The following is a 115,343-nucleotide window of genomic DNA, read 5'->3' as shown; positions in this document are numbered from 1 at the left end:
CGTCTTTGATCACGTCACGTTCCGTTACCCGGGAGCTGAGACACCCGTCTTATCCGATATTAGCTTTACGGCACGACCAGGTGAAGTTACGGCTGTGATCGGCGGGACCGGTTCCGGTAAATCAACTCTCGTCAATTTGATTCCCCGTTTTTATGACGTGACAAAAGGGAGTATCCGGGTCAACGGTGTCGATAGCCAGGATGTCCCGCAAGAGGAACTGCGGTCGAAAATCGGCTTCGTTCCCCAAAAGGCGTTACTGTTCACGGGTACGATCGCCGAAAACATCCGCTTCGGAAAAGAGGATGCGACAGACGAAGAGGTTGCGCATGCTGCACACATCGCACAAGCGACCGATTTCATCGAACGGATGCCGGACGGCTACGACGCACGGATCGAACAAGGTGGATCGAACGTCTCTGGTGGGCAAAAACAACGGTTGTCGATTGCTCGGGCACTCGTTCGTCGACCGGATTTATATGTCTTTGATGACAGTTTTTCAGCGCTCGACTTTAAAACTGACGCGGCCCTTCGAAAAGCCTTACGGGAAGAAACACGTGAAGCAACGGTCTTGATCGTCGCTCAGCGTGTCAGCACGGTCATCGATGCCGATCAAATCATTGTCCTCGATGAAGGGAAAGTCGCTGGAATCGGAACGCATGATGAATTGTTTGCTGACAATGCCGTTTATCAGGAAATCGTGAAGTCACAACTATCAGAGGAGGAAATCGCATGAGTGAGAAAAAACGACCTGCCGGCGGTCCTCCGCCTGGTGGTCCCGGTGGCGGAAATATGATGATGCTCGGAGAAAAACCAAAAGATTTCAAAGCAACGTTCCGGCGTCTGCTTCGGTATCTGCGTCCGCGTCGGACGGCGCTTATCGGTGTATTCCTCGCAGCCATCCTCAGTACGGTCTTCATGATTGCTGGTCCGAAAATCATGGGAACGGCAATCACGGAATTGTTTGAAGGGGCATATGCGAAGTTTCAGGGGGTACCGGGAGCGGAAATCGATTTCACGAAAATCGGTCAGATCCTCTTATGGCTCGCTGGACTGTATATCATCAGTAGTCTGTTTAGTTACTTGCAACAGTATTTGATGTCGGGTATCGCTCAAAAAACGGTCTACGATTTACGCGAGGACGTCAATCATAAGCTCGAACGTCTACCGTTGAAATACTATGATGGTCGTCCGAACGGGGAGACGCTTAGTCGCGTGACGAACGATATTGATACGATCGGCAGTACGTTGCAACAAAGTGTGACATCCTTCATCACCTCGATCGTGACAATCGTCGGGATTTTGATCATGATGTTGACGATCAGTCCGCTGTTAACACTGATTTCGCTCGTCTCCTTGCCTGTTTCGATCTTTGCGATCCGACCGATTTTGAAACGTTCTCAAAAATATTTTGCTGACCAACAACGGACACTTGGTCAATTGAACGGACACGTCGAAGAGATGTACACCGGACACTCAGTCGTCAAGGCATTCGGACATGAACGCAAAGCGGTCGAGCAGTTTGATGCCGTTAATGAAGAGTTGTATGAAGCAGGACGTAAAGCACAATTCATCTCCGGGATCATCATGCCGATGATGATGTTCATCGGGAATATCAGTTATGTCCTGATCAGTATCGTCGGCGGGATTCTCGTTACGCAACGGGCGATCTCGATCGGGGACATTCAAGCGTTCATCACCTATACACGCCAGTTCACGCAACCAATCACACAGACAGCGAATATCGCAAACATCGTCCAATCGACGGTCGCAGCGGCGGAACGGGTCTTTGAATTACTCGACGAAGAAGAAGAGATGAAAGAAGTGACAACCCATCGTCTGGAGAAAGCAGATGGAGCTGTTGCGTTCGAACACGTTGATTTCGGTTATGGCAATGATCTCTTGATCGAGGACATGAACATCGATGTTGCACCGGGACAAACCGTTGCAATCGTTGGACCGACGGGTGCTGGTAAGACAACGATGATCAATCTATTGATGCGTTTTTATGAATTAAACGGTGGTACGATCCGGATTGACGGTATCGATACCCGCGAAATGTCACGCGAAGACTTACGGACGACGTTTGGCATGGTCTTGCAAGATACGTGGCTCTTCAACGGTACGATCCGGGACAATCTGGCTTACGGTAAGAGTGGGGCGACCGAGGAGGAAATCATTGCGGCAGCGAAGACCGCACATGCTGATCACTTCATCCGGACGTTGCCGGACGGGTACGATACCGTCTTGAATGAGGAAGCCTCGAACATCTCGCAAGGTCAGAAACAATTGCTGACGATTGCCCGGGCCGTTCTTGCTGATCCTCCAATCATGATTCTCGATGAAGCGACCTCCAGTGTCGATACACGGACGGAAGTCTTCATCCAGCAAGCGATGCGTCGCTTGATGGAGGGACGGACAAGTTTTGTTATTGCCCATCGTTTGTCGACGATCAAGGATGCCGATTTGATTCTCGTCATGAATCAAGGGCGTGTCATCGAGCAGGGCACACATGAAGCATTACTCGAGGCAGATGGTTTTTATGCGGATCTGTACAACAGTCAATTCTCTGAAAAGGAAGTCGTTTAAGTTAGGGCAGTGTCGTCTTTTAGACGATGCTGCTTTTTTTGTGTGCATTTCTCTTGAACTTATATACGGTAGGGGGTATATTGGATTCAACAACTTAACAGCCGAGAGGCATCTACTAGGAGGAATCTTGATGAAACAGATGACGACAGAACAATTACAGCAGACGTTAACCGAAAGTGCGATCCAATTGATTGATGTTCGCGAATCGCATGAGTACGAAAGTGGACATATCGCTGAAGCCAAAAATGTCCCGTTATCCGAGTTGACGGAGCGAACGCAGGAACTCGACGCGTCACGTCCGGTCCACATCATTTGCCTGTCTGGTGGTCGCAGCATGAATGCGGCGATGTACTTGGAGCAAGCAGGATTCGACGTGACGAATGTCAGCGGCGGCATGATGAGCTACGAAGGAACAATCGTTTAATATACAAGAGGGGGTATAAAGGATGTTTTTAAGATACTTTTACGATGAGAAATTAGCGCAGGCGTCGTACATGGTCGGGTGTCAGATGACAGGAGAAGCGATCGTCATCGATCCTGCCCGGAATATCACACCGTATCTAGAAGTCGCAGAAAAAGAAGGTCTCCGGATTACCGCTACGGCGGAAACGCACATTCACGCTGACTTCGTCTCCGGTACACAGGAGTTTGCCAAACGCTACGATACGACAGCGTACCTATCAGACGAAGGAGACGAGAACTGGAAATACCAATTCGTCTCGGATATTCATCATGTCCTTGTCAAAGATGGTGACCGGTTCAAAGTCGGAAATGTGACGCTTGAAGTCATGCACACACCAGGGCATACACCAGAACACATCTCGTTCTTATTATTTGACCGGAATCAACAAGTGCCGATGGGCATCTTCACAGGTGATTTTGTCTTCGTCGGAGATATCGGTCGTCCCGATTTACTCGAAGAAGCAGCCGGTATTAAAGGAACGACAGCAGTCGGAGCGAAGCAGATGTTTGCTTCCTTAAAACGTTTTAAAGCGTTACCTGACTTCGTCCAAGTTTGGCCGGGACATGGTGCTGGTAGTGCTTGTGGGAAAGCGCTCGGTGCCGTTCCGACATCAACGGTCGGCTATGAAAAAGCAACGAACTGGGCATTACAGATGGAAGACGAAGACGCGTTCATCCGAGAACTGACAACGGATCAACCAGAACCACCAAACTACTTCGCGATGATGAAACGCGTCAATAAAGAGGGAATCGCATTGACGACGGAGGCAGCTGCTATCGCGGTTAATGAGGATATCTCAAGCGTATCGTCAACGATTCAGGTTATTGATACGCGAGACGGTCAGTCGTTCCGGGATGGCCATCTCCCTGGAACAATCAATATTCCGTACGATGGAAAGTTTGTCACCTGGGCAGGATGGTTACTCGATTTTGATCGGGACATCGCGATTCTTTCGACTCCAGAACAGCGGGAAAACATTCAACGGGATCTTCAATCGATTGGTCTCGACCGCTTCACGCATTGGGTGGATTACCGAGAATTACCGGAGACGTCGTTGTCCGAACGCTATGTAGACTGGACGGCAGAAGAGGCGCTTGCTGCGGCAGAGCGAGAAAAAGTCTACGTCCTCGATGTCCGGAATAAAATCGAATGGGACAGTCAACATTATGATCAGGCGCAACGGATTCTGTTAGGAAAACTGGCAGACCGGAAGGAAGAATTACCGACGGATCGTCCGCTTGCCGTACATTGTGCATCCGGTGTCCGATCCCGGATGGCAGTCAGCCTGTTGCAGACGCTTGGCTTCAAGGACGTCATTAATATCGATGGCGGCTATGCGGCAATGCGTACGGTCTTAAATCAACAAACATCATGAAGATCTGGAACTGGATGGCACCGCGTGCTATCCAGTTTTTTGTATAGAAAACAGGAAACGCCACATTCTGGTACGAGCACGGGTTTAACAAATCCTTTAGCTGGGGAAATTAAAGAAGTGTCAGAAATATATAATTTTATTTTAGGTGAAGGAGTGTGACAGGATGAATAACTTTTGGAATGGAACATCGTTGAACATGAACGGTATTCTAGGATCACTCGGCAATTTGCTTGGAGCGATCATCGTCTTCTTGATTGGTTGGCTCATTGCGAAGCTAATCGCAAACGGGATTCAAAAAGCGTTAGAGAAGTCCGGGGTCGTCAATAAGTTGGCACCTCAAAAAGAAGGGGAGCCACAAAAAAAGAAAAAGTGGACGCCTGAAAAAATCATCGGGACCGTCATCTTTTGGGTTCTCATGGTCTTCGTTCTTATCTTGGTCTTCAACATCCTTGATTTGAACATCATCGCTGGACCGCTTGCGGATACGATGAGCACGTTGCTCGCAGCGATTCCGAACATCTTGAAGGCAGCACTCATCCTTCTCTTGGCATACGTCATCGCGGTCGTTCTCCGCATGATCATCGTCAAAGCGGGTACGAAGCTGATGTCAAATGAGAAAGTGCGTTCGAACAAGATGTTGCAAGGTCAGACGGATCTATCCTCTTATCCAAAAATCGCAGGAGAAATCGTCTTTTATCTTGTTTTACTCCTGTTCTTACCGGGTGTCCTCGATGCCTTGAACATTGAAAGTGTTTCTCAGCCGTTCAGTCAACTGTTATCGTCATTCCTTGGTTTCATCCCGCGTCTTATCGCAGCTGCTGCCATCTTCTTCGTCGGGTACCTCGTTGCGAAGATCGTTCGCGATATCGTAACGAATTTCCTACATGCTGTTGGAACAGATAAATTTGCAGCTCGCTTTAACCTTGGATCAACGGATCAAAAAGATTCTAAATCACTGTCGTCGATTCTTGGAACAGTCGTCTTCATCCTGATTCTGATTCCAATCACGATTTCAGCACTCGATCAATTGAACATTAAAGGCATCACAGGACCAGCAATCAACATGTTAAACGATGTCCTCGGTATGATTCCGAACATCATCGTTGGTATCGTTCTGATCCTCGTCGGTCTATATGTCGGACGTTTCGTCAAGAAGTTCGTCACGGATCTCTTATCGCGTCTTGGGTTCAACAATCTGACGCGTCATTTGAAAATCGGAACATGGGACGCCAATCAGGCATCCACTTCACCATCATCTATCGTTGGTGTTCTCGTTGAAATCGTCATCGTCGTTCTCTTCGTCGTCGAAGCGTTCAACTTGATTGGTCTCAACTTCATGGTCGACCTCGGTCGTGCTGTCCTCGCCTTCTTGCCAAGCGTCTTGACAGCAATCGTCATCCTAGCAATCGGGATCATCGTCAGCAATCTCGTCAAACGTACGATGGACAGCCTGTTCGGGAACTCTGAACTGAAAGTCCTCTCAAGCGTTGCGAAATATGCGATTCTTGCACTTGCCGTCTTCATGGCACTTGATCAACTCGGTGTTGCCGATACGATCGTCAACTCGGCCTTCATCCTGATTCTTGGAGCCCTTGCTCTTGCTTTCGGTCTCGCCTTTGGTCTCGGTGGACGTGACAATGCATCACGTTATCTCGATCGTCTGCAGAAGAAAGCAGAGAACACGGAAGTCGACACATCGAATCTTCCAAGTAAGTCTACAACATCTTCGTCATCACCGAGCTTGAAAGATGCTGCAAAAGGTGCAGCTTCACAAGCAGCAGATGACGTGACACCGGACCGGGCACCACGTTCTGCACGTTCGTCTTCATCTGACGCTTCATCTGATGAAACGACGCATGGTACGCCAAAAGGTGCCTTGCCGGAAAACGATCTGGCCCAACAGGATGACTATCCGATTGATCCAGATGAACACAAAGGTCCGAACCTCGATCATCCAAACGATCGTCCGTGACGACAGGATGTCCTTTTCTCCTAAACGGAGGAAAGGACGTTTTTGCGTTGATGCATCAACGCATTGTCGTCTTTTCACAAAATTGGTTTGACCACTTTGTGAAAAAATACAGAAAAAAAGACTTATCGAACCTGACATCGTTTGTTATGATTAGAAAGTCAATTACCTCAATGATTTGAATATTCAGAAAAAAGAGAAAAGTTCGGAGGATGAAACATGAGTTTGCTTCGCAAGAAAGATGTCAGCGTTATGATGGATATGAAACAACATTCCAAGCTGGCACGTCATTTATCAGGGTTTGATTTAATTTTGCTCGGAATCGGTGCCATCATTGGAACCGGCATCTTTGTCCTGACAGGAACAGGGGCTCTTTATGCAGGACCCGCTTTACCGGTCTCATTCATTATTTCCGCTGTCGTTTGTGCCCTTGCAGCCCTATGTTATGCAGAGTTTTCATCGATGATTCCCGTTTCCGGCAGTGTATATACGTATACTTATGCGACAATCGGTGAACTGGTAGCCTGGATCATCGGCTGGTGTCTCATTTTGGAATATGGACTCGCGTCAAGTGCAGTCGCTACCGGCTGGTCAGGATACTTCCAGTCGCTCTTAGCCGGTTTTGGTGTTCATTTACCAACGGCTCTGACTGCGGCTCCGGGAGCGGTGCCGGGTAGTGAGACGTTCTTTAACTTACCGGCGTTCTTAATTCTGATGGTCATTACGCTGTTACTCTCACTCGGTATCAAAGAAACAAAACGCGTCAACAACGTCATGGTACTCGTTAAAGTCGCCGTGGTCGTCCTGTTCATCGTCGTTGGTATTTGGTATGTCGAGCCGGGGAACTACAAACCGTTCGCGCCGTTCGGAATGAGCGGAATCTTGCAGGCGTCAGCGATTGCCTTCTTCGCGTACCTCGGATTTGATGCCGTTACGTCTGCCGCGGAAGAAGTCAAAAATCCGGGACGTAACTTACCGGTCGGGATTTTAGGGTCGCTTGCCATCGTTACAGTACTTTACGTCGTCGTTTCTGCCATCATGGTCGGGATCGTGCCGTTCAAACAGTTCGAGGGTGTCGATAGTCCGGTATCGCTTGCGTTAAAAGTAGCAGGTCAGGACTGGGTCGCCGGATTCGTCGACTTAGGTGCGATTGTTGGGATGACAACCGTTATCCTTGTCATGACATTCGGTCTGATTCGTCTTTTGTTCGCGATGAGCCGTGATGGATTGTTACCGAAAGTCTTCTCGGACGTCAATGAGAAGTCACATACACCGGTCAAAGCGACATGGATTCTCGGAACAATCGCCGGTTTGATCGCCGGATTCGTTCCACTGGGTACACTTGCTGAATTGATCAACATCGGAACACTGGCAGCATTCGCGCTCATCTCAGTCGCAGTCATCATCTTACGCCGGACGCGTCCTGATTTGAAGCGTGCCTTTAAAGTACCATTCGTACCGGTCTTACCGATTTTGTCAGTCCTCGCGTGTATCATGTTAATGGTCAACTTGCAGAAATTCACATGGATTGCGTTCTTCGTCTGGACGGCAATCGGTCTGATCGTCTACTTCGGTTATGGTCGAAGCCGGTCAAAAATTCAATAAGTAGGGACACCCTTGGCAACAGGGGTGTTTTTGTATGCAGGAAATGAGAAGGAGGATAGCGAAACTGCTCAGTGGAAAAGGAGGCGTTTCAATGATTCATATTCGGAGAGCACCTGATGTAAAGATGGCGTATCAAACGATGCAGGATGGATTTCAGGATTATCTGATTCCTCTGCATTTGTCTGAAGCAGAGTTTCAAGAACGGATTCTGGAGCGTGACGGGAACCAGCTGGAGCATTCGTTTGTCGCCTATCATGGGGACAAACCGGTCGGACTGTGGTTGAACGGCTGGAAGGAAATCGACGGACAACGTGTCATGCGATGTGGAGGGCTCGGGATTTCACCACAGTATCGGCGGATGGGAATTGCGAAAGCATTATATCAGGCTCAACTTAGCTATGCGAAAGAGATCGGAATGGATCTATTGATGCTTGAAGTCATTCAGGGAAACGATCCGGCAATTCGTCTATATGAATCGCTGGATTATAAAATCAGCGGTGAAATCGGCTATTTTCATATTACCGAAAACCGGCAGGAGCCGACGCCGCCCGTCATCGAAGAAGCGGAGTTCTTGAAACAATACGACGTTCAAGGAGAATACATCTGGCAACAGGATCCACATGTCATGCAGCGACTCCAGACGAACTATTACCAGATTGAGGAGAGTGTCGTCGCCGTAGCGGAGTCAGCATTGTTGTCCATCGTCGGTCCGGCGGAACAAAAAGCAAAGCATGCGACAGAAGTCGTCCGTCATCTACCGGGAACGACCTATCATTATCAATCAACGAATCGGGTTGTGTGGGAAGCGTTGTGTTCGGAAGGATGGACTCAGCGGGAATTGAAACAATACATCATGCGTCAGAATCTATAAAAAACGCCGCTATCACTTTAGCGGCATCTGAGACTGAAGACAAAGTGCAATTGTTCTCTAACGAAAAAGATTGCGCTTTTTGTTCGTCTCGCATCGTTTTCCTGGGACAAGCATCGCGCCGCTTCGCTTCGCTGCAGGATCGCTCTTGCTTGTTTTTCCCTAGGAAGCGATGTCGAGTGAACAAAACGCTTCTCTGATCCCTCGGTATAAAAAGAATGACGGGTCACACGCCACTCCTACAGGAAAAAGCGCAACTTTGCGCTGTCAGAGACGAACAAGACCCGTTTCTTGCTCGAATAGAGCGAGAAAACTGGCTTGTGTCTCGCCTGAGGAAAGGGCGTGAAAAGACAAGTCATTCTTTTTTGAGTCAGTCCATTTGTCTGCAATCTGAAACGCCGCTATCGCTTTAGCGGCGTTTTTTATAGTCTTCAATCATTCGAGCGTGAGAACCGACCAAGTGATCGGGTAAGTCGTCGAGTGGAACGAACTGAAGTTTGATACTCTCATCACTTTGCTTTAACGTTCCAACCGGATGTTCTCCGATATAAGCGAGGGTGACGCTTTGAAAGACATCTCCGTTCGCTAAGGTCGTCACGTATTGCGGACCGGAGTATACATCGAGTAACATCAATCGTTCCACCTCTAAGCCAGTCTCTTCTTTAAGCTCTCGACGAGCGGTCTCTTCCGGTGATTCGGCCCATTCCATCAATCCTCCCGGCAAACCAAAGCGGGCTTGTGCTTCGTTGCGTTGCTCCAGCAGAATGTGCTCATTCTGTATGACGAGTACGACGGATCCGACGAGAATGACCGGATCATGACCAATCTTTTGACGTAACTGCTCGACATAACTCATTTCAGAGCACCTTGATGAAACGGACAACCGACGACAGGTACCGTCTGTGTCGATTTTGGAAAGAAGTTTGGTCGTTTGATTTCAGGGTCATAATCTTTATGGAACATATGCGTCGTTGCACCACTCATCGGTGGCACGAGCCAGGACCAGTCACCAGTGACAGCACGACCACACGCTGCTTCGTTTTTTTCAAAACGAGCGAACTGTTTTGCGGCGGTATGATGATCGACGATCGTGACACCAGCCTGCTCAAAAGACTCAAGGACAGCGACGTTCAGTTCGACGAGTGCCCGGTCCTTCCAAAGTGAACGCTCACGCGATGTGTTAAGACCGAGTTGGGTCGCGACGAGCGGTAAGAAATCATAACGATCGGTATCGGCAAGATTACGGGCACCGATCTCTGTGCCCATGTACCATCCGTTAAACGGAGCACATGGATAGACGATTCCTCCAATTTCGAGTTGCATATCAGCGATCATCGGGACTGCGTACCAGCGGACTTCGCGACCAGCGAACAGGTCATAGTCAGGATGCGTAATCGTGACTTCAAGAACAAGTTCGTCTGGAATCGGATGCAGACTGATCTGACCATCGAGTTCAATCAAAAGGGGGAGGATATCAAACGGTGTTCCAGCACCCGTCCAACCAAGCGCTTCACATTGACGCGTCAGTTGTACCGAAGCAGGATCACCGATGATACCTGTGTTTGTCTCATAACCAGCATAACGAATCAGCTGATGATTATGGAGCCGGACCCGCGTCGGGTGGAAAATCGTGATCGTCGAGCGAATCCGTCCGTCGTTCGTCGCAAAGCGAATATGTTCAAAGAGAGCATCACGCACCGCCTCGACGGTCACTGCATTCCGTGCGTCAAACACATGAAGCTGCTCCCAAAACAAGCGTCCGACACAACGATTGCTGTTACGCCAGGCGAGCTTGGCGCCAAACGCGAGTTCGGAAGTCGTCTGCTCATAGGTGCCGGTCTCCTCGATGGAACGAACGACTTCCTGCTGACGTTCGGACATTTCGGGGTATTGCTCTATATAAGAAGTAAAGAAGCGTTCTGCTTCTGTTTGAATGAATGAGTCCACGAATCGAAATCCTTTCTGAAAAACAAGCACGATATAATCTCTGTTCTTAGTGTACCCTGTGAAGAAACGAAGCGCCAAACTTGAATGATGGCTAAGGATGTTACAAGTTCAAAAGACTTCCAAAAGTTTAAAAGAAGGACGAAATGGGGGATAGTGTAGAGAATGAATTGAAAGAGAGGAAATCGTATGTCTTTAATCAAACCTGTATTTGCCCGTTTTTTTGGGGAAGCCTTTTTTGATAAATCGGCTCAGCTTGCCTATTATTTAATGTTGTCCTTATTCCCGTTCTTATTATTCGTTGTAGGAATCGTCTCGTTCCTACCGTTTACATCAGATAACGTACTTGATTTGATTCGACCGTTTGCACCGGCTGAAACGTATGATTTGATTCAGCGGAACGTCGTCGGGATTTTTGATCAGGGTGGATTCAAGCTTGCCTCGATCAGTTTCCTCGCTGCCTTTTGGCTCGCTTCGATGTCCGTTCAGTCACTGGTTCGTTCCTTGAATGATGCGCTTGAAGTGACACGGAAGGCTCCGTTTTGGCGCGGACTGTTGCAGGATTTCGCCTTTACGATCGGGATGATGATCATCCTTCCGATTTCATTGATCGTTCCGATCGCGGAGAAGTTGACACGTCGTTTCATCAATCATTTTTCGATCGTCGCTGATTTCGTGACGAACTACTCCTGGATTTGGTTCTTGTTTCGTTGGGGTCTCGGTACGCTGTTCTTACTTGTCTTTTTCATCTTATTGTATCGTATCTTACCGAGTGTCCGATTGACGATTCGTCAGGTACTTCCCGGAGCAGTGTTCGCAACGATCGCTTGGCAGGTCGTCTCGGAATTTTTCTCTTATTACGCTGAGTTCGGCAGTTATGACCGCTTATACGGTCAGCTTGCCGGAATCATCGTCTTGATGACATGGTTCTATCTATCGGCTGTCGTCCTGATGTTAGGGGGACTGATGAATGCGGAACGGATGCGTCAAAAGAAAGAAGCGAAAATCATGAAACCGCAAAAAATCAAAGAAGAGAATGTACGTTAACGACTTCGTACGCAAAAAAGCAGCTGACGGCGTGTCAGCTGCTTTTTTTTATCAAGTCGTCTTAAGTACACGGTATCCGAATACGCTCAGCAGACTCAGTGTGAAGAGAGCGAGTAACACGAGCGACAGGTAAGGAAGACCGAACACTTTGACGACGACACTTAAAGCGACGACGCCATAAAAAATCCCTAACGTCTTTTGGACGAACGGTTCATTGAAGCGATGCAAGAGCGACGCGCCGAGTGGTGAGCCGATGAACGCACCGATGATTAAAGCAATCCCGAGTGATAACGGGGCACTGGTTCCGGAAGCAACATAACTCGTCACTCCTCCGAGAACGATTAATGTCGCAGAGGCGATGCTCGTTCCAATTGCTTGTTTGAGCGGGAAGCGAACCCAGCCGATCAAGAGAGGGGTGAGCAAGAAGCCACCGCTGACACCCATCAATGAAGAGAGGATGCCGGCAGCCAGACCGATGACAGCGAGCTTTACGATCGAAGCATCATTGACCGGAAAAGACGGAAGCTCTTTTGAACGAGGACGAAGGAACTGAATCGAAAAACCAATCAGTAAGACGATATAGAGGCTTGATAAGACGACATCAGCACCAGCATGCCGTTCAAGCCAAAAGACGACCGGTGTAATCAATGCCGAACCGATGATTCCCGACAGACCGATGATGCCGGCATCGCGAAAGCGAAATGTTTTTAGCCGGAGATGCGAGAGTGTACCGGTAATGGTTGAACCAAGCGTCAACAACAGACTGAGGACGATGGCAGTACTGGCTTCATACCCAAGAATTAATAAAAGCGGGGTCAGGATGATGCCGCCACCGATTCCAAAAAAGCCGGATAGCACACCGATGATTGCACCTAACACAACAAACGACATATAAATCATGAAGTCATCCTTCTTTCTTTTTTTAAGTGATATTTTTAGTATGAAAGAGGAATCTTGATTACAAAAATGAATTATTTATATATGAGTAATTATAAAACGTAATATAAAGGGGGAAGAGGATGAAGTTAACGGAACTCAAAACGTTCGTCACACTCGTTGAAACACGCCATTTTACGAAAGCAGCAGATCAATTGTTTCTTTCGCAACCAACCGTCAGCGTTCATCTGAAACGTCTTGAAGAAGAAGTCGGTCATCCATTGCTGATCCGGGACTCTTTTGCGACCGGAATCGAAGTATCGGATATGGGATGGATCGTCTATCGTCATGCGAAGGAAATGTTATACCAACTGGAACAGATGCAGTCTCAACTGGATGAGTCGGAAGGTGTGTTCCAAGGTACTCTACGGATTGGGGCGACACATACGATTCACGAAATGTTACTAGATGAAATGATTCGTCTGTTTTCTTCCGCCCATTCCGAAGTTTCATTAAACGTCCAACTTATGAATCATGATCAGGTCACTGCAGCATTACGTCACCGTGAGATTGATATCGGTATGATTGAAGGAGAAGTAGCACTTGATGGGATTAAACAAATTATCTTTGCAGAAGATCAATTGCATATTATCGGAGCGGCGGATCTCCCATTAGAAGAGGCGACCTGGATTGTTCGGGAGGCGGGTTCTGCTTCACGTTACGCTCTCGACCGTTGGTTGCAGGCGTCCGGCATCATACCTGCACGGACAATTACGGTAGATGCCAATTATTTAGCACGCCAACTCGTTCTGAACGGAAGTGGCATTGCGGCACTATCAGAGCGGCTTGTCGGATCGTTTCCTGCCGACTTCACTCTGCATGCAAAAGGAATTTCTAAACGAACGTTTCGCTATCTGTTACCAGAAAACATGCCGACGCGTTTAGCAGAACGATGGATTGATTATTTACGGACGAACTGGGTGGGTTGAATAGAAATGAATTTTCGGTTTCTTGAGAAAGACGTGAAATCGAAAATCTTTTTCGTTGACATATACCCCTATAGGTATTATTGTATGAAATGTACCAACGAGGTATGACGTATGTCACATTTAAAAAAGGAGATGGACTTCATATGGAAAACGGTTATGAAGATCGCATCATTCATCGGATGAATCGGATTGAAGGACAAATCCACGGAATCGTACGAATGATGAAAGAAGAGGCGTCTTGTAAGGATGTCGTCACACAACTGAGCGCTACACGTAGTGCAATCGATCGCGTCATCGGTCTCGTCGTCAGTGAAAACTTGATCGACTGTGTCCGTCAGGATGATGCGACGGAAAATCATGAACAAGCCGTTGCAGAGGCTGTTCAACTCTTAATGAAAAGCAGATGAAAAATTTTTACGAATTAATATACCCCTTAGGGTAAAAACTTGGAGGAATTACGTTCATGTCAGATACGAAAAAAACAACCATCGTTTTATTTAGTGGAGAGTACGACAAAGTCATGGCAGCTTATATCATTGCCAACGGTGCAGCCGCATACGATCACGAAGTCACGATTTTCCATACCTTTTGGGGTTTGAATGCGATGCGTAAAGATGAACCGATCCAGCCGGATAAAACATTCCTTGAGAAGATGTTCGGTAAGTTCATGCCACGTGGTGCTGATAAGATGCCACTCTCGAAAATGAATTTCGGTGGTGCAGGTCAAAAAATGATTAAAAACGTCATGAAGAAGCACAATGCGATGCCGCTTCCGGACTTAATCGAATTAGCGAAAGAGCAGGATGTCAAACTCGTCGCCTGTACGATGACGATGGATTTACTCGGTTTGAAACAGGAAGAATTACACGACGGGATTGAGTATGCAGGTGTCGCTGCATATCTTGCCGATGCCGAGAACGGAAACGTCAATCTATTCATCTAATTGAAGGAGGCATGACGCAATGGATGTACTATCGATTATTTTACTGATCGTCGTCGCCTATCTTGCATACAAGATGTTTGCACCAACAAAAGGTGTCAAGCAAGTGTCGACGACGGAACTGAAGCCGTTGTTAAACGACCGGCAACGATTTTATCTCGATGTTCGAACACCGGCAGAATTTAAAGGCAATCACATTAAAGGGTTTAAGAACATTCCGTTACAAACGCTAAACAGTCAACTGAATCAAATCCCGAAAGACAAAGAAGTGCTCGTCATCTGTCAAAGCGGGATGCGCAGCAAACAAGCCGTCAAAGTACTAAAAAAAGCCGGTTATTCAAATGTCACGGAAGTCCGTGGCGGAATGAATGCCTGGCGCTAAATCGAATCAAGAGGAGGAATTGAACATGAAACGCATGACAGCAACAGAAGTACAGGAAAAAATTGAACGTGGGGAACAATTGAACGTCATTGATGTCCGGGAAGTCGATGAAGTCAAAGAAGGGATGATTCCGGGAGCGATCCATATCCCGCTCGGTCTGATCGAATTCAAGATGAACGAACTCGACAAGAAAAAAGAGTATGTCATGGTATGCCGTTCTGGTGCGCGCAGTGGTCGCGCAACGACATATCTCGAAGGACAAGGATATGACGTGACGAACATGGATGGCGGCATGATGTCGTACGAAGGCGAAATGAAATAATACCCCACACCGTAAAGGAGCGAATTGTATGACTATGATTAAATCAGATATCGTATTGGACGCCAAAGGTCTCGCTTGTCCGATGCCGATCGTTCGGACGAAAAAAACGATCAAGACGTTAGAACCAGGACAAGTCATCGAAGTCCAGGCGACGGATAAAGGATCAACTGCAGATCTCCGTGCCTGGGCAAACAGCACCGGCAATCATTATTTAGGCACGATTGAAGAAGGCGAAGTACTCCGTCATTACGTTCGGAAATCAACAGGTGATGTCACGGAACTAGCAGCATTCGCTCAAACCGTCGATAACGCAACAGTCGAAGCAGCACGCCAAGACGACTCGATCACGGTGCTTGATGTTCGTGAACAAGCAGAATATGCCTTCGCCCATGTACCGGGAGCCATCAATATTCCGTTAGGCGAACTGGAGACACGCCATGCAGAACTGGATTCAAATCAGACGATTTATGTCATCTGCCGGACAGGTAGCCGAAGTGACTTGGCATGCCGACAGCTCAGTGACAAGGGGTATACGGTCCACAATGTCGTACCGGGTATGCAGGAATGGGCGTCTGAGACGACGACACTCGTTTCAGCGATATAATACAACAGTGTAAAGTAGAGGAGGAACGAGTAGATATGGCACAAGCAATGACAGCCGCACAAGTTACGAAAAAAATCATTGGACGTGAGTCTCTGTTCATCTTAGATGTCCGGAATGAGGATGCGTTTCAAGATTGGAAAATCGAAGGAGAGAACTTCAAGTACCTCAACATGCCGTATTTTGAATTGTTGGATGGTGTCGAGGAGATTCTCGATCAGCTTCCGACGGATCAGGATGTCCTCGTCGTTTGCGCAAAAGAAGGGTCATCGATTTTCGTCGCCGATATGCTAGAAGAAGCAGGACGAGACGTATCGTATCTGTCAGGCGGTATGAAAGCATGGAGTGAACATCTAGAACCGATTTCACTCGGAACGCTGAACGAAACAGGAACTGATCAAGGCGAAGTCATTCAGTTCGTTCGAATCGGTAAAGGGTGTCTCTCGTATATGGTCATCTCAGAAGGAGAGGCCGTACTCATCGACGCGACACGAATGACAGATGTGTATTTGGATTATGCCGCATCACGCAACGTCACGATTAAGCATGTGTTTGATACACATCTTCATGCGGATCATATTTCTGGAGGACGCGACATCGCCGAAAAAACAGGCGCGACATACTGGTTGCCGCCAAAAGATGCGACGGATGTCACATTCGATTATGCACCACTTGAAGACGGTAGTACGGTTCAAGTGGGGGATACAGCGATTGAAGTACGCGCTCTTTATTCCCCAGGACATACGATTGGATCGACTTCATTCATCGTCGATCAGCGTTATTTATTGACTGGGGATATCTTGTTCATCGACTCGATTGGTCGTCCGGATTTAGCCGGTCTCGCGGAAGACTGGGTCGGCGACTTACGCGATTCGCTCTACAATACGTATCGTGATCTTTCACCAGAATTAATCGTCTTACCGGCACATTTCATGATCATTGAAGAATTGAACAGGGATGGCAGTGTAGCGGAAAAATTAAGCATCTTGCTTGCGAACAATCATGGTCTCAACATCGACGATGAAGCAACGTTCCGGAAGATGGTTACAGAGAACCTGCCACCACAACCGAACGCGTATCAAGATATCCGTGAAACGAACATGGGGAAACAGACACCCGATCTTGAGACACAACGGGAAATGGAAGTCGGACCGAACCGCTGTGCGGTACGCTAAACCGACGCATAACGAACATCAACTCATTCAGGAGGAATACAACATGAAATCAGAACTCGTACTCGACGCAAAAGGACTCGCTTGTCCGATGCCGATCGTCAAAACAAAAAAAGCCATCGCTGGACTCGAATCAGGTCAAATCCTTGAAGTCCATGCAACGGACAAAGGGGCAAAAAACGATCTTCAGGCGTGGGCAACATCAGGTGGTCATGAACTCGTCAAACATGAAGAAGAAGCAAGCGTCCTAAAATTCTGGATTCAAAAAGGTTAATTTCGAAAAGAGAGCTGATTTACGGCTCTCTTTTTTAAGGAGTGATGAACGATGGAATTCGGTTTTATCGTGACGATTTTCTTAATCGGATTTGTCGGATCCTACATTTCAGGGATGTTAGGAATTGGCGGTTCAATCATTAAATATCCGATGTTATTGTATATCCCGCCGCTACTCGGCTTTGCAGCATTTTCTGCCCATGAGGTTGCGGGGATCAGTGCGATTCAAGTCTTTTTTGCGACGATTGGTGGCGTCTGGGCTTACCGAAAAGGCGGTTATTTGAATAAATCATTGATCGTCTACATGGGGGGATCAATCTTAATCGGTAGTTTCATCGGTGCGTATGGTTCCAATATCCTGGCTGAAGACACGATCAACATCGTCTATGGTGTTCTTGCGTTAACGGCAGCAGTCATGATGTTCGTTCCGAAAAAGGGAATCGACGACATTCCACTTGATCAGGTCCAGTTCAACAAAACCATTGCGGCGGTATCGGCATTCATCGTAGGTGTCGGAGCCGGGATCGTCGGGGCGGCAGGTGCTTTTTTACTCGTCCCGATCATGCTCGTCCTCTTGAAGATTCCGACACGGATGACGATTGCTTCGTCACTAGCGATCACGTTCATTTCGTCGATTGGCGCAACGGTCGGTAAAATTACGACAGGACAAGTCGACTGGGGTCCGGCAGCAATCATGGTCGTAGCTAGTTTAATTGCGGCACCCCTTGGCGCAATCGCCGGGAAGAAGATGAACACAAAAATTCTCCAGATCATTCTTGCTGTCCTGATTTTAGCGACAGCCGTGAAGATTTGGCTCGATATCTTATGAACACAAGAACGCTCTACCTACACGATATTTCCCAGTGGAAATGCGTACAGGTAGAGCGTTTTCTTATTGAGCGGACTGATCGATTACGTGACGTAACGTGTGCTCCACTTCTTCTGCGACTGTCTTTAGTGCTGCTTCGTCTGCTAAGTCCATCAAGGCAGTTGGTTTTGGCATACCGATTTTCGTTTGTCCGTTTTCTGTGTAGACAACGATTTTGCAGGGCAGAAAGTAACCGGCCCGTAGATCGTGGGAGACGACACGGTGCGCTTCTTTTGGTTGACATACTTCAAGGATATGATAGTTTTCGTCAAACGAAAGCTCTTTTTCTTCGAATTTTTTTGCTAAATCAAATTCCCATAAGACACCGAACGATGCTTCCGAGAGAGCCTGCTTCAGTTGAGAGATGACGTGCTCCAGATTGTGATGCGATGTAACCGTATAGTCGAACATAAATACCCCTCCTGGTGTTTTAAGTTATAGACCCTATTCCCTGATTGAACTTCTTTAATCCGAATCAGGCAATGTGCTCTGTTTGAGCAGATGCTACGACAAGACGGCATTAGCGCGGTACAGTTAAATAAAAGAACATCCAATAGACGTCATGCGACGTAAGCTAAATAAAGGAGGCGAAGGGAGATGAAGAAGCGAATGTGGACGATTTTATCGGTCATCGGTCTCGTCGTCATCATCGTCGGTGGTTACTTCGTATTCCAGCAGCAACAGGCGAAATCAAGTGGCAGTAAGGAACTGGATTATCAACCGGAAGAGACGGCGATTTTAGCCGGAGGGTGCTTCTGGTGTATGGAGCCACCGTTCGAAGAGCTAAAAGGAGTCAAATCCGTCATTTCCGGATATACCGGTGGTGATGTCGAAAAGCCGACTTACAATCAGGTTTCATCCGAGACAACTGGACATCGCGAAGCTGTATTGATTACATTCGATCCTGCAGTCATCTCATATAAACAAATCCTGGACGTTTATTGGCGCCAAATCGATCCGACGGATGCAGACGGTCAATTCGTCGACCGAGGAGAGTCATACACGACAGCCATTTTTTATACGAATGCGGAACAAAAGGCGACCGCGGAACAATCGAAAGAGGCACTTCAGCAGCAAGGGGTCTTTGATGAAAAAATCATTACACCGTTGATTGCAGCAGGTCCTTTTTATGAAGCGGAAGCGTACCATCAGGATTACTATCTAACGAATGAAAAGAAATATAAGTTTTATCGAGCAGCTTCCGGACGGGATGACTTCATTGACCAGCACTGGAACGATCAGCCGAAACTCGATATACCGACCTATCCGAAATTAACGGATACGGAAATCAAGAAAAAGCTAACGGATATTCAGTATAAGGTGACTCAAAAAGACGGAACGGAGCCGGCGTTTGACAATCCGTATCATGACTTAAAGGCAGACGGAATCTATGTTGATCTGATTTCTGGTGAACCGTTGTTTTCATCAAATGATAAATACGATTCAAAAACGGGCTGGCCGAGTTTCACGAAACCACTTGAACCCGGTAACATCATTGAAAAAAGCGACTTTTCGATTGGAATGAAACGAATGGAAGTCCGGAGCCGACATGGAAATGCGCATCTCGGGCATGTCTTTTCCGATGGACCGAAACCAACAGGGCTTCGGTATTGTATGAACTCGGCTGCCTTACGTTTCATCCCGAAAGAAGACTTGAAACAAGAAGGCTATAGCGAATACGTAGCTGATTTTAAATAATTATCTAAAGGCATTCAGTGTATTGAAACACTGGATGCCTTTTCTTTCAAAATTGTAAGATACATCCAAAAAATAAATACCCATTTTATCCATATCCTGTTTATAATCAAGATACAGTACATCCATCTTGAAGGAGGAACAGGCGTGAAGAAACTGATGATTTGGGTCATGCTGAGCTGTCTCGTATTGACACTCGGAGTAGGACCTACGACGGCAAAGGCAGAGACAGCCCTTGCTAAGGCAACACTTTTGAAAGCAGGACAAGAAACGACACTTGAAACAGGCACAGAAGAAAAAAATACATACTGGTATCGTGTCGACCATGAAGCGGGAGTTGAAAAATCGGCATCCCATTTTGAAGTATCCATTGATACGGATCAACCGCTCCAAGTAACAGCGTATCCGAGTGAAGCGATGGCTGTCGAAGATGATACATTCGATCGTTACCGGACAGAAGCGGAGCCGAACGAAAAAGCACCAACCAAGTTAGCCGTTCCATACGCATGGGACGGACCTTATTATGTCAAAGTCGAGTATTACCCGTATATCGAGGAAGGAAAGACAGTAAAAGCAGCACATGCCAAGCTGACATACAATAACGTCAAGTTACCGGTCGAATATGAGCCGATCAATGACATCAGTTGTATGGCGGAAGAAGCGCTCAAGCAAACAAAAGAAGAGAAACCGATGCTTGCCCTCATGCACTCGATTCAAAAACAGGTGCTTAGTCAATCAGAGGCAGGACGTGCTTTGACATCACTCTATTACAAAGCATCTCCTTACGTCGTCAAAACACTAGTCTTCAATAAAGAAAAACGTCAACAAGCATATGAAGATTTGAAAACGTTGAAGCCTGCAATGGAGGCGCTCGTACGTGGCACATCGTACACACTGACGAAAGCCGATCAGCAAGCTGTCGATCGTCTCTATCAATTATCACGGGATGCGTCACCTGCTGTGATTGCAGAAGAAATTGATGGATACGCGAACAAAATGGACATCACTAAGTTAAGCGGAAGCACATTAAGCGATACATTCCAGTCTATGGGAATGAATATTCAATCTAAGGAAGCGACACGTTATATCGTCAAATTAAAACCAGGTAAGATGAACCGTTCGATGAAGATTGCAGGTGTGCAAGCAACAGACGTAGAACGTTTATCCCTTGGCAATGCAGGGGACTTCGTTATCGTGACGGAAGACCCGAGCGTCAAAGGGCAATCGGCAGCAGCGTTAAAACAATCGCTCAACCGTTCGTCAGCCGTTGAGTACGTCGAAAAGGTACAGACGTACCGTGCAACGAGCGATATTAACTTTGACTATCAGTGGGCTGTCAATAAAAAGACTGCCTTTGAACAATTTGATAACGTCGGGATCGGGTTCGACGCTTTCCAACAACGTTTTGGAAATCAAAAATTAGCACCCGTCAAAATCGCAGTCATCGATACAGGGGTCGACTACCGTTTGAAAGATCTTCAAGGAAAAGTCGATATCGCGAATGAGAAGAACTATGTTTCTGTCAACGGCGATGGAGACGCGATTGACGATAACGGCCATGGAACACACGTAGCAGGTGTCATTGCGGCGACGATGAACAATGATTACGGCATTCAAGGGATTCATCAGTCGGCACAAATCCTTCCGGTCAAAGTCTTGAACGCAAATGGCGAAGGAGACACGGATGCGATTGCCCTTGGTATCAAGTACGCGGTCGACAAAGGTGCGAAAGTCATCAACATGAGCCTTGGTGGTGGTGAAAGCCGGACGATGGCTTATATGATGAAATATGCAGCTGACCACGGTGTCACAGTCGTTGCCGCTTCAGGAAACGATTACGATATGATGGTCGGATATCCTGCGAACTCAGAGTATGCGATTTCAGTCGGAGCGACGAATCCACTCGGAATGGTCGCCGATTATTCGAACTACGGGATCGGTCTTGATGTCGTGGCACCGGGAACGAAAGTCGCAAGTCTGATTCCTGACGGGAATACCGTGTATATGGATGGAACAAGCATGGCATCTCCACACGTTGCAGCAGTAGCAGGAATCTTGAAGTCACTGAATCCGAAACTGACACCTACACAAATCGAACAGATTCTTCGGAAGAGTGCAGAGCCACTCGCATTCGAGAATCCGAACGACTGGTATGAATTCGAAGATGAGGACGAAGATGGTGAAAAAATAGAGCCTGAGTTCCCAGCATACGTGAGTCCAGTTGCAGGTTACGGTAAGGTCAGTATTCCACGCGCGATTTCTCAGCTGAATTTGAACGGGAATGTTGCTAAAGTCTATGACAATCAATTATTCGTTTCAGGAACGGTCAAGACCGGGACGAAAGTCGAAGTCTGGGCAGCCATCGTGACGAAAGATAAGAGTGGTAAAGAAAAAACTACGAATACGAAATTAGCTACGACGACTGCCAATGCAGGAAAATATAGTGTGAAGATTCCGCGTCAGAAAGAACGGACCGTCTTGACGATTCGTTACGCGAACGGTCTCGACGTGACGTCGGAGCGGACAGAGGTTGTTGCTGGAAAAGCACCAAAGGCACCGAAAGTCAAACCGGTTCTTGCCGGTGCGACGAAAATGACAGGTACAGCTCTAGCGGGCGGTACGATTACAGTCAAAGATGCGAAGCAGAAGAAAATCGCTACGACGAAAGTTGACGCAAAAGGTCACTTCAGCGTGAAGTTACCTAAACAAGTCGGTGGTTCAAGTTTGATCGTTACCGTGACGGATATTGCCAAACGTACAAGTAAACCGACGATCGTAAAAGTCTTACCAGCACCAGTAGCGCCAAAAGTGAAGTCAGTCTATGCCGGTCAAACGAAAGTAACCGGTACAGCTGAAAAGAAATTGAGTGTCTATGTAAAAGATTCGAAGAAAAAAGTGATTGGCAAAGGAACGGTTTCTGCAAAAGGAAACTATTCTGTCAAAATTCCGAAGCAAAAGGCAAAAGCCAAACTATCGGTATATGTCAAGAACGCGCGAGGACAAGTCAGTCCGGTGACTGCAATGACAGTCAAGAAAGCAAAAAAATAAGGAATACGAAGATCTTTTTTCGGGTACATTTCGAAAAAAGGTCTTTTTTGTATATCCTAGCTTTTGCTTCTGGATTGTTTCTATTATGCTTAAGAAAATAAGTGGAAAAACATCATTCTCTGAATGATGAGGAGGATACATTCATGATGAACTGGATTCGGCGACGAATCGGTCGACAATTATTAACCGTCTTTTATGCGGTGCTGATCGTAGTATCGATTACTTCGTTCTTTGTCTATAACTACATGGAAGGACGAATCGAAACATCGAAACAAAACATTGAAACGATCAGTGAACAAAATCGCCGGGCCAACAATCTATGGGACAATTGGCAAACGGTCCAGTTTGGATTACGAGGGTTCGTCATTTTCGGGAACCAGGAACGGTTTGATGAGATTCAGGCACTCCGGACAGATATTAAAAGCGAGACGGACTGGTTCTCGCGAAATGCAAAAACCGATGAAGAAGAAGAGTTCGCAGCACAGATGACGAATTTATATGAACTGTATTACGATGCACTTTTCCCGCTGACGCAGTCGTACGTCAATGAAAAAAAAGCGAACCGGATCAACGAGGATTTCCTGCAGGGAGATAGTCTATTCTCTTTACCGGTTGCGAAGCGACTCGTCGAACAAGGAAGACTCAAGCCGAATGCTGACGGTTCATTAGATATTACACCAGATATCGAGAAGGCATCGTCTTCACTAAATGACTACCGGAAGAATCTCAGTCAACAACAAGAAGCAGCTGTCGGGGAACTGCGGAGCGAAGTCGCGAAGTCGCAATGGATTTGGATATCAAGTATCGTTGTACTTATCGCGTTCATCCTTTTATTCGTGCACCCATTCCTGCGCCGGATGACACGACAATTACTACGCTTAATCGACGATAATCAGAAGCTCGCTCGGAAAGAACCGATTGAGATTGATAAAGCTGCCGAGCAACGACCAGACGAAATCGGACTACTGCGCGCTGCCTTTAACCGGATGGTCGTAACAACGAATACCCATACGGATGCGATGCAGGGGAAAAACGAAGAATTACAGGCGCAAAGTGAAGAGTTGCTCGCGCAACAAGAAGAACTGCAAGCGCAGCAAGAAGAACTCGAAGAAGCCTATCAAACGACGAAGAAAAATGAGGAAAAGCTCCGCTTACGTAGCGAATTGACGGAGGCACTTGCGGTTCGAGAAACCGTCGAATCGTACCCAGCAATTGTTCAAAAGATGATCGATATCACATCCTCGGAATATGGTGCCCTATTGCTCTATGAAGAAGGGGAGTTCATTGGTGCGACGACGAATGGAATGACGATGGAGTATTTAAATGTGCTGTTAACAGACGAGATATCTGTCATCAACCGGTCTATCCGGAAACGGGAATTCCTTCAATCGGAAAAACGTGTTACGCGTAAAAAGGAACATCCCTATAGTTTCAGTACCTATGAAGTGACGATTCCAGTCGAGGATCCGCAAACGCGTGAGCTGATTGCTGCCATCTATCTTGTACGCTATAAATCAGCGTATGAAGGGCAACAATTGACGGATATTCGGGAATTCGCGCAACAGATGACGTTATCGCTCCTGCGCACGCGTTCGTATGAAGCAATGCGTCAGGAGAAAGAGAAGACAGAGCAGGTACTGGATTCCATCCGAGAAGCGATCATCTATCTCGAAGATGGAAATGATGAACTCTACGTCAACCGTCCGCTCTTTGAACTGATTCCTGAACTGCAGTCCGAGTTCACGATTGATCGGACGTTGCCGTCGAGTGATTATGTCATCGATGTGATGCGTCAAGTGGTTGATGACATCGACGCGTTCAATGCGTATCTCGAGTTGATCCGTAGCGGAAACGTTTCACCGGATAAAGTTCGGTTTGATGTTCGAAACAACACTGCTCATTTGGAAGTCTATGCTGAACGCATCGATGTCGTCGGGGGGTGGAAGGGAATCATTCTCGTCTTACGGGATATTACCCGGGAAACAGAAGCGGATCGTCTGAAGACGGAACTCGTCTCGACCGTATCGCATGAATTGCGAACGCCGCTCTCATCCATTTACGGCTTTACGGAATTGATGCTCAACCGTAAAATCGATGACTCCAAACAGCAGAAGTACCTAGCGACGATTCATAATGAGACGGAACGGCTGTCGAACTTGGTGACAGACTTTTTAGATGTTCAACGCATGCAGTCAGGTGGCCAATTGTATCAAATGGCACATCTTGATCTGTTTACGTTAACGGAGCAGGTGATGTCGCTGTACGACGCTTCGAGCGAGCGGCACGATTTGCACTTGCAACTTCTGAGTCCGGACCGTCCGTTCATCGTTGGGGACGAGGACCGGATCAAACAGTTGATGAGTAATTTGATCAACAATGCGATCAAGTATTCGCCGGATGGTGGGCGTGTGGATGTCTGGATTGATACGAAAGACGATCAGGCGATCATTGAAGTGAAGGATGAGGGAATTGGGATTCCACATCATGCACTTGCCCATTTGTTTGATAAGTTCTACCGCGTTGATAATTCGGATACTCGACGAATCGGTGGAACGGGACTTGGTTTGTCGATTTGTAAGGAAATCGTCAAGGAGCATGAAGGTGTCATCCATGTCGAATCTGAAGTCGGTAAAGGTAGTCGTTTTATCATCGTTTTACCGCTTAGTTTAACTGAATTGCTGGAGTCGGCGGAAGAGAACCGACGTTCCAGTTAAAAGGTAGCGCGAGGCAATTTTTGGACCGTGTTCGGACCGTTTAGGTGTGAGCACGGTTTTTTGTTGTGTTCAAAATAGTCAAGCTTGCAAAAATAAAATAAAAAAAGGTGAATAAACAGAAGTGATGAACCGATATACCTATAGGACAAACGAACTATGGATAAAAAAGGGAGGGGATCATCGTGTATCGAAAATGGTCAGTCATCGTCATCGGATGGCTATTACTACATATCGGCTGGGTGACGTATGTAGGTACGGATACGGCAATCGGACAAGTCGTCAACAGTCTATTCACGATTGGTGGCGTAACCATCTCCCTCTATTTGATTTGGCAAGCACAGCGACGTCAGACAAGACGCCCTTTTACGTATCGATTATTTCTCTTATTATTATTCGCTAATGCAATGCTTGGTATAGGCGAATGTGGACAGCTCCTATACTTCCTCCAAGGGCGAGCACGAATGGAACCGTTTGATTGGATCGACTTGGTCTTCAGTCTTCAAATTTTGATCTATATCATTGCTTTCGGTTATTTCCTTCGCAATCGACGACAAGAAGTCAATTTACGGGTCTTTTTGTTCGATGAGTTCATCATCTTAGTCGTTGCTGGCTCTCTTTCGTGGCACTACTTAGTGACACCCTATTTAGAAGCAAATGCCTTGCTGACGATCGAAACACTTCTATGGCTTCGATATCCGCTCGGTGATTTATTGTTGCTCGGCGGAATGATTGTCTTATTCTTTGGTTTGATGAAGCGTGGTAATGGCGGCTCGTTATTATTGATTCTACTCGCGTTTCATTTTCAGTTACTCGCCGATCTGTTGTACGTAGTACTCGAACGATTTGACTATCCGATTCCTTCAAGTTGGCTCGATCCGTTATGGTTAGCGACCGTCCTGATTGTCGGGCTTGCCGCGTACCGCTTTGATGCTGAGGAATCTCTCGTTACCCTTGATGTTACACGGAGATGGATCGATGTCCTGCGTTTAACCACTCCTTATTTATTCTTATTGATTCTATTCGTGACGATGGCGCGACAAACAATCAATTGGAACGGTTTGACGATTGGTCTGATGATTGCGATCCCGTTATTGATTTCGCGTCAAATCCGGATCGTCGTTGATAATCAACGATTGCGCGAAAACCTCGAAGCGAAGGTGGAAGAGCGAACGGAAGCACTAGCGTCTGCAATGGAAGAAATGCGGCATATGGCGTATCACGATGCCTTAACAGGACTACCGAATCGCTATTTGTTCGCCCGACTGTTCCAAGATGCCTTGTACCGGGCGGAAGCGAGTGAAGGACAAGTCGGATTATTCTTTATCGATATCGATCACTTCAAAGAGGTTAACGATACGTATGGACATCAGGTCGGAGATCAACTCATCATTGATGTCACGACACGTTTACAAAAGAAATTGCCGCCCAATACAGTCATTTCAAGACAAGGCGGAGATGAGTTCGTCGTCTTATTATTTGACGTTGAACAAGAAGCAGAAGTGGTGCAGTGTGGAGAACATCTCGTTTCCTTGTTCCGACAGCCGTTTCACCATGGCATTATTCCACTTCCGGTAACAGCAAGCATCGGTGGAGCGGTCTACCCTGCGCATGCAGCCTCTCGATCGGACTTGATCGAGCAAGCAGACCTAGCAATGTATGAGGCAAAACGTCGCGGGAAAAATCAATTTTTTTTACATGAAGCAGCAGTAAAGAAGATTTAAAAAACACGCTCGTATACCGAACCTCGTCGGATCAGTCATACGAACGTGTTTTTTTGATGGATATCATTTCTTTTGGATACGTGTTAAGAACGTTTCAATAACATCCGGATTCGTCACAGCTTGATTACAGGCATCACTGTCGATACACATATGATGACCGATCGTCTGATGCTGTTCCGTTGAACGACGTGTCGTTGCCGTGATGAGCGTGATGTCACTATACGTATGGCAAACTGCACAAATCCCTTTTTGGATGGAAGGCATATAGGTTCCCTCGACGCCAATCCATTCACCATCCAAAGGATAGACGAAGTATTTTTTTCGATTCCCGGTATCGTTCCAGCTTAAAAACGTCGTATGTGCCCATTCGAAGGAGTGAAGTGGCGGAACATGTAACTTTTTCGTTTTTTTGAACAGCTGTCGGATCCGCGATTCCGAGATTTCTGGAAACGGTAGGATGAAAGGTGTGATCTGTGTCAAATAATCGAGTAGATGTTGTTCGGTCTCTGCATTACGAATCTGTGTCAGCAATTCTTCCTGTTCGACTGTCAACATCGGTAAAAGATCGAATATTTTTTCAGCTGCGCTGTAGCGGACAGCATTACGAACATCGGGATCGTGAACAGCAGCAAACTGATGCTGTAAAAGTTCTACTTGATTACGAATGAAGTTGTACTGATAAGGAAGTAAAAAAGTATGCATTTTCGTTCCTCCTTTTCTTTTCATCCTACCGGAATCGGGTGACAGAACAAAGACTCTTTTTTTGTTTTTCCTCTTCCTTCAACGGGAATTGAAAGATAACGCATATGCGAAGCGGAGGTGAAGAGAGACGTGCAATTCTTAACGTTTTTACGGTTGCTGAATCTAGGATCCTTTTTATTTGCCTTACTCGCACGTATCGTTTGGCAACGTCCGGTGTCCATTCCTGCTCTTCCCCTCGTACCTGCCTCATTCTTTGATGCGATTGCCGGTATCGCCTTTACGACTCTTTTGATTTGGTGCATTCGACCGGTTCGAGCATTTCCCGCAGATCGGGAGCTGATTGAAGACATCGGTGGTTGGCTGTCATTATCACTTATAACGCTTGGTATTAGTAGTATCAGCGGCCCACCATGGGAATTGGTCTGGACGACGATCTCCTTCATCAGCCTTTGTCTAGTCTACATGAAAATTCAACATCACCCACGGCGTTCACCTTGGATGCGGTCTCCGTTTTCTGTATTGATCGCATGGATGAGTACGATGCTGTTGATTTTGCCATTTCGTATCTTGTCAGATTTTCAATTCACGTCTTTGTTCGGTCTTACCGAACGTCAATGGAGCACCGTCGCACTCGGTGCGGCTATTCTATGCGGACTGCTTTTTATCATCATCCACTCCGATTGGGTTTTCGGACTAGTGCTCGTCTGGTATTTGATCGGACTCTTCTTCAACGATCGACTCTTGCGATTCCCGCAGATTTTAGCTGGAGCCGGAATCATCGTTGCTCTTTCTTGTTGCTATCATGTATTCCAAAAACGACAACGTCTGTTTCGACAGTATCCGCCGAAGTCTTCTTCTTCCTAGTCATGTTTTCGCACGTTTTGGGGTATATCCCTTATAGCTGTTAAAAAGGGGGAGACAAATGTCATGGGTAAAAAACAATGGATGGGTGTTTATCAGAATGAAACGGATTTAATTCGAAAAATTGAGGACTTACACTTCGCAGGTTATCTCGAAGAAGACTTATATGTCGTGTTACAAGATAAGACGGATATGGCAATGTTACGCGGACAATCCGCAGCACAGATCGTTTCCGGGAAACGAACATTATTCGAACGCTTTACAGGAAAACCGGCTTCGGCGGAAGAAATCCAAACAGCCTTCACAGAACTCGGATTACCAGAATCGGAAATCCGTCAACACGTACTGCGTGTCCAGCAGGGAGAATATGTCCTGTTAGCGGACGAAGAGGGGGCAGCGCGTCCAGCGCCAGAACCGAAGAGTATTCTTGAGACGGAGCCAGAAGGCATCGAAGCCGAGCGGAAACTGGATCACGAAAACCGAGCGCTTGAAAACGAGAATGACCGGAAGTTTTAATCAAGTCGCGTAGAAAGGATGATTCCTGATGGAGGAGAGCCAATATCATACGATTTTAGTGGCGGTCGACGGATCTAAGACGGCGGATTTGGCGTTTGAGAAGGCAGTCAAATTCGCCAAACTCGATCATGCGAAGCTCGTCATCGCCCATGTCATCGATATTCAGACATTTGCTAACGTACGTGCCAATAAACGTTTCATTGATCAAAACGTCACGGAGTATGCACAAGAGCTGCTCGATCGTTACGAAAAACGGGCACAGGAAGCAGGCGTCGAGACTGTCGAACTCGTCATCGAAAACGGCTCTCCGAAAACACTGATTCCTAAAGTCATCGCCCCACGCGTCGGCGCGGGTCTGATTGTCTGCGGGGCTGTCGGGATGAATGCGATGGAACGGATCATGATCGGGAGTGTGTCGGAAAACATCTCACGCTATGCGAAATGTGACATCTATATCGTCCGTCCGAAAACATTGAAGTGACATGAAACAGCACACATCGCTTGATGTGTGCTGTTTCATGTCATGTCAAAACATAATAGAATATTCCTAACAAAATTAGAATGATTGGAAGAAAGATGAAATACATCCAAGACATGTTTTTTGCTGACGTCTTATAATCATAGCGCTCTTCCGAGGGTTGCTTAGCGATCCGTAACGTAAAGACGAGACCAACGAGACAGATGACTAGAGCAATCCAAAATAAAGTCAACATAAGCATGCTCCTCTCTTCCTTCATCATACAAAAAAAGGTATTCTTCTGCACCAGTAAATGTGACAGTTTAAAGTTGACATTTACCTAGTTGAGGGGCTAAACTATCACCATAAGTTTAGGGGGTAAACTAATAATGAAAGACAATCTACGTGAAGCAGTCCTCCTGTTTGAAGAAGTCATGATCCACGGGACGGAACGCGTCTTAAAATCCGTTGAATCACCGGTCTGGCAGATGTATTCGCCGGAACAGCTTCATGTGCTGAAGCTTGTCGGTAAATATGGACCGATCTCGTCAGGACGTCTCGCCGCAATCCAGGGCGTGCATAAAAGCGCGATCTCGAACCGTTTGAAAAAGCTGACTGAAAAAGGACTTGTCATCATTGAACGGAAGGAAGATGACCACCGGACGAAGTACATTTCGCTGACGGAGTCAGGGCAGTTAGTTACAACAGAAGCGGAGCAGGAAATCTATGCTTATCTTGAAAGTTTGATCGAAGGAAAGGTCGAGGAAAAAGAAGTCATTCAATTCATCGAAACCTTTAAGAAAATCAAGGAAATTCTGCAGTTGAACGACTAAAAACAGATAAAAGGAAGAGGAGATTCAGATATGCGACAAATCGTCAAATGGCGCTGGGCAATTCTTGCATTATTGCTCATCGTCACCGTAGGATTATTATTCACCGCACCAAACCTCGCCAAACAAGCTGAAGAAGCGGGGGCAATCCAGCTGGCCGATACTGCGGATTCGCAACGGGCAGCCGATATTTTAGAAAAAGCGGGAGCCAGTGAAGAGACGATTTCTCTCGTCATCCCGTTGAAGGAAAAAGTGACGGAGGAAGACCGGAAAGAAATCGGTCAAATCGTCAAAGATCTGGAAGCGCTAGATCGTCCAGTCACGGATGTGCTGGATCCGTTTGAAAATAAAGAAACAGAAGGACAACTCGTCTCAAAAGATCAAAAGACAGTTCTTGTGCCTATCACAGTCGACGGCTCTCAGGAAGAAATCGTCAAACTGGCCAAACACATCCGGACGGATCTGTTACCGGAGAACAAGACGATTTATTTGACGGGTGAGTCATTGATCAATGATGACGTCAACACGAGTTCTCAAGAAGGACTCAAGCGAACAGAGCTGATTACAGTTGGATTGATTTTCGGATTGCTCCTACTCGTATTCCGTTCCGTCGTTACACCGTTCGTTCCACTCGTTGCCGTTGGGTTCACGTACCTGATCAGCCAATCACTTGTCGCGTACTTCGTCGATTGGTTCGGCTTCCCGGTATCGAACTATACCCAAATCTTCCTCGTTGCCATCCTGTTCGGGATCGGGACGGACTACTGTATCTTACTGCTTAGTCGGTATAAGGAAGAATTGACGGCTGGGCATGATGTTGAAACAGCGATTGTTAATACGTACAAGACAGCAGGACGTACTTTGTTAATCAGTGGACTTGCTGTTCTCGTTGGATTCTCGGCCATCGGATTTGCTGATTTCCCGATCTTTAAATCATCCGTCGCTGTTGCTGTCGGGATTGCCGTTTTGTTACTCGTTCTGTTTACACTTGTTCCATTTTTCATGGCGACACTGAAAGAGAAGCTCTTCTGGCCGTCGAAAAAGGCAGCGAGTCATCAGGATAGCAAATTATGGTCACACTACGGCGGGCTATCGATTCGTCGCCCGTTACTCGCGATGATCATCGTTGCCGTCGTGACGGTTCCGACTCTCTTTACGTATGATGACGATCTTTCCTTTAACACGGTCGATGAGATCGGTGCGAAGTATGAGACCGTCAAAGGCCTCAATGCGATTTCTGACGGATTTGGTGCCGGTGAATCGTTACCGGTCAATGTCATCCTGAAGAGTGATGGTGATATCGTCTCGGAAAAAACGGTTCCATATGCCGAACAATTGAGCCGCGAACTCGTCAAGATCGACGGTGTTAAATCAGTCCGTTCGATTTCGCGTCCGACCGGTGAAGTCATTGATGATTTCTATGTCGATCGTCAACTGAAGCAAGTCGCGGACGGTATGAAAAAAGCAACCGCTGGTCTCGGTGATGTTCAATCCGGACTGACTACCGTCGAAGAGAATTTGAACGGCATCACAGGACAGCTACCGGCAGGAGACGCTGCTTCTTCGGGAGCGAGTCAGTTGCAACAGGCAGCAGACGGACTCGGTCAAATCAATCAACAGTTGACGCAAGTCGGTCAAGGTTTGCAATCGACACAAAACATTCCGCAAGCTGTCGGCACATTGAATGCCTTGTCCGGTCAGTTGAGCCAGGTACAGGCTGGAATCAATCAGGCGGCGAGCGGTATTGCCTCGCAAGGTGAGCAGGCAGGTCAACTCGGAAGTGGACTGACGCAGCTTGCGGACGGGGTCGGTCAAGCAAACGAAGGGTTGTCGAACATCGAAAGTGGTCTTGGGGATATCCAGGATCTCCTCACAGAGATGGGGCAAGCAACATCGATTCGCGGAACGGGTGTGTTCGTTCCAAAAGAAACACTGTCGGATAAAGACTTCAAACCAGCAATCGACCGTTATGCAATTGATCAGCAAACCGGATTGAAATTTGAAGTCATTCTCGAAGATGATCCGTATTCACCGAAAGCGATTGAAACCGTTGCTGCGATCAAAAAGACGACAGCGAACACGGTTAAAGGGACACCATTTGAGGATAGCACTGTCGCTTACGGTGGGATTTCAAGCGTCAACAGTGACTTAAATGATACGTCCAAATCGGACTTTAAACGGACGGTGACGGTCATGCTGATCAGCTTATTCGTGATTTTAGCGATCATGTTCCGTTCGTTGATCATGCCATTGTTCATGATTGGTTCGTTATTGCTGACGTACTATACATCGATGTCGATCGCTGAGTTGATCTTCGTTAACGGTCTTGGATATGACGGCATCAGTTGGGCGGTTCCGTTCTTCGGTTTCGTCATGTTGATTGCCCTTGGAATCGATTACTCGATCTTCCTGCTCGACCGGTTCCGGGAAGAGACGATTAAAGGACTCGATACGAAGGAAGCGATGTTCCTATCGATGAAGAAGATGGGTTCTGTCATCATCACGGCAGCAATCATTCTTGCGGGAACATTCGGAGCAATGATGCCGTCTGGTGTCTTGAGTCTCGTTCAAATCGCAACGATCGTCATCACCGGTTTACTCTTGTATGGTTTGATCGTCTTACCACTCTTGATTCCAGCGATTACGGTATCGTTCGGTAAAGGGGTCTGGTGGCCGTTTCGACCTGACTCTAAAAAATAAACTGTAACAAAGCCGGGTTCGTCTTTTGGATGAACCCGGTTTTGTCTTCACGTATACTAAAAACAGATCAAAGGAGGTAGAACATGCAACATTTTCAACAACTGACTTCACGGATTTGGTATCAGACACCGGTCAGTGAGACGGACCGCCCGATTCTCGCCGTCGTACGCGGGGAGAATCGTCAATTGATGATCGATGCGGGGAACTCGTCAGCCCATGCGGCGCTTTTTTTAGAAGAGATGCAAAAACGTGATCTCGGAACGCCTGATCTATTAGCATTAACGCATTGGCACTGGGATCATATTTTTGGAATGAGACACCTTGATCTGCCGTCGATCGCGACCAATCAAACGATCACGCATATGAAGGCGATGCAGTCATACGCTTGGACGGATGAAGCGTTACAAGAACGAATGGACCAAGGGATCGAGATTCCGTTTTGTGCGGACGCGATCAAGCTCGAGTTCGGAGCGACACGTGATATCGAAGTCGTTTTACCAACAATCGGCTTTGAAAGACGACTGGATCTTAATTTAGGAGATGTCCACTGCCAACTGATTGAAGTCGAAAACGATCATTCCCCCGGGAGCCTGCTCGTTTATATTCCGGAAGAACGTGTCGTGTTCTTAGGTGACGCGATGTACGCCGATATCTTTTCACCAAAGTGGAACTACACGGTGGAACGGGCGGAACAATTGCTTGATGTCATCGACCGTTTAGAAGTCGATCACTATGTCTGGTCGCATGGTCGGGTGATGCCAAAGGAAGAATTTGCGAACGAATGCAGGATGATGCGCCGAGCAATCCGTGTAACGAAAGCAGCGAACGGACGACTGAAAGACATGCGGGTATTATATGCCGAAGAGACGGGGAGTCCGTTGACGGAAGACGAGACGGAAATGTTGATCTACTTTGCGAATGGAATAAAATAACAGAGTTTTTCAAGGACTCTATGTATTCGTGTCGAAATGAGAACAAGGAAAGGTATTAAAAGAAAGGACGGGGTGTTATGTCTAAATCAAGGTTTGAGCGTGATGAGACCGTCGACCGGGTCTTTTTCGGAAAAGCCGGACTGTTCTCGCTGCTCGTCATTATCGGAGGAATACTGTATCTGTTGTATGATTTGTATCTGCAATGATCGGAACGAGAGCGTTCCGGTCATTTTTTTGAATTCAGGGGAGTGCATCGAAACCAGATATTGGGTAATAACTTGCGTGAGGCTGTTAGAGAAAGTGAGAGGAGATGTCGGATGAAACGAATTCAAATTGCGGATTTTGACCGGCGTATGCCATCGATTGAATTGGTCGAGAAGGACGATCATTACGAGGCAATGCTTGTCCCAAGCTACGATCATACCTATCCTTCGACGCAAATCCGGACAATCCGCTTAGCAGATTTATCCGTCAATCTGATTGTCACCCCGCAAGAGACCCGCCTCGTTTCAGCGCTGTTCCATAAACCGGTCCAGGTGGCGGATATCGTTGCCTGGATGCAGCTGTACACGATCAGTTTTGACCAGTCGGATGAGACCGGTTATTTCGTGGAGCAGGCGGATGAAATTTTAGAAGTCGTCTTGTACCAGAATCATCCGATTGTGATCGCAACGCGCGGGCAGGATCGATTGTATTATGATACGGAGGGAGCGATTGAAGTACGACGGGCAATGAATGAAACAGTCGGCGAACGTCCGTTGCTTTACTTGAACGGGGAAGCTTGGTATGGTGTGCCGCGTCTGACATTCAATCGGATGAAGGATGAGTTACACGTCAACGGAACGGTCCTGTTTGCTGATTACATGGATATCTATCAGGACAAGGTCGGCTTCTTTAGGACCGATAATCCAGCGCTTCCGATCGTCCTGTTGGTCGGAACAGCCATCATTGAGATGGAGCTGACGGAAAATCCGGACGGGTCACGCGTCCTGATTTTAGAGCAACCGTATGACGAAGCATGAAAGTGCACAAAAACCGTTCAGCAGATGAACGGTTTTTGTATGAGACCGTGAAATCCCTTACAAAATATGCGAAGATAGTAAAGAGACAGATCAAAGGGGTTGAGGGGGACATGGCGAAAGAAACACCGCGTAATTCGAAATGGATGCGTTCCTATAATCGAGCGCTCGTCTTGCGACTGATTCGGATGCATCAACCGATTTCGCGGGTCGAGTTGGCGCAACGGACGAACTTGACGAAGCCGACCGTATCGAACATCGTCAGTGAATTGATTGCAGAACAACTCGTGACGGAGCGGGAGCTTGGGGTATCAAACGGGGGACGAAAACCGATCATGCTCGAACTTGTCGCAACAGAACAATATGTCATCGGCATCGACGCAACGAGTCATCAATTCATCGGTGTCGTTGCGGATTTAAGTGGCAATACGATTCACGAGTCGGAAGCCGTGGGACGCTTTGAGACGAATGAAGAATTGATTGAAGCAATCGGTCGCTTATGCGAGACCTTGATTGCACAGACACAAGGACGAGGTACGATCCATGGTATCGGGATTTCCGTTCACGGGATGGTCAACCCGGAAACGGGTGTCATCTTGTTTGCGCCGCGTTTCCATCTGCATGATGTGGCATTAAAGGAACAGCTCGAGGCACGCTTTGACTATCCGGTTTTCATCGAAAACGACGTTCGGGCACTTGCGTCATTTGAACTGTTATTCGGAGAAGGCGTCGGGGTCGAACAGTTTTTTTATCTCTATGCCGGAGAAGGAATCGGGGGCGCTTACGTGCTCGACGGACAGCTTGTCGACGGGCAACATCACATCACGGGAGAGGTCGGACATATGCGTCTTGATCTCGACGGTCCGATTTGTTCGTGCGGGAACCGGGGGTGTCTTGAAGCACTTGCTGGTGAAAAAGCGCTACTCCGGGATCATGCGGTCGTCGATCCGCAAGTCACGACGCTTGCTGATTTGCGAAAGCGGTTGAACGAACGCGACGAACAGGCGGTCCGGGCATATGAACGCGCCGGAGAATACATCGGAATCGGTGTCCTGAACACCATCCATCTCCTGAATCCGCGCCGGATTTTACTCGGCGGACCAATGTTTGAACTCGCACCGACGATCGTCAATCAAATCAAGGAACGGGTCGAGCATACCGCGTTGACGGCCGCTTCACGTGAAACCGATGTCAAAATGGTGCCATGGGGAGAAAAACAGGGAGCGCTCAGTGCAGCAGCCCTTGCGACGAACAGTTTATTTCAGACGATTTAACGAACCGGTTTTATCTCTTGTGAACGAGCAAGAGGTAATACCGGTTTTGTTATTCAAAAATAATTTAATGAAACCGTTTACAAATCAAAAAGTGATGTGCTATAGTCGATGTAAAGTTAGATAATAAATTTAATTTACTAAGTTCAGGGTCAATTAAGTGGAGGTGGATGCAGGTTAGCAGGGGCTAATCAAGCTGAAGCAGGAAAGGGAGGCATCGCGCAATGGAACCACACGATCCATGGGTTTCGTACCGTGAAGCTTTCGGGCGTTACGGAGCAATCCGCGGTTTTTATTTTCAGCGGTCAACGCAACAGATGACAGAACAGGGTCCTGGCGATGTCCCGACAGACGAGCAGGATATCGTGCTCGTCCGACCACGACGTGACGGTGTGTTTCAATTCCGGATGTCATCGGTGCAAGGGGTCCTGACAATCCGTTCATCCGAATTACACATCCGAAAAAATGAGAGCGGATACATCGAATTACGCGCACTCATGCAACACATGCGTTCCGCCGGTTGTTTGACGCTCGGTGGAGAGCTGTATCTCTTCGTCCGACCGGACGTTGATACGCTGGCGTACCGTCTTCGATTGATCGCCCGCGTGTTGATTCAGCTACAGGGAATGCCGATTCAGACGAAGGTAATCGAAGAATGGTGCAAACAAGCACAAATCGAAGGGGAACATGCTAGACGATACGCTTGACTACTTACACATAAAAAGGGGAGCTCTTACATGAAATTCAAAAAAACGAAACTTGTTGCTGCAGCATCAGTCCTGACATTATCCGCATTCCTCGCTGCTTGTGGTGGCGAAGATGAGCAACAAACGAAAACAAAAGACGGTAAGACGATCGTTACATGGTGGGGCTGGGCACCACAACCTGAAGCAGGGAAAGCCGTCGTTGATGCGTTCAACGAATCGCAAGACAAATACGTCGTTCAATTCAAACGCTACAGTGAAGACTACGAAAAACAATTACAGGTCGCGATGTTGTCAGGGAAAGGTCCAGACATCATCGGTCTGAAAGAACCAATGATCCAGCAGTACAAGGATCGTGTCGTACCGGTCGATTCGTACATGGATAAAGCCGCCGGGAAAGGCTGGAAGGATAAGTTCGTCGAGCTCGGCATCGAACAGACGACGCTTGACGGCAAACAGTACGCGGTTCCGATCGGGTTCACAGGTCAAGCGTACTTGATGTACAACAAGACAATGCTCGATAAATACGGTGTGACACCACCGAAGAACTATAAAGAAACAGTCAGCGCAATCAAGAAGATCAAAGACTCAGGCGATAAGGTCATCCCGCTCATGCTCGGAGCAAAAGACGCGTGGATCGACATCGATGTCTACAACGTCCTCAGTCACCAGGTCGCACCAGGCTACATCCAAAAAGTCCTTTCGGGTGAAGCGAAGTGGACGGATGACGAAATGGTGAAAACAGCGCAAATCTGGCAGGATCTCTTCAAGGATAAAGTCTTCCAAGAAGGTGCACTTGGTCTCGCGACATACAATGACGGGATGAACCAGTTCTTCGATAAAAAAGCAGCGATGTGGGTCATCGGATCATGGGAAGCGCACTCGATGACGACTGCTGAGAAGAAAGACAAATGGAAAATCGACGATGAACTCGGATTCGTTCCACTCCCGAATCTAGCCGGTGGAACAGAACAACCAATCATCGCATCGATTGACATGGCACTTGGTGTCAACAAAGAGTCAAAACAACAAGAAGGTGCAGCGGAGTTCATCGCCTTCATGAGCCAAGGTAAGGGTCAAGAAGTCTACATGGGTGAGTTCGAGATGGCACCTGGAATCAAGGACGTCAAAGTCGATTCAGATGCTGCCTTCACGACTGAAGGTGAAAAAGAATCGTACAAGATGTTGAACGACACGTTAGCAAAAGCGGTTGCTAGCCGTGGAATCCGGGATACGAAATTAAACGATATCCTCGGGAAGGAACTTCAAAACATCGCAACAGGACAAGATCCGAAAGAAGCATTACAACGCGTTCAAGACGCAGCGGATCAATCAGCGAAATAAGACTCGACAGTGAAGTGGTACGCCTGCGTGCCACTTCCTGATTTTTGGACTTGAGGAAAGTGGGGAATCGATATGCAGACAGAGCGACAGGAATTGCCGATTAAACCAAAAGCAGAACCGCTCCAGCCGGTGGCGACACATACGCCTGCGCCAAAGAAGAAAAAGAACATGAAGCGGAACATGGTCGGTTGGGCCTTCGTCGCCCCGATCGTCTTGTTCGTCGTCAGCTTCATCTATTATGGGATCTTCTATAACGCCTATAACTCGTTCTTCTCGTGGGACGGAATTTCGTTTGACAAAGTGTTCGTCGGACTCGACAACTATGCTGAGATGTTCCAAGATCCGGACTTCTATCTCTCGCTGAAGAATACGTTCATCTTCACGATTTTGACGGTCACGATCCAAGCCGGTATCGGTCTCGTCTTGGCGTATTTCCTGCATACACCGGGACCATTGCGGACGGCGATGAAGTCGGTCTTCTTCTTCCCTGTCGTCTTGAGCCCTGTCGTACTCGGTGCGGCATTCTCACAAATCTATGACTTCCAGTTCGGTTACATCAATGAGTTCCTCCGTACGATCGGTCTCGGCAGCCTCGAGCAGAACTGGCTCGGTGACCCGGATATCGCGCTGTATTCTGTCATTGCGATCAACATTTTCCAGTGGACAGGTTCTTCGATGGTCATGTACTACATGGCGATGCTGACGATTGAGAAGGAAATCTTCGAAGCAGCAAAAATCGATGGAGCTGGATTCTTCCGGACACTGTGGAGCATCGTCTTCCCGAACTTGAAAGGAACGACGTTCACCCTGTCGATCCTCGGTGTCATCGGTGGTCTGAAGACGTTTGACTTAGTCTGGATCACGACAGCCGGCGGACCGGGATCGTCGACGGAGTTCATTTCGACTTATCTATTCCGGAAATCGATGTTGCAACAGGAAGTCGGTTACTCGAGTGCTGTTGCCATCATCCTGTTGACGATTGCCTTGCTCATCACGTACTTCCAATTGCGCGTACAAAAGAAAATGGATAACTAAGGAGGAACGACCCATGGATGTAGAATCTAAAAAAAGCCGCTGGATGATCAACCTTGTATTAGTGCTAGCATCAATCGTCTGGTTATTCCCGATTTTCGTCATGTTCAAAGAGAGTCTCCGAATCAACGGATTCGACAACTATATCGCAACCTTGCAAAATCCGAACTTCCCGACGTTCGTCTTCAACAGTTTCTTCGTTGCCTTCTTCATGATCATCATCTCGATCACGATTTTGGCGTTCGCAGCGTTCGCTTTCTCAAAACTTGAGTTTGCTGGAAAACGCCTGTTGTTCAACATGGTCTTAGCAGGTCTGATGTTACCTGTTGCATCGATGATCGTTCCGTTGTTCTTCACGCTCCGTTCGTTTGACGGACTGAACAACCACTGGGGGCTGATTGGTGCGGAAGTCGCCTTCTTCTTACCATTCGGTCTGATGCTCATCAAAGGATACTTTGATGAATTGCCGAACGAATTGATGGAAGCAGCGTATATCGATGGGGCGACGATTCTTGAAGTGTTCTTCAAAGTCATGCTACCACTCGCAAAACCAGCGCTCGCCACAGCTTTAATCTATGCGTTCCTCAACTCATGGAACGAATACTTGATGGTTCTGACGTTCATGACGGATCCTGCCTATCAGACCGTCACGATGGCACCAAGTTTCTTCAAGGATGCGCTTGGTGGGGATCCTGGGAAAATCTACGCTTCACTTGTTTTAATCAGTTTACCGACGATGATCTTCTATATCTTCTTCCAACGTTTCTTCCAAAAAGGAATGACGGCGGGTGCAGTAAAATAATTGTTTTTGCGTAAGGGGGAGCACAATGTATTTAGGAGTCGATTATTATCCAGAACAAACACCACGCGCACTATGGGAGGAAGACTTCCGACTGATGAAGGAACTTGGCGTCAACGTCGTTCGTCTCGCGGAATTCGCTTGGTCGATGATGGAGCCGGAGGAAGGCGTCTATGACTTCAGCTTTTGGGATGATGTCATCGAACGCTTGAGTGCGGAAGGATTCGATATCGTACTCGGGACACCAACCGCAACACCACCGGCTTGGTTATGTACGAAGTATCCAGAGATTCTACCGGTCGATGAGAACGGTGTGACGATCAGCTTTGGTGCCCGTCGTCACTATACGGTCCATAGCGAAACGTATCAGCGTCTATCCGTCAAAATCACGGAAGAGATGGCGAAACGATACGGTCAACATCCTCGTGTCATCGGGTGGCAAACGGATAATGAATATGGGCATGAAAAGTCGGACCGGTCTTACGGTGATGTTGATCGCGCTGCTTTTCAGCGTTGGCTAGCGAACCGTTACGGGACGCTCGACGCCTTGAACGAAGCATGGGGAACGGTCTTCTGGAGTCAGACGTACACGGCGTGGGAGCAAATCCCGGTACCGCGTAAAGTCTATCAGGAACACAACCCATCCCTGCTCGTCGACTTCGATCGCTTCTGTGCCGACGGCTATACGTACTACAACAAATTACAAGTTGATGTCTTACGTCGCTATATTCCAGAGGACGTCTTCATCACGCACAACCTGGTCTACAGTGACATGGCGGTCAATCAACAGCAAATGGCGCAAGACCTCGATTATGTCGCGTTCGATAACTATCCTGTCTGGGGTGGACTACCGGAGCCGAACCGGTTCGAGAAGATGGCAAGTGATCACGATCTTTGCCGCTCTTCGAAACAAGGAAAAGGGTTCTGGGTCATGGAACAGTTGAGTGGCGCACAAGGCTGGAGCAAAATCGGTTACTTGCCACGACCAGGACACATTCGCCTTTGGACGTATCAAGCGGTCGCGCGGGGAGCAGAAGCAATCGTCTACTTCCGCTTCCGGGCTGCTCATTTCGGAACAGAGGAGTTCTGTCACGGTATCATCGATCATGATGGCAAACCGAAACGGAAATTCGAAGAAGTCAAACAGATCATGACGGAACTGAATACGTATGGTGATGAGATTAACGCGAGCCGTTACGACGCGAAAGTCGGTGTCTATTTCGATCAAGAAAACGTCTGGGCGTGGACGCACCAGCCACACAGTGATGCGTTTGATTTCCGGACGGAGTTCGTCCGCTTCTATGGTGGAGCGGTTCGTCAACAAGTCGCAACCGACATCGTCTTCCCGGGTGACGATTTATCGCGTTATAAACTGATCATCGTTCCGCTCTATTTCTTGACGAATCCAACGTTCGATGACGCCTTGATTGCGTACATGGAACAAGGTGGTCACGTCATCTTCACGTACCGGACAGGTGTCAAGGATGCACGCAACCATGTCGTACCGACGACGTTACCGGGTAAATTCGCACCGTATGCTGGAATCGAGATCGACGAATACGAGTCACTCCAGTCCGTTCAGCAACACAAGGTGGCAGGAATTGGGGAAATGGCAGGACAATCGTCAACAGCTCGCCTCTGGTGTGATCTGATCACACCAACGACAGCAGAGACGCTCGCTGTCTATGAAGATACGTTCTACGCAGGTGTAGCGGCTGTGACGCGCAATGCTTATAAAGGAATGATTACCTACATCGGCTCATCGATTGATGATGCGATGATTGATACGATTTACCGTCAAGCGTTCACGGAGGCTGGCATCGAGATGATCGAGGCGCTGGATCAAGTTGAAATCGTGCGCCGTCACGGTGAAAAACGCGATTTCCTCTTCTTGATGAACCATGACACGAAAGAAGCACGTGACGTTACGTTAGACGGAACATACCAAGCGTTAACAAAGGAAGAGACATATCGTGGAACGGTAAGGCTCGCACCACTCGAGACACTGATTCTGACGACGTAAGGAGGAAGAGAACCATGGCAATCTTTGAAGTAGCAGGACGTCGTTTCGTCATCGAAGGGAAACGGGTCGCTCACGTCGTTACGATCGGTGCGAACGGCAAGCTGATCCACACCTATTTCGGTGCCAAGCTACCATATCGAGATGATTATGAAGCGTTACCGAGTCCGGTCGTCGCGCATAGTTCGTTTGAATCACCAGACGGCGTCGCGACGTATGATTTCGTACCGTTCGGTGAGATGTTGTATACGGAGCCGACATTGAAGTCGGAACGAGAGGATGGACAGCGGATTCATCAGTTCCAGTTTGAACGCGCTGAACAGACGGAAACGGAATTGACGCTCTGGCTGTTTGATCCATTACAGGACTTGCGCGTCGGTGTTCGATATGAAGTATTCGCTGATTACGACATCATCGGTCGTTCGCTCGTCGTTGAAAATACGGGACGGTTACCTGTTCGTTTGACAGCAGCCCAGTCCTTTGCGATGGGGCGCTGGCATCAACCGAATTTAAAGCTGCATCATTTCGCTGGTATGTGGACAGGTGAGTTCAAGAAACAAATCACACCGGTGACACCAGGGCGCCAGACGATCGAAAGCCGGCGTGGGGTGACGAGTCACCAAGCGAATCCCTGGTTCGCACTTGAGCAGGACGCGACAGAGGATAGCGGTGAAGTCGTCTACGGACATTTTGCTTATTCCGGCAACTGGGCGATTCACGTCGAACAAGATGCGTTCGGTTTCGTTCAGTTATCGGGCGGCATGAATCCGTTTGACTTCAGCTGGAAACTATCCCATCAACAGCAGTTGACGACGCCGACGTTCTACATTGGCTATGCGGATGGGTTTGCGGATATGAGCGCTCATGCGCATGCTTTCCAGCGTGACGTCATCATGCCGCGTGCGACCGATCGTCCTGTGCTCTATAACTCATGGGAAGCGACGTATTTCGATGTGACGGAATCCGGTCAACGTGAACTTGTCGATCTTGCGGCAGGAATCGGCTGTGAACTGTTCGTCGTCGATGACGGCTGGTTCGGCGAACGTCACTCCGATCAAGCGGGACTCGGCGACTGGCACGTCAATCGGGAAAAGTTCCCGAATGGTCTTCAGCCTTTAATCTCGTATGTAAAACAACAAGGTTTACAATTCGGACTGTGGGTCGAACCCGAGATGGTCAACCCGGATTCTGATTTATACCGGGCGCATCCGGACTGGATTTATCACGCACGCGATGCGGTCAGGACGACGTCACGCAATCAATATGTCTTAAACCTCGGGTTACCAGAAGTCGAGCAGTTCATTCTCGAGATGATGGACGATTTACTGACGCGTCACGCAATCGATTACATCAAATGGGACATGAACCGTGCTTTTTCTGAACCGGGTGTCCCAAAAGACCAGACGGATCGCCAACAAGAACTATGGAAACGTCACGTCGATGCATTGTACCGGATCTTTGACGAATTGCGTCGCTTGCACCCGACCGTCGACTTTGAAGCATGCGCCGGTGGTGGCGGACGGATTGATCTCGGGATCCTCTCACGGACGGAACAAGTCTGGACGAGTGATAACACCGATCCACTCGATCGCTTACAAATTCAGCATGACTTCTCTTACGCCTATAACGCGAAGATGATGAGCTGTTGGGTGACGGACGGACCGAACTGGTTAAATGGACGTAACGTACCGCTTGCGACACGATTCGTCTCTTCGATGCAAGGCACACTCGGCATTGGTGGTAACTTAAGCGAGTGGTCAACGGATGAACTTGCGGAAGCAAAAGGTTGGATCGAGACATATCAAGCGATTCGTCCGACGATCCAACGCGGTATCCAGTACCGCCTCTCTGCTTTTACACAACAGACGCCAAGCATCATGCAATATACATCGGAAGAAGAAACGGTCCTACTTGCGATCGCGCCACTTCGGCAATACGGAACACACCAGTATCACTTCAAGCTAAAAGGACTCGACCCGGCGATGCGTTATCAGGTCGAGGACCGGACGTTAAGCGGCGCTTACTTGATGCAACAAGGCTTGACATTCGCATACACGACGGACTACGAAGCCCGCTGCTTGCGGATTCAACCCGTCCATCGTGCGCTCTCACTACTCGAATCAAAGGAGACGATCGTATGACAGACCAGACGTTAGAAGCACAATTTGAACAGCGGTTTGGCTCCCCGTCGACGCATCGCTTCTTTGCACCGGGACGGATCAATCTAATTGGTGAGCATACCGATTACAACGGCGGGCATGTCTTTCCGTGCGCGTTAACGTTCGGGACACATGCGGTTGCGCGAAAACGTGACGATCAACGATTCCGCTTCTACTCGTTGAATTTTGAGCAGGACGGCATCATCGAAGTCACGTTCGACGAACTCATGTATGATGCGGCACACGGTTGGGCGAACTATGCCAAGGGAATGATTACAGTATTGCAGGAAGCAGGATACCCGTTTGACAGCGGATGCGACATCCTGATTCAAGGCGATATCCCGAACGGCGCCGGTCTTTCGTCATCGGCTTCGCTCGAACTCGTCATCGGTGTCTTGCTCGACCGGTTGTACGGATTAGACATTCCGCGTCTCGATCTCGTTCGGTTCGGTCAACAGGTCGAAAACCGTTATATCGGCGTCAACAGCGGCATCATGGATCAATTTGCGATTGGTATGGGAAAAGCGGGAGCGGGATTGTTGCTTGATTGTGAGACACTCGACTATACGTATGCACCACTCGATTTGACGGGGTATACGATCATCATCATGAATACGAATAAACGCCGTGAACTGGCGGATTCGAAATACAATGAACGCCGCGCAGAGTGTGAAGCAGCACTCGCCTATCTCAACGAAGTCACACCACGGGAAGCGCTCGGACAGTGGACGACAGCTGAATTCGCAAAAGTCGCATGGGAAGACGAAACTTTGATGCGTCGCGCACGCCATGCGATTTCAGAAAATGAACGGACACTTCAGGCGCTGGCGGCACTCGAAGCGAAAGAACTGAAGACATTCGGTCAGTTGATGAATGCGTCACACGTCTCGTTACGGGAAGATTATGAAGTGACAGGGCTTGAACTCGACACACTCGTTGAAGCCGCTTGGGAACAACCGGGTGTGCTCGGCGCGCGGATGACAGGTGCTGGTTTTGGTGGCTGTGCGATTGCGATCGTTGAAGACGAGGCAGTCGACGCCTTCAAACAAGCTGTCGGCGAACATTATGAAGCACGGATCGGCTACCCGGCGACGTTCTATACGGCGACGGTCGGGGACGGAGCACGTGAAATCGAACGGGAGGTCATCTAAATGGCAACGTTAGTCGTAGGTGGAGCTGGTTATATCGGCTCCCATGCCGTCTATCAATTGATTGATGCCGGAAAGGATGTCGTCGTCATCGACCATCTGCAGTCCGGTCACCGTGAAGCGGTTCACCCGCAAGCACGTTTATATGAAGGAGACATACGCGATCGTGCTTTTCTCGATCGCGTCTTTACGGAAGAAACGATTGAACAAGTCGTCCATTTCGCTGCTTTTTCACTCGTCGGCGAGTCGATGGCGGAACCATTACGCTATTTTGATAACAACGTCTACGGCACACAAGTGTTGCTTGAAGCGATGATTGCTCACGACATTAAACAGATTGTTTTCTCTTCGACGGCAGCGACATACGGTGAACAGGAACAGATGCCGATTCTCGAGACAGCGGAAACGCGTCCGACGAATGCGTATGGCGAGACGAAGTTGATGATGGAGAAGATGATGCAATGGTGTGAACAGGCGTATGGCTTACGCTACGTCGCGTTACGTTACTTCAACGTCGCCGGTGCACGCGCAACCGGTGAAATCGGGGAAGACCATACACCGGAAACCCATTTGATTCCTCTTGTCCTCGAAGTCGCGAACCGGCAACGGGCGGAAATTTCGATCTATGGTGATGATTATCCAACGCCGGATGGCACGTGCATCCGTGATTACATCCATGTCGAGGACTTAATTGACGCACATGTGCGGGCACTTGATTATTTAGCGGATGGAAACGAGAGTACGGTCTTTAACCTCGGTTCAAGCCAAGGGTTCTCCGTGCGAGAAATCATCGAAGCAGCTCGTCGCGTGACGGGACATCCAATTCCGGAACGAATCATCGAACGTCGTGCAGGGGATCCGAGTATCTTGATCGCCGGATCCGCCAAAGCAAAAGACGTCCTCGGCTGGACGCCACAACGGACAGACATCGAAACAATCATTCGTGATGCTTGGAACTGGCATGCACATCATCCAGAAGGGTACCGGACGAGCGTTCGTTAAAGAGAGATAGAATGAGGAGAGTGACGGCGATGAATGAACTCATCCAACAGTTAGTAGCGCAAGCAATCCAGGAGCGCTTGATTGAACCGGAAGATGCGATCTACGCTCGAAACCGGATTCTAGCACGAGTCGGTCAAGCTGACTTTGAAGAAATGACCGACGTATCATCTCGCCCGATTCCAGATATCTTGGATGAGATGATTGAAGTGTTGATTGCAAGTGGGCAGTTGCCAGCGCGTCTCGAAGACAAAGAACAGTTCGCGGCAGATGTGATGGATATCTTCGTCGCCCGTCCGTCTGACGTGACAGCGACATTCCGTCGTCTGTATACGGAATCACCGGTAGCGGCGACGGATTATTTTTATCAACTCAGTCAAGCGAGCAATTATATCCAAACGAAGCGAATCGCTAAGAATAAACGCTATCAAGCAGAGACGGCTTACGGGACGATCGATGTCACGATCAACTTATCGAAGCCGGAAAAAGATCCACGTGAAATCGCAGCAGCTCGGACGGAGGCACCAACGGCGTCGAACTATCCAACGTGTCTGTTGTGCGTCGAAAACGTCGGCTACGCGGGGCGTGCGAATCATCCGGCACGTGCGAATCACCGAATCGTTCCGCTGACACTGACGGAAGAATCGTGGGCATTACAATATTCGCCGTACGTTTATTACAACGAACATAGCATCATCCTGTCACAAGAACATCGTGACATGGTCATCAATCGGGAGGCGTTTGCGCGCCTGCTCGCCTTCGTTGAGCAGTTCCCGCATTATTTTGCCGGCTCGAACGCGGACCTGCCGATCGTCGGCGGATCGATTCTAACCCATGATCATTATCAGGGTGGGCGTTATACGTTTGCGATGGACCGGGCGAAAACGTTAACCTCTTTTCCGTTCCCGGATCAGCCGACGGTCACCGGTGAAACCTTACACTGGCCACTCAGTGTCCTCCGCCTGAAGAGTGCGGACGCTTCAGCGTTACTTGATGCAGCGACGACTGTCTATGAGACGTGGTTGACGTATACGGATGAGAGTCAGGAGATCCGTTCACATACGGGGGAGACACGACATAATACGGTGACACCGATTGCCCGTCAGCGTGATGGACAATTCGAGCTCGATCTCGTCTTACGGAATAACCGGACGTCAGGAGAACATCCGGATGGTATTTTCCATACGCATGCCGATATTCACCACATCAAACGGGAAAATATCGGGTTGATCGAGGTGATGGGACTGGCAGTCTTACCGGCACGTCTGCTCCAAGAGTTGCAACAGGTCGAGCAGTTCATCACAGGCGCAGTCGACGAAGTGGCAGTTGCGCATGCCGAGTGGGCACAGGAACTGAAACACGCGTATGCCGGACAACATGTCGCGTCATACGTCGAACAGGCAGTCGCTGCAAAATTCGTACGCGGTCTTGAGGACTGTGGCGTCTTTAAGCAGACGGAAGAAGGTCAGGCGGCGTTCGGACGCTTCGTTCAACGCGTGACGCGCCAACCGGTGGAGGAACAACGATGACACGACTACTTGAGAAAGAGTTGATCCGACATACGTTACGTCAGGAAGGCATCGAAGTGACACTCTGGAACTACGGCGGCATCATCCAAGATATCCGGACGACCGATCGGGATGGTCACTTAGAGAGTGTCGTTCTTGGTCTAGAGACGGTGAAAGACTATCAACAGCATTCACCGTATTTTGGAGCAATCGTCGGACGCGTCGCTGGTCGAATCGGACAGGCACGCTTCGAAGTAGCGGAAGAGGTCTATCCGCTCGTCGCAAACGACGGTGCGAATCATCTGCATGGTGGGATTCACGGATTCGATCAAGCATGGTTCGATGTTATCGAAGCGACGGATACGTTGTTTCATTTGCGCTTGAACAGTCCGGATGGAGAAGAAGGGTATCCGGGAACGGTCACGATCGACGTGCATTATCGATTAGAGGGAACAACATTGACGCTTGAGATGACGGCCGTGACGGATCAGACGACACCACTCAATCTGACGAATCATACGTACTTCAACTTATCGGGAAATGCGAAGCGGGATGTGTTGGATCATGTCTTGACGTTACCAAGCGACTGCTACTTACCGGTCCAGTCAGACGGCTTACCGACGGGTGAACAACTGGATGTCTCGGGAACCCCGTTTGATTTCCGTAACGGTCAGTCGATTCGTGACGGGATTACGCCGGAGCATCCCGAGACGATTGCTGTTGGAAACGGCTATGATCATCCCTTCGTATTGCGGGATGACACACTTCGACTTGAAGATCTGGTGTCCGGTCGTTTCGTCGACGTGACAACGAATCAGCCGGCGGTCGTGCTCTATACGGGAACGCAACTGCTGACCGATTATACGATTCATGGTGTTCCTGCTCGACCGTCGCTTGGGGTATGTCTTGAGACACAAGTCCATCCGAATGCGGTCCATGAACCGGATTTCCCATCGATCTTATTGTCCCCGGGTGAGACGTATCACTGGAAAACAGCTTATCGCTTTGGCGTAGTATCTTGATTTGATTCGAAGAACAAGCCCCGCTCCCGTGTCCGACTAGACATGGGAAGCGAGGCTTGTTTGTGGTAGAACAGGGAATGAATTGTTACGATTCACAGACGTTGCTCGAGCGCGAGTAGCGTCCGTTTCATATTCAGTCCGCCATGGTAGCCAAGGAGATCGCCTTTTTTGCCGATGATCCGGTGACACGGAATCGCGAGCAGTAAGCGGTTTTTTCCGATGGCTGTGCCGATTGCGCGAGTCGCGTTCGGCCGGAAGAGACGTTCCGCGATATCGGAGTAGGTGGCGGTTTGACCGTACGGAACCGCACGTAAAGCATGCCAGACTTCGAGTTGAAACGGGGTACCGACTGGCGCAATCGGAAAGGAGAGTACCGTTGACTGCTGATTCAGGTAAGCCAGTAGCTGCTCCGTATACGGGGCGAGGACGGTATCAGAGGCAATCCGCTCGGCCCGGGGAAAGTGTTTCCGCGACCAGTCGTCGAATAACTCCTCCGGTTCATCCCAAGCACCGACATAACAGAGACCATCTATTGTAGCGGCAATCGGAAACGTGTGCGTATTCCAGTGCAAACGAGTGAAGTACAGTTCCATGACAGGTTGTCCTTTCTACACGAAATGAAGTGACGAATCAGAAAAGAGGTGCCTCTGCGTCAGAAGCACCTCTTTTGATTACACGCGCGAACCGACCTGTTGCCGTGGTGGAAGATGAATCGATTGACCAAACAGGGCTTCGATTGATTCGGTCAACGCTTCGCCCCGACTCGGATGCGCCATGACAGGGAAGAGGAGATCTTCTCGTTTCGCTGCTAGTTCCAGTGCTTGGGTGAATTGTCCGACAAGGCGATGGGCATCGTCCCCAATCATGTGAATGCCAAGAATCAGTGACGTCTGTTCGTCAGCAATGATCTTGACGAAACCACTGCCGCCTTCGATCGTCGTCGCTCCGTTTGCGTTCAGCGGGAACTGTCCGGTTTGAACCGTATGCCCGGCTTCACGGGCTTCCTGTTCCGTCATCCCGACCGAAGCAACCGGTGGGAACGTCCGCAGAACGGTCGGATAATACGGTGTTGTCGGATCGACGTCTTGACCGGACAGATGAGCTGCCGTCCGCTTCGCTTCATGAATCGCACGGGTGGCGAGCTGTGGACCCGGTGTTACATCACCAATCGCATAAATATGCGGTTGATTCGTCCGTCCGTCGGCGTCGACGGGAATCGTCCCGTCTTCTGCAAGCGTCACACCGATCCGTTCGAGACCGAGCGTCAAACTGTTCGGGATCCGGGAAAGGGATTGGAACAGATAGGCGCCATGATAGGTGACGTCTTCACCGTTTTTCATGACCGTGACGGTCGCGTCCACTGAAGCCTCGATCTGTGTCACGACATCCGATACGAGACGGATTTTTTGTTTTTTGAATGTCCGCTTCAGTTCCTTTTCAAGGCTTGGTTCGAGCGACAATTGATCCGCGAACAACGTCACCTCTGTACCGAGCGCTTGGAAGCAGGCTGCGGCTTCAAGTGCTAATGTGTCGGAGCCAATGATCAATAAGCTCTCGGGTAACTGCTCGAGTTGATAGAGCTGTTCGGCATTCAGTCGGCACGATTCCTCGTGCTGGATGCTGTGACTACCGGTCGCGATGATGACATCTTGGAATCGGTACGTATCGAACTGATGTCCCGACTCGACGCCAATCCGGTCCTCTGACAGGAAGGAAGCGGCACCCGAGATATGCTCGATCTGATTCGCCTGACAGAGGGCAACAACACCCTGACGTAATTGCTGCACGACCCGATTGCGGTAAGCATTCATCTTGCTGAAATCATGGACAGCAGGGGTTGTAAATCCGAGATCTTCGAGATGCGGCAAGCGGAGCATCTCTTCTGCTGCGTGCGCATAGACTTTTGACGGGATGCAGCCTCGGTTCAGACATAGTCCACCGAGTTCAGCTTGTTCAATCAGTGTCACCTTACGACCGCCTTGCGCAGCACGGATCGCTGCCGTGTAACCTGCGGGACCCCCGCCGATAATCAGGAGATCCCGTTCTTGTGTAAGTTCGCCAACAACCATGTTAAATCAACTCCAAAAGTAGGGTGGTCGGATGTTCAATCAGTGACACGAAGCGGTTCGTAAAGGCAACAGCCGTTGCCCCGTCCGCGACACGATGATCGAACGACATCGACAAATTCATCATCGAGCGGACGACAATTTGATCGTCTTCATCGACACAAGCTCGTTTTTTCGTCTTGTGGAAAGCGATCAATGCCGTTTCCGGATAGTTGATGATCGGTGTTGCCCCCGTACTGCCGAGTGGGCCGACATTACTCATCGTAAAGGTGCTCGGCTTTAAGTCCGCTGCGCGCAGGGCACCGTTTTGAGCACGCTGCTGCAGTGCGATCAGTTGATCATGCAGTTCAGTCAGTGAGAGCTGATCGGCATGACGGATGACCGGAACCATCAGTCCGTCCGGTGTCTCGGTTGCCATGCCGAAGTGGAAATCCTGCTCTAGTCGAATACATTCATGCACTTCATCGAGTTTGGCATGGAAAACGGGATAGTCTTTTAAGGCAACGATCAAGGCTTTGATGAAGAAGGCGTTGACGTTGATGTTTCGTCCAGCGGCTTTCCATTCGGCACGTAGTGCGAGCAAACGTGTCATGTCAACTTCTTCGAAGTGAGTGACGTGTGGAATCGTGTACAGCGACTGGGTCATCTTTTTTGCAATCTGTTTACGAATACCACGGAACGGAATCGTTTCCGGTGGCGTTTGTTGTTGCGTGACCTCCTCGACGACCGGTGCGACGGTCTCTTGAGGAGCAACTGCAGCATTGGCGAAGCGAAGGACGTCGTCCTCCGAAACCCGACCTGATGGATCGGAAGCCGTGACAGCTTCGATATCGATCCCGTGGTCACGGGCGAGTTTCCGCGTATACGGTGTCGCAAGGACCCGTTTTGATGGAGATGCTTGAACAGGTGGGGCGGTGACGGCGACCTGAACTGGTTCAGGAACGGACGACGCTTCCTGTGTTACCGCGACCGGCGTGCCGGAAGCGTTACTTGCTTCGATGTGCAACAACGTCGTACCGACTTGCACCGTCTGTCCGACCGGGATGATGATTTCCTTGACGATTCCGGAGACAGGAGCTGGTAGTTCAGCGACCATCTTATCGGTCGCGACCTCAACGACCGGTTGATCGGTCGTGACGTGGTCTCCGACTTGAACGAGATAATGCGCGATTTCCCCTTCCGTCATACCTTCCCCGACATCATGTAACTTGACTTCGATCATGGGACTCAGCTCCTTAAAACTCGACCGTACGCTGAATCGTCGCAAGGACACGTTCTGGCGTCGGAATGTAATGGTCTTCGAGGGCGAACAGCGGGACCGGAACATCAAAACCGGTCACGCGGGCAATCGGTGCCCGTAAATAAAGAAACGCGGTATCGTTGATCAACGTGACGAGATCGTTACCAAGACCACCCATCGCTGCAGCTTCATGCACGATGACGGCACGACCCGTCTTTTGAACGGAAGCAGCAATCGTGTCCCGGTCGAGCGGATAAAGCGTGCGTAAGTCGAGAACTTCGCAAGAGATACCACGTTCCTTTGCAGCAGTAGCTGCTTTTTGTGCCACTTGGACCATTGCCCCCCAAGCGATCAAGGTCACGTCCGTCCCTTCACTGACGCAGCGCGCTTTTCCGATCTCAACGGTATAGGACTCGCTCGGTACGACTTCCTTAAATGAGCGGTAACTGCGCATCGACTCGAGGAACAACACGGGATCCGGATCTTCAATCGCAGCAATCAATAAACCTTTTGCATCGTATGGCGTCGCCGGACAGACGACCTTGAGACCGGGCATTGATGTAAAGAGTGCTTCTGTACTGTCGGAATGAATTTCCGGTGCCCGGATGCCGGCACCATAAGGCGCGCGGATGACCATCGGCACACTATAGCGTCCCATCGTCCGCATTCGAATGCGGGAGACGTGGGTCATGATTTGTTCGTAGGCAGGGTAGATGAAGCCAAGGAATTGAATCTCGACGATTGGTTTGAAGCCATTGATGGCAAGTCCGATCGATGTACCGACGATACCGGCTTCACTGAGCGGTGTATCAACAATCCGGTCTTCCCCGAACTCTTCTTGTAAGCCGTCCGTTGCCCGGAAAACGCCACCATTTTTTCCGACATCTTCTCCAAGGACGAGCGTCGTCTCATCCTCTGTCAGTTTCGTTCGTAAGGCATCTGTGACAGCTTGGACGAGTGTCATCTCCGTTTGACGATTGATTGGTGTTGCCATCTCATTTCCCCCTTGCTAGCAGATACGCTTCTTTTTGTTGCTGGACATCAACCGGTAAGGTCGCGTACGTATGATCGAATAGATCATTAACGTCCGGTGCCTTGAATTGTTCCATTTCAGCTACTGCTGCTTCGACTTCTGTTTGATGTTGTTCCTGCAGCTGTTGCATCCACGTTTCATCAAAATAGCCTTGATGTTTTAGGAACTGTTCGAGCCGTTCGAGCGGATCAACCCGGTCACGCGAGCGTGCTTGATCCCGGTATTTCGTTGGATCATCTGCTGTCGTATGGGCACCAAACCGCCACGTGACGGCTTCAATCAATGTTGGTCCACCGCCAGAGCGGGCACGTTCAACGGCTGCTTGCATCGTGAAATAGACGGCAAAGGCATCGTTTCCATCAATCCGGACACTTGGCATCCCGTAGGCAATCGCTTTTTGGGCGATCGTCTCGGAATGCATCTGTTTTTCGATCGGAACAGAGATTGCGAATTGATTATTTTGGTTGAACAGAATGACTGGTGCTTGGAAGACACTTGCGAAGTTCATCCCTTCATGGAAATCCCCTTCAGACGTCGCTCCGTCACCAAAGTAGGCGACCGCGACGTTCGTCGTGCCTTTTCGTTTTTCCGCCCACGCGGCACCGACGGCATGCGGAATTTGCGTCGCAATCGGTACGGCAGGAGGGAAGACGTGTTTCTCAGACGGAACACAACCTTCGACACGACCATTCCAGTAGAGGAGCGTCCGCACCATGTCAGCGCCAAACGTCAACGTCGCACCATGATCCCGGTACGTCGGGAATAACCAGTCCTGCTCGGACAACGCCAGTGCACTACCGACTTGCGCGGCTTCCTGTCCTTCGAACGGTGCATACGTGCCGAGGCGCCCTTGGCGTTGCAGGTTAATTGCCTTCCGGTCGAACGTCCGGATCCGGTGCATCTGTTCATACAGGGTGAGGGCGAGCTCTTTTGTCAGATCGTCTTCTTTTGAGGCGTCGATGAGACGACCTTCTTCATCGATGATGCGTTGAATCGGAAAATGTTGCTCCATGTCAGTCCCTCCTTCAGTGGTTACGGATATCCCATTTTGGTTTTGTCGTATTCGTAAAGATGTTGTTGTGCTTCGCCCGGATTTGCATCCGTTTTTCGCACATCCGGTTCGCGGCTTCGACCGTCGTGATGTTTTCTGCTTGCGACTCCTTGAAGACTTCGAGCACTGCATCATAGATGTGGCGTGTCTTCAGGAGAACCCGTTCGTGATTTGCTCCATAGAGTTCGTCTGCCACTTGAATCAATCCACCGCCATTGACGATATAGTCTGGGGCATATAAGATGCCACGATCCATCAACTCATGAGCGAGCTGTTCGTCCGCGAGTTGATTGTTCGCCGAACCACAGATGGCTTTACACGGTAAGAGGGCAATATTTTGAGCGTGAATCACACCACCGTATGCACATGGGACAAAAATATCAGCATCCGTCAGATGGATTTCGTGAGGTGAGACGATGCGAACCGTGCCGGGCGCCATTTCAGCTTGAGTCACGATTGCTGCGAGTGCCGCTTCATTGACGTCAGAGACATAAATCGTCGCACCGGCGAGTAACAGTTGTTCCGCGACCTTAAAGCCGACTTTTCCGAGTCCTTGGATTGCGTAGGTTGCCCGACTTAATTCGTCTGAACCGAATAACGTCTCAATCGTCGCCCGAAGCCCGTAAACGACACCTTCAGCCGTTGGGATCGATGAATCCCCACTACCACCAAAGGCTTCCGGAATGCCGACGATCCGTGATGTTTCTCGACTAGCATGGACGAAATCATCCATCGTCGTGCCCATGTCCGTTCCGGTATAAAAACGTCCACCAAGCGAATCGACGAAGCGACCGAAAGCGCGGAAAAGCTCTGGTGATTTATCCGTTGCCGGATTGCCGATGATGACGGCTTTACCGCCACCAAAATCAACATCAGCGGCAGCGCATTTATACGTCATGCCACGCGACAGGCGGAGGACATCGTCAAGTGCTTCATCGACAGAAGCGTAAGGCGCCATGCGGCAACCACCGAGAGCGGGACCGAGCGTCGTATCGTGGATGGCGATGATCGCTTGTAACCCTGATACAGGGTCGTTGCAAAAGACGACTTGTTCGTGACCCGCGATTTTTTCCATGATCGAGAGCGTTGGATTCGTAGATGGGTTTAACATGTTCATAGTAGAGTCCTCCTCTATCAAATATAAGTAAGCGCTTTCATTTTGTTGGAACGTTATTTTGTAATTTTTCTTGGATCCGGCTTTTTTCTAAAATGAACTGTGTGACTTCCCCTGTACCGATGATCGTTTGTCCGTCTCGGACTTCGATGCTCGCGTCAACGCGACGTGAGGTCACCGACGTTACTGTCGCGGTCACGATCAATCGTGTCCCTTCCGCTGCCATCCCGAGATGCTTCAGTGAAACCGCACCCCCGACACCTTCTTCACCAGCTTCCAAGTAAGGCAAAATCAGTTGACGTGCTGCCCATTCCATGTGATAAACCATCGAAACAGTGGAGTATGCAGGATGAACGAGCTGACCTTCAAATCGTGCAAACATATCTTGCGAGACGACCGCTTGAATCTCTGCTGTATCCCCGACAGCTAATCCTGGTTTCATCGTGATCCCCCTTCACTACAACGAATCCTTATGCAATCAAGTGGTCTTACCAAAAATAGTATAACACTTGTCACACGATATTTTATCAACCCGTTACAAAATGAGCAAATCATTTCAGAAATATTTTCCAAAAAAATACGGAGTATCATGAAATCTGCTGCGTAAAGCCGATTGATTTATTGATAAGGTGCGTTGAAGTGATAAAGTAAGAATCGTTTGGGAGCATTTAACAAAACAAGATTGACAACATTGTGAACGTATCGTACGTTAAACATATAACTAAAAACAAACGACCGTTTTATTCTTGTATACATGATGAGGAGGTGCAGGTATGTACGATCAACATCAGGAAACGATGGATGCGCAAACGCGGGAGCAACTGCAGATGGAGCGATTGCGTCAAACGATGGAACACGTCACGCGTGTCCCGTTCTATCAAGAGCGTCTCGAGACCTTACAGATGACAGCAAATGATTTTCAAACGATCGAGGATCTACGGAAGTTTCCCTTCACACGTAAACAAGATTTACGCGATCATTATCCGTTCGGGCTATTTGCCGTCGAACGGGAACAGGTCACCCGGATTCACGCGTCGTCTGGAACGAGCGGTAAACCGACCGTCGTCGGATATACGCAAGAAGATTTAGATGACTGGGCCGGTGCCGTGGCACGCAGTTTAGTCTTAGCTGGTGGATCACCAGCCGATTTGTTGCACAATGCGTATGGTTACGGATTGTTCACAGGTGGTCTCGGTCTTCATGCAGGTGCCGAAAAACTAGGCATGACGATTCTACCGATTTCCGGCGGAAACACGGATCGCCAAATCACATTGATCGAGGATTTCCGACCGGATGGCATCTGCGGGACACCTTCGTATATCTTACGACTAGCAGAACGCATGATCGAACGGGGTATCGACCCACGAAAGACAAGCATGCGTTACGGCATCTTCGGAGCTGAACCATGGTCGGAAGAGATGCGTCAGACACTCGAACAGACCTTTGATCTACAGGCATTCGATATTTATGGACTCAGTGAAATCATGGGACCAGGTGTCGCAATGGAGTGTCAGGAGCAGGCAGGTCTGCATATCATGGATGACTTATTCATAACGGAAGTCGTCGATCCCGTTACGGGGGAACCGGTACCAGATGGTATGGTCGGGGAACTCGTTTTTACAAGCTTAAAAAAGAAAGCGCTTCCAATCATTCGCTACCGGACGGGTGACTTAGCATCAATCACGCATGAGGCGTGTGCCTGTGGTCGGACGACGACACGGATGTCACGTGTCAAAGGTCGGACGGACGACATGCTGATCATCCGAGGCGTCAACGTCTTCCCGTCAGAAATCGAGCGGGTCTTGCTCCAACAGCCGGACGTGACGCCGCATTATCAAATTCATCTCGTGCGTAAAGCGGGACTCGATGCTGTTGAGCTACATATCGAATTCGAAAATATCTCGGAGCGACAAATGCGTTCGATATGTGACGCCATCAAATCGGAATGTCTCATTTCCATTGATCTCGTCTGTCACCCGCATCAAGGGTTACCACGATCGGAAGGTAAAGCGGTCCGGATCGTTGATCGACGCTCGACATCACTCGTCTGATTCAAAGGAGGAACTAGCATGTATAATGCAACACAACTGTTCGAACCCGTCCAACTGACGGAAGAAGAAAAATTAGCACGCTTCAAGGAACGAATCGAGCAAGGTGAAAAAATTGAAGCCGATGACTGGATGCCTGCTTTTTACCGGGACACACTGATTAAACTGATTTCGATGCATGGTATCAGTGAAATCATGGGGGCGCTTCCGGAAAAAGAATGGGTCCCAAAAGCACCATCACTTCGCCGGAAGCTCGGCATCATGGCGAAGGTCCAGGATGAGATGGGACACGGGCAACTGTTGCTTCGTGTCGTCGAGGATTTGATGAAGCCGTATGGCAAGACACGCGGGGATTTGATGGATGATTTGTTCACGGGACGACTGAAGTTCCACAACGTCTTCCACATGCCGACACGGTCATGGGCCGATGCCGGAATGATCGGTTGGCTCGTCGATGGGGCGGCAATCATCACGCAGACGAACATGCTCGGCGCTTCGTACGGACCGTATGCGCGGGCTTTACAACGCATCTGTGCAGAGGAAGTCTTCCACGCGCAACACGGGGAGTCAATCATCATGGCACTCGCAGAAGGAACACCGGAACAGCGGGCAATGATTCAAGAATCACTGGATGAGTGGTGGGAATCCTTGTTGATGTTCTTTGGACCAGCTTCGAAAGAGACGACCGGAACATCAAAACAGGACGTGACAATCGCCTATAAGATTCGGACGAAAACGAATGAAGAGCTCCGGCAAAACTTCTTTACGAAGTATGTGCCACGGATTCGTTCGCTCGGACTCGTCATTCCAGACCCGACGTTACGTTTTGATGAAGAGACAGGGCAATGGGAATACGCACAGCCGGACTGGACGAAATTCAAGACGATCATCCAAGGTGGAGGACCGCGTTCGAAAGAGCGACTGGATCTGCGCCGGACATCTTATGAGAATAACGCCTGGGTACGGGATGCACTCGCTGAAACGAAGGCATGAGAGGGGAAAGCATGATGAACGAGACGTTCTATCACGAATTCGAAGTCTTTAGCAAACGGACGCCGAATGCGGCATTCACGCATCAATTCAGTTTACTTGCTCCAAATAAAGAGATGGCGTTACTGATGGCGCAAGAAAACTTCATGCGCCGGGAACCGGTCGTCGATATCTGGGTCGTCAAACGTGAAGATATCCGTGGGTTGTCACCGGATGAGAAACAGATGTTACAACGTCTTGATAATAAGGACTACCGGACGACGAAAGGGTACGGCTACTTGAAGAAAAAATGGCGGCATTACGAGCAACAGATGCTCGACGAAAAAGAAATCATGTCATGGCAAGGAGGCGATTCCAAATGACGGAACAAGAACGGACGGCACTCGCCTCTTTACTGTATCAACTCGCAGATGATGATTTCCTCTACGCGTATCGTGGTTCGGAATGGCTCGGGCTTGCACCGCATATCGAAGAGGACGTCGCTTCATCCTCAATCGCGCAAGATTCGATGGGGCACGCGGCAATGTATTACCAACTCCTTGAGGAGCTTGGTGAAGGCAATGCTGATGCGTTAGCCCATGTCCGCTTGGCACACGAACGGAAGAACTCGATTCTTGTCGAACGTGTCAATGGACCCGGCTACTATATGGAAAAACCCGAATATGACTGGGCATTCGCTGTCGTCCGGAACTATTGCTACACGGTCGCGAAAAAGATCCGGATTGATGCGTTGAAATCGAGCAGTTACGAGCCACTCGCTGCGGCTGCCGTCAAGATCAACATGGAGTTGTACTATCATTTGCTGCACTGGCAAACGTGGTTCACCCAGCTTTATCAATCGACGGAGACAGCGCGCCAAAAGATGGATGCAGCGCTCGAAAAAGTCCTCTACGACTTCGGCGACATGTTCGATTATGGCGAACACGGTCAACTGATCGAAGAGATGCGGTTGATTGAGGGGCAAGGGATTTTACTCGATCGTTGGTATCAAACGATTACGCCGTTACTCGTCGAATTGAACGTGACGCTTCCGGAAATGCAGATGACACGCAACGGGCGGGACGGCGATCACACGGAAGACTTGAATGACGCCCTTGCGACACTCGGAGAAGTCTACCTGATTGATCAGACGGCGACGTGGTGAAAGGAGAGGGAAGCATGACGACGACACTTCAACATGCAATCCGGGAAGCCCTGAACGGGGTGAAGGATCCAGAAATCGATAGCGTCAGCATTTTAGATCTTGGCATGGTCGAGACGATGGACGCGGAAGCGACAGCGCATGGCTACACGGTGCACGTCACGCTTCTCCCGACGTTCCTCGGTTGTCCGGCGCTTGAAATCATTAAAAAAAATACCGAAGCTGCCTTGCAGGTGATTCCAAATGTCGAACAGGTCGACGTCCAGTTCCGGTTTGATCCACCGTGGACATCGGACCGAATCACGGAACAAGGCATGCAAGGATTGAAGGCATTCGGCATCGCACCCCCTCGATTCGAACAAGGGAAGTGGGAGATCGACTGTCCATATTGCGGATCGACGTACGTGACGATGGAAAACTTATTCGGACCGACCGCTTGTCGAAGTATTCTCTACTGTAAATCGTGTAAAAATCCATTCGAGGCGATGAAACCCGTCTCTACTCTCATGTGAAGGAAGGTAATCACTATGGCAAAATTAATCGCATTGTACAAACACCCGGAAAACAAGGAAGCATTCGATCAGCATTACTTTGAGGTCCATGGTCCGTTAACAGCAAAAATTCCAGGACTACAAGAAATGAACGTCACGAAAATCGTCGGTTCACCGATGGGTGGAGATGGAAAGTACTACTTGATGTGCGAGATGGTCTATGAAAGTCAGGAAGCGATGCAAGCTGGCATGCGTTCTCTTGAAGGAAAAGCCTCAGGGAAAGACTTGATGAGCTTTGCGGGGGATCTCGTCACATTGATGATTGGTGAAGATGTCCATGCCGACACAACAGTACGTTAAGACGGAAACGGTTGGTCGGATCGGTCGAATTCGGCTTGACCGGACGGCACGATACAATGCGCTGAACCGGACGATGGTCCGCGAAATCGTCGAGGCGATGGAGACGTTTGACCGCGACGACCGGGTGACGGTCATCGTCTTGACCGGAAACGGAAAGTCATTTTCAGCAGGTGCCGATATCGAGGAGATGCTCGAAGCGACACCGATCTCGATGGAACTTCTCGATCCATTCGCAGACTGGGACCGGATCAGCCGAATCAAAAAGCCGATCATCGCAGGTGTCCATGGTTTCGTCCTTGGCGGCGGCTTTGAACTGGCACTCGCTTGTGATTTAATCTACGCCGATCCTGCGACACAGTTCGGATTTCCAGAAGTCGGACTCGGCGTCATGCCGGGAGCAGGCGGGACACAGCGCTTGACGAAATGCATCGGTCGGACGCGGGCGCTCGAGTGGCTCTTCACGGGTGACCGGATGCAGGCAGACGAAGCAGAACGACTTGGCATCATCAATCGAGTGACGACGGACGTCGAAGCGACGGTGCTTGCGATGGCGGAGCGGTTATCGAACCAACCGAGCATGGCGTTACGACTGATCAAGGACGCGGCAAACAAAGCCGTCGATTTATCGTTACAAGATGGCATGGAGCACGAACGCCGAAACTTCTATCTCTTGTTCGCAACAGCCGATCAAACAGAAGGTATGCAAGCCTTTCTCGAAAAACGCCCACCGATTTTCAATCAACAGGTACAGGAGTGAATACAATGTCGACAGTACATGAAAAAACACTTGAAATGAAACGGTCCGTCTATCATTTGCTCATTAACGGCGAACAAGTCGAAGGTGCAACAGGCGAGACATTTAAAACATATAATCCGGCAACAGGTGAAGTGATCGCGGAAGTTGCAAAAGCATCGAAGGAAGACGCGGATCGTGCCGTTCAAGCCGCACGGGATGCGTTTGATCACGGGAAGTGGAAGATGTGGCCAGTCGGACGCCGCGCGCAAATCTTAAATAAGATTGCGAGCATCATGCGCTCCCGCTTCAACGAAATCGTCGAGCTGGAGATTCTCGATACAGGGAAATCACTGGCTGCGGCACAAGGACAAGTCACGCAAGCGATCGAAGACTTCGAGTTCTACGCAGGTGCGATCGTCGGTCATCGTGGTGTCGTCAATAACGTGCCGGGACAATTTCATAACTACACAGAAAAAGAAGCAGTCGGTGTCTGTGCGCAAATCATTCCGTGGAACTATCCGTTGATGATGGCAGCTTGGAAAGTTGCACCAGCGATCGCAGTCGGTTGTTCGGTCGTCGTCAAACCAGCGACATTGACTCCATTGACAGCCATCATTCTCGGTGAGATTTGTCTAGAAGCTGGTGTGCCGGCAGGTGTCGTCAACGTCATCCCGGGATCTGGACGCGAAATCGGCAACCATCTTGTCGAGCATCCTCACGTCGATAAAGTCGCCTTCACGGGTTCGACGCCAGTCGGTAAAGACATCATGGGACGTGCGTCTGAGACGCTAAAACGGGTCACACTCGAACTCGGTGGGAAATCACCGAACATCGTCTTTGAAGATGCGGACGTGACAGCAGCCGTTGATGGTTCGTTGTTTGGGATCTTCTATAACAGCGGTCAATCGTGTGAAGCGCGCTCGCGCCTGTATGTCCACGAGGAGATCTACGAAGCATTCATGGAACAGTTCGTCGCGAAGACAAAACAACTCGTTCTCGGTAACCCATTCGATAAAGGAACACACGTTGGAGCGATCATCGACCAACAACAAGTCGATGTCATCGATGGATACGTCCAGTCAGCGAAAGCGGACGGGGCAACAATCGTCACAGGTGGTCATGCTTCAGCACCAGAAGGATACGAAAAAGGCTTCTGGTACGCACCGACGATCATTACGGACGTCACGCATGAAATGAAAGCGGTCAATGAAGAAATCTTCGGACCGGTCGTCGTCGTCATGCCGTTCAAAGATGAAAAAGAAGCGATTCGTTTAGCAAACGATACATCGTTTGGACTCGGATCAGCCGTTTGGACGAAAGATGGCGCGAAAGCGACACGTGTCGCCAATCAAATCAAAGCCGGCATCGTCATGGTCAACTGTCCGTTCTCTGCCTTCCCGGGTACACCGTTTGGTGGCTATAAACAATCAGGCTTCGGTCGAGAACTCTGTATCGAGACGCTTGATCTGTACACGGAAACAAAAAGTATCTTGTCGTATTACGGCAGTCGTCCACTCAATCCGTTCGGACTATAAGCAAGAGGGAAGGCTGGAGTTCCGTCGGGAAGTCCAGCCTTTTTTAACAGCACAGGGGATAAGGGGGAATTCAGATGGTAGAACAAATCGTCGTCGTCGGGTCCGGCGTCATGGGACGTGGTATTGCTTATGTTGCCGCACACCGCGGATTTCAAGTGACACTCGTTGATATTAAAGAAGAATATGTTGAAAGTGCCTATCGAGAACTCGAACGCATCGCAGAGAAAGGCATCACGCGAGGGAAGATGTCCGCTAGTGAGGTCGAGGGATTGTTCGATCGGCTGCGTCTGTCGACCGATCTAGCCGAGGCGGCACAACAAGCAGATCTCGTCATTGAAGCAGTACCGGAACAACTGAGCATCAAACAGCAAGTCTTTGAAACGCTAGAAGCACATGCGCGTCCGGACTGTTATTTTGCGACGAACACGTCGACGATGAGTCCAACGGAAATCGCCTCCTTTACGAACCGGGCGGACCGGGTCATGGCGATGCATTTCTTCAATCCGGTCCATCTGATGCCACTGATCGAGCTCGTTCGAGGTCTTGAGACATCGGATGAGACGGTCGCAGCTCTTGAACAGGTAGCGCGTCAGATGCAGAAGGAAACGGTCGTCATCCGTGAGTTTCCTGGGTTCGTAACTTCACGGATCAGTGCGCTCGTCGGAAACGAAGCGTTCTACATGTTACAAGAAGGACTCGGGACACCGGAAGAGATCGATAAAGCGATCAAACTCGGCTTAAACTATCCGATGGGACCATTCGAACTCGGCGACTTGGTCGGACTCGATACTCGGCTCCATAACTTAAAGTATCTCCATGAGAAGCTCGGCGAAAAATACCGTCCGGCACCACTGCTCGAACAGTATGTCAAAGCGGGTCGACTCGGTCGTAAAACCGGTCGTGGCGTCTATGACTATACGAATCGCGAGGTGACATCATGAAACGTGTCGCTATCATCGATGCCGTTCGGACACCGATCGGTCGCTATAACGGCGCCTTGCGTCAGGTTCGTCCGGATGATTTAGGAGCACGCGTCATCGAAGCGTTGCTCGAGCGTAATCCACAAGTCGATCCGAAGACGATTGAGGAAGTCATTTTCGGCAATGCGAATCAGGCGGGAGAAGACAATCGCAACGTCGCCCGGATGTCCGGACTACTAGCTGGTCTACCGGTCGAAGTCGCCGGTACGACGATCAATCGCTTATGTGGGTCAGGGCTCGACGCTGTCATCGCGGCGGCACGGGGGATTGCCTTAGGTGAAGGCGATATCTATATCGCTGGTGGGACGGAAAGTATGACGCGTGCACCGTTCGTTCTCGCGAAGCCGGATCAGGCCAACCCACGTGGCAATCAGACGATGTACGATACGACGATCGGTTGGCGCTTCGTCAATGATCGTTTAGCAGATCAATACGGAACGGATTCGATGCCGGAGACAGCCGAGAACGTCGCCCGTCAGTACGGGATCTCACGCGAAGCGCAGGACGACTTTGCGTTCGAAAGTCAACAACGCGCGAAACGAGCGATCGAGACAGAGCGCTTCACGGACGAACTGGTTGCGGTCACGCAGACGGACCGGAAAGGCAACGTCAGCGTCTTCGATCGTGATGAACATCCCCGTCCCGAGACGACACGTGAGAAACTGGCGACACTTCGTCCGTTATTCCCAAACGGTACCGTGACGGCGGGGAATGCATCTGGCGTCAACGACGGTGCTTCGGCACTGTTATTGATGAGTGAAGAAAAGGCGAACGAACTCGGTTTGACGCCACTCGGGTATTACCGGGCGAGTGCGACGGCCGGGGTCGAACCTGCCATCATGGGCATCGGACCGATTGACGCGACGGAAAAAGTTCTCCAGCGAGCAGGGTTGACGGTCGAACAGCTCGATCAAATCGAGTTGAACGAAGCGTTTGCGGCTCAAAGTCTTGCCTGTATCGAAGCACTTGGTTTACCGAGCGAAAAGGTCAACGTCAACGGTGGTGCGATCGCTTTCGGTCATCCACTCGGTGCGAGTGGAGCTCGGATTTTGACGACATTATTGCATGAGATGCGCCGGACGAACCGGACGTATGGTCTCGCGACGATGTGTGTTGGAGTCGGACAAGGGATTGCCCTCATCGTCGATCGGGAGGGACTCGTATGATTCACTTCGAACGAGAGGGCTATATCGCAATCGTCCGGATTGATCGTCCGGAACGTTTGAACTGTCTCGATTATCCGACGCTTGTCGCCTTGCAGGAACAGGTCGATGCGTTATCGGTCGACCCGGAAGCGCGGGTCGTCCTGTTTACGGGAACGGGGAAAGCATTCAGTGCCGGTGCCGATTTAAAAGAACGCGTGCATTTAAACGAAGAAGAAGTCCGGCGCAATGTCCTTGCGATCCGCAACGTCTTCACGTCGATCGCACAATTGCCGCAACCAACGATCGCAGCCGTCAACGGTCACGCGCTCGGCGGTGGGTTCGAGTGGATCCTTGCCTGTGATTTCCGGTTTCTCGTCGAGGATGCACTCGTCGGCTTGACGGAGACCAGCTTCGGGATCATTCCGGGAGCTGGTGGAACACAGCGCTTGCCGCGACTGATTGGAGAGACACGGGCAAAGGAATTGATCTTCACAGCGAAAAAAATCGATGCGATGACAGCAGAACGGTACGGACTCGCGACAGCCGTCGTCGCCCGGGAAGCGTTGATGACGACGTGTCTTGAGTTTGCTAATCAGATGTTACAGAACGGACCAATCGCCTTGCGCCAAGCGAAGCGAGCGATTGATCAAGGGCGGGATGTCTCACTCGAAGAAGGACTACAGCTCGAAACGGAAGCCTATGAAGTCGTCATTCCGACGGCCGATCGTCAGGAAGCGCTACAAGCCTTCGCTGAAAAACGACCACCACGCTTTGAAGGAAGATGAGGATGGTCGACGTTTGAAATAACCCGTATACTAACGATACACACTATGAACGACTGAAGAGAGAGTGAATACCATGAGTGCGAACACCCAATCGATGATCTTTACGATTTACGGTGATTATATCCGCCATTACGGCAATCAAATCTGGGTCGGGAGTTTAATTCGACTCGTCAAAGAGTTCGGACATAACGAACAAGCCGTTCGGGTCGCGGTGTCCCGAATGGTTAAACAAGGCTGGCTCGTCTCCGAGAAACAAGGAAATAAAAGCTTCTATTCATTAACACCACGTGGGGTGGAACGGATGGAGGAGGCTGCACGCCGGATCTACAGATCAACACCGCACGACTGGGACGGGAAGTGGCGGACGCTGATGTACACGATTCCGGAGGATAAACGCCAGATTCGTGATGAGCTCCGCAAAGAACTGACGTGGAGTGGGTTTGGCAACTTATCGAACGGGGTTTGGATTTCACCGAACCCACTTGAAAAAGAGGCGGAACGATTGATCGAAGCGTACGAGATCGAAGAGTATGTCGATTTTTTCGTTGGTGAATACCACGGTCCGAAGCAGGATCAATCCCTTGTCGAGCGTGCGTTCCCGCTGGAGGAATTGCAGGAGCGTTACGAGACGTTCATTACGGATTACAGCCGGCAATACATCGTCCATCAGAGTCAGCTCCAACTCGGAGAAATGACGGATGAACAGTGTTTCGTCGAACGAACGATGCTTGTACATGAATACCGGAAGTTTTTGTTCACGGATCCCGGATTACCGCAAGAACTGTTACCGGACGCTTGGAGCGGGCACCATGCGGCGCTCTTGTTCGAACAATATTACCGATTGCTCGCACAACCAGCGAGTCGATTCTTCGAATCGATCTTTGAAGAGACGCATGATGTATCTCAACGTAGTGCCTCGTACGACGCAGCGGAACATCCGCTGTTTGCGGAGCGATGAGCATTTATTCGAATCAAAAGAGCGGGACGGATCAGTTGATCCGCCCCGCATTCGTGTCATTCAGATGTGTTCTGTTCAGCTGATCCTGCGAGAATGTTCCGGAAGGCATATCCTTTATCGACGTAAGAATCAATCGACTCCTGAATCATCGCGAGATCCGCTTCCGTCAGTTCACGCACGACTTTACCGGGTGAGCCGATGATCAGCGAACGGGGTGGGAAAACTTTTCCTGATGGAATCAACGTATTCGCCCCGATGATGCATTCTTCACCGATGTCTGCGTGATCAAGAACGGTCGCACCCATTCCGACGATCGAACGACGTCCGATTTTGCAACCGTGTAAGATGGCGTTATGTCCGACCGTCACTTCATCTTCAATGACGACGGGTGCCCCTTCATAGAGATGGATCGTCGCGTTGTCCTGGATACTGCAGCGTTTCCCGATCGTAATCGGTCCTTCGTCACCGCGTAAGACAGCGTTGAACCAGACGGTAGACTCGGAACCGATCGTGACGTCTCCAATCAGATAAGCGCCAGGAGCGATGAAGACATCGGAGGCGACGTTCGGATGAATCGATTGATACGGAATCTTCATAACAGAATGACCTCGTTTCTATAATATGATGAACTACTATTCATTCCCTACCAGTATATCATGTGGTGGGAGTCGAGAACGGAGGAAAGACATGTTTCCGATTTGTGAGCTCTTCAACATTCGCTATCCCTTGATCCAAGGAGGGATGGGTAACATTAGTCATGCAGCACTCACGGCAGCAGTGTCGAATGCCGGAGGACTCGGAACGCTCGGGTGCGGAACATTGTCGGTCGATGAAGTGGCGTCGCGGATTCACGAGACACGAATGCTGACGGATCAACCATTTGCCTTGAACATCGCGATTCGGGTGTCTCCTTATACGGAAGCACTAATTGATCTCGCGATTGCAGAAAAGATCCCGGTCGTCTCCTTGTCGGCAGGAAACCCGGCGCCGTACATAGAGCGACTTCAAGCTGCCGGCATCAAAACGATCGCCGTCGTCGCTTCAGTCAAACAGGCGTTAAAGGCAGAACAGGCAGGGGCCAATGTACTCGTAGCGGAAGGAGTTGAAGCGGCAGGCATCAATTCACCGCTTGAGTTGACGACGCTGACTTTGATTCCACAACTTGTCGATCGGGTCAACATTCCGGTCCTTGCAGCAGGTGGGATTGGTGACGGACGCGGACTGGCAGCTGTTCTGTTGCTTGGTGCAGCTGGCGTTCAGCTTGGAACACGGTTGATCGCGACGGAAGAGGCGAAGGTTCATCCATCATATAAAGCCCACTTAATGGATGCGACCGATACCGATACACGCATCATCGGACGTTCCGTCGGATTTGTCCGACGTGTCCTTGATGGTCCATACGTCGAACGACTCACAGCAGAGACACCTGCTGATTTTCTTGATCAGACGAATGAGTCGTATCATATCAGAGGCGCTCTTGAGGGCGATGAGGAGAAAGGGTATGTCAACGCTGGACTGGTTGCGGGATTGATTCATGACGTGCCGACTATTACGGAGTTGTTTACGCGCATGATGACGGAAGCAGAGGAACAGCTGAAGCAAACGACGACTCGTTTTACGACATGAGCATATAGTGAGGGACCCGTGATTCCACTTGTGGACAGCGGGTTTTTTCATGTTTTTTTGAAAATGGGACATTTGTCCTTTTCAAGTAGGGCACGAGTAAGGTCTACTCTAGTGTAGAGATTAAAGGGGGAGATGACGTGCAAGGAGTCGTGTTTGCTTTGATGAGCGGTCTGTTCATCGCCCTGCAAGGCATATTCAATGCGCGCCTTGCGACAGGCGTCGGACCGTGGTTGTCTGTATTGATCGTCCACTTTGTGGGTTTGATGGGGTGTTTAGTCATTTACAGTTTCGTACGAGACCGGAAAATCGGTGGCTTCCGCCAGTTACCGTGGATTTATGCAAGCGGTGGTTTGATTGGCGTGCTAGTCGTCGTAACGGAACTGACAGCAATCCAAACACTCGGGATGACATGGGCGATGTGTTTATTACTCGTCGCACAGATTTTATGTGCGTTTGTGATTGATTTAAAGGGATGGTTCGGTGTCTTAAAAAAACAAGGAAATCGTGGTCAGTGGGTTGGTGTGGGTCTCATGCTTGCAGGAGTTGCGATTTTCTCACTCGCCTAAAGGGGGGAATGAACATGAAAACCGTCATTCAACAGTATGGACTGGATACGATTTTGACGGAAGAGACGCGCGCTTGGTTGCGTCAAGAAAGCTTCCAAAAAGGGGAACTCCTCTGCACGACAGGGGCAGCGATTGATCGGATGTACTTCATCGTCGCAGGCAAGGTCAAGATATCTGCTGCCTCGTCAGAAGGAAAGCAACGGATTCTACGATTCAAGACACCACTGACAGTGATTGGTGACGCTGAGTTCATCAACGAACGGGAAGTGTTGAATACGGTCGAAGCGGTGACCGATGTCGAAGTGTTGAGCGTACCGTATGCGATTTTACGCGAACACAATACGACGAACGTCTTTCTGCAATTTCTATTACGGACGATCACAGCGAAGTGGTATGCCGACTCGAAATCAGCGTCGCATCATGTGTTGTATACCGTCGAAGAGCGATTTGCAGGGTATTTGTTATCGATTGCATCTGAAGCCAGTGACAGTTTATTTTATCAGGAGATGCGGACGTCGAACCTGCATGACGTCGCTGACTGGCTTGGAACAAGTTATCGCCATCTCAACCGGATCATCACGAAATTGTGTGAAGAAGAGATTCTCGTTCGACGACGCGGGAAAATCATCATCGTTGATCTGGAGCGGATTCGCGAGAAGGCGAACGGCAACAGCTATGAGTAAGGAGGAACGAACATGGTAATAGGCATCGTGTGTGCCGTGTTGGCAGGGATGTTGATCAGTTTACAGACGGTATTGAATGCTCGGATGAGTGACGCGTTCGGTGCTTGGGCGACGACGACGCTCGTCTTCTTCGTCGGGTTCGTCGGAGCAAGTGTCACGTATGTTCTGTTTCGTGGCGGAACGATCGGACAGATCCAAAACGTATCACCGCTCTATTGGTTCGGTGGGCTTGTCGGTGTCGGCGTCGTTTTTTGTGTCATGCGCGGGATCCAGCTGCTTGGTCCGTCCGTCGCGATCTCTGTCGTTCTGATTTCGCAGCTAAGCTTTGCTCTCGCTGTCGATACGTTCGGCTGGTTTGGTTTACCGCAAATTGATTTATCGTTCGGTCAGCTTGTCGGTCTCGCCGTCATGGTATGCGGGATCTTCGTCTTGAAACGATATCAAGTCGTGGCGCCGGAAGAGAAGGCGAAGGTTATACCGAAGCAAGTCTCTTAAAAAATCTGATACTAGTTCGATCGACTGACGAACGTTTCTGTCATCCTCGCTTTCCGCAGGAGGGAGGTAAGCCGCGTCATCCCGCATTCCATGCGATTTGCCGGGTCTTACCTGACCCTGACGAAAGCGCGACTCGCGCTTTCTTTCCCTGCAGGAGTCGAGGATGAACACTCACGTTCTAGATTGACTAAATAAAACATGCGCGTTTCCCGCTAATTCGATCGGGAGATTCGCATGTTTTTATGTGTTGTGACTTGATCTCAATCGAATAGATGAACCATTCGTCTTCCGAAGTAAAGCGAGAGAACAATAATGAGAAGACCGCAGTACAACATGATTGTCGTGATCGAAACGTGAAACGACAGTAGAAACGAAAGAAGTGCGTAGGATAATGGAACGAGACCGTTTGACGCGGCATTCACGACACTCATGACACGTCCCATCGCCTGTTCCGCACATTGAGACTGGATGAACGTAATGAAGCGAATATTGAAGAAGGAAGAAAGGACACCAAGTGATAACAGGATGATCAGATAAAGCAAAATCTGCTGGGTTTGACTAAGCAGACAAAGGAGCAGACCTAAGGAGCTAATCAATCGGATCGATGAGGTAAGCCCATTTGCTTTCGTCTGCGCAAAACCACTCCAGATCGACCCTCCGAGCATTCCCATTTGATAAGCCCCTTGCATGTAACTCAAATCCATCGCATCGCCTCGAAGCACATCATGAACGAGTAGCGGTATTCCTAACAGGAGTGGTCCGAAGAAGAAGAAATTGACACAGATGACGAGAAAAAGGGTCTGTTTGAGTTGTTGAAAGTGATAAACATAATGAAGTCCCTCTTTCAGTTCAAGTAGAGCTGAATGCTGACGTGGTCGTTTGATCTTAGATTCGCGAATGCCATACGTGAAGAGGAGCGTCAGACAGAGTGTTCCGAAAATAACGAGAAAGACGTACGAGTAAGAAGAATAGCTAAGAATGACGCCGCCGAGAATCGGACCTGAAAAGAGGGCGATTTGATTAGAGGTCTGAATCAATGAGTTGGCTTTAGTGAGTTGTTCTTTCTGAATAAGTGTAGGCAGTAAGGAAGCATTCGCCGGCGAAAAGAACGCATCCACACTGCCGAATAAAAAGGCAAATCCTAAGATCGTCAGCAACGTAAGCTGATCGATATAAAGTAATGCGAGAAGACAGAGAATGAAGCTGATCCGAAAAGCGCTTGAGATGCGCATGATCGTCGATCGTTTGTAGCGATCGGATAAGACGCCACCGAACAACATGAGAAAAATACGAGGTAATAGGGTTGCCATGAGGACGAATCCGAGATAGCGTGCTTGGTTTAGCGTATGGATGACATACCATTGCTCAACAAACAGATAGGTTGATAGGGAGAGGGCGGAGCACATACCGGATCCCCATAAAAATAAAAAAGATCGATTTTTAAACAGCGATTGTTGCGCATTCATTTCAACAGGTAGCATGGAGCACCTCCGGTTTAGACGTCGTCGTTCTCAAACAGTGGTTCATCGATCGAAAAGGCAGTCGTCATGATATAGAAGTGTTTTTTATCTTCTTCATCAAATGGAGGAGATTTCGTGAACTCGTCTAGTAAAGCACGATATTTTGTAGTAAAGCGTTGAAAGTCGGCTTCAGACATCGTTAGTTCCTTTTGGATCGATAAGCTCATCCAGTCCTCAACGTTCGAAGACACGGGAGCAAAAGCAGCTGTCGGAGCCGTAAGGACGCGTGTCTTTGCCCGATCTAGTACCTCGAGATACGATTGTCGGGTCGCCTCTTTCGTTTCAACGAAGTTTAGAAGATGATCGGCAGGAATGTATCCTCGGGCGATCGCTTGATAATATTTCAATAGATTGCCGCCTTGTTCTTCCGTCCGGACGAGGCGAATCAAGTGATGCTTTTCAAGTTCCCGTACATGATAGAGGATTTTTGCGCGAGATAACGTCAGCAAGTGGGCTAACTGATGTACCGTATGTGGTTTTTCGACGAGAAACATCAGGATTTTTGTTCGTAACGGATCACTGATCACTTTTAATTGTTCATAGCTCTCTAATATGTGAATCGCTTTTTGTTCCATGCAATGATCTCCTTTTTAACCGGTTAATTTTTGTTAACTCTAAAACAAAAGACTTCATTTGTAAACGATCACAAATTTATGCAAGGGTAATAGCAAAAGGAGAAAGCTGTTGGTTTACATACAAAAAACTGACTCCAGTGACATCTCGATCATCCTCCACTTTCTACTGCAAAGTAGGGGAAGAACGAGATGTATGAAATCAGTCTCAGCTACTGTATGTGGTTTGAGGCGATTAGACCGTCGCTGTATCTTTCCATTCCTGCTCGATGAAAGCATCGCGCCCAGAAGCAGCACGATCTTTTTTATAGTGTTCTGGATTTTTCTTATGGAAGTCTTGATGGTACTCTTCCGCCGGATAAAATTCAGAAGCGGCATCGATTCGCGTCACGATCGGTTGTTTAAAACGATTGCTTGCAGCGAGGGCATCACGAGAAGCAATCGCTGCTTCATGCTGCGCATCCGTATGATAGAAGATTGCTGGTGCATACTGCGTGCCACGATCTTGGAATTGACCTTCTGCATCCGTTGGATCCGTTTGTGGCCAGTAGAGTTCGAGCAGACGCTCGTACGAGAACAGGCTCGGATCAAACGTGATTTGGACGACTTCGAGATGTCCTGTCGTTCCTGTTTTGACTTGCTCGTATGTCGGATTGTCGACGTGTCCGCCCATGTAACCTGATACGATTCCCTCGATTCCTGGTAATTCTTCAAACGGTGTCACCATGCACCAAAAACATCCACCTGCAAATGTTGCTTTTTCCATCTGTCTCTTCCTCTCCGTGGGAAATCCCCATTGTATGTCTGACAGCGAGAAAACGAAAACGACTCCTTCGCTTGGTTGCAAAAGGAGTCGCCGCTTTTTATCAACCAAAGCTTTCGCTTTGCTGGTCGTAGCACCTTGCTATGCGCAGGTTGCTGGGACGTCATCGATCCAGATCTCTCGGTCCACTCTTGATAAGGGTATATGAAGTTGATGTCATTCGTTATCATTGTTGTGATGATACCATTCACAAAGAAATAAAGTCAATCCTTAGGTTTTAAGGCACGTAAAACGGTCGCTCCAAGTGTCTTCGCACCAATCAATAGCGCCTGTTCGTTGATCTCATACTGCGGGTGGTGCTGCGGATAGTTGACGCGACCGTCCGTATATCCGGAGCCGGTGAAGAAATAACTCCCCGGGACATGCGTTAAATAATGTGCGAAGTCGTCCGCCGCCATCATCGGTGTGAGTGCCCGAACGGATGCTTCCGGTAAGAAAGCAGCGGCTTCCTGAACGAGTTTTGTCTCGTCCGGATGATTCCAGAGTGCCGGATAACCCGTCGTAAAGTCGATTGAATAGGTGGCACCGATGCCGGCACACGTCGTTTTAGCGACAAGGTCGACTTCTTGCCGGAGCTGATGGCGAAGGGTCTCATTGAACGTCCTAATTTCGCCGACGATGCGTGCTTCACCTGTGACGATGTTCGGCGCCGTTCCCGCATGGAAGGATCCGATTGCGAGAACTGCCGGCTCAAATGGGTCGACCCGTCGACTGACGAGATGTTGTAAGTTACAGACGAGCTGCGCTCCAGCGACGAGCGCATCTTTTGTCTTGTGCGGTGCTTGCGCATGTCCGCCTTGACCATGGACGATGATTTCGAATTCGTCGATCGCACATAACGTATGTCCTTCCCGAAACCCGATCGTACCAACTGGTAAATCATTTTCGAGATGTGTCGCAAAAATCGCATCGACGTCTTCGAGAACGCCGGCTTCGATCATTTGGATCGCTCCGCCAGGAAAGACCTCTTCTCCATGCTGATGGATGATTCGAATCGTTCCTTGCAATTGATCGCGTAACGGATAGAGTGTAGCAGCGAGTGCCATCACCATCGCCGTATGTCCATCGTGTCCGCAGGCATGCATGACACCGGGATGGATCGATCGGAAGGCAAGCGTCGTCTCCTCCTGAAGTGGTAAGGCATCGAAATCCGCACGGACCGCAATCGTCGGACCAGGCTGTTTGCCTTCGATCGTCGCGACGACACCACGACCTCCGACGGCAGTTTGATAAGGGATGCCCTGCTCCGCATAAAAGTTTGCAATTCGTTCTGGTGTGCGGACTTCTTGGAAGGAGAGTTCCGGATGTCGATGGAAATCACGACGTAACGCAATCATCGTCGGTTCGAATTGTTCAAGTGCTTCAAAAAGTTGAGTTTGCATCTTCAAGCTCCTTTGACGTGTGTTTTTTCGTGAAAATGGGTACAGATACAGGTAATCACGAAAGGGGATAATGAAACATGGGAGAAATCGTTGTCAACGCTGTACTTACAATCAAAGCAGGACTTGCGGATCAAGTCTTCCCGATTCTACAAACGGTCTATCACGCCTCACAAAAAGAAGAAGGCTGCTTACGTTATTCCTTACATCAATCAATCGAGGATGAGCATCAATTCATGCTGTATGAAGTGTATCGGGACGAAGAGGCGCTTGAAGCGCATATCGCATCCGATCACTATAAAGCATACCGTGAACAGATCGAGTTATACTTGATGGATCGACAAGTAACGAAATACGTCGAGATGACATTCTGACGTGTTGCGATAAGAAGAGACGAAGCCATCGAATTCGACGGCTTCGTCTTTTTTTTGTCTTACATTGATTTAAATCCGAGGAAATGCTCTTGCCAACGCGGTTCATAAATCGAGTTGATTTGAAGCTGTGAACCGCCCGCATGGATGAAGTGTTCGCTATCGAGCATGATTCCGATATGCGATGGACCATCCGTATAGGTGTTCTGGAAGAAGACGATGTCCGAGCGTTTACCGCTTGTGATGCTCGTCCGGCGATTCGTAAAGAAAGCACCGTACCAGTAGCCACGAACGTTCGTCCGACCACCGTATTTTCCAGCCTTGTTCGTCGCGTAGTGAATCAAACCGGAACAGTCAAACCCACCGTTCACGGCATCTTGTGAACCCCATGTGTATGGTGTGCCGATATGTTGAACGGCTGCCTGAATCAGCTTTTCACCACGCGTATTGTTCTTTTTGACGACCCGTTTATCGGACGTGATCGTCACAGCGGATACAGGAAGATAAACAGGTGTCCAGCCGGACTGGATGACATAGAAGTTTCCGACCCGGTGACGCGGATAAACCCGTTTACCTTGTTCAACGAGTCCGCTGCCTTTCGGACTTGTCGGACTCGCAAAGAACGACGTCGTCTGTTTGACCGTATAGATTTTCGTACGGTCGATTGCTTTTTGTGTCAGGCTCATATCGGGTTTACTCGTGCTGATATAAGGATTGAGGACGTAACCCGTTTGTCCGTTCACTAGACGAACTTGCCAAAAATCATCATCAATCGACTTCAGACCGATCAGTTTCGTTCCTTTCTTCAAATAAGCGTCCGGTCGACTGTAAGCAACGTCGGCAGAGAAGAGTGGCGTCTGGTCCAAGTGGACATAGAACGTCGTGCCTTTTTTTGCTTTTGCCGTCGGTTTGTTCAGTCCGATGCGGCTTGAATCGACGAAACCGAACGTGTTCTTATATTTGACGCGTGTATAGTAACCGCTTTTACCATAAATGGTGATCGAAGCGCCTTTTTTCAACGTTCCGATTTTCTTACCTGATAGCTTCGCTTGAGACCGGATGACGACATCATCCTCCGTCACGTAACGTTGTCCAGTGACGTCATACAAATCCGGTTTTTTCGTGACGAGATCCGTCGTCTTGACGTAACCGTAGACGGATCCCTTTTTTAATCGCGTGTAACTGCCACTTGTTCCATAAATCGCCAGTTTATCAGCCCGCTTGACGGAATAAACAATTTTGCTCTTCGTCGAAGCCGACGTATAGACGGATAAGTTACATTTGGCGTACCGGGTTCCGGTGGCGGCATAGACCTTGCCACTACCGAGATCGGTTGTCTTGACGTAAGCATGGACGCCACGGAAGATGATTCGGCTATAGGCGCCGCTCGTACCGTATATGGTCAGTAGGGTGTTCGTTTGATGCTGTTTCAGGATCGAGCTTGTAGACTTCGCATGAGTATAGATTAGTGTTGGGCGCTGGACGTACAGACGCGCTGTTTTCGGATACTGCTTTAATGTTCCGAGATCGGTCGTCTTGACGTAAGCGTGGACGCCGCGGAAGATGATCCGGCTATAGGCGCCGCTCGTGCCGTAGACGGTCAGTAGGGTGTTGGTTTGATGTTGCTTCAGGACTGAACTGGACGACTTCGCCTCACTATAGATCGGTGTAGGGCGCTGAACGTATAATCGTCCGGTTTTTGAATAGTACGGCAACGTTCCAAGGTGTGTCGTCAGCACGTAAGCATAGTCATCCTTGAGACGAATGCGTGTAAACTTACCGTCTGTCCCATACGTCTGAAGGGACGTGTTCAGAGAAAGGGATTGCACGGCATTTCCCTCTATAGCGGCTGTAGCATAAGCGGTCGTCTGTTGTTGGACGTAACGCAGTCCGGTTTCTGGATGATGTACGACTGGTGTGTCTGCTAATTCAGCAGTCAATACGAAAGCATAGCCTGTTTTTGTTGCGACGCGCGTAAAGCTACCCGTCGTATCGAACGTTTCGAATGCTTGGTTTTGAGTGACGGCTGTCTTCGCACTCGTCGTCTTCGGTTCAACGAAAAGGGAAGTTGCTCGTTTGGCATAACGCGTTCCAACTAATTTCGGAAGTTGCTCGAGTTGTGTAGTTGGTACGTAGACGTACTGCTCTTCCCATTTTAGACGTGTGAATGTGTCGAAAGTACCGTATGTATCAATGCGTTGATAGGCAGGAAGTGTCGTCACGACAGTGGAGTCAAAAGGTGAAGCAACTAAGGAGAGTGTACTTTTTGACGTCAACGTTGTTTGTTTTGGAAGAACAGGTACCGTTTGCGTCAACGCATTGGTTGCGATATACGCGGTGCCTTCTTGCCAACTGATACGGGTAAACTCACCGTCCGTACCGAGCGTCTTCAGTGTCATCCCTGCGGGTAATTGTTGAAGGACAGCTGCAGGGTCAGCTGTTTGTAGCAACGTAGCATCCTCTTTCAAGTAAGCAATTCCGGTCGTTTCTGTGACCGATCGTGTTTCAGTCGTCGATTGAGCAGGTGGTGATTCAGCAAAGGTTGGGGCAGGAAATGCAGAACTGAGCATCAATGCGGCTGTCAGTCCAGCAACAGAGGCTGTCCACTTTTTCATGAAAGGTTCACTCCAATTCTTAAAAATTGTCATTATGAATAGTGTAGCATGTGCTTGTTTAAAAATTGATAAAAATCAAAAAAATAGGAGATTGATCATGAAAAAACGGTATGCCGAAGCATACCGTTTCAAGTCATGTTTTAGTCATCGTCCTCGTGATCCACTTGCCATTCCCAGTCGAGCATGCCGTAAATCAAAGAATCGCGCCAGTGGTCTTCGAGATAGACCGTCTCGCGAAGCTGCCCTTCCTTCGTCATGCCGACTTTTTGCAAGACACGTTCTGAAGCGACGTTACGCGGATCACATGTCGCCGTGATCCGGTGTAATTTTAGTTTCTCAAAACCGAATTGGAGAAGGAACGAGGCGATGGAAGTGGCATAGCCATTACCCCACTCATCTGGTGAAAGCACGTATCCGATTTCAGCGATTTTATGTTCAACGTCAGTGATGACAAGTTCGCCAGCACCGATGACGACGTCACTTGGGAACGTCACGGCAAAGACGTAACGGCGTCGTGGCGTCTCGAGTTCACTGTCGAGTGCATCGTGTAGGAATTGTTTCGTATCCGTCTCCGAATTCGGTCCCCACGACTGGAATTGACTGACGATCGGTTGTGACGCATAAGCGTGAACGGCTTCTAAATCTTCTGGTGTAAAACGGCGAATCCGAAGCTGATCATTGATTTTATAACGCATGCAGCATCCTCCTCTTTCAGATGAAGTCACTTTGATTCTATTAGACAAATCAGTGACGGATTCCTGTTTGACATGGGAAAAAGGGCGTGCTAGGGTGGACGTATCGAATGGAATAGGGAGTATCCTCTAGGGTTCCGTACGGCTGGACCAAGGGAGGAACATGGATGCTTGTCCATGCAACGGAGGGATAAAAGCCCGGGAGTAAAGCGAATCGTCTCGCTTACTCCCGGGCTTTTTCATTTGAAATCATCTATCAGGAGGCAACTACTATGGCAAAATATTGGATCGGGATCGTCGTCGCGGCGTGTTTTGAGGTCGGTTGGGTCATCGGATTGAAGCATGCGACAACACCACTGGAATGGGGGGCGACCGTCTTCTGTATCATCGTCAGCTTTACCGTACTGATCAAAGCGAGTAATCATTTACCGGTCGGAACGGTCTATGCTGTCTTCGTCGGTCTAGGAACAGCAGGTACGGTCGTGACGGATATCGTTTTGTTCGGACAAACGGCTTCCGTAACGAAACTAGTATTGATTGCCGTCTTGCTCATTGGTGTGATCGGTCTGAAATTAGTCAGCGGAGAGGAGAAGTCAGCATGAGTTGGGTCTATTTAATCATTGCCGGAATTTTTGAGATGTTTGGTGTCGTGTTGATCAATACGTTCAATCAAAATAAGAACGTCAAGAACCTGATTTTGATGGGAACAGGATTCGGGCTCAGTTTTCTCTTCTTAACGCTAGCGATGAATGAGTTGCCGATGGGTACGGCATACGCCGTCTGGACAGGGATTGGAGCAGCAGGCGGTACGATCCTCAGTATGATCTTCTATAACGAAGCGAAGGACTGGAAGCGAATCGTCTGTATCGGTCTCGTCCTAAGTGCAACGATCGGCTTGAAAATCGTCGGTGAATGATCGTTTTCATGTCAAACAAATGACGTTTTAAGAGAACGTGTGTTTTTTGGCATATTTTAATGCAAAAAAGGAAATACTCCTTATAGAAGTCACGCATGACAAATCGTGTCGATAAGGGGAGAGCATCCATGAAAACGAAACAATATATCGGAACATTCTATTCAGAAGAAGAGTTGATCTCAAAAATGGACGAATTGCACATCCAGGGGCACCGGGAAGAAGACTTTTACGTCATCGTCAAGGAAAAGTCCGATATTGAACTTGTCCGCAGTCAAATGGACGCGGAAGTCACGGCGACGAAACCATCCTGGATCGACCGGATCCGCGGGAATAAGGGACGGGATCAGGAAGTCGATGATTTGTTCAGTTCCCTCGATCTGCCGGATGATGAGGTGGAACAGCGGAAAACAGAAGTCGAAGGCGGTGGATTCGTACTTCTTCTCGAAGTCCAGGACATCCAGTTCGATCCGCACTTAAATACAGACAACACTCATCCCGATGTAAAAGTCCGCTATGGCAGTGGAGAGGAAACGCATACGTCATCGGATGCGAACTCAAACGCACAACTCGGGAGCGGGAACCCGCTTGATGTTGATCAAGATTCGAAGGAAGAGCATGCGAAGGTGGACTTACATCGTGCCGGTACCGACAAAATGCCGCAGGATGAAGAAGCGGTAGATCATTCGAAGAAGCTGGATGGTGACCGGGAACCGAACATCGCGATGCGTCGGGATGATGATTTCCGTCGTCCTGAAGTCGAACGTCAAGCCAAGGAGCATGAAGGACAGGACGGGGAAGAACACCGCCAATCCAAACATCAGACAGATGATGTGGCCAAACAGGATCACGGGAACAATTTAGATCGATGAGTAAAAAACGCTGACGAGATCAACGCGTCTGTTCGGCGGTCAGGAAACACGAAACAGGTCCGTTCCTTTAGAACATGTTCTAAGGGAACGGACCTGTTTTTGATTTCACCCGGATTACTTTTCGTCCGGATTTGATCCTGTGCGGACATTTGCATTTAATTGATCGATTGCCTGCATCTCATGTACCGACAACGTGAAGTCGAAGACGTTCAGATTCTCACGAATCCGGCTTGGCGTGACGGATTTTGGAATGGCGACGATATCGTGTTGCAGATGCCACCGGAGAACGACTTGAGCCGGTGTTTTCTGATGACGATCGGCGATATCGACGATGACCGGATGTGTCAACGCGTCGCGTCCTTTCATCAACGGACTCCATGCCTCGACGACGATATCGTGCTCACGGCAAAAGTCTCGAATTGCTTCTTGGCTGAGAAACGGATGGAGTTCGATTTGATTGACGGCAGGAACAATCGATCCCTCCGCTAAAATGCGTTCTAGATGAGGGATATGAAAATTCGAGACACCGATGGCGCGTGTTTTTCCTTCTGCATAAAGGTGCTCAAGCGCGCGCCATGTATCAACATAACGGTCTTCCTTTGGCATCGGCCAATGAATCAGATACAAATCAACATAATCGACACCAAGCTTTTGTAGACTTGTCCCAAAAGCGGCAAGGGTCTCTTCATAGCCTTGATCGGAGTTCCAGACTTTCGTCGTCAGAAAAATCTCTTCCCGAGGAATGCCGGAGTCACGAAGGGCGCGACCGACGCCTTCTTCATTTTCGTAAATCATTGCCGTATCAATCGAACGGTAACCGGCGCGGAGTGCTTCACGGACCGCCTCGTATACTTCTTCTTCCGGTACTTTAAAGACTCCATATCCGAGCTGGGGCATGCTGATTCCGTTGTTTAGCGTAATCTGTTGCATCGTTTCATCGACTCCTTTTTTAGTGAACTCTTCTCTGTTCTAGTGTACGCGCTATCAATTGAAAAATCGAATGATTGCCGAAGCGAGTTCTTTTGCGTATACTGAGCGATAACAAATATTAGGAGGCGATTCCGTGATTCGACAAGCTGTCTTGCAATACATACATGAGGAAAACGCGCTCGATCAACTCAAAGAAGTAATAGGTAATCGTTCAGCAGTCCTGATTCATGGACGTCAAGCCTATGAAGCAGCCGCTTTTGCTTTACCAGCATTACCACGTCTTTTATTTGAAGGGCATTGTACGGATCAACAAGTGGAAGTTTTCAAACAGGCATGCGCTCCACACGATGTGATTCTCGCACTCGGAGGAGGGAGCGTCATCGATACGGCAAAACAGGTTGCGTATCAATTACAACTCCCGATCATCGTCATTCCGACGATCGTCTCGAACTGTGCCCCATGGACTCCGCTTAGTGTCATGTATAACGAAGAGGGACAGTATATCCGATTTGATACGTTTCCCGTCGTGATTGAAGCGCTTTTACTCGATCATCGGATCATCGCAGCAAGTCCATATGACTATTTCGTAGCTGGGCTCGTCGATACGTTAGCGAAGTGGTATGAAGCACGTGTCTTGAGCGGATCTTCTGCAGAAGATCCGGTCATCGAGACAGCTCTCCGAACAGCGGAACGGTGCAAGGAACTGATCTTATCGACGGCAGTGACACAAGAGCGGTTTCGGGCATACCCAGTTGATATCCAGTATCTCGTCGAGACCGTCATTCCGTTAGCGGGAAGCATTGGCGGTTTTGGTGACGCAGCGACCCGGGGTGCCGTCGGACATGCTGTTCATAATGCGTTATCTCCTCATCCAGAAACACATGCGTTTCTGCACGGCAGTAAGGTCGGTTATGGACTTCTCATACAGGAGAAGATGCTGGGACATGACGCGGCGTACAAGGAACTCCGTGACTATCTCATCGTACACGAACAGCCGACGTCACTTGCGGATTTCGGTTTACAAGCAGCTGTCGCAGAAGCACTTGCCGTACGGACGGAAAAAGAGGAATTGTGCCAATTGATGCGACCGGTCGTTACGTCCGAACGTCTGCTAGAGGCAATCGTTCGAAACGAGACACGCGTACCGGCGTCTTCATAAAAAATAGGGGCTGACTCAAAAAAAGAATGACGCGTCTTTTCACGCCCTTTCCTCAGGTGAGACACAAGCCTGTTTTCCTGCTTCATTGAAGCAGGAAAACGGGTCTTGTTTGTCTCTGACAGCGCGATGCGCTTTTTCCTGTAGGAGTGGCGTGTGACGCGTCATTCTTTTTTTTACGAGATAAGGGTGGCAGAATGATGATCTGCCACCCTTATCTTTGTAGAGACTAGCCCCTTTGGTCATTGTGCTTTTGCAAGACGAGCGTAAGGAGCCGGACGACCGAGTAGATAGCCTTGTCCAAGATCAAAGCCGAGCTCGCGGCACAGGTCAAGTTCTTCTTGTCGTTCAATTCCTTCAGCTAGAATCTGAATGCCCATTTCCCGTGTCAAATGACGGGCTTTTCGTAGGAAGGCCTCACTTTCTGGATTCGTATCACAATGGTCGATGAACGAACGATCGATCTTGATGTAGTCGGGCTGTAGCAGGGACAGCATATCGAGCGTCGAGAAACCGGCACCGACGTCGTCGAGTGCTACTTGAATGCCCTGTTTTTTATATTGTTCAAAGACGTGTTTCAGATGGTTGACGTCTTCGATTTTTTCCGTTTCGACGACTTCAAAGACAAGTCGGCTCGGATCGACTTGATAACGCTCGACGATTTCAAACGTATGGCGAAGACAATACTCCGGGTTGTAAATCGTCGAAGGCAGGAAATTGATGAAGGTCTTCGATGTTCCTCCGATATGATGTGTTGCACGGATCGCTTCTTCACGAGCCCGCTGATCAAGTCGGGAATGAAGTCCCATCTTCGAGGCGGTCGAGAATAGAATTCCAGGAGAAATGGCGATCGTATCATCGGCAGCGCGTAACAATGCTTCGTTTGCGACGAGCACATCCCGCTGAATGTCATAAATCGGTTGCAGATGGCTTGTCATGACGCCATGCTGGATAAAATCAATCGCCGAGCGGTGTTGCAGCTGCTCCAGTAATCGTGAAGCCGGAATCGGTGCCGTTACGTAGCGGGACTGAGCCGCACGGCAGGATACGGGATAATCAGCGACGCGTAAGAGCGAGGCAAGTAACTGTTCCAGCTGTTCAAACGACTGGTAAGAATAGATTTCTGGTGTTGGTGATTGGATATGGAGTGCTCCCGCTTCAACGAAACGGATTGATGTCGTACATTCGGCGCAAGGATGCCACATAATAGGGATGTCCACCTCTCAGTACATCAAAAAGATGTATTTATTAAATTGGTTAAATTCTTTACCCTAAGAGAAAAAGAAATCAAACCTGTTTTTCATAATCATTGACCTCATACAAAAAAGAGAAGGAACGACGGGCACGATGCCGTACGTTCTCTTCTCTATCGGTTGCTTTATTTCATTGTGAAGTGTAGAAAATCCAGAAAGCGAGATGCAGGATAGCTGCAAGTGGTACTAGCCATTGGAACTTCGCTTTCCGTGTTTTGTGCCGGACTGTGTACATCCCGATCCAAGAACCGAACGCACCGCCAAGAAAAGCAATCGTCAGCAATGTCGCTTCCGGAGTCCGGTACGTATGCTGCCGGGCCCTGCGTTTATCCTGCCACATCGAGCCGAAGCCGATGAGCGTTAAAAGAATGTAATATCCCCAAATGATGGTCATGAAGGAGCCACTCCTTTTCTAACGTTCTGCACCACCGCCACCGGAACTGCCTCCTCCTCCGCGACTACCACCGTTTCCACCACCGCCACCACGCATGATGGCGGAGAAGATGTTCAGGATAGCGAAAAAGAACATCCCACCGGTGAATTTCATATCGAGGAACAATAGAATCAGCAAACCGGCACCAATCAGGATTTTTGTCCAAAGGGGAAGTCCGCCGTCATTTTGTGATTTCGGTGGATCCTGTGACTCGAGCGACTGCTCTTTCGAAATGACACTGACGACGGCTTTATACGTTTCGGATGCCGCTTTCCCATACTCGCCGTTCTCTTTGTAGGGAACGGCGTATTGGTCGAGGATGCGACCGGCTGTGATGTCCGTCAGAATGCCTTCGAGCTTATAACCGACCTCAATCCGGAACTGTCGATCCTTTTCGTTCGGGGCGACGACGACGAGCACACCGTTATCTTTTCCTTTTTGACCGATTCCTTGCCGCCGGAATGTTTCGTTGGCGTAAGAACTCAGGTCTTGTCCTTTTAAGTCAGGGACCGTCTTTAAGACGACTTGAGCCGTCGTATACTGCTCGAGTTCCTGACCGAGCTGCGCGAGCTCAGCTTCTTCCGACGGCGTGAGCAACCGTGCATCATCTTGAATGAAAAAGGCTGCTCCTGTTCGTTCTGAAACGGCATTAGCCGTTGGAACGAAGAGGAAGAAGACGAGGAACGCGCTTAGTAGAAGTCGCGTCCACCGTCGAATCATTTCGAATCACTGTTAAAGTCGACGGTCGGATTTTCCCGGTCGCTATCTGAAATCTCGTAATACGGTTTTTTCTCGAAACCGAATGCAGAGGCATAGAGTGCCGTTGGGAAGCTCCGACGCTTTTTGTTATAGAGCGTCACAGCATCGTTATAATCCTTACGGGCGATTCCGAGACGATTCTCTGTTCCTTCAAGCGTATCCATCAAGGACTGGAATCGTTCGCTAGATTTTAATTCCGGATATGTCGTTTGCAAGGCAATCAATCCACGAAGCGACGATGTCACTTGTTGATCGGCTTCGATCCGTTGTTCGGTTGACGCGGCGCGTGCAAGACCGGCTTGGGCGTCAGCGATTTTTCCGTATACTTTTTCTTCTTGTCCTGCGACACCTTTAACCGTCTCGACGAGGTTCGGAATCAAGTCCGCACGACGTTTGATCTGATTGTCGACTTGTGACCATTTGTTTGATACATCTTCTTCTACGTTGACGAGGCTGTTGTATTGTCCGATTGCTAAAAAGGCAATCACGACGACGACAACGACTCCGATGATTAGCGGGAGTTTTGATCGACTCCGATTTCTGCGTGCCATATGGCATTCACTCCTTTAGTTATGTCTCATCCCTATATACCCTTAAGCGAGTCAATTAGTTTCAAAAAATATAAAAATCGTCAGCTGAACGAGCTGACGATTAGAGCATTACATGTAAACGACGATCGCGAGGATAGCTGCGAGTACAAGACGATAGATCGCGAACGGGACGAGTTTGATCTTGTTGATCAGCTTCAAGAAGAAACGGATCGATAAGAGGGCAAACACGAACGACGCAATGAATCCGACGGCATAAAATCCGAAGTCCCCTGCATTGATGTTATCCCAGTTTTTGACGAGCGAGAGGAAACTGGCACCGAACATGATTGGTACAGCCATGATGAACGTAAAGTCGGCTGCCGTCCGGTGATTCATCCCGAGGAAGACCCCACCGGAAATCGTCGAACCGGAACGGGAGAAGCCAGGCCAAAGTGAAATACATTGGAACAGACCGACGAGTGCTGCTTGGCGATATGTAATCTGATCAAGCGATGTCGTCTTCGGTTCCTTTGGTCCGAGTTTGTCGGCTGCGATCATCAAGAGAGCACCGACCGCAAGACCAATGATGACCGTTTCGATCGAGAAGAGGTTCTCATCGATGAAATCCTCAAATAGCAATCCGAGAACGGCAGCAGGTAAGAGACCGATCAAGACGTGGCGTAATTTCAGCTTGTGCGTTCCTGTCGCATCGTGCTCTCCTTCAATCTTATAGAGACCGATCAAGCTGAAGAGGCGTTTCCAAAAGACGACGATGACAGCTAGAATCGATCCGAGCTGGATGACGACCTTAAAGGTGTTCGCCGAATACTTACCGAGAAATTCCGTTGTTTGTAACCACATGTCATCCACGATGATCATATGACCAGTCGAGGAGACAGGTGCGAATTCCGTCATCCCTTCGACGAAACCGAGTAAAAGAGCTTTCAAAAGTTCAATGATGTGCATGGTAATCTCCTTCTATAATGATGTGCTATGTAAAAACATATCATGTTTTATTCTTGTGAGATAGAACCAATCAGAATATCGGGCGCAAGACCGAGGAAAGTACGGATTGATAACGGAAGGAAAAAGGCGTACGATGACTGTATAATCAAACAAATATTTGAATGAGGTGAGAGAATGCGTGAAGCGACTGAACCAATCCGGATTTCAGGAATTGATTGTGCGAACTGTGCAGCGAAAGTAGAGCGTGGCGTGGCAAACGTAACAGGAGTCAAGGAAGCGACGTTGGATTTCGCAGGGCAACGTCTCTATATCACATACGCATCCCCAGATATCCAAGAACAGACGTATCGTCACGTTGTTCAGCGTGTTCACGAACTAGAGCCAGATGCTCTCCTGCAACGCGAGCAGGATACACGAGACACGACTGAAATGGTATTTTGGACAAGGTCAAAGAAACTTCAAACACTCATAGGTCTGACTTCTTTCGGAATAGCATTCCTTGTTCCCGAGTCCATACAAATATGGTTGTATCTTACGGCGTATGTATTCATCGGGAATGAAGTATTACGTAATGCACTTCGGTCGACACGACGCGGACAGTTGTTTGACGAGAATTTTTTGATGATGCTCGCGACGATCGGGGCATTCGTCATTGGGGAGTATACAGAAGCGGTGGCAGTCATGTTGTTTTATCAAATCGGTGAATATTTTCAGCATAGGGCTGTCAATCAATCACGACGCTCGATTTCAGCATTGATGGATATTAGACCACAGCAAGCCGTGCTTGAGGATGGGCGACGTGTGCGCCCGGAAGATGTCATTCCAGGACAGCGAATCATCGTCCGTGCTGGGGAACGGATTCCACTTGATGGAACGATCAAGCAAGGTACTGCCTTTCTGGATACGGCAGCATTGACAGGAGAATCGGTTCCTCGGCGTGTTCATGAAACGGATCATGTGCTAGCCGGTACGATCAGCACGGACGGACAGTTAGTGATTGAAGTAGATCGGTCGTATACGGACTCGGCGGTCGCGAAAATCATTTCACTGGTAGAACAAGCCTCTCGTCATAAAGCACCGACGGAAAAGTTCATCACACGATTTGCGCGAGTTTATACGCCGGCTGTTGTCGTGATTGCGCTAATTTTAGCGGTTCTGCCGCCTCTCTTACTGAATGCTTCCTTTAGCGAGTGGACGTACCGGGCGCTTGTCTTTCTCGTCATCAGTTGTCCTTGTGCGCTCATGCTTTCCATCCCGCTCGGCTTTTTTAGTGGAATCGGTGCTGCTTCAAAGCGAGGCATACTCGTCAAAGGCGGAAATCATCTAGAATCGTTGCAACGAATCGATACCCTCGTCTTGGATAAAACAGGTACGTTGACGAAAGGGAATTTTGAAGTCGTCGCTATTCAAGCACATACGATGACGAAACAAGAGTTACTACAAGTAGCAGCTCGGGTGGAACGGCAATCGAATCATCCGATCGCGACTTCGATCGTCCGGGCGGTGGATGGCTTACCATCTAAAGATGGTGGCATTCACTTATCAGAAGTAGCAGGGAAAGGCGTCAGTGGGGAGTACGATGGTCGACTGCTGCGTGCAGGAAATGCCGAGTGGTTAAAGGAACTGGGCTTTACACCTGATAAAGAAACCGAAACCGGTACCTATGTTCACATTACTCAGGACCAAGACTATCTGGGATGGATTCGAATTGCAGATCAACTGAAGACGACGACGATGGAAGCGATCATCCAATTGAAAAAGCGAGGCATCCGTCGAATCGTCATGCTGACAGGCGATCGGAAACAGACGGCAGAAGCAATCGGAAAACAGTTGGATCTCGATCACGTCATTGCGAACTTGTTGCCGCATCAAAAAGTCGAAGCGCTGGAAGAACTGATGAAGACAGCAAAAGGAAAAACAGCGTTCGTAGGGGATGGAATCAACGATGCCCCTGTCCTGACACGGGCGGATGTCGGAATCGCCATGGGCGGAATCGGGAGTGATGTGGCGATTGAAGCAGCGGATGTCGTTTTGATGACCGATGAGCCGAAACAGCTTGCCGATGCGATGGATGTTGCCAGAACGACGCGAAAGATCGTCTATCAAAACATCTATTTTGCCCTTGGAATCAAAGCAATCTTTTTGTTACTTGGAGCCTTTGGAATCGCAACGATGTGGGAAGCCGTCTTTGCTGATGTCGGTGTGACAGTGTTAGCGGTCCTGAATGCGATGCGTCTATTAAAGATACGTGCATGAACAAATATGCGATCATTTCCTCTTTTGAGGAGATGATCGCATATTTTTAGATTACCCGAGTGCGACATCGAGAATCATCATGACCGTGAAACCGACCATCAGACCAAGCGTTGCTAAATCGGATCCGTTCTCTGCTTGTGATTCTGGAATCAATTCTTCGACGACGACGAAGATCATTGCTCCGGCAGCAAACGATAACGCATACGGTAGAAGCGGTTGAACGAAGAAAACAGCAGCAGCCCCGACCATCGCGGCAATCGGTTCGACGATTGCTGACAATTGACCGTAATGAAAGGCGCGCCGACGCGACATCCCTTCACCGCGTAATGGAATCGATAGGGCAGCCCCCTCCGGCATGTTTTGTATCCCAATACCGAGTGCGAGTGTCAAGGCACCGGCGACGGTCGCACCGTCCATGTTCAGAGCGGCGGCACCGAAGGCGACACCGATTGCAAGACCCTCTGGAATGTTATGCAACGTGATCGCAAGAAATAATAACGTCGTTTTCTTGAGTCCTGTTGAAGGACCTTCAGCCGTCTCGAGTGGTGCAGATAAGTGCAAATGAGGTGTGACAAAGTCGAGCAAACGGACGAAAAATCCACCAGCGAGAAAACCGACGGCGGCAGGAATCCAAGCGATTCCACCATCCTGCTCTGTGAACTCGATCGCAGGAGCAAGCAGCGACCAAAATGACGCGGCAATCATGACGCCAGCAGCAAAACCGAGCATCATGTTCATGACGCGTTTTTCAATCGTCGTAAAGACAAAGACGAGTGCCGCACCAAGTGCGGTTAACCCCCACGTCATCATTCCGGCAAGCAATGCTTGCACGACGACGGGGAGGGAAGTAAACCAATCCAACATGACTATTCCTTCTTTCCGGGCACGATTTAAAGCATCCATCTGTATGAGAACTTACCCGTTTTCGATCCGGACGATTCGTGTGAAAGGAATTTCCACTACTTCACGACCACGTAGAAAGAGAACGGAACGTTCCGGTTCTAGTCGTTCCACGAAACCGACGACCGTCACGTAGCTACTTTCCTTATAATACGTGATTTCAAGTTCGTTTCCTTCTATTAAAGCTTCTTGAAGCAGAAAGTGCCACGATTCTTGCAACTGTTCATCGATTTCAGGCAAGTCGAGCTGATGCATCTGGACATAATATTCCCGCAGCAGTTGCAAATGTTCCGGCATGAGAAAAGGAATCCATTTTAAATTTCCCCGATCACGATACGCTGTCATGAAGATCACCTCCCGGATGACCGCCGACGAAACGAAGGCGACGTTTGGCGACACTCGTATCAAGAAATGAGACAGCGAGGCGAATCGTTCCTTTTCCGTAGCGAAGGTTGACGACATCCATTGCTTTTAATAACCGTCGCCGTTTCCAGAGCCGCGCATTATCCTCGAACAAAGACAACTGTAAGGTGCCTTGATCGGCAGTCAAATGACCGACTGCAACGGATAAAAATCGAACAGGTTCTCCGTCGAGCCAATTCGGTTCGAATAATTGTAAGACGTGACGCAGAATGATGCGTTCATCGGATGTCGGGTAAGGCAACCGGACTTGACGCGAGAAGCCGCTTCGGACGACGTTTCGGGAATAACGGACACCGATGTGGACTGTCCAGCCGACTTGATTCGAAAAGCGGCAACGTGCGGCGACATCCTGCACCAGTTCATTGAGCACATTTCGGATGCGTTCGAATTGATAATAGTCCTGCATCAGAGTGACTCCGTGTCCGATCGTCCGTTGAGGGGCTTTCTCGAACAGATGACGCGGGGGAAGCAGTGTCGGTGACGCGTCGAGTCCCCAAGCGTGATGCCACAGTTCAGCACCGATCACACCGAAGCGTTCGTGTAACTCTTCGACAGGGCGCATGGCAAGATCACCGATTGTTTCGATTCCCATCATCTGCAGATGTTGCTCCATCCGGTGTCCGACTCCCCACATCTTCCGAATCGGAAAGTCATGAAGACGTCGTGCGACATCAGCATATCCACATCGCGCGATACCTTCTTTTTTCCCGATTAAATCGAGCGTCAGTTTTGCGATGACGTTATTTGGACCAATCCCGATCCGAACGTGGATGCCGGTCTGTTTCAGGATCGCTTCTTTAATTTTAAGGGCAGCTTGCAGGTCGGAACCAAATAGGCGATCGGTTCCGGTCATATCAATAAAGCTTTCGTCAATTGAGTAGACGCGAATTGCTTCCGGTGGGGCGAATTGGTGCAGGACGTCAAGGACACGAATCGACGTCTTCATATAAGCGAGCATACGCGGTTCGACGAGTTGAATCGTACGACGAACGGCGTAGGGTAATTGCTCGATTTCGTACAGGCGACCAGCTGTTTTGATTCCAAGCGCTTTTAAAGCAGGCGTGGCGGCGAGGATGACGGATCCGCTTCGTTTCAAATCGGAGACGACCGCAAGGCGTGTCGTTAAAGGAGGGAGATTGCGATACTGGCATTCACAACTGGCATAAAAAGAAACACTATCGACGCAAAAAATACGTTTATCCTGTGGTAAAACGACTGAAGGGAACATTTGAATCACTCCTTTACATAAAAGAACGTATGTTCTTATTTTGATTTTCCTTGACTATAGCATGGTCTCAAAGTGTCTCAAAATAAAAACTGTTGAAAAAGGCGGAATTTGAACGATTTACCCCCATACAAAAGGAGTTTGATACACTAAGGGAGAGAATAAAGGGGGAATCTCTATGAAAGAGAACAGTATCCGTTTACCAGAATTACCGAAGACGCTTCAGGCAGAGACGTTCGATCAAGTCGAAATCGACGATCCTTACCTGAAAGGAGCGCGTTACGAAAAGGAGCCGATGCCGGCTGATCTGACAGAACGTATTGACACCTATCAAGTGTGTTTTCAAAATGTCTCGTTCGCGAATCTCACATTTGACCGCGGTTCGTTCGAGGACGTTCATTTTGAGCAATGTGATTTAACGGGATGTCATTTCCAAGAAACCCGTTTTCACCGTGTGTCCTTCGTCGGATGCCGGATGACAGGAATACAATTCGAAGATTGTACGCTTGACCATCTGACGATTCAGGAAGGGCTTGTGGATTACGCACAGTTCATTCGTAGTACGGTGCGTCATCAACACTGGAATGAAACGACGATGAAAGAAGCACAGTTCTTCGAAGTGAAACCGACCCATTGGAAACTCGAAGCGGTCCGGCTTACCGATAGCCAATGGATTGAAACGCCGTTGAAGGGGCTCGATCTCCGGCAGACGGAACTCTCTGGTATCACGATCGATCCGCGATTTTTACCGGGTGCTGTCATTACGGAAGAACAGGCAGTCGCCTTTGCCCGGTTATTAGGATTGGTCATTCCATAACAAAAAGTCTCTTTTCGATGAATTTCGAAAAGAGACTTTTTGTTTGTTCTTAAAATGACATCGTTTCGCCATCGTCCGGAATAAGGAAATGAGAAGAAAGATGAAAAGCTGCTAAAAAGTCGGCAATCATGTCGCGCCGCAGGAGACAATGATTGACGGACTCGAGATGCGAGACGATGATTGTTGCTTCCGCCGCTGCTTCGTGAACGGCAAGGAGATCGCGTTGTGACATCGTGATTGGTTCGCCCGTCAGGAACTGGGCAGCCCCGCTGTTGACGACGATGATGTCTGGCGTATGCTGTTCGATCGCGTGCGCGACCTCATCACACCAAATCGTATCCCCGGCGATATAGAGCGTCGGTTCGTCCGGATGCGTAAGGACGAGACCTGAAACATGTCCCATCCGTTCGCCGATGTCACCAACACCGTGCTTTCCACCAGTCCGGTGGATCTGGATATCACCGATCGTCACACCGGAATCAAAAGACATGACGTTCGTGAAGCCGGCCTCCCGGATTTGCTGTGCGTCCTCTTCTTGTTGGGCATAAAGGGGCAGTTGCTTTGGCAATAGTTTTTTTGCGGCATCATCGAAATGATCGGCATGCAAATGGGTCACGAAAACAGCATCGGGGTCGAGCAGTGTCGTGACGTCGACCGGCAAGTCGACAAGCGGATTTTCGACAGCGTTCGGTGTTTGTCCGAAGGGAGGCAAACTGCCTTTTTCACCGAGAAACGGATCAATCAGTAACACTTGATTGGCATACGTGACGACGAGTGTCGCATTGCGAATTTGTTGAATATCCATCAGGTTCATCCTCTCTAATTGACTCGGATTGACTATTCCCCGTCTGGCATTTAACGAATCCTACCGTAAGCGTTTCTCCATCGCCATGACATCGACGTATTCGCCGTTCAAACGTCCCTGTTCCTTGAACGTCCCGACAATCCGGAACCCGGAACGGATATAGAGTTTTTGTCCGATTTTGTTGAACGGGAAGGTGAAGAGGATCAGTTTATGCAACTGATGATCGCGTGCGTGTTGCTCTGCTGTTTCCAGCAACCGTGTCCCGATGCCTTGTCCCCGGTGTGTCCGGGTGATATAGACAGAAATCTCACCGACTGTCGCGTAGACAGGACGTGGATTATACGGATCGAGGGAAATGAAGCCGAGGACACCAGTTTCATCCTCTGCGACGTATCCGGCATATTGCTCCGTTCGTTCTGCGTACCACTGGGTCATGAACGATAAATCCTTTTGATCGGTTTCGAGTGTTGCAATCCGATCTTCGATGCCTTCATTGTAGATAGCTAGAATTGCAGGTAAGTCGTGTTCCGTTACAGGACGGATATGCATGGTGCTCACTTCCTCATCACTTTTCCTTCATTATATCGGTTACGTGGCAATGTAGTGATATGTTTGTGCGATAAGAAAAAGCGCCGAGTCTCTTCCTATAGAAGAAAATCGGCGCTTGTCGTCTTTATGAGACCGTTGATGTCTCGTTTTCATAAATTGGAACCCAACCGTCTGTCGTGACGAAAATTCGGACTGCGACGACTTTTCGGTCCTCCTGGAGCGTAAAGTAGTGGCGTGTGTTGACCGGAACAGAAATCAGATCACCCGGATTGAGTTCGATGTTGTAGTAGCCGACTTCTTCGTCTTTGATTGCGAAGACGCCGTGACCGCTGACGATGAACCGGACTTCATCATCCGTGTGGTGATGTTCCTTCTGGAAATTGACGAGCAACTCGTCAAGGTTCGGTGTCGTATCCGACAGCGAAATGATGTCAGCTGTCTGATACCCACGACGCTCCGAGACATCCTTGATTTCTGGGGCAAACGTATCAAGAATCGTTTGTTTATCCTCATCCGTCAGTGTGAAGTTCTCAACGAGAGGCGCTGGGAGTTTCGAGACGTCCCACTGTTCGTATAGAACGCCGCGTGAAGTAAGGAATTCTGTGACTTCCGTTTGATCCGTATACCGTGTGTTTGTTTCCTGAAATAAGACTGTTGCCATGAGCTGGTTCCTCCTCTTAATGAATGGATTGACGGCATGATTGCAACGTCAACGTATAATTAAATAAAAACTCGAAGGCTTCGAGGTGTTTCTTCGCTTCAAAGGCGGTCGGTGCCCAGACCGTGATTCCGTGATTCCGAATCAGGACGGCACCACTATCCGCCGTGACATACGGCGCAAAAGCAGCAGCAAGCGTCGGGATGTCAGCGTGATTCGGAATGATCGGCACCGTGACCGTCGCATCCTCTTCCCAGTGTCCGAGTGCCTTGATGATCTCCTGACCGGAAAAGGTGATACTTCCCTGATCGCCATATAACTCCGAAATCACATTGTTCGCAATCGTATGGACATGCAGGGAACAACCGGCGTCTGTGCGATTGAACACTTCGACATGGAGCAATGTCTCTGCGGAAGGGCGACCGGGTTGCTCACCGATCAATTGACCAGTCGCATCGACATGCACGAAGTCGTCAGGAGTCGTCTGCCGTTTATCTTTTCCGCTTGCCGTCACAAGGAATTCAACCGGAATACCAGACGTCCGGATGGCGAGATTACCACTCGTACCAGGGAACCAATCGCGCGCTGCAAGCTCTTGTTTGATGGCGCGTAGCTCTTCGTACCGTCGCATGAATGTCATATCGTCACCTCAGATCGTGTCAAATCATGAACGATATCGTGGAACGTCTCAAACGGTGTATAGGCGATATCGTTCTCTTCGCATAACGTAATCAGATAATCACGGGCATAGACACGATCCGCTTGTTTCGCAAGTTCGAAGTCTGTTACCGAATCACCGATGACGATGATGACGTCACCGTCTTTGCGCAATGTACGGGCAACGGACGTTTTACAACAGCCGCACCCGTTCGTGCAATCGGCATCGCAGGCGTGTGGCCAATCGATATGGACGAATGGACCACTGAAATCGGCAACGTTACAGTAAATCTGCTCTTGCTCGAGGAATGGCGCTAAGATCGGTTCGACGAAAAAGTCCATGCCACCGCTGACGATCGAAAAATCGATGCCTTGACGACGACTGTACTGAAGCAATTCCGAAAATCCGTCGCGAATGACTGCACGCTCCAACAAAAAGTCAAGATAGGCTGTTTTTCCGTCAGACGGCAGAAGTGCGAACATCTGCCCGACACCACCCTGAATCGATAACGTCCGGTCGAGTACGCCACGCTTCAACGGTTCGAAGTCACTCGCTGGCGCAAATGCTTGCATGAGCGCGATGATATTATCCTGTGTCGTCACCGTACCGTCGAAGTCACAAAGAATCCGTACGGTCATGACTTGATCCCCCAAGCGTCGAGCGCAATCCGCAATTCTTCATGACGCGATGCTGCTGTCGATAGGGAGTCATTTGCGAGTGCCGCATCGAGTGCTTGACGGAAAGCAATGACACCAGCCGCAGCACCTTGCGGATGACCGTGTACGCCGCCGCCGGCGTTGATGACGGAATCGATACCGAAGTCCCGTACGAGTTGAGCGACGAGTCCAGGATGAATACCGGCTGAAGGAACCGGGAAGATCGATTTCGTCTGACCGAGACGGGTAGCTTCGACCGCTATGCCACGAGCAACATCCTTTGGCAAAGCGACATTGCCGTAAGGCGACGGGAATAACGTCAAGTCGGCTCCAGCAGCACGTGGTAATGTGCCAAGTAAAACAGGCGCTGCGACTCCGTGGTTCGGACTAGCAATCAACGCACCGCTGTATGCCGGATGATTGAAGATTGGAACGTTGATCTCGGGATCACGTGCCAGTTCACGTAAGACGTCGAGTCCATAAGTGAAGGTGTTCAGCAAGAAAGCAGTTGCGCCAGCGTCAATCAATCGTTTAGCTTGATCTTTGAGCGTAAAGACGGGACCACTGAGTGTGATCGCGTATAACGCACGTTTACCGGTCCGGTGGAAGTGAGCATCGATGACCTCACGTCCGATTCGTGCCCGATCAATCGTTGGTGTCAACGGATTGTCGTATAGGATCTCATCGTCCTTGACGAGATCAATCCCACCAGCAAGTTGTCCTTCAAGTTGATCACGAAGGAACGATAAATCGCGTCCGATGACCCCTTTGAAGATGCTCATTAACAGTGGACGATCTTCGACACCGATTAAGGAACGGACCCCTTCGATGCCGAACTTCGCACCTGGAAAGTCCGACGTAAATGTATCGGGTAGTAGCAATTCCGTTAATTTGATTTCACCGTCGAGTGAGAGTTTCCCGAAGACGGTCGTCAAGATCGCAGAAAAGTCGCGCGATACATTGTGTTCCGGATAACGAATCGTGATATAGCCTTTACCGTCGCGCTCTTCCGTATGTACGACTTCCCCTTTGAACGAGGCGAGTTGTTGTTGTTCGAGATGATTCAGTTCCGTCCAAGAACCGACTGTCAGACCAAGCGCGAGTTGTTCAGCGCGTTGTTCGAGTCGATCGCGAACGGTCAATTGATAAGTAGCAGTGATATAAGTCATGTCTTTCCTCCTTCAACAAAAAAATGGTCTCTCGTCAGCGACAAGAGACCATGAATGATTCGAACGTGGACTCTTATCTGTCAGCTTAGTAGCTGCAAGAATTAGCACCGTGCCAAAAGGTCGGTTGCTGCGACATCGTAGGGCTTGTCCCTCCGTCTGCTCTTGATAAGAATTGGATGAAATTGTGAAATCTAATTGCAATTTTTGCATGGGAATCGTCACTTGTCAAACTAATTTTAGAAAATTTATTTTTTTGAAAATACTCTTTCTATAGATGGCTTAAAAATGCGATCCGTTTCTGCTTGATTTCGATTTGACAGCAGGGAAGAGGGTTGCGTAAGATTCAAATCAATATCACACACGACAACTACATACGACTCTTATCGCGAGTTGGCAGAGGGAATTGGCCCGATGACGCCGCAGCAACCGACCACTAGGCACGGTGCTACATCCAACAGACGTTTCGTCTGAGAGATAAGAGGATGCAGTGACTTTCCTGCGCCTCTTTTCGATGACGAAAAGAGGCGCTTTTTCGTGTATCACATAGGGGGAAACTGAGATGACATACAAAGCATTTACAGAACAGGACGCGATTGATCGTGTCCGCTCATTAGGACTGATCGGCGACGGAGCCGTCGAAGCAGAAGAGATTGGTGACGGCAATCTCAACCTCGTTTTTCGGATTCGGGAGGGTGAACATCGATTGATTCTAAAACAAGCACTACCCTACGCGAAAGTCGTCGGCGAGAGCTGGCCGTTATCGCTCGAGCGGGCGTGGATCGAACAATCCGCACTCCGTGAATTCGCGCGGCACGCCGTACCGTTCGTACCACGTGTCTTTCATGCCAGTCACGAAGAGGCGTATACGGTCATGGAAGATCTTTCACATCTGACGATCGTTCGAAGCGGTTTACTTGCAGGTGAACAGTATCCGTTTCTTGCAGAACATATCGGTTCTTATCTCGCTCGGACGTTGTTCCATACATCGGACTTTGCGCTTGGTCCGGTTGAAAAGAAACGCGTCGCCCGGACGTACTACAATCCGGATCTGTGCGACATCACGGAAAAGTTAATCTTCACCGATCCATTCCATGATGCGGAGACGAACGAGATCGAGGCAGGACTCGAAGAAGAGGTGGCTCATTTATGGGTAGACGATGAGTTAAAACGCGAAGTCGCAAAACTTGAAGCGCTCTTCATCACAAAAGGGGACGCGTTGTTACACGGCGATCTACATACTGGAAGCATCTTCGCCTCGGCGACAGAAACGAAAGTCATCGACCCTGAATTCGCCTTCTATGGTCCATTCGGATTCGATGTTGGACAGTTCATCGCCCACTTATTCTTTGCGGCATATCCGGATTATTCAGCACTTCGTGATGCCCGGATTCGGGACATCGATACGTTCTGGCTGACGTTCGCTTCGACGTTCCGTGCCTTATGGGAACGGGAAGCTGTCGAACCGTTCCAGACATCGGGACTCGTCGACGATGTACTGAGTACGATCTTACAGGATGCCCTTGGCTTCGCCGGTTGCGAATTGATTCGGCGGACGATTGGTCTCGCGCCGGTCGCTGATCTGGAATCGATCGGTTCTACGACGGAACGCTTAGAGCGGAAACGTCATGCCTTACGACTTGGTACTGCCTTGATTAAACGGCGGACCGAATGCCGGACATTCGATGATTTACGGAACTTTGACGTAACGGAGGAACTCAGCCGATGACTACATTCGTTCAAAGTATCCGTTACGAAGACCGTGTCTTGACGATTCTTGATCAGACACGTCTACCGCAAGAAGAACACTATGAAGTCATTACCGATCTCGCGCAAGCGGTCGAAGCGATTAAGCAACTACGTGTCCGGGGCGCACCTGCGATCAGCTTATTCGGTGGATTCGTACTCGTTCAGGAAGCATACCGGTTTGAAGCGGCGCTTCCGGTCTACAAACAAACCTTGCTTGAGACATCGACGACGTTACTCGCGACACGACCGACGGCCGTTAATTTGCGAAATGTCCTCGATCAGTTGAATCCAATCATTCAAGACGGAACGTCGGTAGAAGAGATCCGCGAACGGTTAGAAAAACGGACGGTCGCCTTATATGACCAGGATGCGCAGACGTCACGTCAAATCGGGATTCATGCGTTGGAATTGTTCCAGTCGGGCGACCGAATCCTAACGATTTGTAATGCTGGATCGATTGCGACCGCTGCTTATGGAACGGCACTTGCGCCGTTCTATATCGCAAAAGAACGCGGCATTGAATTATCCGTTTTCGCGAGTGAGACGCGTCCGTTACTGCAAGGAGCACGACTGACGACGTGGGAACTGCAACGTGCTGGCATCGATGTCACGTTAATTACGGACAACATGGTCGCCCATACGTTGAAAGAAAAACGGATCGACGCGATCATCGTTGGTGCCGACCGGATTACACGAAACGGAGATACGGCGAACAAGATCGGAACGTTCCAATTGGCATTGCTCGCTCAAGCTTTTAAGATTCCGTTTTACGTCGCAGCACCGCTCTCGACGTTTGATTTCTCGCTCGTTTCCGGAGACGCGATCGAAATCGAAGAACGTGATCCGCAAGAAGTGATGACTGTCCAAGGTATTGCGACAGCACCGGAAGGCGTCGCCGTCTTCAACCCAGCGTTTGATGTCACACCACACACATTGATCACGGGCATCATCACGGAACTCGGTGTCATCACACAACCGAATGAAGAAACGATCGAACAATTAACGGGGCTTCAACCCTTAGGATAAGGAGATACTTCATGAAAAAATTAGCTTACGCCGTCCTAGCGCCGGCGCTGTTACTGGCAGCTTGTGCGAATGGAGAAGCGACGACGAAGGTCGTCAAGGACGTACCCAAAGGGGTTCAATCGGACGTCAAGATCGCCGTCATCCGCAACCTGGCATCGGACGATCATACGAAACAATTCCTTGATGGCGCTCGCAGTGAAGGCGAAGCGCTCGGCTTTAAAGTCAGCACGTTCATCTCGGAAGGCAATGACGTCAAGTTCAAGGAACTGGTCGCGCAAGCGATTCAGCAAGATTATGACGGGCTCATCATCTCGCACGGTAAGGAAGACTACGCCTATGACATGATCAAACCAGCGGTCGATAAAGGACTGAAGGTTGTAACATTCGATACGGTCACGAAGAAAAAAGGAACGGCGTTAAAAGGCGTGACGGAAACATTCCAAAACGATCATCAACTCGCGAAGCTATCGCTCGATGAAGTGACGAAGGTGACGGACAAAAAGCCGGTCCGTGTCATCAAACTGTGGTTCGGACCAGGTTTTGCCCCGCTCGATCGCCGTCAGGAAATCTATAAGACGTATGAAGCAGACGGTAAGATCAAAACACTCGAGACGGTCGGACCAACGAACTTCCAAGACGTCCAAGGCGATATCGCAACGAAGATGAATGCGATTCTCGCGAAATACCCGAAAGGAAGCATTGATGCGGTCTGGGGAGCGTGGGACGAAGTCGCAAAAGGCGCTTACAAATCGCTCAAGGATAATAAACGTCAAGAAATCCCACTGATCTCGATCGATGTCTCGAATCAGGATATCAACCTGATGCGTGAGAAGGGGAGCAACTGGGTCTCGACGAGTGCGGTAGATCCGTTCTTGATCGGACAAACGGACATGCGATTACTGGCCAAGAAAATCGCCGGTGAGAAGACGCCGGATAGCTTTGATCTCGACGCGAAACTTGTGGAGCAGAAGGCGTTGAAGCAGGATACGACAATGTACAATCTCGATACGATCATCAAAGGATGGAGTACATCGGAAAAATTCAATGAACCGTGGATGGACCGGTTGCGTGACGTCCATCAGAAACAATGACGTCTACCAATCATCACTTGGAGATGACCGGAATTTCACTAGCGTTTCCAGGAGTGCAAGCCTTAAAACAGGTCTCGTTTGAAGTGAAATCCGGTGAAATCCACGCACTTGTCGGTGCGAATGGTGCCGGGAAGTCGACGTTGATGAAAGTCTTATCCGGAGCGGAAACGGCGGACGAAGGAACGATTCGTCTCGACGGGAAGGCGTTATCCATCATGTCACCGCGTGATGCGAAACAGATTGGAATCGACCTCGTCCAACAAGAGGTCGATGTGGCGCTCGTTCCGTATCTGACGGTTGCTGAGAATATCTGTCTCGATCTGTTGACGGACGGAACGATGACCGGTTTGGTATCCCAACGCCGTTACATAAAACGTGCGAAAGAAGCGTTAGCAGCATTACAGGCGGATATTTCCGTCAAGGCACGCGTCGAAGAGTTGCGGCTTGCTGAAAAACAGCTCGTGTTGATTGCCCGCGCTCTCGTCCAGGAACGCCGTTTTTTGATTTTGGATGAACCGACGGCACCGCTCAGTCAGGCGGAGACGAGCCACCTTTTTTCGGTCGTGCGACGTTTAGCGGAGCGGGGACTCGGGATCATTTTCATCTCGCATCGCCTCCAGGAACTGTATGACATTTGTGATTCCATCTCGGTCATGCGCGACGGTCAACTGATTTCACGACATCTTTTGACAGACATCACGAAGGAAGCTGTCGTTGAGTTGATGCTCGGGCGTAAGCTTACGTCTGTCGCGAAAACATCTCGGGCAAATGCGACAAATGTACTGACGGTCAAGAACGCAACGAATACGGACGTCCATAATATCTCTTTGACGGTTCAAGCAGGGGAAGTCGTTGGTATCGCAGGTCTTGTCGGTGCCGGCAAAACCGAATTATGCAAAGCATTGTTCGGCGACCGTCCATTTCAGGACGGTGAGGTTCGGATAGGTGGAAAAGCCCATCGCCTTCGCAATCCACAAGCCGCGATTCAAGCGGGAATCGGCCTCGTTCCAGAAGAACGCCGAAAAGAAGGCATCCTCGTTGCCGATTCTGTCGCTGAGAATCTGACGGCTGCAGCAGCCCGTGATTTCGTCAACCGTTGGGGGCTGATGGACCGTCGCAAAGAAGCAGATCAGGCATCGAAATGGGTCAAGGAGCTGGGCATTAAAGTAGCAGACGTGACGCAGGAAGTGGGACAGCTATCCGGTGGAAATCAACAAAAAGTCGCCATCGGAAAGTGGTTACTGACGGATGTCTCCGTGCTCGTCTTGGACGAACCGACGAAAGGTGTCGACGTCGGAGCGAAACAAGACATCTATCGTCTGATTGATGGACTCGCGCAGCAACAAAAGGGAATCCTTTACGCGACGAGTGAATGGGATGAACTTCTGACCGTCACGGACCGGATCTATGTCATGTTTGATGGACGAATCGTCCATGAAACGCAGACGGCGGACACGTCAGAAGAAACCTTGTTGTGGTATGCGACAGGAGGAGGGCAACGATGAATGAGGTAGTATCGAAACAAACGAACCGAGGGAAAGGCTTACGTCCCATCCTCGGATTCTTGAACGACTGGGGGATCGTCCTCGCGATTCTTGCTCTGGTCCTGTTTTTTGCGACGACGGCTCCGACCTTCCTGCAAGGGACGAACTTGATTAATATCTTACGCAGCATCTCGATCGTGACGATCATCGCAATCGGATTAACTGTTTCGTTGACGGTCAATGGATTTGATTTATCTGTCGGCTCGACCGCAACACTTGCGAGTTCTTTCGTCGTCTCGTTCTTCGTCTGGTATAGTCTGCCGCTTGGCGTCTCGATTGGTCTGGCACTGATCCTATCGCTGAGCGTCGCCTTACTGAACATCCTACTGATCGTTTGGTTCAAGATTCCGGATTTATTCGCGACGCTTGCGACGATGTTCATCGTTGAAGGAGCGGCGATGACCTATACGGGGGGCGGTTCAATCAGTGCTGGGATGCCACGCCTGGACGGCACACCAACAGTCGGCACGATTCCGGAGGCATTCACGAAAATCAGTCAAGCACCTTGGATCATCGTCATCATGCTCATCGTCGTCGCTGTGACGCATGTCTTCTTAAGTCATACGCGACACGGTCGTTTTCTCTATATCATCGGTGGGAATCCGGAAGCCGCACGCCTGACCGGGATCCGCGTCAATCGTTACCGGGCGCTTGCTTACTTAATCGCTGGATTGTTTGCTGCCGTCGGTGGGATTTTACTCGCTTCACAGGTCGGATCGTCGCAAATCAATGCCGGTTCCGGTTACTTGATGCCGGCAGTCGCAGCCGCCTTCATTGGCTCGTCGTTCGCGGGACAAGGGAAACCGAATGCGCTCGGTACACTCGTAGGTGCCTGTCTCGTCGGGATTCTTGAAAATGGTCTCGTCATGCTGTCTGTTCCATACTATTCCTTGAACATCATCAAAGGACTTGTCCTTGCGATCGCACTCGCGACAACGTATGCGCGATATCGGAAAAAATAATTGAAATTCGACGTTTCATTTATAACATATTCGGTAATATTCAATATATGAAAGGATGGTGATGCACATGAATGATTACCAATGTAGAGGGAACGATCGCATGTCGCTTCTGAAAGAAGAGGATCACCGGACTTGACGAACGTTGTCCATTGACACGGATGTATTCGTGTTTTACGTGCAACTGCACGGTTCAAGAACGGATCACGGCATGTGTTCGTTCCTGAAACAAATAAGGGGGAAACGCTACGGCGTTTCCCCCTTTTTCGTGTGCCAAAAACTGCTCGTATTTCTTTAAAAGCGCAGCGGAATATGAGATGATATAAAAAGTCAGAAAATTCAACTACTACGAGAGCAAGGGGCCTGACCATGCGAACATACACTAAGGAGATTCAAGCGATTATCGACAACGTAGAGAAAGTCATCATCGGTAAGGAAGATGTCATCACACAATCATTGGCAGCACTACTAGCGGGTGGACATGTATTGCTCGAAGACGTACCCGGAGTCGGGAAGACGATGCTCGTCCGTGCGTTCAGCCGATCGATCGGGTTGACCTTCAAACGTGTTCAGTTCACACCAGACCTACTTCCGTCGGATTTGACGGGTGTATCGATGTATAACCAGAAAACAAGCCAATTCGAATATAGACCGGGTCCTTTAATGGGAAACATCGTCTTAGCCGATGAAATCAACCGGACGTCCCCGAAAACCCAATCTGCCTTACTTGAGGGAATGGCGGAAGCAAATGTCACCGTCGATGGTGAGATTCATACGCTTCCGAATCCCTTTTTCGTCATGGCGACACAAAACCCGATTGAACATGAAGGAACGTATCCGTTACCAGAAGCACAGCTCGACCGTTTCCTCGTCAAAGTCAAAATGGGTTATCCGGATTTCCATCAAGAGATGAAGCTACTGACGCGTTTTGAACGGGACGAGCCGATCGAGACGCTCGAAGCGGTAATCGGACGCGAACAATTGCTCCAGATGAAAGAAGAAGTCAAGAACGTCCATGTCTCACAGCCTGTCAAAAAATATATCGTCCATCTCGTCCAAGCGACCCGGACAAATGGGTCACTTTATCTCGGAGCAAGTCCCCGTTCTTCGATCGCCTTGATGAAAGTCGCGCAAGCGTGGGCGTACATGGAAGGACGCAGTTTCGTTTTGCCGGATGATGTCAAACATCTCTTGATTCCGGTCCTATCACACCGCTTGATTTTGACAGCGGACGCGCGTTATCACGGTCAATCGTCTGAACGGATTTTAGAACAAATCAAAAAAGAGGTTGCTGTACCCATCCAACAAGACGTGGAGTCCTTATGACGAAGTGGCAAATTGGTTGGCGTTACGCTGTATTACTTGTGACGACGGCTGCCTTATGGGGATATGCGCGCGTCGATGGCGGAAATGTCGCGTCTTTGCTGTTTTATGTCATGGCCGGTCTGACCGTCTACTGGACGCTCTTTCTCATCTGGCCGGTCACGCAGGCCCTTGCGACGCGCGAAGTCTCAAATAAGATGCTCGTTGCCGGAACGGATATCCCGGTTTCCTTACGGGTTCGTCGACGTTTTCCGTTTCTGGTCGGAGCCGTCGAGGTGACGGAGGCAATCCCGAACGAACTGAGCGAAGAAAAACTCGATATTAGCCGTCCGCTCCGTGCCCATTACCGGAAGACAGAGCAAATCGATTACACGATTCCATCGATTCGGCGTGGCGTCTATCAGATCCCTGGCTGTATCGTCGAGATCACGGATCCGTTCGGTTTATTCAAACGGAAGCGGATGTTTCCGGTCGAGACGTATCTTGCAATCGAACCGGCTCGACTTGCCGTTCAGCTTCCACACGAGGAGGATCGGGGCGATGGGGGAGTCTCACCCGTGTCACTCGATCTTCGCCAGTCGTCCTTTACCGTCGTCGGGGTCCGGGAATACGTCAGTGGTGACCGAATGAATCAGATCGACTGGAAAGCGACGGCGAAACGTCAAGGGTTGATGACGAAGACGTTCGAACGGGAACAGGAACGGGAGACGACGATCGTCTTTGATGAGGGAACGGAAGCGGGTGAAACCTTCGAACGTGTCATCTCGATGCTCGCCGAAGCGACGGATCAACTGAACAAACGTCGCTTGAACTATCGGATCCACCTCGTCGGGCATGCCGTTCAATCTTTATCGTTGCCGCTTGAAGGGGCGAAACTGACGCATTACTTAATGACGGCGCAACCGAGCCGGTCACGGACGTTCATCGAGTCGTGGGAGTACTCGTCGAAGGCGCTCCGGCTGAGCGGAAACGTCCTTTTCATCACACCGGATCTCGAATCGAATAATGAGCTATGGATTTCGAAAGTCAATCAGGAAGCCACCGTTCATGTCTATACACCAGAACGGAGGGGAGTGCGATGATGCGACGCTTGATTTGGAACGCCATCGCGGCAGCCCTTCTGACTTGTTTCATGCCACCACTTCTCGAGCTGACGACGTTCGAGCATCTCTGGTCCTTCTTACCGATGTTGTTTCTACCGTTGCTTTTGTCGCATCTGTCACGACGTTACTTTTTACTCGGAAGTCTCGGTGGATTACTGCTGTCGTTCTATCTGATTTTGACGCCGGGAGCAGCACCATGGGGCATCTTTACGGAAATCAGTTCAGATATTCAGAGCGTCATCAATGGTGAATTACCAGGACGACCCGCTTTCGCGCTCTCGATCGGCTTGATTAGTTTTTTGATCGCGTATCTCGCGCGCCGGACGTTCCCGAATCGTGGGTTCGTCTTCGGACTTGCCTTCGGAGTGATCGGGTTCATTGCCTATTGTGATACGTGGACGGATTATTCAGGAGAGACGTTCATTCTCTATCCGATCATCTTGTCTTTACTGTTGCTTTATGCGACGGAAGTCAACGAACGACCGCGCGCTTCTTATGTTCGTCCGCTGAGTGCCTTATTCATCGTGGGGGCTGTCATCGTCGCTGCTGTCCAAAGTCCTGTCATCAATGCGACGTGGCAAGACAGTTGGTACGATTTGACGTCCGGGCTTGAAGGTGAAGGAGAGCCGACAAATGCGATTCAAAAGGTCGGTTACGGCAATAACGATGAACAACTCGGTGGACCGTTCCAGATGGACGACCGGGAAGTCTTTCAGGTCGAAAGTGAAGGAAACCGGTACTGGCGGGTAGAAACGAAAGATGTCTATACCGGAAAAGGCTGGGTCTTATCGGAGTCGAATCCTGAAATCGATTCGCGCGGCTTCTTCTCGCATTTCGGAGATGAGGTCAAGACACGAAATGAGACCGCTACGTTCGAGATGGCACGTGAATTACCGTTTGTCCCGTACAATGGGGACAATGTCCGGATTTCCGTCGATGACCAACGCCAAAACGTCCTGGTTGATCCGGGCAATCAAAAGATTTCCTATCTCGATGATGCGGAACGGCAGCGAAACTATCGAATCGACTATGCGTACCCGCTCTTTACGGAAGAACAGTTGCAAACGGATGAACCGCTCAACCTATCAGATGCGGAAACGCGACGGTATCTGCAGCTACCGGAACGATTACCACAACGCGTACGCGATTTAGCGAAGCAGATCGTTGCGGATGAGGAGACACCATGGGACAAAGCGCGGGCAATCGAGAATTATTTTGAAGAAGAGAACTTCGAATACAATACGGAAGATGTTGCTGTGCCGAAAGAGAACCAGGATTATGTCGATCAGTTCCTGTTCGAGACGAAGCTCGGCTACTGTGATAACTTCTCGACGTCAGCGACCGTCCTGCTCCGGGCGGCCGGCTTGCCTGCGCGCTGGGTGAAGGGGTTCACGGGAGGCGAATCCGATGTCATCGGTTCTGCCGTGACAAGTTATACGGTACGAAATAAAAACGCTCACTCGTGGGTCGAAGTCTACATTGAAGGACCAGGATGGGTACCGCTTGAGCCGACAGTCAGTTTCGATGGAGCAGGACAATATACGATTGACCGGGAAACAAACAACGAGACGGAGCAAACGAATCCACAACGCGAGACAGAAAACAATACAGAGACGACAACGCCGAACCGTCCACAGGAAAATCTACTTGATGAAGAACAGACGACGAGCACCGGACAGCCGGAGCAGAAGTCGATCCCATTCTGGCCGATCGTCCTGACGGCACTCGCTCTCTTGTTCCTCTACTTGTTCCGAAAACCAATCATTCGGACACTTGCGATTCTCTTCTTCCGGAGACAAATCGAGCGACCGGAAGGATTCCGACGGATGTATCGGTACCTCTTGCGACGGCTTGATAAAAAAGGATTCCATTATCAAGATGGTCGAACGCTTGCGGAACTCGCTCACGAAGTCGATGGGTATTACGAGACGTACGCGATGCGCCCGTTAACGGATGCTTACGAGCGGATGGTCTACGGTGGAGAAACGCTATCAGCCGATAAAAAACGTGAATATTTCGAAAATATCATTCGTCATGTAGAGGGTTGATATTTACGAAACGATACAGGTACAATGGGAACAACGTAAATCACACACATGCAATCTCCTTTGTATATACTCGCGGATATGGCGCGAGAGTCTCTACCGGGTCACCTTAAACGACCTGACTATGAAGGAGCAGACCCTTCGTATACATTTTTTTGTGAAGCGGCCTGCTCTTTTTCCATTTTATCCATGGGCGAAGAGTGGGCTTTTTTCATAGGGTACGCATGAAATCAGAAAGGCGGGAACAGATTTGGAAGCACATTTGGACCAGGAAATGATTCTCGTCCTCGATTTTGGAGGACAGTACAATCAATTGATCACACGTCGTATTCGGGACCTTGGTGTCTATAGTGAATTGCATTCGCATAAAATCACTGCAGCAGAAGTAAAGGAAATCGCACCTGCTGGTATCATCTTCTCAGGTGGTCCACGTAGCGTCTACGCAGAGGATGCGTACCGGTGTGACCCGGAAATCTTCGACCTCGGTATTCCAATCTTCGGTATCTGTTACGGCATGCAGCTCATGTCACAACATTTCGGCGGAACAGTGGAACGTGCGGGACATCGTGAATATGGAAAAGCCACATTGACGTTACAAGACCCGTCACCGATGTATGCGAACCTACCGCTTGAACAAACGGTCTGGATGAGCCACAGTGACCTCGTCACATCTGTGCCAAACGGATTCGTCGTCGATGGAACGAACGTGTCATGTCCGATCGCTTCGATCAAGAACGAAGAATTGAAAATGTACGGTGTGCAGTATCACCCGGAAGTGAACCATACGGTCTTCGGAAAAGAATTGCTCAAGAACTTCCTCTTTGAAGTCTGTAAATGTGCAGGCGATTGGTCGATGGAGAACTTCATCGAAATCGAAGTAGCGAAGATTCAAGAACAAGTCGGCGACAAAAAAGTCCTCTGTGCCCTTTCAGGTGGTGTCGACTCGTCTGTCGTCGCAGCCTTGATTCACAAAGCAATCGGTGATCAATTGACATGTATGTTCGTCGATCACGGTTTATTGCGTAAGGGTGAAGCGGAAAGTGTCATGAAGACATTTGCGGATCACTTCCACATGAACGTCATCAAGATTGATGCCCAGGATCGTTTCCTCGACAAACTCCGTGGTATCTCGGATCCGGAGCAGAAACGTAAAATCATCGGCAACGAGTTCGTCTACGTCTTCGACGAAGAAGCTTCGAAGCTGACGGACATGGACTTCCTTGCGCAAGGTACACTCTATACGGATATCATCGAGAGTGGTACGGATACGGCACAAACGATCAAATCACACCACAACGTCGGTGGACTGCCGGAAGACATGCAGTTTGAATTGATTGAACCAATCAACACGTTGTTCAAGGATGAAGTCCGTGAACTCGGGAAAGAACTCGGTCTTTCCGATGAAATCGTGTGGCGTCAGCCGTTCCCAGGACCAGGTCTCGGAATTCGTGTCCTCGGTGAAATCACAGATGAGAAACTCGAAATCGTCCGCGAATCTGATTTCATTCTTCGTGATGAAATCAAAAAGGCAGGACTCGAGCGCGAAATCTGGCAATACTTCACAGTCCTTCCTCCAATCCGTTCGGTTGGTGTCATGGGCGATGAGCGGACATACGACTATGCGGTCGGAATCCGTGCTGTCACGTCAATTGACGGAATGACATCAGACTGGGCACGTATCCCATGGGACGTGCTTGAGAAGATCTCCGTCCGAATCGTCAACGAAGTCCAGAACGTTAACCGCGTCCTGTACGATGTGACGTCGAAACCACCGTCAACGATTGAGTGGGAATAAAAATTAGATTTGATGAAATGATTCGTCTTATGAATCCTGTCGTACCAACGTTTTAAAGGGGACAGGTGAAAAGAAGTTCGTTTCATCTTCAACAATTGTATTTAAAAATGAAGCGCCCTTTTGTTCATGTGATTTATGAATGAAAGGGTGTTATTTTGCTTAAAAAAATCTGATACTTTTCTATTCATGTAAGAGCAAGATATCTCTTCTGTGTACTTTATATAAATCAAAAATTAGATTCATGTAAGTAAGTCCAAGGCTTTTTAATAAGTCAGTTTGACAAAGTTTATTACATATTTATCAATTTATCCGAAGTTCATTTTACGATTTATTTTTAAATCTACTGTTTTATGAATTTTTAAGTAGGTATATCACATATTTTGTCTTTTACAATTTCTGTTTCACTTTGTAAAAATACAAGTCTTACTGATATAAAAGATCGTCGACTTCAGCTGCTTAATTTTTTTCTATATTCTATAATCAATTTAAATAAGTGTTATGCTTTTAATAAAGTTATGGGATGGTGATTTCAAAGTGAGAAGAGAATCAGAATATGGAAGGTGTAAATTTGTTATGACTAGAGGTGAACTTGGTTATAGTGAAGTATTAGAAGATTTTCAGAATGCGGAATATATTTATATTTTGACATACAACATATCTAAAGACGATGAAACACTTTTAGAAAAAATAAATGAAAGTCCACCAGATACAGAAATTAAACTATATACAAATATTCCAAGTAGATTTAACCGATATTACTATGAATGGGCAAAAACTAAAGCAAAAGTCCAAATTGATAACTATAAAGAAAAATTGAATCCAGAAAATTTTAATCAGAAATTTCAAAGTATGTTCACTTTTGATAATCATTCAAAAATTATAATGACCAACAATATAGCATATGTTGGCTCGGCGAACTATTCTTCAGAGTCGGCAAATAATTTTGAAGCAGGAGTAATTTTTGAAGACAAAAATATGATTAACCAAATAATAAATATTATTGAAGAAGAAGTTGAAAGTGCATCAGAACCATACTATGCTTACAACATCTTTAGATTAATATTTTTAGCAAGGGAACTTGAAGAGCTTATAACAGTGGTTCATGAAAATATTTGGGGTGTATGGGATTTCCAAGGCAGAGAACAAATGGAGTACTATTTAGGAACTAACATTAATTTAGATACGAATTTTATAGATGCATTTAATAACTTCCAATTCGATTTTCAAAGTGCTGCAAATGATTTAATAAGTGAAATTGAAAATGACGCTTCTCAAAAGAAAATAACCTTTGAACAACATCGATTGATAGAAAACATTACTTATGTTCGAGACTTAATATGTAACTACAAAGTAAGTTCAGAAATTATTGAATTTATAGAGTTTGATGAGAATGGATTTATTCAAGAAAAAATGGAAGAAAATATTATGTACATGACTGAAGATGTATTAGATGAATATATACAAAACTTTGTTCAGAATGCATATGAAATAAAAGACGACTTAGCAACAGACGCACAAGAATATCTAGTAGCTTACGAATCGCTTTTAGTAAAGGCTGCTCAATTAACAATGGAAACAGTTGGAGATTTAAAAATATATATAAACAACAAGATAGATAATACATAATTTTCTACACCATGAAATAAAAAAGAATTGAAAATATTAATATAATACTAAAAAGCTTGGAGAGCCTGTTTTTAAAAATGGTATTACTCCAAGCTTTTTGTTTACTGATAAAAAATCAAAAATATGAAATAATTGATAAATGTTATTAAATGGTACCTGATTTGAAGATGAATTTAGGATTTAATTATAGATACTATAATAATGGAGGTATTTACAGTGAAATTGTTATTAGCAACAACTCATGTGGACTCACATGGTATGAGAATGAGTATAGAGGCTCTAGAGGGGGCTGCAAGACAAATTAATGGGGATACTGTTCCAAGTATGGGTGTTGAGCATGATGTGACTATACCTCCATTAGGAAAATTTAGCGAAGCGTTTATTCACAAATTACCAGATGGTGAATATGGATTATTTGCTATACCGAATTTTTATATTGAAGAAGATTCTACTGTAGTGAAACTTCCTAATGGAGAAATTGGAAGAATGGATGTTTGGAGAGATAAACGTCCGTTTGTAGGTATGCATAAGGATGTACCGGAAGAGATAATTTTTTCGTATGACTTAGTTAATTTTGAATCGAATACTGATTCTGAAAAGTTTTCAAAAACACTTAAGGATCATGGACCGTGTAAGCAACAAATTCTGGTTAGAAAATCTTTAATACCGGATCCGGAATTGATCATAACTTTAACAAAGCAAGGTATTTCAACGTTAATAGCTTATAAATTTTTAAATACTTTTGGAAAGAAGGTTAAAGAAGATTTAAACAATGACTTAATTAATTTATATTCTAAAATTAGAAATGCTATGATTAACTACGCAAAGCATTGTATTCCTAAAAATAGACCAGTCACATATCTTTTAGTTTTACCTGGCGTTCCTTCCCAAGAATTTGTTATCAAATCTCTAAAGCCATGTGTAGCAATTCAAGCTGTAAGCCCAGAGAAAATTTCAGAAGCTTTGAGTGAATCAGAATTATTTACTTCAAATTTCGATACACAAAAAATTCAATTTATTTTTTGTGATGATAAGCAACAATGGAAGTTTAACTACTTAGTAACTAATTCTGGAGAAGTAATTGGATCTAAAGATGCCGTACAAAATAGAGAAAAAGCTATTAAGTTAATGATGAGTCAGAAAGGTAAAAAAATGTAGAATTTTTAAAAAAGAATGTTGAGGTGTGAAGGTGAATATTAAAGATTTTATTAAAGGATTTAAAAATCATCCAGTTCTTTTCATTGGTGCAGGAGTCAGCTTAAGATATTTAGAAGATTCTTTTACATGGGACGGGTTATTAAAGCATATTTCTCGTGAATTAGTGGGAAATGATGAACATTATTATGATATTAAATCAAAATATGAAACTGATGGAGATTACGATTATACAAAAGTAGCATTAGATTTAGAGAGGGATTTCAACGATATAGTCACTAAAGATAGAAATGGGAAATTTAAAAATATTAATGATATATTTTATGAGCATATGTCACAAGGAAAAAATATCAGTAGGTTTAAATTATTCATATCAGAATTATTGAAAAAGTATACTTTGAAAATAGATAAACAGGATGAAATCGCGGAATTCAAAAAAATAAGAAAAAATATTGGTTCTGTAATTACTACTAATTATGATTCTTTTATTGAAGATACATTTGAATTTAAGACTTTAGTAGGGAATGAGATTTTACTAAGTAATCCTTATGGATCAATTTATAAAATACATGGTAGTTTTGAGGATCCTAATAAGATAATAATAACGGAATCAGATTATAAAGAATTTAATGAGCGATATGAATTAATTAGGGCACAGTTACTATCTTTGTTTCTGCATCATCCAATTATTTTTTTGGGGTATAACATAGGCGATAATAATATAAAAGACATTCTTAAGACCATATTTACTTACGTAAATCCAAATTCTGATGAAGCTGAAGAAATCAGGAAAAATTTTTTACTAGTTGAGTACGAAATAGATTCTGAGAATCAAGATGTAACTCACCACGACATCGATATGAGTGGATTTTCTACAATTAGAATAAATAAGATAAAAACAGATAATTTTATAGATATATATAAAGGATTATCGGATTTAAATTTACCAGTATCAGCGATGGATATACGAAAAGTTCAATCTATAGTAAGAGAGATTTATGCCGGTGGAAATATTAAAGTAAGTATCACTGAGGATATAGACAGTTTACAAAATGGTGAGAAAGTATTGGCAATAGGTTCTCTGAAAACTATCAAATATGAATTTCATACATCGTCCGAAATGATGGAACAATATTTTAATATCATCGACGAATCTAATCATCAATTATTGGAATTGATTAATAAATTAAAGATTCAAGAAAGTCAATATTTCCCTATTTTCGGTTTCTACAATATACAAGACAATATAACTAAGTTTAATATATTAAAAAATAATCAAATAAAAAAAATCAGGAGTCTGTTAGAACAACCTATACGTTTTGATGTAATTCATAATGATGTAGAAAGTATTCTAACAGATCCAGAAATGTCACAAGCAAAGAAAAATTTTGCAATAATACATGGCATTTTGAATGATTCAATCGTACTAGATCAAGCCGAAAAATATTTAAGGGATTATGAAAATAAAAAAACTACAGATTATAGAAAGTTACTTTGTGTATATGATTTTAAGATGTATGCCAGTGAACGAGAATTTAATGAGGTAAGTGTTGTGAAATTAGATTCTTAATGAGAAAATTATAATTTAGTCGTAGTAAAATGCTATGTACTCAATTAAAAAATCTCAACAAAATTTATTAAACTGAGAAACTCCCGCAAAACCGAACGTTCGGATAAAATAAGTAGTTAAATTTCGTTTTTATGGTTGACCGATGAATTTGACCATGCTACGATGTGTCTGTTCTTATTTTTCATACCACTAAAAAAACATAAATAATGCCGTATAATTCTGGGGATAGGGCCCGGAAGTCTCTACAGGAACACCGTAAAGGTTCCTACTACGGCGCACATGCAACATCGTGCGCTTATTGAAACGGCTTTTACCGCTTAGGTAAGGGCCGTTTTTTATTTTCAAGGAGACGGCTTATTTGGAAGGAAGGCAATCATGAGCACACAATTGAAACAGCCACACCAACCGAAAGCAAAAGAAAATGCGATTGCGCGTTTCTTTGATTTCAATGGGCTTGGTACGAACATGCGTACAGAGTTCATCGCCGGCATGACGACGTTCTTCGCGATGGCGTACATCCTATTCGTCAACCCAAACACATTAGCAGAGGCAGGCATGGATGCAGGAGCGGTCTTCGGTGCTACAGCACTCGTCGCGATCATCGGTTCTGTCACGATGGGATTACTCGCGAACTATCCAATTGCGCTCGCACCGGGTATGGGCTTAAACGCCTTCTTCGCCTATAGTGTCGTCATCGGAATGGGTATTCCATGGCAAACTGCACTTTCAGGAGTTCTCGTCTCGGGTCTCGTCTTCATGGTATTAACGGCTTCAGGTATTCGCGAGATGATCATTAACGCGATTCCAGAACCATTAAAAATGGCTGTTGCAGCAGGGATCGGATTATTCATCGCCTTCATCGGATTAAAAACAGGCGGTATCGTCGTTGCGAATGAGGCGACACTCGTCTCACTCGGTAACCTTAGCCAAGGAACAACGCTTCTCGCAGTCTTCGGTCTTGTCGTCTCGGCAATCTTGATGACACGTGGTGTCAAAGGCGCGATTTTCTTCGGAATGATCATCACGGCGATTGCTGGAATGATCTTCGGATTGATTCCAGTCCCAACAAGTCTTGGTGAAGTCATTTCAGCACCACCAAGCATCGCCCCGACATTCGGACAAGCCTTCTTACATTTTAACGAGATTTTCACAGTTCAAATGATGATCGTCATCTTGACTTTCTTCTTCGTCGATTTCTTCGATACAGCAGGTACATTGGTTGCAGTAGCAAACCAAGCCGGTCTGATCAAGGAAAATAAAGTACCACGTGCTGGTCGCGCATTGATCGCTGACTCAACAGCAACCGTAGCGGGTTCGATTCTTGGAACGTCGACTACGGTTTCATACATCGAATCAAGTGCAGGGGTTGCAGCGGGTGGTCGTTCAGGTATGACGGCAATCGTTACAGCATTGTTCTTCGGTCTCGCTTTATTCTTCTCACCATTACTCGCGATCATCACTGCGCCGGTCACGGCACCCGCATTGATCATCGTCGGTGTATTGATGGCAGCTTCATTGCTGCAAATCGATTGGAAAAAATTCGAGTATGCGGTTCCGGCTTTCTTGACTGTCATCATGATGCCGTTAACGTACTCGATCGCAACAGGAATTGCATTTGGTTTCCTCTTCTACCCAATCACGATGATCGCAAAAGGACGAGCAAAAGACGTACACCCAATCATGTACGTATTATCGCTCGGGTTCCTCGGTTACTTCATCTGGTTGCATTAATCCAAACTGCGTCTTTCTTCTATATAGAAGAAAGACGTTTTTTTGTTTGGGAGAGGGTAAGGAAGAAGAGAGAGGGTGATTCAGATGTTACAGCAGATTACTGGACCCGCATTCGAATACTTGGCTGATGTGTAATGCAGAATAGGAGTGCAGACTTGTGCGACGGAAACGTACACAGTTCTGCACTCCTTTTGCGAAAAAAGAA

At 48.5% G+C, this 115,343-nt stretch carries 111 protein-coding genes and 5 riboswitches (1 of these 116 running past the window's edge); of the genes, 76 read left to right on the top strand and 35 right to left on the bottom strand.

All coding sequences use genetic code 11. The annotated features are described in order from the left end of the window. From ACRPK8_RS10210 to ACRPK8_RS10180, 7 genes are all read left to right on the top strand, one after another. Positions 1 to 733: the end of an ABC transporter ATP-binding protein gene (locus ACRPK8_RS10210; RefSeq protein ID WP_432238131.1), read on the top strand. 992 nt of this gene lie to the left of the window's left edge; the window shows 733 of its 1,725 coding nt (coding positions 993–1,725); its start codon lies beyond the left edge, outside the window; its stop codon occupies positions 731 to 733. Next, positions 730 to 2,586 (top strand): ABC transporter ATP-binding protein, encoded by a 1,857-nt coding sequence (locus tag ACRPK8_RS10205; protein ID WP_432238130.1) that lies wholly within the window; start codon positions 730 to 732, stop codon positions 2,584 to 2,586. Before ACRPK8_RS10210 ends, ACRPK8_RS10205 begins: the two co-directional genes overlap by 4 nt. Before the next feature lie 130 nt (positions 2,587 to 2,716). After that, positions 2,717 to 3,010 (top strand): rhodanese-like domain-containing protein, encoded by a 294-nt coding sequence (locus tag ACRPK8_RS10200; RefSeq protein ID WP_432238129.1) that lies wholly within the window; start codon positions 2,717 to 2,719, stop codon positions 3,008 to 3,010. A gap of 22 nt (positions 3,011 to 3,032) precedes the next feature. Further along, positions 3,033 to 4,424, top strand: a complete 1,392-nt coding sequence (locus ACRPK8_RS10195; protein WP_432238128.1) for a rhodanese-like domain-containing protein — start codon at positions 3,033 to 3,035, stop codon at positions 4,422 to 4,424. A 163-nt stretch (positions 4,425 to 4,587) separates the two neighbouring features. After that, complete coding sequence (locus tag ACRPK8_RS10190) at positions 4,588 to 6,396, top strand: mechanosensitive ion channel (RefSeq protein WP_432238127.1); 1,809 nt, start codon at positions 4,588 to 4,590, stop codon at positions 6,394 to 6,396. A gap of 216 nt (positions 6,397 to 6,612) precedes the next feature. Further along, positions 6,613 to 7,998, top strand: coding sequence for an amino acid permease (locus tag ACRPK8_RS10185; RefSeq protein ID WP_432238126.1), 1,386 nt, complete (start codon positions 6,613 to 6,615; stop codon positions 7,996 to 7,998). Between the two features lie 91 nt (positions 7,999 to 8,089). Further along, a complete protein-coding gene (locus ACRPK8_RS10180) occupies positions 8,090 to 8,869 on the top strand; it encodes a GNAT family N-acetyltransferase (protein ID WP_432238125.1) in 780 nt (259 codons plus the stop codon). Between the two features lie 406 nt (positions 8,870 to 9,275). Here the strand turns inward: ACRPK8_RS10180 and ACRPK8_RS10175 are convergent, their stop codons facing one another. Beyond that, positions 9,276 to 9,722 (bottom strand): NUDIX hydrolase, encoded by a 447-nt coding sequence (locus ACRPK8_RS10175; RefSeq protein ID WP_432238124.1) that lies wholly within the window; start codon positions 9,720 to 9,722, stop codon positions 9,276 to 9,278. After that, the gene (locus ACRPK8_RS10170; RefSeq protein WP_432238123.1) at positions 9,719 to 10,813 is read right to left on the bottom strand and encodes a nitric oxide synthase oxygenase; all 1,095 of its coding nucleotides are present in this window, start codon (positions 10,811 to 10,813) and stop codon (positions 9,719 to 9,721) included. Before ACRPK8_RS10170 ends, ACRPK8_RS10175 begins: the two co-directional genes overlap by 4 nt. 186 nt (positions 10,814 to 10,999) lie before the next feature. Here ACRPK8_RS10170 and ACRPK8_RS10165 point away from each other — a divergent pair, with 186 nt between their 5' ends. After that, positions 11,000 to 11,857: a YihY/virulence factor BrkB family protein gene (locus tag ACRPK8_RS10165; RefSeq protein WP_432238122.1), complete on the top strand. Its 858-nt coding sequence runs from the start codon at positions 11,000 to 11,002 to the stop codon at positions 11,855 to 11,857. A 51-nt stretch (positions 11,858 to 11,908) separates the two neighbouring features. Here the strand turns inward: ACRPK8_RS10165 and ACRPK8_RS10160 are convergent, their stop codons facing one another. Beyond that, the gene (locus ACRPK8_RS10160) at positions 11,909 to 12,757 is read right to left on the bottom strand and encodes a sulfite exporter TauE/SafE family protein (RefSeq protein WP_432238121.1); all 849 of its coding nucleotides are present in this window, start codon (positions 12,755 to 12,757) and stop codon (positions 11,909 to 11,911) included. Positions 12,758 to 12,876: 119 nt separating this feature from the next. Here ACRPK8_RS10160 and ACRPK8_RS10155 point away from each other — a divergent pair, with 119 nt between their 5' ends. The 9 genes from ACRPK8_RS10155 to ACRPK8_RS10115 all read left to right on the top strand — a co-directional run bounded on the left by ACRPK8_RS10155 (position 12,877) and on the right by ACRPK8_RS10115 (position 18,241). Next, positions 12,877 to 13,722: a LysR family transcriptional regulator gene (locus ACRPK8_RS10155; protein ID WP_432238120.1), complete on the top strand. Its 846-nt coding sequence runs from the start codon at positions 12,877 to 12,879 to the stop codon at positions 13,720 to 13,722. A 143-nt stretch (positions 13,723 to 13,865) separates the two neighbouring features. Continuing rightward, complete coding sequence (locus ACRPK8_RS10150; protein WP_023466936.1) at positions 13,866 to 14,129, top strand: metal-sensitive transcriptional regulator; 264 nt, start codon at positions 13,866 to 13,868, stop codon at positions 14,127 to 14,129. A gap of 56 nt (positions 14,130 to 14,185) precedes the next feature. Beyond that, the gene (locus ACRPK8_RS10145) at positions 14,186 to 14,665 is read left to right on the top strand and encodes a DsrE/DsrF/DrsH-like family protein (protein WP_023466937.1); all 480 of its coding nucleotides are present in this window, start codon (positions 14,186 to 14,188) and stop codon (positions 14,663 to 14,665) included. A 19-nt stretch (positions 14,666 to 14,684) separates the two neighbouring features. Continuing rightward, a complete protein-coding gene (locus tag ACRPK8_RS10140; protein ID WP_432238119.1) occupies positions 14,685 to 15,044 on the top strand; it encodes a rhodanese-like domain-containing protein in 360 nt (119 codons plus the stop codon). 25 nt (positions 15,045 to 15,069) lie between these two features. Further along, positions 15,070 to 15,366: a rhodanese-like domain-containing protein gene (locus ACRPK8_RS10135; RefSeq protein WP_432238118.1), complete on the top strand. Its 297-nt coding sequence runs from the start codon at positions 15,070 to 15,072 to the stop codon at positions 15,364 to 15,366. Positions 15,367 to 15,400: 34 nt separating this feature from the next. Continuing rightward, positions 15,401 to 15,970 (top strand): sulfurtransferase TusA family protein, encoded by a 570-nt coding sequence (locus ACRPK8_RS10130; RefSeq protein ID WP_432238167.1) that lies wholly within the window; start codon positions 15,401 to 15,403, stop codon positions 15,968 to 15,970. A gap of 35 nt (positions 15,971 to 16,005) precedes the next feature. Beyond that, positions 16,006 to 17,142 (top strand): MBL fold metallo-hydrolase, encoded by a 1,137-nt coding sequence (locus ACRPK8_RS10125; RefSeq protein ID WP_432238117.1) that lies wholly within the window; start codon positions 16,006 to 16,008, stop codon positions 17,140 to 17,142. 43 nt (positions 17,143 to 17,185) lie between these two features. After that, on the top strand, positions 17,186 to 17,413 hold the full coding sequence (locus ACRPK8_RS10120; RefSeq protein WP_029343316.1) for a sulfurtransferase TusA family protein: 228 nt from the start codon (positions 17,186 to 17,188) through the stop codon (positions 17,411 to 17,413). Positions 17,414 to 17,464: 51 nt separating this feature from the next. Further along, on the top strand, positions 17,465 to 18,241 hold the full coding sequence (locus tag ACRPK8_RS10115; RefSeq protein ID WP_432238116.1) for a sulfite exporter TauE/SafE family protein: 777 nt from the start codon (positions 17,465 to 17,467) through the stop codon (positions 18,239 to 18,241). A 63-nt stretch (positions 18,242 to 18,304) separates the two neighbouring features. Here ACRPK8_RS10115 and ACRPK8_RS10110 read toward each other — a convergent pair whose 3' ends face one another. Then, positions 18,305 to 18,691 (bottom strand): DUF302 domain-containing protein, encoded by a 387-nt coding sequence (locus ACRPK8_RS10110; protein ID WP_432238115.1) that lies wholly within the window; start codon positions 18,689 to 18,691, stop codon positions 18,305 to 18,307. A 186-nt stretch (positions 18,692 to 18,877) separates the two neighbouring features. On the opposite strand from ACRPK8_RS10110, the gene msrB reads away from it, so the two are divergent. The 4 genes from msrB (at position 18,878) to ACRPK8_RS10090 (ending at position 27,458) form a co-directional block, all read left to right on the top strand. Next, a complete protein-coding gene (gene msrB / locus ACRPK8_RS10105) occupies positions 18,878 to 19,978 on the top strand; it encodes a peptide-methionine (R)-S-oxide reductase MsrB (protein WP_432238114.1) in 1,101 nt (366 codons plus the stop codon). A 144-nt stretch (positions 19,979 to 20,122) separates the two neighbouring features. Next, positions 20,123 to 23,023: a S8 family serine peptidase gene (locus ACRPK8_RS10100; protein ID WP_432238113.1), complete on the top strand. Its 2,901-nt coding sequence runs from the start codon at positions 20,123 to 20,125 to the stop codon at positions 23,021 to 23,023. Between the two features lie 143 nt (positions 23,024 to 23,166). After that, positions 23,167 to 25,737: a HAMP domain-containing sensor histidine kinase gene (locus ACRPK8_RS10095; protein ID WP_432238112.1), complete on the top strand. Its 2,571-nt coding sequence runs from the start codon at positions 23,167 to 23,169 to the stop codon at positions 25,735 to 25,737. A gap of 182 nt (positions 25,738 to 25,919) precedes the next feature. Further along, entirely contained in the window at positions 25,920 to 27,458 is a 1,539-nt protein-coding gene (locus tag ACRPK8_RS10090; protein WP_432238111.1) for a diguanylate cyclase domain-containing protein, read from the top strand. Positions 27,459 to 27,521: 63 nt separating this feature from the next. On the opposite strand, the gene ACRPK8_RS10085 is transcribed toward ACRPK8_RS10090, so the two are convergent. Next, positions 27,522 to 28,160: a FusB/FusC family EF-G-binding protein gene (locus ACRPK8_RS10085; protein WP_432238110.1), complete on the bottom strand. Its 639-nt coding sequence runs from the start codon at positions 28,158 to 28,160 to the stop codon at positions 27,522 to 27,524. Positions 28,161 to 28,289: 129 nt separating this feature from the next. Between ACRPK8_RS10085 and ACRPK8_RS10080 the strand changes: the two genes are divergently transcribed. From ACRPK8_RS10080 to ACRPK8_RS10070, 3 genes are all read left to right on the top strand, one after another. Then, positions 28,290 to 29,024, top strand: coding sequence for a hypothetical protein (locus ACRPK8_RS10080; RefSeq protein WP_432238109.1), 735 nt, complete (start codon positions 28,290 to 28,292; stop codon positions 29,022 to 29,024). Between the two features lie 63 nt (positions 29,025 to 29,087). Further along, positions 29,088 to 29,537 carry a general stress protein gene (locus tag ACRPK8_RS10075; protein WP_432238108.1) on the top strand — a complete coding sequence of 150 codons (450 nt, stop codon included), beginning with the start codon at positions 29,088 to 29,090 and terminating at the stop codon, positions 29,535 to 29,537. 28 nt (positions 29,538 to 29,565) lie between these two features. Next, complete coding sequence (locus ACRPK8_RS10070; RefSeq protein WP_432238107.1) at positions 29,566 to 30,018, top strand: universal stress protein; 453 nt, start codon at positions 29,566 to 29,568, stop codon at positions 30,016 to 30,018. A gap of 40 nt (positions 30,019 to 30,058) precedes the next feature. Here the strand turns inward: ACRPK8_RS10070 and ACRPK8_RS10065 are convergent, their stop codons facing one another. Beyond that, a complete protein-coding gene (locus ACRPK8_RS10065) occupies positions 30,059 to 30,250 on the bottom strand; it encodes a hypothetical protein (protein WP_432238106.1) in 192 nt (63 codons plus the stop codon). A gap of 133 nt (positions 30,251 to 30,383) precedes the next feature. Between ACRPK8_RS10065 and ACRPK8_RS10060 the strand changes: the two genes are divergently transcribed. The 16 genes from ACRPK8_RS10060 to ACRPK8_RS09985 all read left to right on the top strand — a co-directional run bounded on the left by ACRPK8_RS10060 (position 30,384) and on the right by ACRPK8_RS09985 (position 49,481). After that, the gene (locus ACRPK8_RS10060) at positions 30,384 to 30,827 is read left to right on the top strand and encodes a MarR family winged helix-turn-helix transcriptional regulator (protein ID WP_432238105.1); all 444 of its coding nucleotides are present in this window, start codon (positions 30,384 to 30,386) and stop codon (positions 30,825 to 30,827) included. Between the two features lie 30 nt (positions 30,828 to 30,857). Continuing rightward, on the top strand, positions 30,858 to 33,524 hold the full coding sequence (locus tag ACRPK8_RS10055; RefSeq protein ID WP_432238104.1) for an MMPL family transporter: 2,667 nt from the start codon (positions 30,858 to 30,860) through the stop codon (positions 33,522 to 33,524). An 83-nt stretch (positions 33,525 to 33,607) separates the two neighbouring features. Further along, the gene (locus ACRPK8_RS10050) at positions 33,608 to 34,456 is read left to right on the top strand and encodes an MBL fold metallo-hydrolase (protein ID WP_432238103.1); all 849 of its coding nucleotides are present in this window, start codon (positions 33,608 to 33,610) and stop codon (positions 34,454 to 34,456) included. 77 nt (positions 34,457 to 34,533) lie between these two features. Next, positions 34,534 to 34,662: a hypothetical protein gene (locus ACRPK8_RS10045; RefSeq protein ID WP_432238102.1), complete on the top strand. Its 129-nt coding sequence runs from the start codon at positions 34,534 to 34,536 to the stop codon at positions 34,660 to 34,662. A gap of 111 nt (positions 34,663 to 34,773) precedes the next feature. Continuing rightward, complete coding sequence (locus ACRPK8_RS10040) at positions 34,774 to 35,478, top strand: hypothetical protein (protein ID WP_432238101.1); 705 nt, start codon at positions 34,774 to 34,776, stop codon at positions 35,476 to 35,478. A 110-nt stretch (positions 35,479 to 35,588) separates the two neighbouring features. After that, on the top strand, positions 35,589 to 36,749 hold the full coding sequence (locus ACRPK8_RS10035; protein ID WP_432238100.1) for an ROK family transcriptional regulator: 1,161 nt from the start codon (positions 35,589 to 35,591) through the stop codon (positions 36,747 to 36,749). Between the two features lie 221 nt (positions 36,750 to 36,970). Continuing rightward, the gene (locus tag ACRPK8_RS10030; RefSeq protein WP_058265554.1) at positions 36,971 to 37,453 is read left to right on the top strand and encodes a hypothetical protein; all 483 of its coding nucleotides are present in this window, start codon (positions 36,971 to 36,973) and stop codon (positions 37,451 to 37,453) included. Positions 37,454 to 37,483: 30 nt separating this feature from the next. Next, complete coding sequence (locus ACRPK8_RS10025) at positions 37,484 to 38,794, top strand: ABC transporter substrate-binding protein (protein WP_432238099.1); 1,311 nt, start codon at positions 37,484 to 37,486, stop codon at positions 38,792 to 38,794. A 72-nt stretch (positions 38,795 to 38,866) separates the two neighbouring features. Next, the gene (locus ACRPK8_RS10020) at positions 38,867 to 39,829 is read left to right on the top strand and encodes a carbohydrate ABC transporter permease (RefSeq protein WP_432238098.1); all 963 of its coding nucleotides are present in this window, start codon (positions 38,867 to 38,869) and stop codon (positions 39,827 to 39,829) included. A gap of 13 nt (positions 39,830 to 39,842) precedes the next feature. Then, positions 39,843 to 40,628, top strand: a complete 786-nt coding sequence (locus ACRPK8_RS10015) for a carbohydrate ABC transporter permease (RefSeq protein ID WP_023466970.1) — start codon at positions 39,843 to 39,845, stop codon at positions 40,626 to 40,628. A gap of 25 nt (positions 40,629 to 40,653) precedes the next feature. Next, positions 40,654 to 42,648: a beta-galactosidase gene (locus ACRPK8_RS10010; protein WP_432238097.1), complete on the top strand. Its 1,995-nt coding sequence runs from the start codon at positions 40,654 to 40,656 to the stop codon at positions 42,646 to 42,648. 14 nt (positions 42,649 to 42,662) lie between these two features. After that, complete coding sequence (locus ACRPK8_RS10005; RefSeq protein WP_432238096.1) at positions 42,663 to 44,786, top strand: alpha-galactosidase; 2,124 nt, start codon at positions 42,663 to 42,665, stop codon at positions 44,784 to 44,786. Continuing rightward, positions 44,783 to 45,955 (top strand): galactokinase, encoded by a 1,173-nt coding sequence (locus tag ACRPK8_RS10000; protein ID WP_432238095.1) that lies wholly within the window; start codon positions 44,783 to 44,785, stop codon positions 45,953 to 45,955. The genes ACRPK8_RS10005 and ACRPK8_RS10000 overlap by 4 nt, the downstream gene beginning before the upstream one ends. After that, positions 45,956 to 46,954, top strand: coding sequence for a UDP-glucose 4-epimerase GalE (gene galE, locus ACRPK8_RS09995; protein ID WP_432238094.1), 999 nt, complete (start codon positions 45,956 to 45,958; stop codon positions 46,952 to 46,954). It abuts the gene before it with no gap. Between the two features lie 29 nt (positions 46,955 to 46,983). After that, complete coding sequence (locus ACRPK8_RS09990) at positions 46,984 to 48,480, top strand: UDP-glucose--hexose-1-phosphate uridylyltransferase (protein ID WP_432238093.1); 1,497 nt, start codon at positions 46,984 to 46,986, stop codon at positions 48,478 to 48,480. Beyond that, a complete protein-coding gene (locus ACRPK8_RS09985) occupies positions 48,477 to 49,481 on the top strand; it encodes an aldose epimerase family protein (RefSeq protein ID WP_432238092.1) in 1,005 nt (334 codons plus the stop codon). Before ACRPK8_RS09990 ends, ACRPK8_RS09985 begins: the two co-directional genes overlap by 4 nt. A gap of 92 nt (positions 49,482 to 49,573) precedes the next feature. Here ACRPK8_RS09985 and ACRPK8_RS09980 read toward each other — a convergent pair whose 3' ends face one another. The 7 genes from ACRPK8_RS09980 to ACRPK8_RS09950 form a co-directional block, all read right to left on the bottom strand. Continuing rightward, positions 49,574 to 50,074, bottom strand: a complete 501-nt coding sequence (locus ACRPK8_RS09980) for a methylated-DNA--[protein]-cysteine S-methyltransferase (protein WP_432238091.1) — start codon at positions 50,072 to 50,074, stop codon at positions 49,574 to 49,576. 78 nt (positions 50,075 to 50,152) lie between these two features. Beyond that, positions 50,153 to 51,550 carry a dihydrolipoyl dehydrogenase family protein gene (locus tag ACRPK8_RS09975; protein ID WP_432238090.1) on the bottom strand — a complete coding sequence of 466 codons (1,398 nt, stop codon included), beginning with the start codon at positions 51,548 to 51,550 and terminating at the stop codon, positions 50,153 to 50,155. A gap of 1 nt (position 51,551) precedes the next feature. Continuing rightward, positions 51,552 to 52,769 (bottom strand): dihydrolipoamide acetyltransferase family protein, encoded by a 1,218-nt coding sequence (locus ACRPK8_RS09970; protein WP_432238089.1) that lies wholly within the window; start codon positions 52,767 to 52,769, stop codon positions 51,552 to 51,554. A gap of 13 nt (positions 52,770 to 52,782) precedes the next feature. Continuing rightward, positions 52,783 to 53,781, bottom strand: coding sequence for an alpha-ketoacid dehydrogenase subunit beta (locus ACRPK8_RS09965; protein WP_432238088.1), 999 nt, complete (start codon positions 53,779 to 53,781; stop codon positions 52,783 to 52,785). A 1-nt stretch (position 53,782) separates the two neighbouring features. Continuing rightward, positions 53,783 to 54,832, bottom strand: a complete 1,050-nt coding sequence (gene pdhA / locus ACRPK8_RS09960; RefSeq protein ID WP_432238087.1) for a pyruvate dehydrogenase (acetyl-transferring) E1 component subunit alpha — start codon at positions 54,830 to 54,832, stop codon at positions 53,783 to 53,785. Between the two features lie 13 nt (positions 54,833 to 54,845). Beyond that, the gene (locus ACRPK8_RS09955; protein ID WP_432238086.1) at positions 54,846 to 55,988 is read right to left on the bottom strand and encodes a Glu/Leu/Phe/Val family dehydrogenase; all 1,143 of its coding nucleotides are present in this window, start codon (positions 55,986 to 55,988) and stop codon (positions 54,846 to 54,848) included. Positions 55,989 to 56,025: 37 nt separating this feature from the next. Continuing rightward, positions 56,026 to 56,427, bottom strand: a complete 402-nt coding sequence (locus ACRPK8_RS09950) for a thioesterase family protein (protein ID WP_432238085.1) — start codon at positions 56,425 to 56,427, stop codon at positions 56,026 to 56,028. Positions 56,428 to 56,758: 331 nt separating this feature from the next. On the opposite strand from ACRPK8_RS09950, the gene ACRPK8_RS09945 reads away from it, so the two are divergent. The 12 genes from ACRPK8_RS09945 (at position 56,759) to paaX (ending at position 67,154) form a co-directional block, all read left to right on the top strand. Next, positions 56,759 to 58,036, top strand: coding sequence for a phenylacetate--CoA ligase family protein (locus tag ACRPK8_RS09945; RefSeq protein WP_432238084.1), 1,278 nt, complete (start codon positions 56,759 to 56,761; stop codon positions 58,034 to 58,036). A gap of 18 nt (positions 58,037 to 58,054) precedes the next feature. Beyond that, positions 58,055 to 59,026 carry a 1,2-phenylacetyl-CoA epoxidase subunit PaaA gene (paaA, locus tag ACRPK8_RS09940; protein ID WP_432238083.1) on the top strand — a complete coding sequence of 324 codons (972 nt, stop codon included), beginning with the start codon at positions 58,055 to 58,057 and terminating at the stop codon, positions 59,024 to 59,026. Between the two features lie 11 nt (positions 59,027 to 59,037). After that, positions 59,038 to 59,385, top strand: coding sequence for a 1,2-phenylacetyl-CoA epoxidase subunit PaaB (gene paaB / locus ACRPK8_RS09935; RefSeq protein WP_058703590.1), 348 nt, complete (start codon positions 59,038 to 59,040; stop codon positions 59,383 to 59,385). Then, the gene (paaC, locus tag ACRPK8_RS09930) at positions 59,382 to 60,167 is read left to right on the top strand and encodes a 1,2-phenylacetyl-CoA epoxidase subunit PaaC (protein ID WP_056063799.1); all 786 of its coding nucleotides are present in this window, start codon (positions 59,382 to 59,384) and stop codon (positions 60,165 to 60,167) included. Before paaB ends, paaC begins: the two co-directional genes overlap by 4 nt. Positions 60,168 to 60,181: 14 nt before the next feature. After that, positions 60,182 to 60,676, top strand: a complete 495-nt coding sequence (gene paaD, locus ACRPK8_RS09925; protein WP_056063796.1) for a 1,2-phenylacetyl-CoA epoxidase subunit PaaD — start codon at positions 60,182 to 60,184, stop codon at positions 60,674 to 60,676. Between the two features lie 15 nt (positions 60,677 to 60,691). Further along, positions 60,692 to 61,015, top strand: a complete 324-nt coding sequence (locus ACRPK8_RS09920; protein WP_023466996.1) for an EthD family reductase — start codon at positions 60,692 to 60,694, stop codon at positions 61,013 to 61,015. Further along, complete coding sequence (locus ACRPK8_RS09915; RefSeq protein ID WP_432238082.1) at positions 60,993 to 61,772, top strand: enoyl-CoA hydratase/isomerase family protein; 780 nt, start codon at positions 60,993 to 60,995, stop codon at positions 61,770 to 61,772. Before ACRPK8_RS09920 ends, ACRPK8_RS09915 begins: the two co-directional genes overlap by 23 nt. Positions 61,773 to 61,777: 5 nt before the next feature. Then, on the top strand, positions 61,778 to 63,286 hold the full coding sequence (locus ACRPK8_RS09910; RefSeq protein ID WP_035399029.1) for an aldehyde dehydrogenase family protein: 1,509 nt from the start codon (positions 61,778 to 61,780) through the stop codon (positions 63,284 to 63,286). A gap of 74 nt (positions 63,287 to 63,360) precedes the next feature. Continuing rightward, a complete protein-coding gene (locus tag ACRPK8_RS09905; protein WP_432238081.1) occupies positions 63,361 to 64,227 on the top strand; it encodes a 3-hydroxyacyl-CoA dehydrogenase in 867 nt (288 codons plus the stop codon). Then, a complete protein-coding gene (locus tag ACRPK8_RS09900) occupies positions 64,224 to 65,432 on the top strand; it encodes an acetyl-CoA C-acyltransferase (protein ID WP_432238080.1) in 1,209 nt (402 codons plus the stop codon). The genes ACRPK8_RS09905 and ACRPK8_RS09900 overlap by 4 nt, the downstream gene beginning before the upstream one ends. Next, positions 65,429 to 66,196, top strand: coding sequence for an enoyl-CoA hydratase-related protein (locus ACRPK8_RS09895; protein WP_432238079.1), 768 nt, complete (start codon positions 65,429 to 65,431; stop codon positions 66,194 to 66,196). Before ACRPK8_RS09900 ends, ACRPK8_RS09895 begins: the two co-directional genes overlap by 4 nt. Before the next feature lie 73 nt (positions 66,197 to 66,269). Next, positions 66,270 to 67,154 carry a phenylacetic acid degradation operon negative regulatory protein PaaX gene (paaX, locus tag ACRPK8_RS09890; protein WP_050678965.1) on the top strand — a complete coding sequence of 295 codons (885 nt, stop codon included), beginning with the start codon at positions 66,270 to 66,272 and terminating at the stop codon, positions 67,152 to 67,154. Between the two features lie 56 nt (positions 67,155 to 67,210). Here the strand turns inward: paaX and ACRPK8_RS09885 are convergent, their stop codons facing one another. Continuing rightward, the gene (locus tag ACRPK8_RS09885) at positions 67,211 to 67,750 is read right to left on the bottom strand and encodes a gamma carbonic anhydrase family protein (protein ID WP_053452559.1); all 540 of its coding nucleotides are present in this window, start codon (positions 67,748 to 67,750) and stop codon (positions 67,211 to 67,213) included. A 91-nt stretch (positions 67,751 to 67,841) separates the two neighbouring features. On the opposite strand from ACRPK8_RS09885, the gene ACRPK8_RS09880 reads away from it, so the two are divergent. The 4 genes from ACRPK8_RS09880 (at position 67,842) to ACRPK8_RS09865 (ending at position 70,524) form a co-directional block, all read left to right on the top strand. Then, positions 67,842 to 68,780, top strand: coding sequence for an NAD(P)H-dependent flavin oxidoreductase (locus ACRPK8_RS09880; RefSeq protein WP_432238078.1), 939 nt, complete (start codon positions 67,842 to 67,844; stop codon positions 68,778 to 68,780). Positions 68,781 to 68,917: 137 nt separating this feature from the next. Continuing rightward, positions 68,918 to 69,346: a DMT family transporter gene (locus ACRPK8_RS09875; protein ID WP_050678968.1), complete on the top strand. Its 429-nt coding sequence runs from the start codon at positions 68,918 to 68,920 to the stop codon at positions 69,344 to 69,346. A 14-nt stretch (positions 69,347 to 69,360) separates the two neighbouring features. Further along, positions 69,361 to 70,029: a Crp/Fnr family transcriptional regulator gene (locus tag ACRPK8_RS09870; RefSeq protein WP_432238077.1), complete on the top strand. Its 669-nt coding sequence runs from the start codon at positions 69,361 to 69,363 to the stop codon at positions 70,027 to 70,029. A gap of 12 nt (positions 70,030 to 70,041) precedes the next feature. Next, positions 70,042 to 70,524: a DMT family transporter gene (locus ACRPK8_RS09865; protein ID WP_432238076.1), complete on the top strand. Its 483-nt coding sequence runs from the start codon at positions 70,042 to 70,044 to the stop codon at positions 70,522 to 70,524. A gap of 260 nt (positions 70,525 to 70,784) precedes the next feature. Here the strand turns inward: ACRPK8_RS09865 and ACRPK8_RS09860 are convergent, their stop codons facing one another. The 4 genes from ACRPK8_RS09860 to ACRPK8_RS09845 all read right to left on the bottom strand — a co-directional run bounded on the left by ACRPK8_RS09860 (position 70,785) and on the right by ACRPK8_RS09845 (position 74,821). Next, positions 70,785 to 72,005 carry an MFS transporter gene (locus ACRPK8_RS09860; RefSeq protein ID WP_432238075.1) on the bottom strand — a complete coding sequence of 407 codons (1,221 nt, stop codon included), beginning with the start codon at positions 72,003 to 72,005 and terminating at the stop codon, positions 70,785 to 70,787. 14 nt (positions 72,006 to 72,019) lie between these two features. Further along, positions 72,020 to 72,619: an ArsR/SmtB family transcription factor gene (locus ACRPK8_RS09855; protein WP_432238074.1), complete on the bottom strand. Its 600-nt coding sequence runs from the start codon at positions 72,617 to 72,619 to the stop codon at positions 72,020 to 72,022. Positions 72,620 to 72,851: 232 nt separating this feature from the next. Next, positions 72,852 to 73,382, bottom strand: a complete 531-nt coding sequence (gene msrA / locus ACRPK8_RS09850) for a peptide-methionine (S)-S-oxide reductase MsrA (protein WP_432238073.1) — start codon at positions 73,380 to 73,382, stop codon at positions 72,852 to 72,854. Between the two features lie 94 nt (positions 73,383 to 73,476). After that, positions 73,477 to 73,580, bottom strand: a riboswitch (SAM riboswitch). 62 nt (positions 73,581 to 73,642) lie between these two features. Continuing rightward, entirely contained in the window at positions 73,643 to 74,821 is a 1,179-nt protein-coding gene (locus ACRPK8_RS09845; RefSeq protein WP_432238072.1) for a M20 metallopeptidase family protein, read from the bottom strand. Positions 74,822 to 74,898: 77 nt separating this feature from the next. Between ACRPK8_RS09845 and ACRPK8_RS09840 the strand changes: the two genes are divergently transcribed. Next, complete coding sequence (locus ACRPK8_RS09840) at positions 74,899 to 75,192, top strand: putative quinol monooxygenase (RefSeq protein ID WP_029340705.1); 294 nt, start codon at positions 74,899 to 74,901, stop codon at positions 75,190 to 75,192. 59 nt (positions 75,193 to 75,251) lie between these two features. On the opposite strand, the gene ACRPK8_RS09835 is transcribed toward ACRPK8_RS09840, so the two are convergent. Both ACRPK8_RS09835 and ACRPK8_RS09830 read right to left on the bottom strand, forming a co-directional pair. Then, on the bottom strand, positions 75,252 to 77,804 hold the full coding sequence (locus ACRPK8_RS09835) for an SH3 domain-containing protein (RefSeq protein WP_432238071.1): 2,553 nt from the start codon (positions 77,802 to 77,804) through the stop codon (positions 75,252 to 75,254). 140 nt (positions 77,805 to 77,944) lie between these two features. Beyond that, positions 77,945 to 78,499, bottom strand: coding sequence for a GNAT family N-acetyltransferase (locus tag ACRPK8_RS09830; RefSeq protein ID WP_432238070.1), 555 nt, complete (start codon positions 78,497 to 78,499; stop codon positions 77,945 to 77,947). 269 nt (positions 78,500 to 78,768) lie between these two features. On the opposite strand from ACRPK8_RS09830, the gene ACRPK8_RS09825 reads away from it, so the two are divergent. The 3 genes from ACRPK8_RS09825 (at position 78,769) to ACRPK8_RS09815 (ending at position 80,281) form a co-directional block, all read left to right on the top strand. Then, the gene (locus ACRPK8_RS09825; RefSeq protein ID WP_432238069.1) at positions 78,769 to 79,098 is read left to right on the top strand and encodes a DMT family transporter; all 330 of its coding nucleotides are present in this window, start codon (positions 78,769 to 78,771) and stop codon (positions 79,096 to 79,098) included. Then, the gene (locus ACRPK8_RS09820) at positions 79,095 to 79,412 is read left to right on the top strand and encodes a DMT family transporter (RefSeq protein WP_432238068.1); all 318 of its coding nucleotides are present in this window, start codon (positions 79,095 to 79,097) and stop codon (positions 79,410 to 79,412) included. Before ACRPK8_RS09825 ends, ACRPK8_RS09820 begins: the two co-directional genes overlap by 4 nt. Before the next feature lie 128 nt (positions 79,413 to 79,540). Then, a complete protein-coding gene (locus tag ACRPK8_RS09815; RefSeq protein ID WP_432238067.1) occupies positions 79,541 to 80,281 on the top strand; it encodes a general stress protein in 741 nt (246 codons plus the stop codon). 114 nt (positions 80,282 to 80,395) lie between these two features. Here ACRPK8_RS09815 and ACRPK8_RS09810 read toward each other — a convergent pair whose 3' ends face one another. Beyond that, positions 80,396 to 81,211 carry an aldo/keto reductase gene (locus tag ACRPK8_RS09810; protein ID WP_432238066.1) on the bottom strand — a complete coding sequence of 272 codons (816 nt, stop codon included), beginning with the start codon at positions 81,209 to 81,211 and terminating at the stop codon, positions 80,396 to 80,398. Positions 81,212 to 81,344: 133 nt separating this feature from the next. On the opposite strand from ACRPK8_RS09810, the gene ACRPK8_RS09805 reads away from it, so the two are divergent. Then, entirely contained in the window at positions 81,345 to 82,370 is a 1,026-nt protein-coding gene (locus ACRPK8_RS09805; RefSeq protein WP_432238065.1) for an iron-containing alcohol dehydrogenase family protein, read from the top strand. A gap of 239 nt (positions 82,371 to 82,609) precedes the next feature. Here the strand turns inward: ACRPK8_RS09805 and ACRPK8_RS09800 are convergent, their stop codons facing one another. The 5 genes from ACRPK8_RS09800 to ACRPK8_RS09780 form a co-directional block, all read right to left on the bottom strand. Continuing rightward, complete coding sequence (locus tag ACRPK8_RS09800; protein WP_432238064.1) at positions 82,610 to 83,572, bottom strand: EAL domain-containing protein; 963 nt, start codon at positions 83,570 to 83,572, stop codon at positions 82,610 to 82,612. A 178-nt stretch (positions 83,573 to 83,750) separates the two neighbouring features. Next, on the bottom strand, positions 83,751 to 84,014 hold the full coding sequence (locus ACRPK8_RS09795; protein ID WP_432238063.1) for a DUF1294 domain-containing protein: 264 nt from the start codon (positions 84,012 to 84,014) through the stop codon (positions 83,751 to 83,753). An 18-nt stretch (positions 84,015 to 84,032) separates the two neighbouring features. Next, positions 84,033 to 84,773: a TPM domain-containing protein gene (locus ACRPK8_RS09790; protein WP_432238062.1), complete on the bottom strand. Its 741-nt coding sequence runs from the start codon at positions 84,771 to 84,773 to the stop codon at positions 84,033 to 84,035. Further along, entirely contained in the window at positions 84,770 to 85,363 is a 594-nt protein-coding gene (locus ACRPK8_RS09785; RefSeq protein WP_432238061.1) for a LemA family protein, read from the bottom strand. The genes ACRPK8_RS09790 and ACRPK8_RS09785 overlap by 4 nt, the downstream gene beginning before the upstream one ends. Before the next feature lie 108 nt (positions 85,364 to 85,471). Further along, a complete protein-coding gene (locus ACRPK8_RS09780; protein WP_432238060.1) occupies positions 85,472 to 86,308 on the bottom strand; it encodes an undecaprenyl-diphosphate phosphatase in 837 nt (278 codons plus the stop codon). Positions 86,309 to 86,482: 174 nt separating this feature from the next. On the opposite strand from ACRPK8_RS09780, the gene ACRPK8_RS09775 reads away from it, so the two are divergent. Further along, the gene (locus ACRPK8_RS09775) at positions 86,483 to 88,564 is read left to right on the top strand and encodes a heavy metal translocating P-type ATPase (RefSeq protein WP_432238059.1); all 2,082 of its coding nucleotides are present in this window, start codon (positions 86,483 to 86,485) and stop codon (positions 88,562 to 88,564) included. A gap of 51 nt (positions 88,565 to 88,615) precedes the next feature. Here ACRPK8_RS09775 and ACRPK8_RS09770 read toward each other — a convergent pair whose 3' ends face one another. From ACRPK8_RS09770 to ACRPK8_RS09760, 3 genes are read right to left on the bottom strand one after another with little or no spacing between them, the layout of a single operon-like run. Next, complete coding sequence (locus ACRPK8_RS09770) at positions 88,616 to 89,428, bottom strand: ZIP family metal transporter (protein ID WP_064300621.1); 813 nt, start codon at positions 89,426 to 89,428, stop codon at positions 88,616 to 88,618. Between the two features lie 51 nt (positions 89,429 to 89,479). Then, positions 89,480 to 89,809: a YolD-like family protein gene (locus tag ACRPK8_RS09765; protein WP_432238058.1), complete on the bottom strand. Its 330-nt coding sequence runs from the start codon at positions 89,807 to 89,809 to the stop codon at positions 89,480 to 89,482. Further along, positions 89,793 to 91,115 (bottom strand): DNA polymerase thumb domain-containing protein, encoded by a 1,323-nt coding sequence (locus ACRPK8_RS09760; protein ID WP_055970209.1) that lies wholly within the window; start codon positions 91,113 to 91,115, stop codon positions 89,793 to 89,795. The genes ACRPK8_RS09765 and ACRPK8_RS09760 overlap by 17 nt, the downstream gene beginning before the upstream one ends. Before the next feature lie 175 nt (positions 91,116 to 91,290). Here ACRPK8_RS09760 and ACRPK8_RS09755 point away from each other — a divergent pair, with 175 nt between their 5' ends. Then, positions 91,291 to 91,929 carry a pentapeptide repeat-containing protein gene (locus tag ACRPK8_RS09755; protein WP_432238057.1) on the top strand — a complete coding sequence of 213 codons (639 nt, stop codon included), beginning with the start codon at positions 91,291 to 91,293 and terminating at the stop codon, positions 91,927 to 91,929. 49 nt (positions 91,930 to 91,978) lie between these two features. Here ACRPK8_RS09755 and ACRPK8_RS09750 read toward each other — a convergent pair whose 3' ends face one another. The 6 genes from ACRPK8_RS09750 to ACRPK8_RS09725 form a co-directional block, all read right to left on the bottom strand. Next, on the bottom strand, positions 91,979 to 92,734 hold the full coding sequence (locus ACRPK8_RS09750; RefSeq protein ID WP_432238056.1) for an MBL fold metallo-hydrolase: 756 nt from the start codon (positions 92,732 to 92,734) through the stop codon (positions 91,979 to 91,981). 60 nt (positions 92,735 to 92,794) lie between these two features. Further along, positions 92,795 to 93,283, bottom strand: a complete 489-nt coding sequence (locus ACRPK8_RS09745; RefSeq protein ID WP_432238055.1) for an arsinothricin resistance N-acetyltransferase ArsN1 family A — start codon at positions 93,281 to 93,283, stop codon at positions 92,795 to 92,797. Positions 93,284 to 93,407: 124 nt separating this feature from the next. Then, entirely contained in the window at positions 93,408 to 93,944 is a 537-nt protein-coding gene (locus ACRPK8_RS09740; RefSeq protein WP_432238054.1) for a 1,2-dihydroxy-3-keto-5-methylthiopentene dioxygenase, read from the bottom strand. 16 nt (positions 93,945 to 93,960) lie between these two features. Then, a complete protein-coding gene (locus ACRPK8_RS09735; RefSeq protein WP_432238053.1) occupies positions 93,961 to 94,581 on the bottom strand; it encodes a methylthioribulose 1-phosphate dehydratase in 621 nt (206 codons plus the stop codon). Further along, on the bottom strand, positions 94,578 to 95,237 hold the full coding sequence (locus ACRPK8_RS09730; RefSeq protein WP_432238052.1) for a 2-hydroxy-3-keto-5-methylthiopentenyl-1-phosphate phosphatase: 660 nt from the start codon (positions 95,235 to 95,237) through the stop codon (positions 94,578 to 94,580). Before ACRPK8_RS09730 ends, ACRPK8_RS09735 begins: the two co-directional genes overlap by 4 nt. Next, positions 95,234 to 96,424 carry a 2,3-diketo-5-methylthiopentyl-1-phosphate enolase gene (locus ACRPK8_RS09725; RefSeq protein WP_432238051.1) on the bottom strand — a complete coding sequence of 397 codons (1,191 nt, stop codon included), beginning with the start codon at positions 96,422 to 96,424 and terminating at the stop codon, positions 95,234 to 95,236. The genes ACRPK8_RS09730 and ACRPK8_RS09725 overlap by 4 nt, the downstream gene beginning before the upstream one ends. 70 nt (positions 96,425 to 96,494) lie before the next feature. Then, positions 96,495 to 96,596, bottom strand: a riboswitch (SAM riboswitch). 205 nt (positions 96,597 to 96,801) lie between these two features. After that, a riboswitch (SAM riboswitch) is annotated at positions 96,802 to 96,905 on the top strand. Positions 96,906 to 96,983: 78 nt separating this feature from the next. Between ACRPK8_RS09725 and mtnK the strand changes: the two genes are divergently transcribed. The 13 genes from mtnK (at position 96,984) to ACRPK8_RS09660 (ending at position 115,138) form a co-directional block, all read left to right on the top strand. Beyond that, entirely contained in the window at positions 96,984 to 98,150 is a 1,167-nt protein-coding gene (gene mtnK, locus ACRPK8_RS09720) for an S-methyl-5-thioribose kinase (RefSeq protein WP_432238050.1), read from the top strand. Further along, positions 98,147 to 99,196, top strand: a complete 1,050-nt coding sequence (gene mtnA, locus ACRPK8_RS09715; RefSeq protein WP_432238049.1) for an S-methyl-5-thioribose-1-phosphate isomerase — start codon at positions 98,147 to 98,149, stop codon at positions 99,194 to 99,196. Before mtnK ends, mtnA begins: the two co-directional genes overlap by 4 nt. A gap of 11 nt (positions 99,197 to 99,207) precedes the next feature. Beyond that, positions 99,208 to 100,287 (top strand): sugar ABC transporter substrate-binding protein, encoded by a 1,080-nt coding sequence (locus ACRPK8_RS09710; protein ID WP_432238048.1) that lies wholly within the window; start codon positions 99,208 to 99,210, stop codon positions 100,285 to 100,287. Then, positions 100,284 to 101,792 carry a sugar ABC transporter ATP-binding protein gene (locus ACRPK8_RS09705; protein ID WP_432238047.1) on the top strand — a complete coding sequence of 503 codons (1,509 nt, stop codon included), beginning with the start codon at positions 100,284 to 100,286 and terminating at the stop codon, positions 101,790 to 101,792. The genes ACRPK8_RS09710 and ACRPK8_RS09705 overlap by 4 nt, the downstream gene beginning before the upstream one ends. Further along, on the top strand, positions 101,789 to 102,793 hold the full coding sequence (locus ACRPK8_RS09700; RefSeq protein ID WP_432238046.1) for an ABC transporter permease: 1,005 nt from the start codon (positions 101,789 to 101,791) through the stop codon (positions 102,791 to 102,793). The genes ACRPK8_RS09705 and ACRPK8_RS09700 overlap by 4 nt, the downstream gene beginning before the upstream one ends. A 366-nt stretch (positions 102,794 to 103,159) precedes the next feature. After that, a complete protein-coding gene (locus ACRPK8_RS09695; protein ID WP_023467045.1) occupies positions 103,160 to 104,116 on the top strand; it encodes an AAA family ATPase in 957 nt (318 codons plus the stop codon). Further along, positions 104,113 to 105,195: a DUF58 domain-containing protein gene (locus tag ACRPK8_RS09690; protein WP_432238045.1), complete on the top strand. Its 1,083-nt coding sequence runs from the start codon at positions 104,113 to 104,115 to the stop codon at positions 105,193 to 105,195. The genes ACRPK8_RS09695 and ACRPK8_RS09690 overlap by 4 nt, the downstream gene beginning before the upstream one ends. Then, positions 105,192 to 107,264, top strand: a complete 2,073-nt coding sequence (locus ACRPK8_RS09685) for a transglutaminaseTgpA domain-containing protein (protein WP_432238044.1) — start codon at positions 105,192 to 105,194, stop codon at positions 107,262 to 107,264. The genes ACRPK8_RS09690 and ACRPK8_RS09685 overlap by 4 nt, the downstream gene beginning before the upstream one ends. 40 nt (positions 107,265 to 107,304) lie before the next feature. Continuing rightward, positions 107,305 to 107,406, top strand: a riboswitch (purine riboswitch). Positions 107,407 to 107,535: 129 nt separating this feature from the next. Continuing rightward, positions 107,536 to 109,056 (top strand): glutamine-hydrolyzing GMP synthase, encoded by a 1,521-nt coding sequence (gene guaA / locus ACRPK8_RS09680; RefSeq protein ID WP_051353615.1) that lies wholly within the window; start codon positions 107,536 to 107,538, stop codon positions 109,054 to 109,056. Between the two features lie 573 nt (positions 109,057 to 109,629). Further along, entirely contained in the window at positions 109,630 to 110,682 is a 1,053-nt protein-coding gene (locus tag ACRPK8_RS09675; RefSeq protein WP_432238043.1) for a phospholipase D-like domain-containing protein, read from the top strand. Positions 110,683 to 110,898: 216 nt separating this feature from the next. Then, positions 110,899 to 111,840 (top strand): hypothetical protein, encoded by a 942-nt coding sequence (locus ACRPK8_RS09670; protein ID WP_432238042.1) that lies wholly within the window; start codon positions 110,899 to 110,901, stop codon positions 111,838 to 111,840. Positions 111,841 to 111,871: 31 nt separating this feature from the next. After that, positions 111,872 to 113,407, top strand: coding sequence for an SIR2 family protein (locus ACRPK8_RS09665; protein ID WP_432238041.1), 1,536 nt, complete (start codon positions 111,872 to 111,874; stop codon positions 113,405 to 113,407). Positions 113,408 to 113,596: 189 nt separating this feature from the next. Beyond that, a riboswitch (purine riboswitch) is annotated at positions 113,597 to 113,698 on the top strand. Between the two features lie 84 nt (positions 113,699 to 113,782). Continuing rightward, positions 113,783 to 115,138 carry an NCS2 family permease gene (locus ACRPK8_RS09660; protein ID WP_432238040.1) on the top strand — a complete coding sequence of 452 codons (1,356 nt, stop codon included), beginning with the start codon at positions 113,783 to 113,785 and terminating at the stop codon, positions 115,136 to 115,138. Positions 115,139 to 115,343 lie beyond the last annotated feature (205 nt).

This window comes from Exiguobacterium sp. TDN 0502 (assembly GCF_050846835.1).
In the GTDB taxonomy this organism is placed as follows: Bacteria; Bacillota; Bacilli; order Exiguobacteriales; family Exiguobacteriaceae; genus Exiguobacterium_A.
The sequence above is the reverse complement of the archived record's forward strand: the minus strand, read 5'-3'. Positions and strand labels throughout refer to the sequence as shown.

What these genes read in the sequence shown, in the direction of transcription:
- ACRPK8_RS10205 (WP_432238130.1), top strand. Translation starts at nt 730, where the DNA reads ATGAGTGAGAAAAAACGACCTGCCGGCGGTCCTCCGCCTGGTGGTCCC.
- ACRPK8_RS10200 (WP_432238129.1), top strand. Translation starts at nt 2,717, where the DNA reads ATGAAACAGATGACGACAGAACAATTACAGCAGACGTTAACCGAAAGT.
- ACRPK8_RS10195 (WP_432238128.1), top strand. Translation starts at nt 3,033, where the DNA reads ATGTTTTTAAGATACTTTTACGATGAGAAATTAGCGCAGGCGTCGTAC.
- ACRPK8_RS10190 (WP_432238127.1), top strand. Translation starts at nt 4,588, where the DNA reads ATGAATAACTTTTGGAATGGAACATCGTTGAACATGAACGGTATTCTA.
- ACRPK8_RS10185 (WP_432238126.1), top strand. Translation starts at nt 6,613, where the DNA reads ATGAGTTTGCTTCGCAAGAAAGATGTCAGCGTTATGATGGATATGAAA.
- ACRPK8_RS10180 (WP_432238125.1), top strand. Translation starts at nt 8,090, where the DNA reads ATGATTCATATTCGGAGAGCACCTGATGTAAAGATGGCGTATCAAACG.
- ACRPK8_RS10175 (WP_432238124.1), bottom strand. Translation starts at nt 9,722, where the DNA reads ATGAGTTATGTCGAGCAGTTACGTCAAAAGATTGGTCATGATCCGGTC.
- ACRPK8_RS10165 (WP_432238122.1), top strand. Translation starts at nt 11,000, where the DNA reads ATGTCTTTAATCAAACCTGTATTTGCCCGTTTTTTTGGGGAAGCCTTT.
- ACRPK8_RS10160 (WP_432238121.1), bottom strand. Translation starts at nt 12,757, where the DNA reads ATGATTTATATGTCGTTTGTTGTGTTAGGTGCAATCATCGGTGTGCTA.
- ACRPK8_RS10155 (WP_432238120.1), top strand. Translation starts at nt 12,877, where the DNA reads ATGAAGTTAACGGAACTCAAAACGTTCGTCACACTCGTTGAAACACGC.
- ACRPK8_RS10150 (WP_023466936.1), top strand. Translation starts at nt 13,866, where the DNA reads ATGGAAAACGGTTATGAAGATCGCATCATTCATCGGATGAATCGGATT.
- ACRPK8_RS10145 (WP_023466937.1), top strand. Translation starts at nt 14,186, where the DNA reads ATGTCAGATACGAAAAAAACAACCATCGTTTTATTTAGTGGAGAGTAC.
- ACRPK8_RS10140 (WP_432238119.1), top strand. Translation starts at nt 14,685, where the DNA reads ATGGATGTACTATCGATTATTTTACTGATCGTCGTCGCCTATCTTGCA.
- ACRPK8_RS10135 (WP_432238118.1), top strand. Translation starts at nt 15,070, where the DNA reads ATGAAACGCATGACAGCAACAGAAGTACAGGAAAAAATTGAACGTGGG.
- ACRPK8_RS10130 (WP_432238167.1), top strand. Translation starts at nt 15,401, where the DNA reads ATGATTAAATCAGATATCGTATTGGACGCCAAAGGTCTCGCTTGTCCG.
- ACRPK8_RS10125 (WP_432238117.1), top strand. Translation starts at nt 16,006, where the DNA reads ATGGCACAAGCAATGACAGCCGCACAAGTTACGAAAAAAATCATTGGA.
- ACRPK8_RS10120 (WP_029343316.1), top strand. Translation starts at nt 17,186, where the DNA reads ATGAAATCAGAACTCGTACTCGACGCAAAAGGACTCGCTTGTCCGATG.
- ACRPK8_RS10115 (WP_432238116.1), top strand. Translation starts at nt 17,465, where the DNA reads ATGGAATTCGGTTTTATCGTGACGATTTTCTTAATCGGATTTGTCGGA.
- ACRPK8_RS10110 (WP_432238115.1), bottom strand. Translation starts at nt 18,691, where the DNA reads ATGTTCGACTATACGGTTACATCGCATCACAATCTGGAGCACGTCATC.
- msrB (WP_432238114.1), top strand. Translation starts at nt 18,878, where the DNA reads ATGAAGAAGCGAATGTGGACGATTTTATCGGTCATCGGTCTCGTCGTC.
- ACRPK8_RS10095 (WP_432238112.1), top strand. Translation starts at nt 23,167, where the DNA reads ATGATGAACTGGATTCGGCGACGAATCGGTCGACAATTATTAACCGTC.
- ACRPK8_RS10085 (WP_432238110.1), bottom strand. Translation starts at nt 28,160, where the DNA reads ATGCATACTTTTTTACTTCCTTATCAGTACAACTTCATTCGTAATCAA.
- ACRPK8_RS10075 (WP_432238108.1), top strand. Translation starts at nt 29,088, where the DNA reads ATGGGTAAAAAACAATGGATGGGTGTTTATCAGAATGAAACGGATTTA.
- ACRPK8_RS10070 (WP_432238107.1), top strand. Translation starts at nt 29,566, where the DNA reads ATGGAGGAGAGCCAATATCATACGATTTTAGTGGCGGTCGACGGATCT.
- ACRPK8_RS10065 (WP_432238106.1), bottom strand. Translation starts at nt 30,250, where the DNA reads ATGTTGACTTTATTTTGGATTGCTCTAGTCATCTGTCTCGTTGGTCTC.
- ACRPK8_RS10060 (WP_432238105.1), top strand. Translation starts at nt 30,384, where the DNA reads ATGAAAGACAATCTACGTGAAGCAGTCCTCCTGTTTGAAGAAGTCATG.
- ACRPK8_RS10055 (WP_432238104.1), top strand. Translation starts at nt 30,858, where the DNA reads ATGCGACAAATCGTCAAATGGCGCTGGGCAATTCTTGCATTATTGCTC.
- ACRPK8_RS10050 (WP_432238103.1), top strand. Translation starts at nt 33,608, where the DNA reads ATGCAACATTTTCAACAACTGACTTCACGGATTTGGTATCAGACACCG.
- ACRPK8_RS10045 (WP_432238102.1), top strand. Translation starts at nt 34,534, where the DNA reads ATGTCTAAATCAAGGTTTGAGCGTGATGAGACCGTCGACCGGGTCTTT.
- ACRPK8_RS10040 (WP_432238101.1), top strand. Translation starts at nt 34,774, where the DNA reads ATGAAACGAATTCAAATTGCGGATTTTGACCGGCGTATGCCATCGATT.
- ACRPK8_RS10035 (WP_432238100.1), top strand. Translation starts at nt 35,589, where the DNA reads ATGGCGAAAGAAACACCGCGTAATTCGAAATGGATGCGTTCCTATAAT.
- ACRPK8_RS10030 (WP_058265554.1), top strand. Translation starts at nt 36,971, where the DNA reads ATGGAACCACACGATCCATGGGTTTCGTACCGTGAAGCTTTCGGGCGT.
- ACRPK8_RS10025 (WP_432238099.1), top strand. Translation starts at nt 37,484, where the DNA reads ATGAAATTCAAAAAAACGAAACTTGTTGCTGCAGCATCAGTCCTGACA.
- ACRPK8_RS10020 (WP_432238098.1), top strand. Translation starts at nt 38,867, where the DNA reads ATGCAGACAGAGCGACAGGAATTGCCGATTAAACCAAAAGCAGAACCG.
- ACRPK8_RS10015 (WP_023466970.1), top strand. Translation starts at nt 39,843, where the DNA reads ATGGATGTAGAATCTAAAAAAAGCCGCTGGATGATCAACCTTGTATTA.
- ACRPK8_RS10010 (WP_432238097.1), top strand. Translation starts at nt 40,654, where the DNA reads ATGTATTTAGGAGTCGATTATTATCCAGAACAAACACCACGCGCACTA.
- ACRPK8_RS10005 (WP_432238096.1), top strand. Translation starts at nt 42,663, where the DNA reads ATGGCAATCTTTGAAGTAGCAGGACGTCGTTTCGTCATCGAAGGGAAA.
- ACRPK8_RS10000 (WP_432238095.1), top strand. Translation starts at nt 44,783, where the DNA reads ATGACAGACCAGACGTTAGAAGCACAATTTGAACAGCGGTTTGGCTCC.
- galE (WP_432238094.1), top strand. Translation starts at nt 45,956, where the DNA reads ATGGCAACGTTAGTCGTAGGTGGAGCTGGTTATATCGGCTCCCATGCC.
- ACRPK8_RS09990 (WP_432238093.1), top strand. Translation starts at nt 46,984, where the DNA reads ATGAATGAACTCATCCAACAGTTAGTAGCGCAAGCAATCCAGGAGCGC.
- ACRPK8_RS09985 (WP_432238092.1), top strand. Translation starts at nt 48,477, where the DNA reads ATGACACGACTACTTGAGAAAGAGTTGATCCGACATACGTTACGTCAG.
- ACRPK8_RS09980 (WP_432238091.1), bottom strand. Translation starts at nt 50,074, where the DNA reads ATGGAACTGTACTTCACTCGTTTGCACTGGAATACGCACACGTTTCCG.
- ACRPK8_RS09975 (WP_432238090.1), bottom strand. Translation starts at nt 51,550, where the DNA reads ATGGTTGTTGGCGAACTTACACAAGAACGGGATCTCCTGATTATCGGC.
- ACRPK8_RS09970 (WP_432238089.1), bottom strand. Translation starts at nt 52,769, where the DNA reads ATGATCGAAGTCAAGTTACATGATGTCGGGGAAGGTATGACGGAAGGG.
- ACRPK8_RS09965 (WP_432238088.1), bottom strand. Translation starts at nt 53,781, where the DNA reads ATGGCAACACCAATCAATCGTCAAACGGAGATGACACTCGTCCAAGCT.
- pdhA (WP_432238087.1), bottom strand. Translation starts at nt 54,832, where the DNA reads ATGGAGCAACATTTTCCGATTCAACGCATCATCGATGAAGAAGGTCGT.
- ACRPK8_RS09955 (WP_432238086.1), bottom strand. Translation starts at nt 55,988, where the DNA reads ATGAACATGTTAAACCCATCTACGAATCCAACGCTCTCGATCATGGAA.
- ACRPK8_RS09950 (WP_432238085.1), bottom strand. Translation starts at nt 56,427, where the DNA reads ATGAAACCAGGATTAGCTGTCGGGGATACAGCAGAGATTCAAGCGGTC.
- ACRPK8_RS09945 (WP_432238084.1), top strand. Translation starts at nt 56,759, where the DNA reads ATGTACGATCAACATCAGGAAACGATGGATGCGCAAACGCGGGAGCAA.
- paaA (WP_432238083.1), top strand. Translation starts at nt 58,055, where the DNA reads ATGTATAATGCAACACAACTGTTCGAACCCGTCCAACTGACGGAAGAA.
- paaB (WP_058703590.1), top strand. Translation starts at nt 59,038, where the DNA reads ATGATGAACGAGACGTTCTATCACGAATTCGAAGTCTTTAGCAAACGG.
- paaC (WP_056063799.1), top strand. Translation starts at nt 59,382, where the DNA reads ATGACGGAACAAGAACGGACGGCACTCGCCTCTTTACTGTATCAACTC.
- paaD (WP_056063796.1), top strand. Translation starts at nt 60,182, where the DNA reads ATGACGACGACACTTCAACATGCAATCCGGGAAGCCCTGAACGGGGTG.
- ACRPK8_RS09920 (WP_023466996.1), top strand. Translation starts at nt 60,692, where the DNA reads ATGGCAAAATTAATCGCATTGTACAAACACCCGGAAAACAAGGAAGCA.
- ACRPK8_RS09915 (WP_432238082.1), top strand. Translation starts at nt 60,993, where the DNA reads ATGCCGACACAACAGTACGTTAAGACGGAAACGGTTGGTCGGATCGGT.
- ACRPK8_RS09910 (WP_035399029.1), top strand. Translation starts at nt 61,778, where the DNA reads ATGTCGACAGTACATGAAAAAACACTTGAAATGAAACGGTCCGTCTAT.
- ACRPK8_RS09905 (WP_432238081.1), top strand. Translation starts at nt 63,361, where the DNA reads ATGGTAGAACAAATCGTCGTCGTCGGGTCCGGCGTCATGGGACGTGGT.
- ACRPK8_RS09900 (WP_432238080.1), top strand. Translation starts at nt 64,224, where the DNA reads ATGAAACGTGTCGCTATCATCGATGCCGTTCGGACACCGATCGGTCGC.
- ACRPK8_RS09895 (WP_432238079.1), top strand. Translation starts at nt 65,429, where the DNA reads ATGATTCACTTCGAACGAGAGGGCTATATCGCAATCGTCCGGATTGAT.
- paaX (WP_050678965.1), top strand. Translation starts at nt 66,270, where the DNA reads ATGAGTGCGAACACCCAATCGATGATCTTTACGATTTACGGTGATTAT.
- ACRPK8_RS09885 (WP_053452559.1), bottom strand. Translation starts at nt 67,750, where the DNA reads ATGAAGATTCCGTATCAATCGATTCATCCGAACGTCGCCTCCGATGTC.
- ACRPK8_RS09880 (WP_432238078.1), top strand. Translation starts at nt 67,842, where the DNA reads ATGTTTCCGATTTGTGAGCTCTTCAACATTCGCTATCCCTTGATCCAA.
- ACRPK8_RS09870 (WP_432238077.1), top strand. Translation starts at nt 69,361, where the DNA reads ATGAAAACCGTCATTCAACAGTATGGACTGGATACGATTTTGACGGAA.
- ACRPK8_RS09865 (WP_432238076.1), top strand. Translation starts at nt 70,042, where the DNA reads ATGGTAATAGGCATCGTGTGTGCCGTGTTGGCAGGGATGTTGATCAGT.
- ACRPK8_RS09860 (WP_432238075.1), bottom strand. Translation starts at nt 72,005, where the DNA reads ATGCTACCTGTTGAAATGAATGCGCAACAATCGCTGTTTAAAAATCGA.
- ACRPK8_RS09855 (WP_432238074.1), bottom strand. Translation starts at nt 72,619, where the DNA reads ATGGAACAAAAAGCGATTCACATATTAGAGAGCTATGAACAATTAAAA.
- msrA (WP_432238073.1), bottom strand. Translation starts at nt 73,382, where the DNA reads ATGGAAAAAGCAACATTTGCAGGTGGATGTTTTTGGTGCATGGTGACA.
- ACRPK8_RS09845 (WP_432238072.1), bottom strand. Translation starts at nt 74,821, where the DNA reads ATGCAAACTCAACTTTTTGAAGCACTTGAACAATTCGAACCGACGATG.
- ACRPK8_RS09840 (WP_029340705.1), top strand. Translation starts at nt 74,899, where the DNA reads ATGGGAGAAATCGTTGTCAACGCTGTACTTACAATCAAAGCAGGACTT.
- ACRPK8_RS09835 (WP_432238071.1), bottom strand. Translation starts at nt 77,804, where the DNA reads ATGAAAAAGTGGACAGCCTCTGTTGCTGGACTGACAGCCGCATTGATG.
- ACRPK8_RS09830 (WP_432238070.1), bottom strand. Translation starts at nt 78,499, where the DNA reads ATGCGTTATAAAATCAATGATCAGCTTCGGATTCGCCGTTTTACACCA.
- ACRPK8_RS09825 (WP_432238069.1), top strand. Translation starts at nt 78,769, where the DNA reads ATGGCAAAATATTGGATCGGGATCGTCGTCGCGGCGTGTTTTGAGGTC.
- ACRPK8_RS09820 (WP_432238068.1), top strand. Translation starts at nt 79,095, where the DNA reads ATGAGTTGGGTCTATTTAATCATTGCCGGAATTTTTGAGATGTTTGGT.
- ACRPK8_RS09815 (WP_432238067.1), top strand. Translation starts at nt 79,541, where the DNA reads ATGAAAACGAAACAATATATCGGAACATTCTATTCAGAAGAAGAGTTG.
- ACRPK8_RS09810 (WP_432238066.1), bottom strand. Translation starts at nt 81,211, where the DNA reads ATGCAACAGATTACGCTAAACAACGGAATCAGCATGCCCCAGCTCGGA.
- ACRPK8_RS09800 (WP_432238064.1), bottom strand. Translation starts at nt 83,572, where the DNA reads ATGTGGCATCCTTGCGCCGAATGTACGACATCAATCCGTTTCGTTGAA.
- ACRPK8_RS09795 (WP_432238063.1), bottom strand. Translation starts at nt 84,014, where the DNA reads ATGACCATCATTTGGGGATATTACATTCTTTTAACGCTCATCGGCTTC.
- ACRPK8_RS09790 (WP_432238062.1), bottom strand. Translation starts at nt 84,773, where the DNA reads ATGATTCGACGGTGGACGCGACTTCTACTAAGCGCGTTCCTCGTCTTC.
- ACRPK8_RS09785 (WP_432238061.1), bottom strand. Translation starts at nt 85,363, where the DNA reads ATGGCACGCAGAAATCGGAGTCGATCAAAACTCCCGCTAATCATCGGA.
- ACRPK8_RS09780 (WP_432238060.1), bottom strand. Translation starts at nt 86,308, where the DNA reads ATGCACATCATTGAACTTTTGAAAGCTCTTTTACTCGGTTTCGTCGAA.
- ACRPK8_RS09775 (WP_432238059.1), top strand. Translation starts at nt 86,483, where the DNA reads ATGCGTGAAGCGACTGAACCAATCCGGATTTCAGGAATTGATTGTGCG.
- ACRPK8_RS09770 (WP_064300621.1), bottom strand. Translation starts at nt 89,428, where the DNA reads ATGTTGGATTGGTTTACTTCCCTCCCCGTCGTCGTGCAAGCATTGCTT.
- ACRPK8_RS09765 (WP_432238058.1), bottom strand. Translation starts at nt 89,809, where the DNA reads ATGACAGCGTATCGTGATCGGGGAAATTTAAAATGGATTCCTTTTCTC.
- ACRPK8_RS09760 (WP_055970209.1), bottom strand. Translation starts at nt 91,115, where the DNA reads ATGTTCCCTTCAGTCGTTTTACCACAGGATAAACGTATTTTTTGCGTC.
- ACRPK8_RS09755 (WP_432238057.1), top strand. Translation starts at nt 91,291, where the DNA reads ATGAAAGAGAACAGTATCCGTTTACCAGAATTACCGAAGACGCTTCAG.
- ACRPK8_RS09750 (WP_432238056.1), bottom strand. Translation starts at nt 92,734, where the DNA reads ATGGATATTCAACAAATTCGCAATGCGACACTCGTCGTCACGTATGCC.
- ACRPK8_RS09745 (WP_432238055.1), bottom strand. Translation starts at nt 93,283, where the DNA reads ATGCATATCCGTCCTGTAACGGAACACGACTTACCTGCAATTCTAGCT.
- ACRPK8_RS09740 (WP_432238054.1), bottom strand. Translation starts at nt 93,944, where the DNA reads ATGGCAACAGTCTTATTTCAGGAAACAAACACACGGTATACGGATCAA.
- ACRPK8_RS09735 (WP_432238053.1), bottom strand. Translation starts at nt 94,581, where the DNA reads ATGACATTCATGCGACGGTACGAAGAGCTACGCGCCATCAAACAAGAG.
- ACRPK8_RS09730 (WP_432238052.1), bottom strand. Translation starts at nt 95,237, where the DNA reads ATGACCGTACGGATTCTTTGTGACTTCGACGGTACGGTGACGACACAG.
- ACRPK8_RS09725 (WP_432238051.1), bottom strand. Translation starts at nt 96,424, where the DNA reads ATGACTTATATCACTGCTACTTATCAATTGACCGTTCGCGATCGACTC.
- mtnK (WP_432238050.1), top strand. Translation starts at nt 96,984, where the DNA reads ATGACATACAAAGCATTTACAGAACAGGACGCGATTGATCGTGTCCGC.
- mtnA (WP_432238049.1), top strand. Translation starts at nt 98,147, where the DNA reads ATGACTACATTCGTTCAAAGTATCCGTTACGAAGACCGTGTCTTGACG.
- ACRPK8_RS09710 (WP_432238048.1), top strand. Translation starts at nt 99,208, where the DNA reads ATGAAAAAATTAGCTTACGCCGTCCTAGCGCCGGCGCTGTTACTGGCA.
- ACRPK8_RS09705 (WP_432238047.1), top strand. Translation starts at nt 100,284, where the DNA reads ATGACGTCTACCAATCATCACTTGGAGATGACCGGAATTTCACTAGCG.
- ACRPK8_RS09700 (WP_432238046.1), top strand. Translation starts at nt 101,789, where the DNA reads ATGAATGAGGTAGTATCGAAACAAACGAACCGAGGGAAAGGCTTACGT.
- ACRPK8_RS09695 (WP_023467045.1), top strand. Translation starts at nt 103,160, where the DNA reads ATGCGAACATACACTAAGGAGATTCAAGCGATTATCGACAACGTAGAG.
- ACRPK8_RS09690 (WP_432238045.1), top strand. Translation starts at nt 104,113, where the DNA reads ATGACGAAGTGGCAAATTGGTTGGCGTTACGCTGTATTACTTGTGACG.
- ACRPK8_RS09685 (WP_432238044.1), top strand. Translation starts at nt 105,192, where the DNA reads ATGATGCGACGCTTGATTTGGAACGCCATCGCGGCAGCCCTTCTGACT.
- guaA (WP_051353615.1), top strand. Translation starts at nt 107,536, where the DNA reads ATGATTCTCGTCCTCGATTTTGGAGGACAGTACAATCAATTGATCACA.
- ACRPK8_RS09675 (WP_432238043.1), top strand. Translation starts at nt 109,630, where the DNA reads ATGACTAGAGGTGAACTTGGTTATAGTGAAGTATTAGAAGATTTTCAG.
- ACRPK8_RS09660 (WP_432238040.1), top strand. Translation starts at nt 113,783, where the DNA reads ATGAGCACACAATTGAAACAGCCACACCAACCGAAAGCAAAAGAAAAT.